Consider the following 114113-nt stretch of genomic DNA (forward strand, 5'->3'; position numbering starts at 1 on the left):
TCGCCTCTGCCTACTTTCCGCTCGAACGGGCGGCCGGCCGCGACCTCGCCGATCACCTTCAGCCGCGCCGAGAGATCGGCGGCATCCGCCGCGCGCACCGCATAGCCGTCCATCGCCGACATCGCCTGCGGCGGTTGCGTCCGCCGCGCGGCGACGTCGCGCGCCAGCACGCGATGCCAGGCATCGTCGAGCGCGATCAATTCCTCGGGCAGCGGTTCGGCGCCGGCAAGGATCGCAGCAAGCGCATCGGCGACGGGCATCAAGGCCACGGGCAGACCTCCTGGAGCATGATCCGGAAAAGTGGACACCGGCTTTCCGAAAAGATCATGCTCAAATTAAAGAGATAGAGCGGGATGTCGATTCGAAGAAAAGTCATCCTGCTCTATACTTCGAGTGCGGTCAGTGCCCTCGCCACGTCATCCGTCGATGTCACGTGGATGGCACAAAGGCCGCGCGCCCGCGCACCTTCGATATTGGCGGCCGAGTCGTCGAAGAACAGGATCCGCGACGCCGGCACGCCGATCGCTTTTACCACATGATCATAGGCTTCCGCGTCGGGTTTGCGCAAACCGATGCTCGAGGACAGGAATATCTCGCGGAAATGGCTGAGCAGGTCGGCATAGGTCTGTGAGAAATGCGCGACATGGGCCGGATTGGTGTTGGAAAAAGCATAAAGCGGCATGCGCTTCGCCGCGTTCGCCAGGAGCGGCGCAATGCCCGGCATCTCGCCGGTGAAGATCGCGTTCCAGCCTTCCAGGAACTGCGCGTCGGTGAGGCCGACGCCGAGCGACTGGCGCAGGCCCGCAAAGAACGCGGCGTCGTCGATCCGGCCGATCTCGTGATGCTTGAAACTGTCATCGACGACAAAGCGCCGGGCGAGGTCGGCGGGCTCGCAACCGGCATGCCGGGCCCAGTTCGTCATCACCTGATCGAAACTGATGTCGAGCACGACACGGCCGAGGTCGAACAGCAACACGTCGACGGAGGAAGGCGCTGACGGCAAATTCATGGCCATCGTTTACAAAACTGGTCAGGCGTGGGCAACGGGCTGAATTCGGCCCGATCCGGCGCTTAAGCCGGTGCCCGAGCCGTGCTATAGCGCTTTCGGCCGAAAGCCTGCCCTGGACTTGATCCGGGGTGGGATGCCGGTTCGCGTGAGGAAAAGCGCGTCAAAAATAGCGCCTTAAGTGCGCCTTGGGTCGCAAGAGAGGGAGTGATGGCATGAAAATCCTGGGCCGAATTTTGGGCGCTACATGTGTGATCGCTGCGCTGACCGGGCCGGTCTGGGCCCAGAATCCTGTTCCCAGATACGGTGAGGTCGACAAGGAAAAGTCGGCAACCGAAAAAGCGGCCGAAAGGGATGCCGAAAGGGCCTACAGGCGCTCGCTCGGCAATATCCCGGAGCAGAAGAGCACCGATCCCTGGGGCACCATGCGCAGCGACAGCGCGCCGCCGAAAGCCGCCGCCAAGGCGCCGCCGGCCAAGCCGAAGGCCAAATCCGCTGACGGCGCCGCAAAGTAGGCCGCTAAAGACGTGGATGACCGGCACAAGGCCGGGCATGACGACTCCAAATGTAACGTGATGATTTCATTCAGACTCTGAAAACGCCGTAATGGTCCGGGTCGGCGTGCCTTGATCCGACCAAAAAGCCATTGTGAGTTGGCGGGGCTGTGGGACAGGGGCGCCGATTCACGGGAATCGCGGGCATCCGTCAGCCAAAGGGGACGCCGCACGATGCGCAGGAATTTTGCCTTTCTTCTCGGCACGGTGACGGGCGCATGTCTGACCGTTCTCGTGGTGGGACCGCAGGGGGCTAACCCGGTGGCGGCGGCAAAGGCCGCGGCCCGTTCCGACGCCTATACCCAGCTCAACCTGTTCGGCAGCGTGTTCGAGCGGATCAAGACCAGCTACGTCGAGAAGCCCGACGATTCCAAGCTGATGGAAGGCGCCATCAACGGCATGATCTCCGCGCTCGATCCTCATTCGCGCTACATGAATGAGAAGGGCTGGAGCGACATGCAGGAGACCACCCATGGCGAGTTTGGCGGGCTCGGCATCGAGGTCACGATGGAAGATGGCCTCGTCAAGGTGGTGACGCCGATCGACGAGACGCCCGCGGCAAAGGCCGGCATCCTGTCGGGTGACGTGATCACCCAGATCGACGACGAGGTCATCCAGGGCATGAGCCTCGAACAGGCGGTGAGCCGGATGAAGGGCCCCGCCAACAGCAAGATAAGGCTGAAGGTCGCGCGCAAGGGTTCCGCCGCGCCGATCGATATCGCCATCGTGCGCGAGATCATCCGGGTGCGGCCGGTCCGGCACAAGACCGACGGCGGCGACATCGGCTATATCAGGATCACCCGTTTCAACGAGCAGACCACCGATGGCCTGAAAAAGGCGATCGCCAGCATCGCCAAGGAGATTCCGGCGGACAAGCTCGCGGGCTATGTCGTCGACCTCCGCAACAATCCCGGCGGATTGCTCGACCAGGCCGTTTCCGTGTCGAGCGCCTTCATGACGAGGGGCGAGGTGGTTTCAACGCGCGGCAGAACCTCGGAGGAAACCCAGCGCTTCACCGCGCGCGGCGGCGATATCACCAAGGGCAAGCCGCTGGTCGTGCTGATCAACGGCGGCTCGGCTTCCGCGTCCGAGATCGTCGCCGGTGCCTTGCGCGACCACAAGCGCGCCACGCTGATCGGGACGCGCACCTTCGGCAAGGGCTCGGTGCAGACCATCATCCCGCTCGGATCAGGCAATGGCGCGCTGGCGCTGACCACGGCGCGCTACTTCACCCCGTCGGGCCGCTCGATCCAGGCCCAGGGCATCGCACCCGATATCGAAGTGCTGCAGGACGTGCCGGACGAACTGAAGACCCGTTCCGAGCTGAAGGGCGAAGCCTCGATGCGCGGCCACCTCGCCGCCGACGGCGCCGAGCAGGCCGGCTCGCAAGCCTACGTTCCGCCGAACGAGAAGGACGACAAGGCGCTGAACGCGGCGTTCAATCTGCTGCGCGGGGTTACGGTGAATGCGAATGCGCCGGCGGCTGCGAAGCGCACGGTGCCGAACTAGAACGGTTCGTGAGGCGGATTAGCGGCAGGCGTAATCCGCCGCTGACTGTTTGCTGCAGAACGATCCTGCAATGCGACGCCGATGCGTCGTCAACGTCGTAAACTCGAGTCCTCATCGAAACGGCCGATTACGCTTTCGCTAATCCGCCCTACGCATTAGCCACCGCGCAGATCCTTCCTGAACTCGGAAACGCCGGTCGGCGGGATGATGAGTTGTGAGACATAACCTGGATTGAGAATGACGCCGTAGCTTTCCGGCATCCTGAGGAAGAACTCCCTTCCATTCATTTGCAGAACGTACTCCGCCATGCGGCTGTGCAGCCCTGGCCGCGACAGGGCGGAAAAGACGGCGACAAAGGGATGGCCGCCGTTCTCGAACAGCAGCGGATCAAACCCGCTCCAATCAGATTGAACTTCTCCCTTGCTCGATACGAACAGCTTTGATCGGGCGATGATCCTCATCAGATCGGCAACCGGTCGAACGCCTTTTCTTGTATCCGCGATCGCGGTCTCCAGTTCGTTCTCGGGCTTGAACTCTTGCAACTGCACAATGCGCCCCTGCGGCCAGTTGCCGACAATTCATTCCGAATTTGTGGCGCGCGGCGGGCAGGGCGAAGGCATCGGCAGGGCCGCAGCGGCGATCCGGAAACAAGACGTCTTTTTTGAAACTCCGTCTCCACCCAATCGTAGCTCACGGGCGTGATGGTTCACGATGCCGGTTCCACTCCATGCGCGTTCGAACGGAGTAAGTTATGTCGAGAAAATGGACTTTGCTGACCGTGATATTGTCCCTCGGTTCGAGTGGCGCCCTGCAGGCAAATCCGCTCGATTCACCCGACGTCATTTATATCGATGGGCTGCCGTGCAACAGCGCGTGTCAGTCCTACATGGCCTGGTCTGCGCAGGCATTGTCTGCCCGGCACCGCGACCAACGCGAGACCAGCGTGGTAGCGCCGGCTGAGGTGGAAATCGAAAGATTGGAGCCTGCGGCCCGTCCGCGCGTGGCAAGGCATCCCGTGCCGGTTTCCCGTTCGGGGCCGCACGCGGGCACGGCGGCATCGAATGCCAAGGCTTCAAACACTATGGCGCCGAACACCAAGAGGACCGCCGCCCGCAACTCGGCCTATCCAACAACCAGGAAGCAAGTTCCGGCGGCCACGGCGACGGCGGCGCGAGAAAGGGCGGCAGAGAAGGCCGTCGCAGGAACTCAGGAGCCGGAGCGCAAATCGCAAAGCTCCGACAGGCCGGAGCCGGCGAAGGAAATATCCGTCGCGGCGTCGCAGCCCACGGAGGCCCCCAAGTCCGAAGCGAAGTCCGAGGTCACCCTGCCGCCGCCGGCCACGCTCGAGATCGCCGCGACGCCCGCCGCATCCGCCGCAGCACCCGTCACAGCCGCCGCGGCTCCCGCCTTGGCGCCCCGCACAATTCAGCAGCAGGTCGTGGAAGCGACCGGATTGGCCGATCTCGTCACGGCAATCGGGACGGGACGGGAGCCGGCCAACAAATCGGACAATCCCGGAACGGCAGCCGGTGAGGCCAACGATACCGGCAAGACTGGGTCCGGATCGACAGACAGCTCGGACAACCTGGTGGCGCTGGTGCTGGCGCGTCCAGAGATCAATTCGCTATCCGACCTGAACAACAAGAACATCGCGATCGAGGAGAAGCAATCCGCAGCGAGCGGACGCGTCAGCGCCGCGCTCATGGCGGCGGGCGCCGCGGAAGTCCAGTTCAGCGAAGCACAGCGAGGGGCGATCGAGCGGCTGATCAGCGGCGAAGTCCCGGCCGCGGTCCTGACGCTGGCCTCGCGCGAAGCGGCCGAGTGGTTTCCCGACATCGAAGGCTTCAGGACTTTTCGGGTGCCGCTGAAGGCGCGGCTGTAGTCGTCGCGAACAAGCACAGCCGCGGATCAGCCACGGATTGCGCGAATGCGGGCTCGATGAAGAGATCGCGACGTCCGGGAGCTGTCCTCGATATCGCCGCGTTCGTGCGGGTTATCTGTCGGGGAGCCTACGCAGCCAAGTCTGTCTTGCGCTTTCGCCAGTATGCAGTGAAGCCGAGACCGGCAAAGCCGAGGACCATCATCGCCCATGTGTAGCGCTCGGGGACTGCGGCTGAGCTAGTCAGGATGCAATCGGAGCTGACGCCTATTCCGCGTCCTCAATTTCCGAACATGCCCATTTGCGCAAACGTTCCGTCGGCGAAGAACACGGTGCCGCTTCCGCCCCACCCGTGCCGTGGTCGTAGCCGAGTCGGATCAGACCATAGAACAATGCGGCGGCATTACCCGGTTGGGTGTTGACCGGGAACAAATAGGTCTAGATAGTTGACCCAATGTTTTAGGTGGGCAGGCTTTCGATCCCTTCTCGCCGCTTTGCCTTTGTTGCCTTTCCGCAGAACGCGGCGTCTGCCGATCTCAGCAGTTTGATCCAACCAATCCACTAAGGGACAATGATGATCTTGCCGCTACGACCGCAAGCTATCCTTGCTTCACTGGCTATTGCCGCTTTTTTTGTACTTGCGACCGCATATGGGAATGGCGCCTACGCGCAGGTCCAGGTCGCCGTAATTGGTGATAGCAATGTTTACGGCAAGGGCGTCTCATCTTCGGAGAATTATCCGACCAAGCTGGAGGGCGGCTCTCCGAGCACGCGGGTTGGATGTTCGCGTCAGCAATGGTGGTGTGAATGGCGATACAAGCGCTGGTCTCGCAGCGCGGCTAGACTCTGCGGTGCCGGCGGGTACACGCGTTGCTGTTATTTGGGTTGGCATCAACGACGTGCTCCGGCACGGCAAGAGTCGCGCGGAAGTGCAAGCGAATGTAGCCGGCATTGTCAGTCGCCTTCGAGCGAAGGGTATTGAGAGCTATTTCATTCGTCCACCAGTTTACAATGTTGAGGACCACAAAAATCCCGCGCTCACCATTTCGGGAGACAACCATTTCAACGGCGCGGGCTATAGCCGAATGGTGGCAAAGACCATTGGCCCGATACAGGCTTTGGTAGTCAAAGCGAGAAAACAAAAGGGCTCTTAAGGCTGCTATTTTATCGGCGTCGGATTCGCTGCGTATAATTACGAGCTACGGTCGCCGGTCGCGAATTACCGTGTCTCACTTATGGGGTGCAGTCCAGTGCACTTAACCCTTTGGCCCCGTCTCGAGCCTCGCTTGGCAGTCTCGAGAACGCGCTCCGTCTCGCGCTCGATCTACGCTCATGAAGCAGGGCCTTCGCGGGTATGACGATCTGTCTTGCCGCGACAGCGTCGCGTCGCTCGCAATGACGGAAAGAAGCTGTCGTGCAAAAATGCGAAAGTCCCTACGCCGTCCGCACCACAGGCTTGCGTCGGCGCGCGCGGCTCGGGCGCACCGCCGCGGGCTCTTGCCGGTGTGCCGACAGCATCGGCCGGATCTCGGCGGCGGGCTTCGGCGGGCTGAACAGGTAGCCCTGCATTTCCGAACAGCCGAGTTCGCGCAGCAAGTCGCGCTGCTGCTCGGTCTCGACGCCTTCGGCGGTGGTCGTCATGTGGCGATCGGCAGCGATGGTCACAACCGCCTGCACGATGCTGGACGATCCTTCCGGCTCGGCGATGTCGGTGATGAAGCAGCGGTCGATCTTGATCTTGTCGAACGGGAAGCGCTGCAGATAGCTCAGCGAGGAATAGCCGGTGCCGAAATCGTCGAGCGCGATGCGGACCCCGATGGTACGAAGGTCGTGCAGGACGGCGAGCGCCGCCTCGTCGTCACGGATAAGGACCGCCTCGGTGATCTCGAGTTCGAGCCGGTCCGCGGCGAGGCCGGATGCGGCCAGCGCCGCCATCACCTTCAGCGCCAGCGTGCCGCTCCTGAACTGAACCGGCGAGACGTTGACCGCGAGCCTGATATTGCCGGGCCAGCCCGCTGCCTCCCTGCAGGCCGTGGTCAGCACCCACTCGCCGAGCTGATTGATCAGGCCGGTGTCCTCGGCGAGCGGCACGAACTCGGCGGGCGAGATCATGCCGCGCTGCGGATGGCGCCAGCGCACCAGCGCCTCGCAGCCGGTGATCGCGTTGGTCTGCAGACTGAGGCAGGGCTGGTAGTAGACCTCGAAGCCACCGTCGACGAGCGCCTGGCGCAGGTCCATTTCCAGGCTGCGGCGGGCGCGGACCTCGGCTTCCATCTCGGTTTCGAAGAAGCGGTAGGTGCGGCGGCCGGCGGCCTTGGCCGCGTACATCGCCAGGTCCGCGTTCTTCAGGATCTGGTCGATATCGGAGCCGTCCCGCGGCGCCAGCGCGATGCCGATGCTGGCGTCGGTGGTCACCTGGTGGCCGAGGCACTGATAGGGGATGCGGATCGCATCGAAGATGCGGCTGACGAGCATCATCACGTCGTCGGTATCCTCGATCCCGGTCTGGACGATAGCGAACTCGTCGCCGCCGAGCCGGGCCACGAAATCGGTCTTGCGCGTGCAGCCGGCGAGGCTGGCGGCGACCGATTTCAAGAGTTCGTCGCCGATCATATGGCCAAGCGAATCGTTGACGCTCTTGAATTCGTCGATGTCGATATAGAGCACCGCCAGTTGCCGGTCCGGTGCGACGTGGGACAATTCGCGCTTGAGTTGGTCGTGGAACAGCGCGCGGTTTGGCAGATCGGTCAGCGCGTCGTAATGGGCGAGGTGGGTGATGCGCTCCTCGGCGCGCCGGCGCTCGGTGATGTCTTCATGGGTCGCCAGCCATCCGCCGTCCGCCACCGGCTCGTTGACGATCTGGATCGAGCGCCCGTCGGGCGTCGATATGACCATGGCGTTCCGGTGCGCGATGTCGCGCATCACCAGTTCGACGTAATGGTCGATGTCGCCGACGAACGAGCCGGTTTCCTTGCGATGGGCGATCACCTCGCGGAAGCTGCAGCCCGGCTTCACGACGTCGGCCGACAGGCCGTACATCTCGAGATACCGCTTGTTGCAGATGATGAGATGCTGCCTGGCATCGAACAGCAGCAGGCCCTGCGTCATGTTGTTGACGGCGGTGTCGAGACGCTGCTTCTCCAGCGTCAGCCGCTGTCTCGACGCGCGATGCTGCTGCGAAAGCTTGCGGACGACGAGAAACAGCAGGGCGGCGATCGCCAGCACGGAAAGTCCGCTGACCGCGATCAGGATTCCGATCTGCTCGCGCCAGTCGGCCAGGGCGGCCGACATCGTCGTCGATGCGATGATCACAACCGGAAAATTCGTCAGCGCACGCGACGAGATCAGCCGGTCCTCGCCGTCGATCGGGCTGGTGAGGCGCGAGGTGCTATTGGGCAGCTCGAATATCTGCCGTTGGGCGGCCGGACCGTTCTTGAAGTTCTTGCCGATCAGCTCAGCCACGTGCGGGTAACGGGCCAGCAGCGTACCATCGCTGTGGTGCATGGCGATGGTGGCGCCGGGTCCGAGCGCTACGGTTGCGAAGAACTTTTCGAAATTGACGGGTTCGATGCCGCGGCCGATGGCGCCGAGGAATTCACCCTTCGTGCCGGTGACCTTGCGTGCGATCACCGTGGTCCAGGCGCCGGTGATGCGGCTGTAGACCGGCTCGACCAGCATCTCCGGGGATTGCGCGCCGGACTTGAAGGTCCTGAAGAAAGCGCGGTCCGCGGAGTTGACTGTTGGCGGCGGCCAGGCGGCCGATGCGTTGATCAAATTGCCGTCGGCGTCGAAGACGTTGATGCCGCCGACATAGGACAACGCGTCGATCTTGGATTTCAGCATCAGATGGATGTCGTGGCCGGACATCCGGCGCTTGTAGTTCTCGGGCGTTGCGATCCCGCTGGAACGCATGAACGCGATCAGGTCCTTCTGCACGACCTGGAAGTCTTCGAGCTGCTGGTCGAAATGGCGGGCGAGCAGCAGCACGGTGTTTTCCAGCTCGCGTTCGCTGCTGCGCAGCGCGCGCTCGCGGGAATTGCCGGCCATGATGGTCGCACCGATCGCGATGGTGGCAATCAGCAGCGTGCCGCCGAGGATCAACCAGCGGATCGGGCCGCCGCGGAAGGCGGACGCAATCCTGAAGGAAGTGCTGCCGGTCGAAGCCATTGAACGCGATCGCTGCCGAGAAAATGAACTTCCGGAAGCGGAGTCTCCCAACCCCCGGCTCATGACTTCGATAGCGCGCCGAGATGGAATTGACGTTAGCAAGCCTGGTTAATGAAGCGTTAGCCGGTGGCGACGGGTTCCGCCGGCAACCACAGGGAGCGTGGTTCAACGATGGAACCGGCCAAGCGCACAGAGAACCAAGCGCGATCGCGCAAGGAAATCGGCGGACCGGATGTTGCCGGTCGATGGCAGGAGATTTGCCGGATCACTGCATGCGCGTCGCGGAAGTGCGTGCACGCTTCTTCACCACGCCGACCGCTTGAGTCCCGTCCGGCCTGAGGTCGCCCTGGCTGAAGCGCCGCGGGTCGGTATAGGGATTGCCAGGCCCTTTGTTCTGGCAGTTGGCGTTCGGATAGAAGAACGCGCAATAGCCGGGTTCGGAGATCACCTGCTGCGCCAGAGCAGGTGTCATGGCAGATGCGGTGATGAGGGCGAATGCAGCCGACGCGCCAACCAGCCTGTAGATCGACATCGGATTCCTCCTGGTGAAGGTCCCGAACGAAACAACCCCGCAAGCAGGCAGCGCATTCCTCGCCGCGCCGGTCACACACGCGTGACTTCACCCGAGGCGGTGGCCGGTTCACTGCCCGGCGCGATAATGGCCGGACTTGCCGCCGATCTTCTCGACGAGATGGATGCCTTCGATGCGAACGCCGCGTTCGACCGCCTTGATCATGTCGTAGATCGTGAGGCACGCGACCGACACCGCTGTCAGCGCTTCCATCTCGACCCCCGTAGGGCCGGTGACCTTGACGGTGGCGCGAACGAGACAGCCCGGCAGTTTCCGGTCGGGCGTGATGTCCAGCGTCACCTTGGACAGCGCCAGCGGATGACACAGCGGGATCAATTCCGACGTGCGCTTGGCCGCCATGATGCCGGCGATGCGGGCCGCGCCCAGCACGTCGCCCTTCTTGGCGTTGCCGGAGACGATCAGATCGAGCGTCGTCTTGGTCATGATCACGCATCCCTCGGCGACCGCCGTGCGCTCGGTGGCGTCCTTGGCCGATACGTCGACCATCCGCGCTTCGCCGGACGCATTGATATGGGTGAGGACGGAGCCACCTTTGGAAGCTTTGCCCTTGGAAGCCTTGCCCTTGGAAGTCTTGCCGGCCATCTGCTAGCCGGTCCCGGCGGCGCGCGGGCTATCGCTACGCGTCAGCAGCGCGCGGGTTGCCGCGGTGACGTCGGCCTGCCGCATCAGGCTTTCGCCGACCAGGAAGGTCGACATGCCGACGCGCTCGAGCCGGGCGAGATCGGCCGGCGCAAAGATGCCGCTTTCGCCGACCATCACGCGATCGCGCGGGATCAGCGGCGCCAGCGCCTCGCTGGTCGCCAGCGTGGTCTCGAAGGTCCGCAAATTGCGGTTGTTGACGCCGATCATCGGCGAGCGAAGCTTCAGCGCGCGATCGAGCTCGGCGCGGTCGTGGATTTCGATCAGCACGTCCATGCCGAGCGCAATCGCCGTGTCCTCAAGATCCTTCGCGGTGGCATCGTCGAGCGAGGCCATGATGACCAGGATGCAGTCCGCGCCGTGGGCGCGGGCTTCCACCACCTGATAGGCGTCGAACAGGAAATCCTTGCGCAGCACCGGCAAGTTGGTCGCTGCGCGCGCCGCGACCATGAAGTCGAGATGGCCCTGGAACGAGGGCGTGTCGGTCAGGACCGACAGGCAGGCCGCGCCGCCGGCCTCGTAGGCCTTGGCCAGCACCGGCGGATCGAAATCGGCGCGGATCAGTCCTTTCGAGGGCGATGCCTTCTTCACTTCCGCGATCAGTGCATAGTCACCACGCGCAAGCTTGTCGCGGATCGCGCGCAAAAAACCGCGTGGCGGTGATGCTGTCTTGGCGCGGGCCTCGACCTCGGACAGCGGATGCGCCAGCTTGGCCGCGGCGATTTCCTCGCGCTTGTAGGCCTCGATCTTGGTCAGGATATCGGACATCTCTGGTGGCCCCTCGGGTCAGCCGCGCGAGACCGCGATCAGGTGTTTCAGCCGCGCCGCCGCAGCACCGCTGTCGAGCGACTTGGCGCCGATCGCGACGCCCTCTTTCAAGTCCTTGGCACGGCCGGCCACGATCAACGCCGCCGCGGCGTTCAGCAGCGCGACGTCGCGATAGGCGCTGGGCTTGCCGTTGAGCACGCTCGATAGCGCCAGCGCGTTGGCGTCGGCATCGCCGCCCTTCAGCGCGTCGACATTGCAGCAGGTGAGGCCTGCATCTTCCGGTGTCACCTCGAAAGTGCTGATCTTGCCATTGTCGAGGCTGGCGACAAAGCTCGGGCCGGTGAGGGTGATTTCATCGAGCCCGTCGGAGCCGTGCACCACCCAGACGGATTCGGAGCCGAGATTTTTCAGCACCTGCGCCAGGGGCTGCACCCAGTGCCGCGAGAACACGCCGACCATCTGCCGCTTGACGCCAGCCGGATTGGAGAGCGGGCCGAGCAGGTTGAAGATCGTGCGGGTGGCGAGCTCGACCCGGGTCGGGCCGACGTTCTTCATGGCCGGATGATGCGCCGGCGCGAACATGAAGCCGATGCCGGCCTCGGCCACGCAGCGGCCGACCTGGTCGGGCGTGAGGTCGATCTTGACCCCGAGGGAAGCCAGCACGTCGGCGGCGCCCGAACGCGAGGACAGCGCCCGGTTGCCGTGCTTGGCGACGGGCACCCCGGCGCCCGCGACGATGAAGGAAGCGCAGGTTGAGACGTTGACCGAACCGGAGCCGTCGCCGCCGGTGCCGACCACGTCGACGGCGTCCGCGGGCGCGTTGACCCGCAGCATCTTGCCGCGCATCGCCGACACCGCGCCGGTGATCTCGTCGACGGTTTCACCGCGGACCCGCAGCGCCATCAACAGCCCGCCCATCTGCGAGGGCGTGGCCTCGCCGGACATCATGCTGTCGAAGGCGGAGGCCGCCTCTTCACGCGACAGCGTCGCGCCGGTGGCGACTTTTCCGATGATAGATTTGAGGTCGTCCATCGCGTGGGCCTTCAGGATTGGGTGTCGTCTTGAAGCAGGACCGGCTCGGGGCAGATCATGCTCAGTTGTTAGCGCCCGTCACCTGCGCGAAGGCGGCCTGGTTGATGGAGGTGCCGATCTCGGATTCGATCTTCGTCACATATTGCGCGACCTGTTCGTCGGTCAGACCGCGCTGCAGGGTGTCTTTCAGCTTCTTGAACTCATCGGAGGCGACGTCGGCCGATGGCACGGTCACATCCGTGACGCGGAACACGATCCACTCGCTGCCGCCGGCGCCCGGCGTTTGCCCGACGCCGTCCTTGGCCGTCCGGAATGCAGCCGTGATGGCGGCGGAAGGTACGTCTGACAGCGAGGCGTCGCGGCGGAAGCCGGTCGCGGTCTCGACCTTCGCTCCAATCGCAGCCGCCTCAGTGGCAAGGCTACTGCCTTGCTCGACCTTCTGCACCATCTCGGTGGCCTTCGCCCGCAGCTTGCTCGAAATCTGGTCTTCGCGCCATTTCGCCTCGACCTGGCTGCGGACCTCGTCAAGCGAGCGTTCGCGCGAGGGCGTGATGCCGAGCACGTCGTACCAGACATAGCCGCCGGCAAACTGGATCGGTTCGTTATCGACGCCGACATCGCTGTTGAAGGCCTGCGAGACCACGTCGAGGCCGCGCGGAATGTTGGCCACCGGCTGGCCGTCGGGCGCGCGGCCGGAGCGATCGACGGCGTCGATCGTGATCGCCGTCAGGCCGAGCTTCTGCGAAGCCTCGACCACATTGGCGCCGCCGCTGCGCTCGTCTTCCATCTTGTTCTGGATTTCGTTGACCTTGGCGCGCGCCCGTTCGGTCGCGATTTCCTTCTTCACCTGGGCTGCGACGCTTTCAAAGGTCGGCGTCGTGCCCGGCTCGATCTTGCCGATCTTGACCAGCGCCACGCCAAAGCGCCCCTGCACCGGCTGACTGACTTCGCCCGATGGCAGCGAGAACGCCGCCTCAGCAATCGCCGGATCGATGATCGCGCCCTTTGTAATCATGCCGAGGTCGACGTCGGCAAGGTTGAGATTGCGCTCCTTGGCGATGTCGTCGAACGATGTGCCCGACGTGACGCGTGCGCGCGCGGCCTGCGCTTCGCCTTCGTTGGGAAACACCATCTGCGACACTTCGCGCTTCTCCGGCGTGCCGAGCCGGTCGCGATTTTGCTCGAAGATCTTCTTTGCGTCCTCGTCGGAAACCTCGGTCCACTTGCCGATCTCTTCGGGACTAATCACGACAAAGGACAGTTTGCGATATTCGGGCGCGCGGAACTGGGTCTTGCGATCCTCGAAATAGGCGGCCAGCGCCTCGGGCGAGGGAGGATCGATCGCGCCGGCCTGTGCGGCATCGAGTTTGACGAACTCGATCGAGCGCTGCTCGTTCTGGAAACGGGTCATGGCCTCGAGCAGGACCTTCGGCGGCTCCACCCCGGCCGAGACGGTGCCGGCGATCTGGCGCCGCAGTCCGACGCGCCGCTGTTCGGCCAGGTAGCGTTGCTCGGTGTAGCCAAACTGCCGGATCGTGGCCTGGAAACGGTTCGCGTCGAACTTGCCGCCCAATCCCTTGAAATTGGGATCGCTGTAGACCAGCCGCATGGTTTCTTCCTGGGACTGGGCAAGTCCCATGCGCCGGGCTTCCTCATCCAGCGCGGCTTCTGCGATGGTCTGCTGCAGCACCTGCCGATCGATCCCGAACGCACGGGCCTGTTCGGAGGTCAGCGGACGGCCGAAACTGCGGCCGAGCTGCTGCAGCTTTTCCGTGTAGATCTGGCGGAATTGCTCGGTCGAAATCTCGGTCTTGCCGACCTTGGCGAGCGACGACTGGCCAAACCCCTTGAAGATGTCGGCAATGCCCCAAACTGCGAAACTGACAATCAAAACGCCCATCACGGTGGCCATGACAATCTTGCCGAGCCAGTTTGATGAGGCTTTCCGCATTCCTCGAAGCATGGGTCCAACTTGTTTTTTACAGGAGAGGGGAACCGGATCGTGCCCGGCGAAAATTCGATTCCGTTCAGGATCGACTTCCGCAACAGGGCGTCACCGAGTTGAAAACGCATCATAAAGTGGCCGCGCCCCCCTCGCAACCTCGCAGCGGCGGGCCATTTGAAGCGGTTAACGGCCAACGGATGAGTTAAGGGATCACTTGACCGGTATCTGGAACTGGCCGCGTGCCTCTGCTAGCGCATTTCCAGGCCACCACGTCTGACATTTGCGGGATAATTGACATGACCGATGCCATCCGGCCGCTGATCGCCGGCAACTGGAAAATGAACGGCCTGAAATCCTCCTTGGCCGAGTTCGAAGCCATGATCGCCGGTGCTGGCGCGCTAGCCGGCAAGGCCGACCTGCTGGTTTGCCTCCCGGGAACTCTGATCGCCGATTTTGCCGACAAGGCCCTGGGTTCAAAACTGGCCGTCGGGGCCCAGGATTGCCACCCGAAGGCCTCGGGCGCCCATACCGGTGATCTCTCGGCAGAAATGCTGGCGGATGCCGGCGCCAGCGCCATCATCGTCGGGCACTCGGAACGGCGTGCCGACCATGACGAGAGCGACGCGCTGGTCCGGCAAAAGGCGGAAGCGGCCTGGCGGGCAGGCCTTGTGGCCATCGTCTGCATCGGTGAGACCCAGAAGCAACGCGATGCCGGCCAGACGCTGGATATCTGTGGCGGGCAGCTCGCGGGCTCGTTACCGGATGGCGCGACGGCGGCCAATCTGGTGGTGGCCTATGAGCCGGTCTGGGCGATCGGTACCGGGCTGACCCCCACACCTGGAGATGTCGAGCAAGTTCACCGCTTTATCCGCGGCGTTCTCACCAGCCGGTTTAAGGCTGAGGGGAGCAAGATCCGGATCCTCTACGGCGGCTCGGTCAAACCCTCCAACGCGGCGGAATTGATGGCAGTCACCGACGTCAACGGCGCGCTGGTCGGCGGCGCCAGCCTGAAGGCAACGGATTTTCTGGCGATTGCGGAGGCTTGCTAGCTCAGGCAGGCGCGCCTTCCTGCAATCGCTTCCAGTAGATCAGCGTGCCCGTGAGGCCGCCATGCGGCTTGAACGCGTAGTCCGGAATGACGCCGGTCAGCTTGAATCCCATTCGCTCGTACAGGCCCGCCGCGCCTTCGTCCTCGGCGGTATCGAGCACCAACAGCCAGCGCCCGCGCGCGATCGCGATGCGCTCGGCCTCGCGCAGCAGCGCCGTGGCGATCCCGCGGTGGCGGTGACTGACGCGCGTCATCATCTTCGCGATCTCGGCGCGGTGCGGCTGGTTCGGCGGAAGATCGAGCAACAGCGTGACTGTCCCGATCAGCCTATCGCCGTCAAAGGCACCGAGGATGATCCGCTCGCCGCGGCCCGCGGCGCTCAGCGAGTTCGACCAGAACGCCTCGGCCGCCGCCTGTGACAGCGGATGCATGAAGCTGACCGAGCCGCCCTTCGCCACCGTTTCGATCAGGATTTCACTGAGCATCGCCCGAATGTCGGGCGACGGGTCCAAGGCTTTGATCTCAATATCCGGCATGAGGATGAATTTCCGCGAGGGTTACTTTTGGTAATTGATGGCGCGGCCAGTGCGCGCCCGCTTGATCTGTGCGATCCGTTCGACATCCTCGATCTGCAGGTGACGGCCACGCTCGAGAATTTCCAATGTGTATTCTTCGAAGGTGAGGCCCAGCCGCTCGGCTTTCCGGATGCGGAACGCGACAATGCCGGGCGAGGGGTTGTGCCAGGCCGCACGATGTGCCGCCTTCCAGTAGAAATAATTCCCGATGCCGCCGTGCCCCCATTCTGGCCGGTGCTCTTCCTCAAGCGGCGGACCGCGATTGTGACCAGCCGGAATCGGGTCGTCAGCGCTTATTTGCTCGATCGCGTCATTCTTGCGGGGGATCTCCGGCATCAGCGTCAGCTCCGGGCAAGGGCAACGACATAGGTGCAGGGCGCGGCGCTCTCGTTGGCAAATGTCACTTCCGCCGGCGGACCGAATCCGAGGCAGTCGCCGGCACGCAGTTCGTGGCGCTCGCCGCCATCGATGAGGACAAGCGCGCCCGACAACACCCAGAGGATTTGCCGGATGTGTGCATAGGATGACGCCGGCAGCGTCACGCGCTGCTTCGCCGGCATCTCGACCTTGATGATCTCGACGGGATGATCGGGCCGGTTGAACACCTGGCGCCGCAGGTAGCCGGTCTCGGGATCGCGCCACACTGGTTGGTCGGCGGCGCGCGAAAGACGTCCGCCCTGGCCTTCGGCCCGCAGCATCAGGCCGGCAAGGGTGAGGTCGAAGGCGCTGGCGAGCCGAACCAGCACCACCGCGGTCGGGCTGACCTCGGCGCGCTCGATCTTGCTGATGGTGGCCTTGGAAACCCCGGAGCGCCCGGCGAGGTCAGCGAGTGACCAGCCGCGGCTGTCGCGCTCGAGGCGTAGGCGGTGGGCGAGCCGGGTGCTGAGATCGTCTACTATAGTATCCATTTGTCTATTATAAGAGAAAATTTCCGCGACCTCAAGTCCCGATGCGAACGCAAAGCAGCAGGTGCACGCGGCCTTGCCCTCGAGCCTGCGGCAATTATCTCCACGGCGGCGGTTGGGGGTGACAATGCCCCGTCCGATCGTGTAACACCGCGCAACTTCAGGAAAACCCGCAAGCTCTTGGTGCAGCCGAAGCCCGGCGCGCTTCGCTTGTGACGGAAGGTTTTAAGATGCAGACCGTCATTATCGTCGTTCACCTCATGATCGTCTCCGTGCTGATCGGTGCCGTGCTGCTGCAGAAGTCGGAAGGCGGCGGCCTCGGCATGGGCGGCGGCGCCGGTTTCATGTCGAGTCGCGGCACTGCCAATCTCTTGACGCGGACCACGGCGGTTCTGGCGGGGCTTTTCTTCCTGACCAGCCTGGCGCTGGCCTGGCTCGCCGGCGTCGACCGCAAGCCGGCTTCGATCCTAGGCGCGCCGGCGACGCAGTCGCAGCCGGGTGGCGCGACGCCGGTCGCTCCGCCGACTTCCGGCGGCGTGCTCGATACGCTCAAGAAGGTGGACGAACAGCAGGGCCAGTCCGGCCCGCAGGCGCCGCGTTCGCAATAAAGCAGGGTGGCTATGCGGGACGGCCTCTACCGTCCTGCATCAGAACTTCCCATCAATGCTCTGAAATCGCTTCAAATTTAACGTCACCCACAGCCTGGCAAAATGTTTGCCCGCGCATGCGATTCGTTTTGGAGAATCGGGGCAGTGGCCTTAAAGGTAGAATCCCATGGCGCGGTACATATTCATCACCGGCGGCGTGGTTTCTTCGCTCGGAAAGGGTCTGGCTTCGGCGGCACTCGGTGCCCTGCTGCAGGCTCGCGGGTACAAGGTCCGTCTCCGCAAACTCGACCCCTATCTCAACCTCGATCCCGGAACGATGTCGCCATATCAGCACGGCGAAGTGTTCGTGACCGATGACGGCGCCGAGACCGATCTCGATCTCGGCCATTACGAGCGCTTCACCGGGCGGCCGGCGACCAAGGCCGACAACATCACCACCGGGCGTATCTATCAGGACATCATCACCAAGGAACGCCGCGGCGACTATCTCGGTGCGACTATCCAGGTCGTTCCGCACGTCACCAACGCGATCAAGGAATTCGTGCTGTCAGGCAACGACGAGTACGATTTCGTGCTGGTGGAAATCGGCGGCACCGTCGGCGACATCGAGGGCCTGCCGTTCTTCGAGGCGATCCGTCAGCTCAAGAATGAATTGCCACGCGACCACGCCGTCTACATTCATCTGACGCTGCTGCCCTATATTCCGAGCGCTGGTGAACTGAAGACGAAACCGACGCAGCACTCGGTGAAGGAATTGCGTTCGATCGGTATCCAGCCGGATATCCTGCTCTGCCGCACCGACCGCGAGATTCCGAAGGAAGAGCGGCGCAAGCTCGGCCTGTTCTGCAACGTGCGCGAAAGCGCCGTGATCGAGGCGAGGGATGTCGACAACATCTACGCTGTTCCTGAGGCCTATCATGCCGCCGGCCTCGACGACGAGGTGCTGGCCGCCTTCGCTATCACGGCAAAGATTCCGGCCGGCGCTGCAGCGCTGGAACGTCATCAACGAGCGCGTGCGCAACCCGGAAGGCGCGGTGACCATTGCCATCGTCGGCAAATACACCGGCATGAAGGACGCCTATAAATCGCTGATCGAGGCGCTCTCGCATGGCGGCATCGCCAACAAGGTGAAGGTCAATCTCGACTGGATCGAAAGCGAAGTGTTCGAGAACGAGGATCCGGCGCCGTTCCTCGAACACGTCAACGGCATCCTGGTGCCCGGCGGCTTCGGCCATCGTGGCGCCGAAGGCAAGATCCGCGCGGCGCAGTTCGCGCGCGAGCGCGACGTGCCGTATTTCGGCATCTGCTTCGGCATGCAGATGGCGGTGATCGAGGCCGCGCGCAATCTCGTCGGCATCGAGGAAGCGAACTCCACCGAGTTCGGTCCGACCAAGGAGCCGCTGGTCGGCCTGATGACGGAATGGCTGCGCGGCAACGAGCTGGAGAAGCGGTCGAAATCCGGCGACCTCGGCGGCACCATGCGGCTCGGCGCGTACCCTGCGGCACTCAAGCGCGGCAGCCGGGTGTCGCAAGTCTACGGCGGCGCGACCGAGATTTTCGAGCGCCACCGCCACCGCTACGAGGTCAACACCGCCTACAAGGACCGCCTCGAGCAGCACGGCCTGCGCTTCTCGGGCCTATCGCCCGACGGCGTGCTGCCGGAGATCGTCGAATACGAAGACCATCCCTGGTTCATCGGCGTGCAGTTCCACCCCGAGCTGAAGTCGCGTCCGTTCGAGCCGCATCCTCTGTTTGCGTCATTCATTCAGGCGGCGGTGGTGCAGAGCCGGCTGGTGTAGCTGTCAAGGGCTCCTTGACAACGGTTCCCGCCCGAGTATTGTCAAGCCTTCCTTGACAGGAGGGCTTGCGCCGTGGCGATGAAGCGGGTTGAAAAAGCGTCGCAGCAGTCCTTGTACTGCTCGTTCTGCGGCAAGGATTCCGCGAGCGTGAAGGCCCTGATCGCTGGACCCACCGTCTTCATCTGCAACGAATGCGTCGCGGTCTGCAACCAGTGTCTGGGTGGCGGAGCCGTGCCCGTGCAGAGCACCGACTGGGATCAATATCCCGACGAGGACCTGATCGGTCTCCTCGGGCGATCGGCGGCGATCGCCGATAGCGCTGGTGATTTGCTCAATAGCCACGTCGACGCCCTGCGCAAACGCGACGTGACGTGGGAGGCAATCGGCAAGGCGCTCGGCGTCTCCCGGCAGGCGGCGTGGCAACGGTTTTCGTAGCCTGCAACACCGTCTCGAACCGTCAGGTTGCCTCATCCTTCGAGACGCAGCCAAGCGGCCGTTCCTCCAGCGATAACGGCGAAGCCATTACGCAGGGATGAGGGAATCAGTCATGCGCTTAACACCGCAAGGCGTGCTTGATCGGGTCAAGACAGCCTCCTAACCACCCGCTATAAACGCCACGCAAGAAAATGGAGGACTACCAATGATCATGGAAATGCGCGTCTATCGCTGTCTGCCTGGCCGCCTGCCGGCGCTGATGAAGCGCTTCGATACGCTGACGCTGAAACTGTGGGACAAGCACGGCATCAAGCAGGCCGGCTTCTACACCACGCTGATCGGCACCTCCAATCAGGAACTGACGTATTTCGTCGCCTGGGACTCGCTGGCCGATCGCGAGAAGAAATGGACCGCATTTCAATCCGATCCCGACTGGATCGCCGGCCGCGCCAGAAGCGAGGAGGACGGCCAGATCATCGACAACATCGTCAGCCAGTTGCTGGTGCCGACGGCGTTCTCCGCGGTAAAATAGCCGCCGGCGCAACCCTGATATTCGGGGGTTAAACGGGGTTGATCCTGGAAGCGCGGACCGGCATGGTCCGCGCCAGCCACGAAGGAAAATCCCTTGAACACGAAAGTAGATGCAGCTCCGGTCGTCTCGGTCGGCCCGGTCAAATTCGGCAATACCTTGCCGATTTCGATCATTGCCGGGCCATGCCAACTCGAGAGCCGCGCGCATGCGCTGGAGGTGGCGAGCGCGCTCAAGGAGATCGCTGGCCGCCTCGGGGTAGGCCTCGTCTACAAGACTTCCTTCGACAAGGCCAACCGCACCTCGGGCTCAGCCGCGCGCGGCGTTGGCCTGGCGCAGGCGCTGCCGGTCTTTGCCGAAATACGTTCCTCGCTTGGATTGCCTGTGCTGACCGACGTCCATGAGGCCGCGCAATGCGCGGAAGCGGCGCAGGCGGTCGACGTGTTGCAGATTCCGGCCTTCCTGTGCAGGCAGACGGATCTGCTGCTGGCCGCAGCAGAGACCGGCAAAGTCGTCAACGTCAAGAAGGGTCAGTTCCTCGCGCCGTGGGAAATGATGAACGTCGTCAGCAAGATCACCGGCGGCGGCAATCCAAATGTGCTGGTGACCGAACGCGGCGCCTCGTTCGGTTACAATACATTGGTTTCCGACATGCGCGCGCTGCCGATCATGGCGCAGACGACGGGGGCGCCGGTTATTTTCGACGCCACCCATTCGGTGCAGCAGCCGGGCGGGAAGGGCACCTCATCCGGGGGCCAGCGCGAATTCGTGCCCGTGCTGGCGCGCGCGGCGGTCGCGGTCGGCGTCGCCGGCGTATTCATTGAGACCCATCCCGATCCCGATCGCGCGCCGTCAGACGGACCCAACATGGTGCCGCTGCGGGAGTTCGAAGCGCTGGTGAAGCGGCTGATGGACTTCGACGCGCTGGCCAAGAACCCTTCTGTCAAGAACGCTTTGCCGTGACCGCATCCAGCGGCATGCCGCCGGCGCTCAATATCATTGCGCTCGCGACCTTTTCGGCAGCCCTGTCCGCCCGCGCGCTCGATCCGGTATTGCCGCACGTGGCAGAGGATTTTTCCGTCAGTATCGCCACCGCCGCCAGTTTCGCCGCCGTCTTCGCCTTCACCTTTGCCATCATCCAGCCCGTGCTCGGCGCCATGGCCGACATGTTCGGCAAGGCGCGGCTGATGATCGTCTGCCTGGTGCTTCTCGGGTTTGCCAACATTCTCGGCGCGATGGCGACCTCGTTCCCGCTGCTGTTCGCAAGCCGCATTCTCGCCGGCATCGGCTCCGGCGGCGTATTCCCGGTGTCACTCAGCCTGACCAGCGATCTCGTCGGCCCGGAAAAACGGCAGGTCGCGATCGGCCGCACGCTGGCAGGCGCGATGACCGGCAACCTGCTGGGGGCGTCCGCGTCCGGCCTGATCGGCGACTTTCTCGGCTGGCGCGGCGTGCTCGCCGTGCTCGGCGTTCTTGTCGTGTTGGCTTCGATCGCGGTGGCGGCCGGTTTTCGCGGCGCCGCATTGAAGCGTCCGCCGCGCACCAGCCTGTCAGCCCTCCTGCAGGGCTATCGCACGATTTTCACCAACCCCAATGCGCGCATCTGCTACGGGGCCGTGTTCATCGAAGGTTGCTGCGTGCTCGGACTGTTTCCGTTCATCGCGTCCTTCCTGTTCGAGCTCGGTGAAACCTCGCTGTCGATCGCCGGCATCGTCATCGCCGGCTTCGCCGTCGGCGGGCTGTTCTACACCATGACGGTGTCGCGGTTTCTGCCGAGGATCGGCGTCAATGGGATGATGATCGGCGGCGCGGCGCTGGTCGGCGTGCAGCTCTTCGCGGTGGCGATGGGCCCTGAGTGGAGGCTGCAAACGCTCAGCCTGATTTTCATGGGCTGGGGGTTCTACATGATCCACGGCAGCCTGCAGGTATTCGCCAGCGAATTGTCGGCGGAAGCGCGTGCCACCGCGCTGTCGCTGCACGCGTTCTTTTTCTTCATGGGCCAGACCATCGGCCCGATCGCATATGGTCTCGGCATCCAGCACGCCGGCAAAGTTCCGACGTTGCTGGTCGCGGGCGCCGTGATGATCGCGCTGGGCCTTGTCTGCGCGAAGCTGCTGCGCCAGACGCGGCCGGCGGATGCGGCGGCGACGCAGCCTGTGCCGCTAAAATAGCGCCATGATGTATTCGATGAGAAAAACCGCCGTGACGTAAGCGACGGTGCCGATCGCTAACAGGCCGACTGCAAGCCACACCCAAAGGGGTGTCGATTCCTTGGTCATTTGATTGCCCACGCCCTCAGGCGCCGCCTCTTGGCAGCGCTGGTTTCCCCCGGCCGGAAGACAATGGCGCAAGTACGGCTCGAATTGCGGGAAAACGGCGGCTAGCGTCAGGATGACGCACATCTGCGGCGTGCGATCGCAGTTGGATGCCGAAGTCAGGTAGCCGTCCATGGCATGGGGATTGCTTCACTTCTTGCCATTTAAGGTGATGATGTGGACGCCCAGATTACCCATTCGGCCAAAAGCAATTTCGCCGCCAGAAATACCGGTTACGCCAACGAGCCGCCGCTGCAACGGTTTTTGGCGGCCTGCCACGAGGAATTCAGATCGGACCATTCCGGCGCGGTCGCCGATTACATCCCCGAGCTGAAGCGCGCCAATCCGGCGCATTTCGGCGTCGGTCTCGTCACCATCGATGGCCACGTCTACGAGGTCGGCGATAGCGCCGTGCCTTTCACCATTCAATCGGTCTCGAAAGCCTTCGTGTTTGCGCTTGCGCTCGACATGGTCGGCGAGGAGCGCGTATCCGCTGCGATCGGCGTCGAGCCGAGCGGCGAGGCGTTCAATTCGATCCGCCTGACCAACGACAACCGGCCGTTCAACCCGATGGTCAACGCCGGCGCGATCGCCTGTTCCGGGCTGATCCATCAGGTCGACGGTGCTTTCGCCTTCGAGCGCATTCGCGAGAAACTCAGCCAGTTCGCCGGGCGTGAACTCGATGTCGACGACGCGGTCCACGCGTCCGAAGCGCTGACCGGCAACCGCAATCGTGCGATCGCCTGGTTGCTGAGAAATTATCTCGTGCTTCAGGACGATGTCGATGCCGTGCTGGACACTTATTTCCGGCAATGCGCCATCCTGGTCACGGCGCGCGACCTTGCGGTCATGGCCGCGACGCTTGCCAATCGCGGCGTCAATCCGGTCACCGGCGTTTCCGTCATTCCGCCCAACGTCGTCGCCCGCACGCTCTCCGTCATGACAAGCTCAGGCATGTATGATTATGCCGGCGAATGGATCTATCGTGTCGGCATCCCCGCAAAGAGCGGCGTCGGCGGCGGCATTGTCGCAGCGCTTCCATCGCAGATGGGACTCGGCACGTTCTCGCCGAACCTCGACAGCCACGGCAACAGCGTGCGCGGCCTGAAAGTATGCGAGGCGCTGTCATCGCGCTTCGACCTGCACATGCTCAATCGCAGCGCCGACGTCCGCACCTGCATCATTGCCGACTACGACATTTTCGGCATTTCGTCGCGCCGCAGCCGCCAGCCGCATGAGCAGCAGATCCTCGACGAGCGCCACAGTGACATCAGGGTGATCGAGCTGGTCGGCGCGCTCAACTTTGCTGCAATCGACCATGTGACGCGGCGGCTGGCCGGTGAGCCGCCGAATGCGCCGCTGCTGATCCTCGATTTTCGCCGGGTGCCCGATCTGACTGCGGCGGGTGCCCAACTCCTCGGCGAGAACCTGACCATCCTGGGTAATGCCGGCGTCACGGCGATCCTGACCGGCCTTGAGGCGACGTCGCCGGTATGGAAGGCGATTTTCGCGCGCATCTCCGATCCGGGGAGGTTGCGGCGCTTTGCGCTGCTCGACGAAGCCATCGAATGGGCGGAGGACCAGGTCATCTATCGCTATGGCGGCTTCACCTCGTCGAAGGAAACCAGCCATCTCGGCGAACAGGCGCTGCTGGCGGATTTGGCCCTCGACGAAATCGCCGCGCTCGCGGAGCTTTCGACCGCGCGGCGCTATGAAGCCGGCCAACGCATCGTCAGCACCGGCGAACCGGCCAATTCGCTGTTCTTCCTGCAGAGCGGCATGGTCAGCGTGAAGCTGCCCAGCGGCGTGCGGCTGGCTTCGCTTGGACCCGGCATGGAGTTCGGCGAGATGGCCATCATCGAAACGCACCGCAGCGCCGATGTCTGGGCCGACACGGCCGTGAAATGCCTCGAACTGCCGCTCGACAGCTTTGCCGATTATCGCCAGCTCCACCCGCAGATCGCACTGAAGATCATGCGGAATCTTTCCGCACTGCTGGCGCGGCGCCTGATCCTCGCCAACGCCAAGGTGGATCTGCTCAGCGCGTATTGAGGGCCGCGGAAAGCAACCTCTCGGCCTGGCGAGTTGATGTAGCGGTCTTCAGCCGCTTTTGCTGGCGGTGCGGCTGTCGCATTCGAGATTGTGGCGGCGAGACAGAGCGGGGCAATCAGCCCAAAAATAGTGGCCGGGTTGCAGGGCGCAACGTTCGGCGCTTGCCAAGTTTCAATATTGTGCAAAGATCAAGCCGGGTCGATCGACCTCGTGCTTTGGTCGGTCCGTTGTGAACGGAGGATTGCCTTGAGCGAGCCGCTTCACCCAAACGCGCCCCATCATCTCCCATCTTTCATCACCGCGCCCGGCGACACCGACGTCTTGATGGTGGTGGTCGGCATCATCCTGCTTGTCGCCGTGCTCGCCGTCGGCAACATCTATCTGCATCTGCATACGCTGCCGGAGCGAATGGCGCACAAATCGCAGAAGCTCCAGTTCGAGATCGTGGCGATACTGGGCTTGCTGGCGCTGTTCACCCACGTCCATTTGTTCTGGGTCGCTGGTTTACTGCTGGCCATGATCGACCTGCCGGATTTCAGCACGCCGCTGCGCAGGATCGCCGGTTCGGTCGAGAAGATGGCCGGTGTTGCGCCTGAGCAAGATCCGACCGAGCCGCCAGTTGGGGAGACGACGCACGCTGCCGCAACCGACGACGCCAAGGCCCGCATCGAGAAGGCCGGTGGCGCCAAGAGCGAGGTGCACAGCCATGCTTGAGCTGCTCCTCTGCTCGCTGCTGACGATATTTCCGGATTATCTCTATCGCCGCTACCGGCAGGGCAAGCGGCTCGGCAAGGAGATCACGCTGTATTCGGTGTGGTTCGAGCTGCGATTTGGCATCATCGCCTGCCTGATGCTCACCGTCGCGCTGATCACGATGATCTTCTACTATCACCCGTCGACATCGACCGCGACGTTGTACTACCGGACCGTTCCGATTGTGCCCGAAATAACCGGCCGGGTGGCGGAGGTTAACGTCGACCTAAGCGCGCCAGTCAAGAAAGGTGACGTGCTTTTCAGGCTCGACAGCGCCAAGCAGGAAGCGTCGCTGCAGACCGCGAAGCGCAAGATCGCCGAAGTCGATGCCGCGATGCTGGCGGCGCAGGCCGATATCCTGAAGGCGGAGGGCCAGCTTCAGGAGGCAAAAGGCGCGCTGCAGCAGGCAACGGACGAACTCGACACCAAGCGCGAGCTGCAGAAGCGCAACCCCGGCATTGTTCCGCAACGCGACATCGAAAAGCTCGAGGTGGCCGCCGCGGGTCGCCAGGGTACCCTCGATGCTGCGACCGCTTCCAGGCAATCCGCGATGACGCGACTGAGCGCTCTTCTCCCTGCGGAGAAGGCAAGCGCGGAGGCGGCACTGGCCGAAGCGCAGGTCGATCTGGACAAGACCTTTATTCGCGCCGGTGTCGACGGGCGGGTCGAGCAGTTCGCACTGAGGCCGGGCGATATCGTCAATCCAATGATCCGGTCGGCCGGCGTGCTGATCCCGGAGGCCGCGGGGCGGCGTGCCCTTGCGGCCGGGTTCGGACAAATCGAAGCGCAGGTCATGAAGGTCGGAATGGTGGCCGAAGCCATCTGCGTTTCCAAGCCGTGGACGGTCATTCCGATGGTGATTACCGGCGTGCAGGACTACATCGCGGCGGGCCAGTTCAGGGGCGGCGAACAACTGCTTGAGGCGCAGCAGGTCGTGCGTCCAGGCACCATTCTCGTGTTCATGGAGCCGATCTACAAGGGCGGGCTGGAGGGCGTGACGCCCGGCAGTAGTTGCGTTGCCAATGCCTATACCAGCAACCACGACCGCATTGCCTCAGGGCAGGTCGGCGCGTTCAAGAGCTTCGCGCTGCATGTCGTCGATGCCACCGGAATCGTGCACGCGATGCTGCTGCGTATTCAGGCGCTGCTGCTGCCGGTCAAGACGCTGGTGCTGAGCGGGCATTGAGGCGTCCGCCGTACGGCGGCCCCGCCGAGCTTTCTTCGGTATCTGTATCAGAAATGCCGCGAATAGGGCGGGGAGTCTACAAGAGCAAACGGACGCGAAAACACGGCAACGAGTTCTCTGGCGCAGTCGGATTAGAGGCCAAGCGTGACCTCGGCCCAGCGCATGACGGTGCTGCCGTTGAGAAACTCGATCACGCTGGGCTCGATAGAAGCAGGCCGGTCGTGGCCGAGCACAGCCGTCGCTGCGATCATGTCGCAGCGTTCCCTGAAAACGACCGATATCGCCGTCTTGCCAGGCGGATTGCGAGCGTTGAGCGTGTAAGCGCGGCTGCGACCGTCCATCCGCGCAATGCTGATCGGACGACCGGTGCCGAGCGGCGAAACCTCGCCAATGAGAGCAAGATCGCCCATGCGATCCAAATCTTCGTCATCGGCCACGCCAGTCGTGCAATTACAAAAACCCATCTTGGCGCGCAGATAAACGTTCACTTCGGCACCGCAGTCCGCGGCCTTGCAGCGGAACGCCTTTCCCTTCCCCCACGGATCGACGGGGAAGGGCCAGGCTATCTCGGTCCAAACCGGCGCGGTCGCAGTTGCGGCCGCATGCTGTGACAGACCGGACCATGCCAGCATCGCCGCCAGTACACTTCCCAGCGACGCTGCTACAATGGCGACACGACCTACCCGCCTCATTGCACCACCGTTTTATCTTCTGGTTGGCCTAGTTGCTGGCGAGATACCTCTTCGCCGTTGCGAGCTCTGGCCGTTCCGTGTCGGCGTTCGCGGTCAATGCCATGAGCTGTTGATAGTTCTGTCGTGCCGCAGCCTTGTCACCGAGCGTGTCGGCGGCCTTGGCGGCGCCTGCGTAGCCTTGCAGGCGGTTCGGCTCCTTGGCCTTGGTAGCCTCGAAGGCCGCAAGCGCCTCCTTGGTCATGCCACGATCGAGCAGCATGAAGCCGTAGAGCTCGCGTGCCGGTGCCAGCGGACCTGGCGTGATCGCGTGCTTCTCGGTTTTGTCCTCGGCGTCCGCTGCAGCGCTCATAACCTTGAGCGCCTCATCGTATTTGCCCTCCGAGTGAAGCACCCACGCAACGGCGACCTGACGCTGGATGTCGACGATCTCCGACCAATAATTGTCCTTGGCTTCGCGCAACTTGTCGCGCAATTCTGCCAGCTTTTGGATATCGGCATTGGCAGCCTCCGGCTTGCCAGAGCGCGCGGCGCCGAGAGCGCGGGCGAAGTGCGAGATCGCCATCGCAAAGTTTGAGCCGCTCGGCCTGACAGACAGTTGTGAGGCGGCTTCCCAGTCGCCGCGCTCGATCGCATACCGGGCCGGCGAAGCCGCCAGTGCGTAATCGGCCGCCGCAACCGTGGCCTTGAAGTTCGTCTCCCTTGTCATGTCGTCCATGACGACGCGCGCCTGCTGGTCTTGGGCAAGTTGAAGGTGGGCGTAAACCATATAATCCTGCGCGTGCAGATAATTGCCCACCGACTTCTCGGCCTTGGCTGCCTTTACGGAGGCGATGTTCGAGGCAATCGATTCCTTCCAGTGGCCGACGCGGGTGTAAATGTGCGATGGCATGTGCTGCGCATGCGGCGCGGCCGGCGCGATCTTGGCGTAGCGGTTGGCGGCGTCGAGACCTTTATGCGCGGTCGCCGGATAGTCGTAGAGATGGATCAGGTAGTGCGTCACCCCCGGATGCTGCGGAAGCCGTCTCGAAATCGGCTCCAGGATTGAGGCGCCCTTGGTCTGCTGTGCGTACGTCTTGTCGTTCAGGTCCGCCGACGTATTGAGCGTGATGGCGTAGGCGATCTGAGCCTCGTCGTCGTCTGGATATTTCGCTGCGAGCTTCGCTTGGGCATCCCGCAAGGCCCGCATGCGCTGGGCGTGCGGCACTTTGTCGTAATCCGCGTACATCACCATAAGGGCATCAATGTAGTCGCGTTCGCGCTCGGTCTTGGCCCCGATTTCCTTGGCCTTCGTGATGGCGGCGAGACCGGGGGCGAGATTCGGCCGCGGGATTGCGTTGTGCGGGTTGTCCATCAGCGTGAGCGCGGTGCCCCAATATGCAATAGCACATGTGGGATCAGCCTCGATGACCTGCTCAAAGATCTCTTTGGCGTTGACGTACCAATAGGAGTGCTGGTAGCGCATCGCGCGATCGAAGCGACGCTGCGCTACGTCGTTGCAAGAGGTTTTGAAGTGAACTTGACCGAGCTGCTGATCCACATCGTCTTGGGCGAACAACGGCTGAGATGTCGATAGGGCAAGAGCTGCGACGGTAACCCCGAGGAGAGACTTCTGCATGGCCTTCCTCCCTTTGACGCACCTGGAAAAGACTTACACAATACGACCACTATAAGACTTTCGCGCCTGCGTTGAACCGATATGTCGATCATGGCAGCACGGCTGACCTTTCGGCCCTCGAGCTTGAACAATTCTTGGATATCCGCTGGGGGTCCACCCTTCGATCAGCGTTCATCCCCGTCCGCGATAGGGCGCGACGCCCTGGTCGGGCACCCACATGTCCTTGGGCAGTTTGCCGGTCTGCCAGAACACGTCGATCGGGATGCCGCCGCGCGGGTACCAGTAGCCGCCGATGCGAAGCCATTTCGGCTTGATCTCGGTTGCGATCCGCTTGCCGATCATCACGGTGCAATCCTCGTGAAAGGCGCCATGATTGCGGAAACTCGCGACATAGAGCTTTAGCGATTTGGACTCCAGCAGCCACTGGCCAGGCACATAGTCGATCATCAAATGCGCGAAGTCCGGCTGGCTGGTGACGGGGCAAATCGAGGTAAATTCCGGCGCGGTGAAGCGAACCAGATAATTGGTATCCGCTTGCGGATTGGGCACGCGGTCGAGCTGCGCCTTTTCCGGGCTGTCCGGCCATTCCACGGCGCGGCCGAGCTGCAATGATTTCTGTAATGTTTTCTTGAATGTTTTCTTGAATGTTTTCTTGGCCATCGTGATTATCCTGCTGCGAGGGCTGACATGGACGCAACAGGCGCCGATCGTCAACCGTCAGGACTTCCGTTCTGCGAACGGAAATGCTGCTTTTTCTGTTTAACGCGTTTTCTTCACGCGAACCGGTATCCACTTCGCTCGAAAACGCTATTAGCGCGAGGCGGGATCTTCGAGAAATCGCACCAGCGCCTGTCGTTCGGCGGCGTCGATCCCGCGGATCGACATCCACAATCCCGGAAACATCGCGGCGGGATCGGCGAGGAAGGCCTCAAGACGCTTTGCGTCCCAGCGCAGGCCGTCGTCGCGGGCCTTGCGCAGCACCGGCGAATAGTCGAAACCGACCTCGCCGCCGATCGGGCGGCCGATCACGCCTGAGAGATTGGGGCCGGGCAGGCCGTGCTCCGCGGGATCGAGGCTGTGGCAGGCGCGGCAGGGCGTGAACGCCCGCACGCCGTTTTCCTCCGCGCTGACGGGGATGGGAAGGAGAAGCGACAACAGCAACAGGACGGCGACAGGCTTCACGCGACCGTCTGTATCACGACCAGGCGGTCATTGCCGGATTCGCCGCCCCAGGTTTCGCCGGGCCGGCCGTCGAGTTGGCGTACGTTCGCGCCCGATTTGTCGCTGGGGAATAAGTTGAATTTTTCCGTCACGGGATCGAAGCGAACGATCGCGTTGGCGCCGAAATCGGTGACCCAGACCTTGTCCTTGTCATCGACGTACACCGCATAGGCGCGCGGGCCCGCACCCGGCAATTTCCACGCCTTCCAGGAGCCGTCGGCAGGGTCGTGCACCGACACATTGCCGCTGTTCCATTCGCTGACCCAGATCCGGCCCTTCGAATCCGACCACACGCGGCGCGCGCCCTGCTTCGGTGTCGGCGGTTCGACCACCGTCGCCTGGCCGGTCGCCAGATCGATTCTGGCAATGTGACTGCCGGCGAGCGAGGCGTACCAGACCTCGCCCTTCGGAGTGACGGTGATCCCGTAAGGTCCGACGCCGCGGGGTGCCTTGAATACGGTCACGTCTCCTGATTTCGGATCGAGCCGGCCATAGATGCCGGATTGGCCGGTGAACCAGTAGATGCCGCTCTTGTCGAAAACGCCGGTGTTGAGGTTGGCGTACGCCTCCTTTTCGGGCAGTCGAAACAGCGTCACCTTGTGATCACCGGGGTCGACGCGCGCAATCGCGTTCTGTCCGCCCTCGGTCACCCACGGCGCGCCGTCCGGTCCGATGGTGACGTTATGGGGCGCCGCGCCTTTGCCGAGACCGATCAGTTTGGATGAGCCATCCCGCGGATCGAGCCGTCCCAGTGTTCCGTTGCGCTGTCCGGTGAACCAGATCGCGCCGTCGGGAGCGGGCGTGACGTCGTGTACCCCCACGCCGGAGTTGAGCGGATAATATTTGACGCGGAACGGGCCTTCCTGGGCGGCGGCCCTTTGCAGCAGGGCGGGCGCGGCAACGATTCCAATGGCGGCGGTTCCAAGAAACTGGCGGCGATTCATTGCGTTACCCCGTTCTATCAATGTGAAGGTTTGGACGCTGATATCAACCTCGAAGCAGTCTATCGTGACCCGGCTCCAGCGTCCGGAAAAGGCCGCCCATCAAGCGTTCACATTTGCTTGCTTGCCGTGTAAGACGCCCTCGAAACCGGACCCACCCCATTCAGGAAAGTGCAGACATGACTGCCATCGTCGACATCATTGGCCGCGAAATTCTCGATAGCCGGGGCAATCCCACCGTTGAAGTGGATGTGGTGCTGGAAGACGGCTCGATCGGCCGTGCGGCCGTTCCCTCCGGCGCCTCCACCGGCGCGCATGAGGCGGTAGAACTCCGCGACGGCGACAAGAAGCGCTATCTCGGCAAGGGCGTGCAGAAGGCGGTCGACGCCGTGAACGGCGAGATCTTCGAGGCGCTGAGCGATCAGGCCGTCGAGGACCAGGTCCACCTCGACCAGATCATGATCGATCTCGACGGCACACCGAACAAGAGCCGGTTAGGGGCCAACGCCATCCTCGGCGTCTCGCTCGCCTGCGCCAAGGCGGCGGCGGAATCCTTCGACATGCCGCTGTATCGCTATGTCGGCGGCACCTCGGCGCGGACGCTGCCGGTGCCGATGATGAACATCATCAATGGCGGCGTGCATGCCGACAACCCGATCGACTTCCAGGAGTTCATGATCCTGCCGGTGGGAGCTGCGAGCTTTGCCGAGGCGCTGCGCTGCGGCTCGGAAATCTTCCACACGCTGCGCAGTGAACTGAAGAAGGCCGGTCACAACACCAATGTCGGCGACGAGGGCGGCTTTGCGCCGAACCTGCCGTCGGCGGATGCAGCCCTTGAGTTCGTGGTGAGCGCGATCGGCAAGGCCGGCTACAAGGCAGGCTCCGACGTGATGCTCGGCCTCGACTGCGCGGCCACAGAATTCTTCAAGGACGGCGCTTATGTCTATGGCGGCGAGAACAAGACCCGCTCGCGCTCCGAGCAGGCGAAATATCTCGCTGACCTTGTCTCGCGCTATCCGATCGTCACCATCGAGGACGGCATGTCGGAAGACGACATGGACGGCTGGAAGGAATTGACCGATCTGATCGGCAAGAAGTGCCAGCTCGTCGGCGACGACCTGTTCGTCACCAACGTCACGCGTCTTGCCGACGGCATCAAGAACGGCCGCGCCAATTCGATCCTGATCAAGGTCAACCAGATCGGCACGCTGACCGAGACGCTCGCCGCGGTCGAAATGGCCCACAAATACGGCTACACCTCCGTGATGTCGCACCGTTCCGGCGAGACGGAAGACTCCACCATCGCCGACCTCGCGGTCGCCACCAATTGCGGGCAGATCAAGACCGGCTCGCTGGCGCGCTCCGACCGCACCGCCAAGTACAACCAGCTCCTGCGCATCGAGCAGCAGCTCGGCAAGCAGGCGAAATATGCCGGCAAGGCGGCGCTCAAGGCACTGGCGTAACGCGCCGGCGACTCCAGATATAACGGACACAAGGGGGAGGATTGCGATGAGTGACGGCAAAAGCGGGCTTCAACTGCGTTCGCTGCTCAAGACGGGCGGCGAACTCGAACTGTCGCTGGTGAATGTCCCGACGCCCGAACCGGCCGATGACGAAGTAGTGGTCCGCGTCGAGGCGACGCCGATCAACCCGTCCGATCTCGGGCTCCTGATCGGCCCGGCCGAGATGTCGACCGCCAAGGAATCCGGCAGCAAGGACGCGCCCGTAATCACGGCGAAGATGCCGGAAGCGGCGCTGCGGATGATGGCGGCGCGGCTCGATCAGTCGCTCCCCGTGGGCAATGAAGGCGCCGGCGTCGTGATCAGGACCGGATCCTCGGACGCCGCCAAGGCGCTGATGGGCAAAAACGTCTCGATGATCGGCGGCGCGATGTACTCCCAGTATCGCACCGTGAAGGTGAGGGACGTCATGGAGCTGCCGGCCGGCACCACGCCCGCGGACGGCGCGTCGTGGTTCGTCAATCCGCTGACCGCGCTCGGCATGACCGAAACCATGCGGCGCGAAAATCACAAGGCGCTGGTGCATACCGCCGCCGCCTCCAACCTCGGCCAGATGCTCAACAAGATCTGCATCAAGGACGGCATCGGCCTCGTCAACATCGTGCGCAGCAAGGAGCAGGCCGAGATCCTGCACAAGATCGGCGCCAAACACGTCGTCGATTCCACCGCGGCGACCTTCATGGACGACCTGACCGCCGCGCTGGTGGAAACCGGCGCCACCATCGCCTTCGACGCGATCGGCGGCGGCAAGCTCGCAAGCCAGATCCTCACCGGCATGGAGATGGCGGCCAACAAGACCGCCAAGGAATACAGCCGCTACGGCTCCAACGTGTACAAGCAGGTCTATATCTACGGCAGCCTCGACAATCGTCCGACCGAGCTGAGCCGGGCATTCGGCCTCACCTGGGGCGTCGGCGGCTGGCTCCTGACGCCGTTCCTGCAGAAGATCGGTCCCGCCGAAATCGGCAGGTTGCGCCAGCGTGTCGCCTCCGAGCTCAAGACCACATTTGCCAGCCATTACACGCAGGTGGTGTCGCTGCAGGAAACGCTGCAGCTCTCCAACATCGCGGTCTACAACAAGCGCTCCACCGGCGAGAAATTCCTGATCAATCCGAACAAGGGGTGAGCGGTTCGGCTATCCAAGCGCACCTGACAGGCCGCCGAACAGGCCTGTTCTGTTTTTGCGTCGGCCGCGACGTTTGAAGGGCAAGAATCTTCTCGGAAAGCCGTCACAAACGCCAATTCATGCACTTGCATCCTTCTGCCGATCTGGCTTAAGTGCGGCCCGGCGCTTTTGCTTCACAAGGGATATCCAATGGCCACCCATAACATCGTCACGATCGTAGGCTCGCTTCGCAAGGAGAGCTATTCGCTCAAGATCGCCAATGCGCTCGCAAAACTGGCGCCGGCTTCGCTCAAGCTCGACGTGACCACGCTCGAAAGCATTTCCTTCTTCAACCAGGACCTCGAAGCCAATCCCCCCGCCGACTGGCTGGCGTTCCGCGAAAAGCTGCAGAAGTCGAACGGCGTGCTGTTCATCACGCCGGAATACAACCGCTCGATCCCCGGCGTATTGAAGAACGCCATCGACGTCGGCTCGCGCCCCTATGGCAAGAGCTGGTTCCTCGGCAAGCCGGTCGGTATCATCAGCAATTCCCCGGGCGCGCTCGGCGGCGTCAGCGCGGCCAAGCATCTGCAGAACATCCTGCCCGGTATTGCCGGCCCGATCCTCGGCCAGCCCGAGATCTACCTGAATGGCATCGGCGACGCCTTCGATGACAAGGGCCAGCTCACGAAAGAAGCGGTGCAGAAAGTGCTGCAGCAATACATCGACGCATTTGCCGCGTTCGTCGAAAAGCAGAACGGGTAGGCAGACCCATCCACGTCATTGCAAGCGAAGCGAAGCAATCCATCTATTCGTTATGCCGGGCTATGGATTACTTCGCGGAGCCTGTCATCGGGCGCGCATTCGCGCGACCCGTTGACTCGCAATGACGGTGGCGCCATCGGTGCTCACACCCGCGGTCTTAGGATTCCATTAACCCGGCCATCGCATCTTGGCGCATGGTCTCTCGCACCCGCCTTAAATCCATCCTGACTGGCCTCGCCCTCTATACAATGGCGGCGCTGATGGTCGGCTATTTCGGGGTCAACGCCTATACCGGCAAGTACGGGCTGAACGCGCGCCAGGAACTTGATCAGGAGATCATCGCGCTGACCTCCGAACTGGCGCGGCTGAAGCGGGAGCGGGCGCAGGGCGAACAGCGGGTGTCGCTGCTCAGGTCCAGCCGGGTCGATCCTGATATGCTGGACGAGCGCGCGCGCTTCCAGCTCGACTACGCCAATCCGCGCGATCTGGTCCGGACCATCAAGCCGAACTGATTTTCAAACCGATGTCATGAACAGCGTCGTCGTCCCAGCGACAACGGCAGAGCCGTTGCGCAGGGATGCAGGCGTGTCGGTCCGCAAATTTCAAAAAATTGCGAAATCGATTTCGAAAATGTCTCGGCTCGCGCTGCAGTGCGGCATAGCATTATTTTCTCCAGCGCACGCAATCCTTTCACGCCGGTTTGAGTTGGGTTAGAGAGGGCTGATCCGTCTCTCTCTCTCACCCGGAATTGCCATGGCTGCACCCAAGAAAAGCGTCGTCGCGAAGGAAACAGGGCAGGAGAAGGCAAACGGGTCCCCACCGGAATTCACCAAGGCGCAGGAACTGGCCGCGCTGCGGGACATGCTCTTGATCCGCCGCTTCGAGGAAAAGGCCGGCCAGCTCTATGGCATGGGCGCGATCGGCGGTTTCTGCCATCTCTATATCGGCCAGGAAGCCGTGGTGGTCGGCATGCAGATGGCTCTGAAGCAGGGCGATCAGGTCATAACCGGATACCGTGACCACGGCCACATGCTGGCCTGCGGGATGGATGCCAATGGCGTGATGGCCGAACTCACCGGACGTCGCGGCGGCTACTCCAAGGGCAAGGGCGGCTCCATGCACATGTTCAGCATGGAGAAGAATTTCTACGGCGGCCATGGCATCGTCGGCGCCCAGGTCTCGCTCGGCACCGGGCTTGCTTTCGCCAACCGCTACCGCGGCAATGATTTCGTCAGCTTGGCCTATTTCGGCGACGGCGCGTCCAACCAGGGGCAGGTCTACGAGAGCTTCAACATGGCGGAGCTGTGGAAGCTGCCGGTGATCTACGTGATCGAGAACAACCGTTACGCCATGGGCACCTCGGTGACGCGCTCTTCCGCCCTGACCGATTTTTCCAAGCGCGGCGCCTCCTTCAACATTCCGGGTCAGCAGGTCGACGGCATGGACGTCCGCGCCGTGAAGGCCGCGGGCGACGAGGCGGTGGCCTGGTGCCGCGCAGGCAAGGGGCCGTTTATCCTGGAAATGCAGACCTACCGCTACCGCGGCCACTCGATGTCCGACCCGGCGAAATACCGCACGCGCGAAGAGGTCGAGAAGATCCGCACCGACCAGGACCCGATCGAACAGGTGCGCAACCGCCTGTTGGCCGCCAAGGTCAGCGAGCAGGAGCTCAAGGCCATCGACGCCGAGGTGCGCGGGATCGTCAACGCGTCGGCGGATTTCGCCCAGCGCGATCCCGAGCCCGATCCGTCCGAACTCTGGACCGACATCTACAGGTAGTTCAACCAATATTCCGCAAAAAGTGGACCGGTTCTGCGACGTGCAAACCAAACGAGCCGCAGAACCAACTGACGAGTGATTTCGGGAGCCGATATGCCCATTCAAGTGCTGATGCCTGCGCTGTCGCCCACCATGGAAAAGGGCAACCTTGCGAAGTGGCTGAAGAAGGAAGGCGAGACGATCAAATCGGGCGATGTCATCGCCGAGATCGAGACCGACAAGGCGACGATGGAAGTCGAGGCGACCGATGAGGGCACGCTCGGCAAGATATTGATCCCCGAAGGCACCGCCGACGTCGCGGTCAATACGCCGATCGCGACTATTCTGGCCGACGGCGAGAGCGCCGCTGATCTCGGCAAGGCAGCCGCACCCGCGCCGCAGGCGAAGGCCGCGGAATCAGCGCCGCCCGCCGAAGCCAAGGCGGAGGCGCCCCAGCCGAAGGCCGAGGCAAAGGCGCCGCCGGCGCCCGTCGCCGAACCCGATCCGGAAGTCCCCGCCGGCACCGAGATGATCACCCAAACCATCCGCGAAGCGCTACGCGATGCGATGGCCGAGGAGATGCGCCGCGACGCCGATGTGTTCGTGATGGGCGAAGAGGTCGCCGAATATCAGGGCGCCTACAAGGTCACGCAGGGCCTGCTGCAGGAATTCGGCGCACGGCGCGTGATCGATACCCCGATCACCGAGCACGGCTTTGCCGGCGTCGGCGTAGGCGCTGCGATGTCGGGGCTGAAGCCGATCGTCGAATTCATGACCTTCAACTTCGCCATGCAGGCGATCGATCAGATCATCAACTCCGCGGCCAAGACGCTGTACATGTCGGGCGGCCAGATGGGCTGCTCGATCGTGTTCCGCGGCCCGAACGGCGCTGCCGCCCGCGTTGCCGCCCAGCACAGCCAGGATTACTCGGCCTGGTACTCGCAGATTCCGGGATTGAAGGTGATCGCGCCGTTCTCGGCCGCCGACTACAAGGGGCTGTTGAAGGCCGCGATCCGCGATCCCAACCCGGTCATCTTCCTCGAAAACGAAGTGCTGTACGGCCACACCGGCGAGGTGCCAAAACTCGACGATTACGTGATCCCGATCGGCAAGGCGCGGATCGTTCGCTCCGGCAAGGACGTGACGCTGATCTCGTGGTCGAACGGCATGACCTATGCGCTCAAAGCCGCCGATGAACTGGCCAAGGAAGGCATCGAGGCCGAGGTGATCGATCTGCGCACGCTGCGTCCGATGGATACCGAGACCATCGTCGCCTCCGTGAAGAAGACCGGCCGCGCGGTGACGGTCGAGGAGGGCTGGCAGCAGTCCGGCGTCGGCGCCGAGATCGCCGCCCGCATCATGGAGCACGCCTTCGACTATCTCGACGCCCCGGTGGCACGCGTGTCCGGCAAGGACGTGCCGATGCCCTACGCGGCAAACCTCGAAAAGCTCGCATTGCCCAACGTGGCCGAGGTGGTCGCGGCCGCCAAAGCCGTTGCCTATCGGTAGGTCGCTATGACCGGTCCTAACGAACAGCCGCTGCCGCCCGACGTCATCGGCCGCGGGGACGCCATCGAGGTCCTGCGCGCCTTCGTGGTCGATGGCGGGCTGTCGATCGCATTCCAGCGCGCGTTCGAGGAGCCCGACATGTGGGGCCTGCTGCTGGTCGACATCGCGCGCCATGCCGCCCGCGCCTATGCGCGCGAGGCCGAATACACCGAGGACGAGGCGCTCGCGCGCATCGTCGAGATGTTCGAAGCCGAGATCAACCGGCCGACCGACATGGGCTCCACCACGCCCCGGTCGCAACAGGGTCACTGACAATGCCGATCAACATTTTGATGCCCGCGCTGTCGCCGACGATGGAAAAGGGCAACCTTGCCAAATGGCTCAAGAAAGAGGGCGACAAGGTCAAGTCCGGCGACGTGATCGCGGAGATCGAGACCGACAAGGCGACCATGGAAGTCGAGGCGGTCGACGAGGGTACGATTGCAAAAATCCTGGTGCCTGAGGGCACGCAGGACGTTCCGGTCAACGATGTCATCGCGGTCATGGCCGGTGACGGCGAGGACGTGAAGGCGGCAAGCGCCGGAGCGGGGGCCGCGCCGGCACCAAAGGCCGCCGAAGCATCCGCCGCGAAACCGGCGCCGGTACCTGCCGCCGCACCAAAACCGGCAGCAACCGGGCCGACACAGGCCGCCGCGCCGCAGGCGGCGGCTTCCGCCTCGCAAGCCAACGGTCACGCCCGTGTCTTCTCGTCGCCGCTCGCCCGTCGCCTCGCCAAGGAAGCCGGCATCGAACTGGGACGCATCAACGGCTCCGGCCCGCATGGCCGTATCGTCGCCCGCGACGTCGAGGACGCCAAGTCCGGCAAGGGCCTGAAGGCGCCGGCTGCCGCGCCCGCGGCGGGTCCGAGCCTTGCGCCCGGGATGTCGGACAAGCAGATCCTCGCTTTGTTTGAGGAGGGCTCCTACGAAGTGGTGCCGCATGACGGAATGCGCCGCACGATTGCGCAGCGCCTCACCGCATCGGTGCAGACCGTCCCGGTGTTCTACCTGACGATGGACTGCGACATCGGCAAGCTCCTGGTCGCGCGCGAGGAGATCAACGCCGCAGCTCCAAAGGACAAGGAAAAGAAGCCGCTCTACAAGCTCTCGGTCAACGACTTCGTCATCAAGGCGATGGCGGTCGCGCTGCAAAAAATTCCGAACTGCAATGTGAGCTGGACCGAAGGTGGCATGCTCAAGCACAAGCATTCCGACATCGGCGTCGCGGTGGCGATGCCCGGCGGCCTGATCACGCCGATTATCCGAAAAGCAGAGACCAAGGCGCTGTCGACCATTTCGTCCGAGATGAAGGATTATGCGGCCCGCGCGCGGGCGCGAAAACTCAAGCCGGAAGAGTATCAGGGCGGAACTACCGCGGTGTCCAACCTCGGCATGTACGGCATCAACCACTTCACCGCCGTAATCAATCCGCCGCATGCCACGATCCTCGCGGTCGGCACCAGCGAGGAGCGCCCGGTGGTGCGCGGCGGCAAGATCGAGATCGCGCAGATGATGAGCGTGACGCTGTCCTGCGATCACCGCGCCATCGACGGCGCGCTCGGCGCCGAACTGATCGGCGCCTTCAAGCAACTGATCGAAAACCCCGTGATGATGATGGTGTGACAGCCGTCATTGCGAGCGCAGCGAAGCAATCCATCTTACTTGCGACAATGTGGATTGCTTCGTCGCAAGGGCTCCTCGCAATGACGAAAGAACCGTGATGGTCGCACGATGAAAACGAGCGAGTAGCCAATGTCCGACACATCCTTCGACGTCATCATCATCGGCTCCGGGCCCGGCGGTTACGTCACCGCGATCCGCGCGGCCCAGCTCGGCTTCAAGACCGCGATCATCGAGAAATCCTATCTCGGCGGCATCTGCCTCAACTGGGGCTGCATCCCGACGAAAGCGTTGCTGCGCTCGGCGGAAATCTATCACTACATGCAGCACGCCAAGGATTACGGGCTCTCCGCCGAGAAAGTCTCGTTCGATCCGAAGGCTGTCGTGCAGCGCTCGCGTGGCGTCTCAAAGCGTCTCAATGACGGCGTCGGCTTCCTGATGAAGAAGAACAAGGTGACTGTGATCTGGGGCGAGGCGTCGATCGACGCGCCCGGCAAGGTCACGGTGAAGAAGTCCGACGTCGAGGCGCCGAAAGGCGCGCTGGGCGAGGGTGCCTATCAGGCCAAGCACATCATCCTTGCCACCGGCGCACGGCCGCGCGTGCTGCCCGGGCTCGAGCCCGACAAGAAACTGGTCTGGACCTACTTTGAGGCGATGGTGCCGGAGCGGACGCCGAAATCGCTGCTGGTGGTCGGCTCCGGCGCGATCGGCATCGAGTTCGCCTCGTTCTTCCACACCATGGGCGCCGATGTCACCGTGGTCGAGGTGCTGCCGCAGATTCTCCCGGTCGAGGACGCCGAAATCGCCGGCCTGGCGCGCAAGCAATTTGAGAAGCAAGGGATCAAAATCCTCAGTAACACCAAGGTCACAAAACTCGAAAAGAAGGCCGACAGTGTCGTCGCCACCATCGACGACGGCAAGCAGCCGCAGACAGTCGAGTTCGAGCGCGTGATCTCGGCCGTCGGCGTGGTCGGCAATATCGAAGGGCTCGGCCTGGAGAAGGTCGGCGTCAAGACCGACCGTGGCGTGGTCGTGATCGATGGCTATGGCAAGACCAACGTGCCCGGCATCTACGCCATCGGCGACGTTGCGGGTCCGCCGATGCTGGCGCACAAGGCCGAGCATGAGGGCGTCGTCTGCATCGAGGCGATCAAGGGCCTGCACCCGCACGCCATGGACAAGGACCTCATTCCCGGCTGCACCTATTGCCACCCGCAGATCGCCTCCGTGGGACTGACCGAGGCCCGGGCGAAGGAGGGCGGCCGCGAGATCCGCGTCGGCCGCTTCCCGTTCGTCGGCAACGGCAAGGCGATTGCACTCGGCGAGGATCAGGGCCTGATCAAGGTGATCTTCGACAAGAAGACCGGGCAACTGCTCGGCGCGCACATGATCGGCGCCGAAGTGACCGAGTTGATCCAGGGTTACGTGGTCGCCATGAATCTGGAGACCACGGAAGAAGAGCTGATGCACACGATATTCCCGCATCCGACGCTGTCGGAGATGATGAAGGAAGCCGTGCTGGATGCCTATGGGCGCGTGCTGAATATGTAACCTAATCCCTCACTCGTCATGCGCGGGCTTGACCCGTGCATCCATCACGCTTCACAAGGGTCTTGCGAAGCAGATGGATTGCCGGGTCCCGTCTCCGCCAAGGCTTCGCCGGGCCACTTGCTCACTCGGCCGCCGAAGCCCTAGCGGAGGCGGCAAGCCCGGCAATGACAACCAAAACCAGAAAGAACAGTTGTGAAAGACAACGATAATTTGACCATCGAACGTCCGACGTTCGTGACCCATCTCGAATGCGCGATGGAAGGCGATCACTACGCCGCGGACCAGGTCCACAACCTTTCCAGGGCCGGCAAGCCGCTGCTGGTGCGCTACGATCTCGCAGGCGTGAAGAAGGCGCTGACCAAGGACGCGCTGTCGCAACGCCCCGCCGACATGTGGCGCTACCGCGAGCTGCTGCCGGTGCGGAAGGTCACGGACATCGTCAGCCTCGGCGAAGTCATGACGCCGCTCATTCGCCTGCCAAAGCTCGGCAAGAAACTCGGCGGCGGCGAGATCATTGTGAAAGACGAGGGGCGCCTGCCGACCGGCTCGTTCAAGGCCCGGGGCCTTGTCATGGCGGTGTCGATGGGCAAGGCGCTCGGCATCAAGCACATGGCGATGCCGACCAACGGCAATGCCGGCGCGGCGCTTGCGGCGTATGCGACCTCCTGCGGCATCAAGACCACGATCTTCTGCCCGGCCGACACGCCGGAAGTGAATGTCAGCGAGATCGAGCTGCAGGGCGCGACCGTCTATCGGGTCAACGGGCTGATCGACGATTGCGGCAAGATCGTCGGCGAGGGCAAGGCCAAGGCCGGCTGGTTCGACACCTCGACGCTGAAGGAGCCGTATCGGATCGAAGGCAAGAAGACGATGGGGCTGGAGCTCGCCGAGCAACTCGGCTGGGAGATGCCCGATGTGATCTTCTATCCGACCGGCGGCGGCACCGGCCTGATCGGCATGTGGAAGGCGTTTGCCGAACTGGAGGCGATCGGCTTCATCGGCTCGAAGCGGCCGCGGATGGTGGCGGTGCAGGCGTCGGGCTGCGCGCCGATGGTGCGTGCTTTTGAAGCAGGCACCGAGCACGCGCCGCGCTGGGAAGACGCCCACACCATCGCGTCCGGCATCCGCGTGCCGCAGGCGGTCGGAGATTTTCTGATCCTGCGCGCGGTCCGCGAAAGCAAGGGATTTGCGATTGCGGTGCCGGATGAGAAGATTTCTGCTGCGCTCAATGAAGTGGCGCGCGAGGAGGGCTTGTTGTTGTGTCCGGAGGGGGCGGCGACGTATGCTGCCTACCAGCAAAGCCTCAGCGATGGGCGCGTGACGAAAAATGATCGCGTGATGCTGTTCAATTGCGCGACGGGACTTAAATATCCGCTGCCGCCGGTCACGCGTACGCTCGATCGACACCAGCCGATCGACTACGCAAAACTCTGACCATCGCGCGGCGGGATGTGATGGGAGCACAATATGCGAAAGTTCATTCTGTCCGTGATTGCAGTGTTGGCGTTAGGCAGCGCAGCGACGGCGCAGAACTTTCCATCGCGCCCCATCACCATCATCGTCCCGTTCTCCGCCGGCGGGCCGTCGGATGCGATGGCGCGGATCCTCGCCGAGCGCATGAAGGTCGCGCTCGGCGAAACGGTGCTGGTCGAGAACGTCACGGGGGCGGGCGGTTCGGTCGGCGTCGGCCGCGCGGTGCGTTCAGCGCCTGACGGCTACACGATCAGCTTCGGCCATCTCGGCACCCACGTCGCCAACGGCGCGATCTACAAGCTCGGCTACGACCTCGTCACCGATCTCGAACCGGTCGCGTTGCTGCCGAGCAACCCGATGATCATCGTCAGCAAAAAGGAAGTTCCGGCAACGTCGCTGAAGGAATTTCTGGCGTGGCTGAAGGCGCAGCCGTCGCCGCCGACGGCCGGCACCGCAGGCGCGGGCTCCGGAAGCCACATCGCCGGGCTCTATTTTGAGAACGTCGCCGGCGTCAAGCTGCAATATGTGCCGTATCGCGGCACTGGCCCCGCGATGAACGATCTCGTCGCCGGCCAGATCGACCTGATCGTCGACCAGACTTCGAACTCGATCGGGCAGGTGCGCGCCGGCAACATCCGCGCCTATGCCATCACCGATAGCAAGCGCGTCGAGTCCGCCTCCGACATTCCGACCGTCGACGAAGCCGGACTGCCGGGCTTCCACATGACGCTGTGGTCCGGCCTGTGGGTGCCCAAGGGCACGCCAAAGGACGTCGTCGCAAAGCTGAATGTCGCGGCGGTTGACGCCCTGAATGATCCGGCCGTGCGCAAGCAGCTCGAAAACCTCGGCCTGCAGATGCCGCCGAAGGATAAGCTCGCGCCCGAAGCGCTGGGCGCCTGGCAGAAGGCCGAAATTGCAAAATGGTGGCCGATGATCAAGGCCGCCAACGTCAAGGTGGACTGATCCCTGGTCTTGGCCGAGCTGTCGTTCAGCGCCCGGAGGCGACGGCGACCAATCGTGGCTGTCCGTCACAGCTTTACCGGCCGGCGGCAGCCTCGGCGGCCGGCAGCGGTGCCGCGTTCGTCTCCTGCGTCACGACGCGCCGGTCAGTGTTCGACGCCACCGCGGTGTCGTTGTCGAACCGCACGCGATAGACCGCTAAATTCTCCATCACCCTCTGGACATAGTTCCGCGTTTCGGAAAACGGAATCCGCTCGACCCAGTCGACCGCGTCGACCTTGGGGTCACGCGGATCGCCATAGGCCTTGACCCAGTCCCGCACCCGGCCCCGGCCGGCGTTGTAGCCGGCAAAGGTCATGATGTGATTGCCCTTGTATTCGCTCAGCAATGCGCTCAGTTCGGCGGCGCCCATCTGCGTGTTGTAGACCGGGTCGGAAACCATCCGGTCCCAGTCATAGCTGACGCCAAAGCGCTTGGCGGTATCGCGTCCCGCTTCCGGCGTCACCTGCATCAGGCCGACCGCATTCGCCGCAGACTTGTCGCGCTGGTCGAACGCGCTCTCCGTGCGCGCCACCGAATAAATCACGCTGTGCTCGATTTCAGGGGCGAGCTGGCGGTGCGGCGGAATCCCGATGATGGGAAAGGCGTAATGGTCGAGCGGCAGTCCGCGGCCGAGCGAGGGCTTTCCGACCTGCAGCATTGCGCGGGCGTCGTTGCGGCGGCCGGTGAGCTCGCCGAGCGCTTCGAGCAGGGCAACATCAGTGCTTTGTTCGCTGAGATCGGCGGCAAAATAGAGCACGACATCGCGCTCGCCGATCTCGTAGAGCATGTCGGCGGCGCGCACGCGTTCGTCGGCAGCCGAAGCATCGGCGGACGCGAGAACGGGCGAGGGCGCGCGCAGTTCGATCTGGTCACGGCCAAGCCTGGCGCGCGCCAGTTGGCCGTAATAGGCGGTCGGGTAGCGGGCGGCCGCTTCATAGCTCGCGCGCATCGCATCCGTCTGGCCAAGGGCTTCGGCCGCGCGTCCGCGCCAGTAGTTCGCCCGCGCCAGCACGATCGGGTTGGTCGCGCCGTCGTCGATGTGGGCGAAATGCGTGGCCGCGGTTTTGGGATTGTCGAGGTAGCGGAGCGCGATCCAGCCGCACATGAAGTGGACGTCGGCCCGATAATATTCATTGGCCGGCGCTGCGGCGGGATGGATCACATCGTAGGCGGTCTGGAACTTGCCCTGATCAAGCAGCTTGCGGGCGAGCGTGCGCCGCTCGCGCCACCATTGATCGGTGTCCTGCAGCGCCATGGTCTCGGGTGTCGCCGCCAGCATCAGGCGGGCAGCATCGTCAATGCGGTTTTGGCCGAGCATCCACTGGATGCGGCAAAGGGTGTAGCCGAGATCCTGCCGTGCTTCGACTGCGACATCGTCCAGCGCATCCTTCGCCTTGTCCGCTTTTCCCCTGACCGCGGCACAGGCCTTCACGATCGCAAGCTCGTCGCCGCCGAGGCGCTGCGCGGCGCGCTTCGCGCCGGCGAGGTCTTTGGCGCCGATGCGCCTGCCCATGCGCGCACGGTGGTCATCGCGGTTGAGAAGGTCGCGGAACGTCTCGAACGCTTCGGTCTCCAGGCGCTCCGACAATTCGTCCGATCGCCATGCGTCGCGGGCCAGCCGGGTCGCGCCGTCCCGATCACCTTCTGCGAGCAGCACGCGCGCCAGTGCCAACTTGCCCTTGGCAGTTGCGGGCCGATCGCCAATGAAGCCGCGAATCGTCGCCGCATCGCTGCGCTCCTCCCACAGCCGCGCCTCTGCGCGCCGGCGCAGCAACGCGGTGCTCGGCCATTCCGGATTAGCGGCGATGAATGCCGCGTAGCGGCCGAAAGTCGCTGTCGTCTCCGGGCGGCGCAGGATGAACCACTCGACGAGCTTCTGCGCCGCCGGATCTGCGATCCGGTTCCTTATGGCGGTCGCCTCTTCGGTCTTTGCCTTGCGCGCGAGATCGATGGCTTCCTTCACCAGCGCAAGGTCGCCCGTCAGCGGAGCGACGGCCTCCCTGGGAGCAGACGAAGCCTTCGATGGCTTCGGCTTGCGCTGTGCGGAAGCGTGTTTGGCGTGCCGGCGTTTTCCGGATGCCGCGCTGCGATGCGGACGAGTCTCCTTCACGTGCGACTTCCTGGTCGCTTCGTGCGCCTTCTGGGTGTGTGGCTTATGGCTGGCCCGCGCGGTCGCATCCGTCGAGAAGAGAGCGAGCCCAGCTACCGTGAAAAAACAAGACAGCGAGCGTAAGCACCGGTTCATTCCATGGTCCCCCTGCGAAACCCACGTCACAAACACCTGTCAAAGCCAAGAGATCGCAAAACCAAGAGATCGCATGATGCGTGTGGCCCTAAACTGTTCGAAAGATAGCACAACATTCGGGCTGCAATGTCGCGTCTGCGCAACAATCGCGTGCAAATGAGACGAATGGAACCCAAAGATTTCCCAAGCGCTGCGGCGCGCACCTGCTCGCCGGTGGCCCACTTCACACGGCTTTGACCGCGGATGCTGGGGGCCTGCCGGGCTCAATGCTGTCAACGTCAAGGTGGATTGAACGGCTGCGGTAGATCTTCGAGGCTGCCCCGCATATCGCGGAGCCCGTCATCACTACGCGAGCGCAATTGCGCTCGTCGGGACTACGCGAGCGCAACTGCGCTCGTCGGCGCGCGTTTCACGCGGCCGGTTTGCTCACGCAGGCTACTGATCCCGCCACTTAAAGAAACGCGTCAAAGCAAACGCCTGGAGACGGTTCTGGGTCAATCAGAGACGGCTCCAGGCGGCAAGGGCCGGGAGGCCGCCCCTTGCAATTGATTGAGTCTTACTTTCTAGCGATCAGGCGTAGGTAGCCACGTTTGCCATCGCCGTCATTTCGTTGTGGTGGCCGCCGTCGGTGCCGCCACCAGCAAGCACGCCGTCGTCCTCCAGTTCAAAGTGTGCGCCGCCGAGTTCGCCAACCTTCTCGTAAGCGCCATACACCGTCTGGGTAACGGCGATATCGCTTTGCTTCACCAGGTTGCCATAGACGGTGATCGTGCCGAGCAGATCCTCGTCATGCGCGCCGGCATTGCCTTGCTGGCTGATGACGGTGATCACGCTGTAGTCGTTCCTGCCGTCGCCGTTGCTGTCCTTGTGCTCGATCGACTTGACCTCGGCGGTGTGCGCCGAGATTTCGATCTTGTCGCCCTGGGCGCGATTGAAGTCGCGGATCACGTCGTTGCCGAAACCGTCGACCCAGTGATCGTGGGTAGCGCCGTTCTCGCCGGTGACGCCGACCCAGTCGATGGTGCCGTCGGCATTGACGTGTTTGGCAACGATCTCGTCCTTGGCGTTGACCATGCCTTCGAAGCGGAAGGTGTCGCCGCCGGCACCGCCGGTCAGCGTATCGTTGACCGCCTTGAACGCCGCGGTTTCTTCCGCGAAGATCTGCGTCGTGCCGTCCTGGGCTGCGACCATCTCGCCGGCATCCGACCGGCTGAGCAACACGTCGTTGCCGCTGCCGCCATCCATCCTGTCGGCGCCGAAGCCACCGACCAGAAGGTCGGCGCCGGAGCCGCCGGAGAGCTTGTCATTACCCGAGCCGCCCCACACCTTGTCGTTGCCGGAGCCGGCGTTGAGCGTGTCGTTGCCGGCCATGCCGGCAACCGTGTCGTCGCTGGCGCCGGAGAACAGGGTGTTGTTGCTCGTCGTCCCGTTCAGATGATCATGGCCGGCACTGCCGCCCGTAAACCTAGCGAAGAAATCCTCGAAGCGGCTATTGTCGAGGAAGCCGTTCAGATTGAAACGTGCCATTATTCAAACCTCTTACTCAGAGGCCTCACGAGCTACAAACGACCACCACGGATTTTGGGAATCGTGAAGTGATGCGCGCGGGCAAGACGTGAGGCGTGACTCCTTGACCCGCATCGAAGGAAGAACAGCAAAACGGGTCCGTGACTGGACGTGCGCGCGGCGGATTTGCGCAGGCTAGGGGCAATATGGTGACGCGAAAGGCATTCGTGCGGTCGATCCTTTAGCGTGTGCCTCAATCTCGAACGGCGATCAAAACGTCTGCGACAAATTGCGCAGAACGTTGTTCTGACTTGCGTATGAACGATAGCGCGGCCGACGGTGCACGCCGCGGGTCGCGTCGTCGCGTGACGAAAGCTGGTGCAAAAAGTGCCGGCCGCACAAAAATGACGTGATCGGCTTCGAACACGATTGATGTCAGGCGTTGCAATTTTCGGTGTCCGCAATCGCGACCGCACGATCAGGCGCTGCGGAGATATCGTGCGACTCGCGTTTTGCGTGGAGTCGCATTGAGCGATTCCGAATCGCCTCTTTGCGATTCCGAATCGCCTCTTGCGATTCTCGGCGACGTTCTCTCAATTTGGCCGAGTGAAGCGGCGAGGCGAATCCGCCTGAACGTTCTCTATCGATCGCCCAGAGGTTGTGACCAGCCGAGGCGCGGGCGCCCGAAATCGATGCCGAGGGAGTTCGCGGGGACGGGTTCGACCGAATAATGGTTGCCGCGGGGCCACGATTGTTGCGTGAGCGCAACAGTGGGCGGGCATTTGGTTAATTGTTCCGCCTGCCGCTTGCCTGCGCCGCTTTTTAGCCACACCCCTCCATGAAACCATTTCTTTCAGGGTTGATTAGCCACAGCGCCCCCAGCGAAGGCGACGGGAAATTGCTCCCGAGACCGACAAGGCTGAGGGAACAGGTTCCGCGAATGGACGCCAAGGTCGACATCAAGAAGAGGTTGCCGAGCCGTCATGTGACGGAGGGGCCCGAGCGCGCGCCCCATCGGTCCTATCTCTATGCGATGGGGCTGACCACCCGGCAGATCCACCAGCCTTTCGTCGGCGTCGCGTCGTGCTGGAACGAGGCCGCCCCCTGCAATATCTCGCTGATGCGCCAGGCGCAGGCGGTCAAGAAGGGCGTCGCCGCCGCCGGCGGCACCCCGCGCGAATTCTGCACCATCACCGTGACCGACGGCATCGCCATGGGCCATGACGGCATGCGCTCGTCGCTGCCGTCCCGCGAATGCATTGCCGACTCGGTCGAGTTGACCGTCCGCGGCCATGCCTATGACGCTCTCGTCGGGCTCGCCGGCTGCGACAAGTCGCTGCCGGGCATGATGATGGCAATGGTCCGGCTCAACGTGCCGTCGATCTTCATTTATGGGGGCTCGATCCTGCCGGGCAATTTCCGCGGCCAGCAGGTCACGGTGCAGGACATGTTCGAGGCCGTCGGTCGACACTCGGTCGGCGAAATGTCGGACGCCGACCTCGACGAAATCGAGCGGGTGGCTTGCCCGTCCGCTGGCGCGTGCGGCGCACAATTCACCGCCAACACCATGGCGACGGTGTCCGAGGCGATCGGCCTGGCGCTGCCCTATTCGGCCGGGGCGCCAGCGCCTTACGAAATTCGCGACGCGTTTTGCGCCGCCGCTGGCGAGAAGATTCTGGAGCTGATCGCCGCCAATATCCGGCCGCGCGACATCGTCACCCGCCGTTCGCTGGAAAACGCCGCGGCGGTCGTTGCGGCGTCTGGCGGATCGACCAATGCTGCGCTGCACCTGCCGGCCATCGCGCATGAGTGCGGCATTAAGTTTGACTTATTCGACGTCGCCGAAATCTTCAAAAAGACACCGTATGTCGCGGATTTGAAGCCAGGGGGCCGTTATGTTGCCAAAGACATGTTCGAGGTTGGCGGCATACCGCTTCTGATGAAGACGCTGCTCGACAATGGCCACCTCCACGGAGATTGCATAACCGTCACGGGCCGGACGATCGCCGAAAACCTCAAGAGCGTGAAATGGAATCCGCACCAGGATGTGGTGCGGTCCGCCGACAACCCGATCACCGTCACGGGAGGCGTTGTCGGGTTGAAGGGTAATCTCGCGCCGGAGGGTGCGATCGTGAAGGTCGCGGGCATGTCGAAGCTGAAGTTTACCGGTCCGGCGCGCTGCTTCGATCGCGAAGAGGACGCTTTCGAGTCGGTCCAGAAGCGGACCTACCAGGAGGGCGAGGTCATCGTGATCCGCTACGAAGGGCCGCGCGGCGGACCCGGCATGCGGGAGATGCTCTCGACCACGGCGGCGCTGACCGGGCAGGGGATGGGCGGCAAGGTGGCCCTGATCACCGACGGCCGGTTCTCCGGCGCCACCCGCGGGTTCTGCATCGGCCATGTCGGACCGGAGGCGGCCGTGGGCGGCCCGATCGCCCTGTTGCAAAATGGTGACATTATCGAGATCGACGCCGAGGCTGGAATCCTTAACGTAAAATTGACCGACGCCGAACTCGCTGAACGTAAAACCAAGTGGGCACCTCGACAGACTAACCATACGTCGGGTGCGCTGTGGAAATATGCCCAACAGGTTGGGCCGGCCGTGGATGGGGCTGTGACCCATCCGGGCGGTGCGCACGAGAAACAGTGTTATGCGGACATCTAGGCGTATCATTCTTGCGTTGATGCTCGGGGCCATGCCGGTGGCGGCTCCCGGATTCGCATTTGACGGCGCGCCGGTGAAGCCGGACGCCACGCTGCCGGTGATGAATCAGCCCGCCGCGCAGGCCGTCACTGCGCAGGCCCTGAAGAAGGCTCCACCTGCACCCGCGACGGCAACGGCGGTTGCTGCGTCCTCGCTGACTTCGCTGCAATACGCCGCCGAGGGTGGCCATCCCGTCGCGCAGTGGAAGCTCGGCCGGATGTATGCCGATGGCAATGGCGTCATCCAGGACGATCTGCGCGCCTTCGAATATTTCAGCCGCATCGCCAACGCGCATGCCGAGGACAGCCCGTCGGAGCCGCAGGCGACGATCGTCGCCAACGCCTTCGTGGCGCTGGGACGCTACTACCTCAACGGCATCCCGAATTCCAAGGTCAAGGCCGACGCCGACCGGGCGCGGGAGATGTTCTCCTATGCCGCGTCCTATTTCGGCAATGCCGACGCGCAGTACGATCTGGCGCGGCTTTACCTGAAGACGCCGGACGCCTCGCGGGACGATTTCCGCTACGGCGCGCGCTGGCTTGGTCTGGCCGCGCAGAAGGGCCAGCATCAGGCGCAGGCCATGCTCGGCCAGATGCTGTTCAACGGCGACCGGCTGCCGCGGCAGCCCGCCCGCGGTCTGATGTGGCTGACACTGGCGCGCGACAACGCCGCCCCCGACGAGAGCTGGATCCGCGAAAGCTACAACCGCGCCTTCGCCAAGGCCTCCGACGACGACCGCGCCATGGCGCTGCAGATGCTCGAGCACTGGGTGCAGGGCAAGAAGGACTGACGCGGCGCTGCCGTAGCGGTAGGGTGGGCAAAGGCGCACTTGCGCCGTGCCCACCGTCTCTCCGAAACCGTTGGCACCAATGGTGGGCACGCTTCGCTTTGCCCACCCTTCTACTGGCTACCGTGAAGCCACCATCCGCTTCGACATCGGATATCCCGACCTTGTGCCGAACTTGCCCGTCGGCGCCGCGTCGTCAACATAACCTGCCGACTGATAGAAGCGATGCGCCGTCTCGGTGCTTGTGAGCGTGCAGCGGCTGTTGCCTCGCTCCGCCGCTCTGGCTTCGAGCGCGCTCAACACGGCACGGCTGACGCCGCGAAATCGTGCATCGGGTGCCACGTAGTTCAGCGTGATCTCGCCTGCGTCCGTCACCGATCCCACCCCGAGGATGGCGTCGCCCTCGACGGCGAGCAGGAGCGAATTTCCTGGCTGCCTTGCCCACGCGGCCACGATTTCCGGCGTCTTGTTGGCCAGCCACGCGTTCAGGATCGCCGGATCGTTGCCGTGATCGGCAACGCATAATCGGGAGATCGATTCCTTCAGGACGTGGCAGGCCGCGACGGCGTCTGCGGGCGCCGCATCCCGAATCGTCACGCTCTCCGCGCCCGTCCCGCTCAAGCCGTCTCCAGGTCGAAATCCGCCCACACGGGCACGTGGTCCGACGGCTTCTCCCAGGCGCGCACATAGCTGTCGACGCCGACATTGGTCAGGCGGTCGCTGGCCTGCGGCGACAGCAGGAGGTGGTCGATTCGGAGGCCCCAGTTCTTCTGCCAGGCGCCCGCCTGATAGTCCCAGAAGGTGTAGAGGTTCGGCTCGTCGGTCACCGCGCGCAGCGCATCCGTCAGCCCGAGGCCAAGCAGCGACTGGAAGGCCTCGCGCGTCTTGGGGCGAAACAGCGCGTCGTTGGCCCAGGCCGCCGGGTTATAGACGTCGGCGGCTGCCGGAATGACGTTGAAGTCGCCTGCGAGCACCAGCGGTTCTTCCGCCTTAAGCCGCTCCTTCGAGTACTCAAGAAGTCGCGACATCCATTTGAGTTTATAGGGGTATTTGTCGGTGTCCGGCGGGTTGCCGTTGGGCAGATAGAGGCAGGCGATCCGCATTACCCCGGTCTTGAGCGTCACCACACCTTCCAGGAACCTGGCGTGGGCGTCCTCGTCGTCGCCGGCCAGGCCCGATTTGGTCTCGTCGAACGGCAGTTTCGACAGCAGTGCGACTCCGTTGAAGGTTTTCTGGCCGTGGGTGACGACATTATAGCCGAGCGACTCGATCTCCAGCCGCGGGAACGCCTCGTCGACGCATTTGATTTCCTGCAGGCAGACGATCTCGGGCGAGGTCTCCTTGAGCCAGGTCAGGAGATGGTCGACCCGCTGCCGGATCGAATTGACGTTCCAGGTTGCAATGCGCATGAAATGGCTCGGGATTGTAACTACACATTTTCTGGCAGTGGCATACCATGTGCAGGAAGGCTGTGGTAATCGTTTAGAAATAAGGCGCACCCGTCGCCGTCAAGGGGCAGGAGAAGACCGTCCCGTCCTTTGAGGACCGGCGAGCGTGAAAAATTATGAAAAAGCGTAGCTTGTTACTTCTTGTCGGCGCCATTGGCATCCTTGCGGCGGCCGGTTTTGTTACCCGCTCCTCCTGGATGGGCGGCACCTCCAACGCCCAGGGCCCGCAGCCTCCGCGGATGGTGTCCGTCGAGCTTGCCAAGGCGGAGCGCAAATCCATGCCCGTCGATGTCGACGCGATCGGGATGGTGACGCCGATTTCGAGCGTGGCGCTGAAGTCGCGGCTGGAGACGACCATCGTCGCGGTGCATTTCGAGGACGGCGCCAAGGTCAACGAGGGCGATCTGCTGTTCACGCTCGACAGCCGCCAGATCGACGCCCAGATCGAGCAGGCCGAGGGCGTGCTCGCCAAGGACCAGGCGCAGCTCGAGGGCGCGCAGCGCGACCTGCGCCGCTACAACGATCTGGTCGGCAAGGGCGCCACCACGCAGGTCAATGTCGATAACGCCAGGACCCAGTCCGACATCCTGACCGGCGCCATCAAGGCCGACCAGGCCGCGCTCGACAATCTGAAGGTCCAGAAGAGCTACACCACGATCCGCGCGCCGTTCTCAGGCCGTATCGGGGTTGCCAATGTGAAGGTCGGCAATTTCGTCCGCCCGGCTGACAGCACCCCGCTGGCGGTAATCAACCAAATGGCGCCGGTCTACGTGACTTTCTCGGTCCCCCAGCGCGTGCTGGCGGATTTGCGCGAGGCCATGGCCAAGGGTATCTCCGGCGTGACCGCCACCATCCCGGGCCATCAGCGCTCCGAGAGTGGCAAGATCGCGATGGTTGAAAACACCGTGGATATGGCCACCGGCATGGTCACCGTGCGCGGCATCATGGCCAACGAGAACGAGACCTTGTGGCCGGGCACCCTGGTCGCGGCCAAGCTCATTATCCGCTCCGAGGATTCGGTCGTGGTGCCGACGGTTGCCGTGCAACGCAGCCAGGGCGGCAATTTCGTCTTCGTGGTCAAGGACGGCGTCGCCAAGCAAAAGGCGGTCAAGGTCGACCGCACCTCGCAGGGCATGTCGGTGATTTCGGAAGGACTGGCCGGCGACGAGAGCGTCGTGACGGACGGGCAATTGCTGCTGTCGGACGGATCGCGGGTCGAGCCGCGGGCCAAGAAGGCCGGAGCGTAACCGATGACGCTCTCCGAACTCTGTATCCGCCGGCCGGTCATGACGACGCTGATCACGGCGTCGATCATCGCGTTCGGCATTTTCGGCTTCCGCCTGCTGCCGGTCTCGGCGCTGCCGCGGGTCGATTTCCCGACCATTGCCGTGACCGCGACCCTGCCGGGCGCGAGCGCCGACACCATGGCGGCCTCGGTCGCCGGCGTCATCGAGCGCCAGCTCTCGACGGTTGCCGGCATCTCCTCGATGTCGTCGAACTCGTCGCAGGGCACCAGCACCATCACCATCCAGTTCGATCTCAACCGCAACATCGATGCCGCGGCGCTGGACGTGCAGACCGCGCTGACGATCGCGCAGCGCCGGTTGCCGGTCGAGATGCTCATCCCGCCGAGTTTCCGCAAAGTGAACCCGGCCGATTTCCCGGTGCTGTTCGTCGTGCTTAAATCGTCGACGCTGCCGCTGTCGGCGGTGCACGAATATGGCGACATCACCATCGGCCAGACGCTCTCGCAGATTCCGGGCGTCGCCCAGGTCAGCGTCTACGGCGCGCAGAAATTCGCCATTCGCGTCCAGGCCGATCCCGAGGCCGCCGCGGCGCGCGGGCTGTCGCTCGAGGACATCAGGACGGCGGTGTCCCGCGCCAATTCCTCGACCCCGGTCGGCACGCTGAACGGGCCGAAGCAGGACGTGGCGCTGCAGGCCTCGGGCCAGATGGACAAGGCGATGGACTATCGCCAGATCGTGGTGGCCTGGCGCAACGGCTCCCCGGTCAAGCTCGACGAGGTCGCGCGGATCTACGACAGCGTCGAGAACGAGCGGATCGCGAGCTGGCTGAACGGCGAGCGCGCCATCGTGCTCGGCATCCAGAAGCAGCCGGACGCCAACACGGTGGCGGTGGTCGATTCCATCCTGGCCAAGTTCCCGGCGCTGCGGGCGCAGATCCCGCCATCGGTCTCGATCAACGTGCTGATGGATCGCTCGATCTCCATCCGTCAGGCGGTGGCCGACGTCGAGGAGACGCTGCTGATCGCGATCGGGCTGGTGATCTTGGTGATCTTCCTGTTCCTGCGCTCGGCCTCCGCCACCTTCATTCCGGCGCTGGCGGTGCCGATTTCGCTGTTCGGCACCTGCGCGGTGATGTACGCGCTCGACTACTCCATCAACAACATGACGCTGCTGGCGCTGACGCTGTCGGTCGGCTTCGTGGTCGACGACGCCATCGTCATGCTGGAGAACATCGTCCGCCACATCGAGCACGGCATGCGGCCGTTCGAGGCGGCGCTGAAGGGCGCCCGCGAAATCGGCTTCACCATCATCTCGATCACGTTCTCGCTGATCGCCGTGTTCATTCCGGTGCTGCTGATGGGCGGCATCGTCGGCCGCGTGTTCCGCGAATTCGCCGTCACCGTGTCGGTCGCGATCATCGTGTCCGGATTCGTGTCGCTGACATTGACGCCAATGCTGTGCGCCCGCGTGCTGCGGGCCCATGACGCGACCAAGAAGCCGAACATCGTGCTCCGCATCTTCGAGGCGATGTTCGAGTCCTGGCTGCGCGCCTATGAATGGACGCTCGACTGGGTGCTGGCCCGGAAATTCCTGATGCTGATGGTGACGCTGGCGACGCTGGGCGGCACCGTCTACCTTTACATGATCGTGCCGAAGGGCTTCTTCCCGCAGGAGGACACCGGCTTCCTGATCGGCGTGACGGAAGCTGCGACCGATACCTCGTTCGAGGCGATGAAGGAGCGGCAGCAGGCGCTGGTCGACGTGCTGAAAACCGATCCGGCGATCGACTACATCAACTCCACCGTCGGCGCCGGCGGGCCCAACACGACGGCGAATTACGGCCGGCTGTTCATCGCGCTGAAGCCGAAAAAGGAGCGCGACAACCTCAACGCCATCATCGGCCGGCTGCGCGGCAAGGCGCGGCAGATCCCGGGCATGCAGGCGTTCTTCCAGCCGATCCAGAACCTCAACATCGGCGGCCGGATTTCCAAGAGCCAGTATCAATACGTGATGCAGAGCGGCGACACCGAGTCGCTCTATCGTTTGGCGCCCGAGATGCGCGAGAAGATCGAGAAGCTGCCGGGCCTGCTCGATGTCACCACCGACCTCTACATCAAGAACCCGCAGATGACGGTCGACATCGACCGCGAGAAGGCGGCGGTCTACGGCGTCACCGTCGATCAGGTGCGCAACCAGCTCTACAACGCCTATGGCTCGCGCCAGGTCGGCACCATCTACATGCCGTCGAATGACTACCAGATCATCCTGGAGGTGCAGCCGCACTTCCGGGTCGATCCGTCGGACCTGTCCAAGCTCTACATGAAGACCCAGAACAACCAGACCATTCCGCTGTCGGCAGTGGCAAAACTGGTTCCGACGGTCGGTCCGCTGCAGATCAACCACCAGGCGCAGCAGCCGGCGGTGACGATTTCGTTCAACCTCGCGCCCGGCAATTCGCTCGGCTATGCGGTCGACAAGATCACCGAACTCGAGCAGGCGTCGAACCTGCCGGCGACGATCGCCACCGGCTTCTCCGGCACCGCGCAGGTGTTCCAGGATTCGCTGCGCGGGCAGGGCGTCCTGATCCTCGCCGCCGTGTTCGCCGCCTTCGTCATCCTCGGCATTCTCTACGAGAGCTTCATCCACCCGATCACCATCATCTCGGGCCTGCCGTCGGCCGGCATCGGCGCGATCGTGACGCTGATGCTGTTCGGGATGGAGATGTCGGTGATCGCGATGATCGGCATCGTGATGCTGGTCGGCATCGTCAAGAAGAACGCCATCATGATGGTCGACTTTGCGCTGGAGCGCCGCCGCGTCGGCCTGAGCGCCGAGCACGCGATCCGGGAAGCGGCGCTGTTGCGTTTTCGTCCGATCATGATGACGACGTTCGCCGCGATCTTTGGCACGCTGCCGATTGCGCTTGGCGCCGGTGCAGGCGCCGAATTGCGCCAGCCGCTCGGCATCGCCGTGGTCGGCGGCCTCTGCCTGTCGCAGTTGCTGACGCTTTACATCACGCCCGTGATCTACATCTATCTCGACCGCATCGATCGCCGCCTGCGGCGCAAGCTCGAACCGCAACTGGAAGAAGCGGGCGAGGGCGAGCGGCCGCACGTGGTTGCCGCCGAATGATGCCGTTCGGGCGGGCGATACGCTCGGCGGCCTGCAGCGTCGCCATCCTGATGGCGCTCGCCTTTGTCGCCGCGGCGAACGCCCCGGCCGGCGCGAACGAGCCGATCGAAATCTTCGACGCCCATATGCACTACAATTGGGAACCAAACCCCTATTACAGCGTCGACGAGGTGCTGGCGCTGTTCAAAAAGCATCGCGTTACCGGCATCCTCGCCACCAGCCGCCCGAACACCGGCACGCACGCGCTTGTTGACGCCAAGCCGCAGGGCCTGCAGATCGTGCCCTTCATCCGGCCGTATCGCGTGCGCGCGGACATCCAGACCTGGTTCGGCGATCCCTTCATTTTCGACCTGGTGCAGGACGAGTTCAAACGCGGCTACTATCGCGGCATCGGCGAATTCCACATCTCGGGCAAGGCGGCTGATACCGAATGGGTGAAGAAGACTGTCGATTTCGCGGTCGAGCACGACCTTTACCTGCATGCCCATGCCGATGATGTCGCCGTCGAAATCCTGATGCGGCACAATCCGCGCGCCCGCATCATCTGGGCGCACACCGGCTTTGGCCTGTCGAACGACCGCGTTTCGGAAATGCTGTCGAAATATCCAAAACTGTGGGGCGAATTGTCCTACCGCAGCGGCATCGTCGATGGCAGCGGCAAGCTGACGGCGGAATGGCGCGCATTGTTCGAGCGCTACCCGGACCGCTTCCTGCTCGGCTCCGACACCTGGATCAACGAGCGCTGGCAGAGCTACGGCGAGATTATGGCCGGCTACCGAGCGTGGCTTGCGCAGCTACCGCCGAAGATCGCCGTGCAGATCGCGCATGGCAATGCGCGGGCGCTGTTCGGTAGCGAGCGCTGAGGACGTAAGCGGTCTGCTTAGTCCTGCGCGAGGCGGGTTAGTTGCCCTCGATAGACGTGCCTAAACGAGCGCCAGCTGGTTACGAAGCACTGTAGTGCTCGAGGTCCAAAGCCAGGCGTTCGAGCGGTTGGCTATTTCCGATTTGGGCCATCCAGCACCAAAGTTCGAGAACGAAGTAGAGATGATAGAGGTCGAGCGTTTGAGACCAGTGCTCCCGGTCCATAACGCCATAACCTTGAAGGACTGCGCGTCTGGATTCTGCGTCCAGATAATAGAACGCCTTGGCGACGTCCATAAGCGGATCTCCGGCGAGCGCGCCCTCAAAATCCAAAACCCCGCTGAGCTGCACGTTCCCATTCGTCGTAGTGGCAAGCAGGTTGCCGGCGTGCAGATCATTGTGACACAGCACCGCATGCGTGCATGCATCAAGCAGGCCTGCGCGATCGGCGAAATGCTCAGCGATCTTTCGGGCCAAGCCTGCGTCTCCACCGCGCTCAGTAAATTCCGTGAGCTTTCGCTGGAATTGATGCGTCAGGTAGGCTTGATTTGTCGAATGTGGAGTCCAGATGCCCTTCGGTCCGATATAGCCGAAAGCTTCCATCGAGATACGATGAAATTCCCGAAGCAGCTGGCCGATTTGTGTGTAAGCCGAAAGCCGTTGCGCCGAGGCTAAACTTGCTTCCAGCGGACCCAGTATCGAACCCTCGAGCTTGGTCATCAACGTGAAGCTCAGGTCGAGCAATCTCTTTGAGGCATCCGCCAACAGGATGCGCGGCACGGACACGTTGAGGCGGTCCTGGATGAGACCAATGACGGTTACCTCCTTTTGCATCTTCCAGTGCAATTCGTCGGGATAGACCTTCAGCACGAGCGGCGGATGCGCCGGGTCAAGGAAAGCGATCTCGTAAACCGTTGCGATCTCGCCGCCATGAAGCCTGGAAACCGCCGCAACGACTTGTTTTGAATTGGCCTGATCGACAATCACCTGCGCCGTCGCGACAGACAGTTGCGGATCCGGCTTGAGCTTCATCGCGGCACCCATTCGAAGCCCGTTACGTTTGCACGGCCGGGACAATGTCGGCAAGCGGACCATCACAGTTGCCGCCAAAAATCGCAACGTAGATTGCGCGACGGCGATCCGCGAGCACAGTTCGGCGCGGCGCGGTGAGGGGGCGCCTCAATCCGCGAACTGACCGGCCGCCTTGATGATCGGCGCCCAGCGGTCGACCTCGCTGATCAACTGCGCCTTCAGCGCCTCGGGCGTGGCCTGATCCTGCGGCACAGGTTCCGTGTTGATCTCGTTGAACCGCTTCACCAAGTCCGGGTCGCGCAACGCCTCTTGCAACGTCCTGGACAGCTTTTGGACGACGTCGTCAGGCGTGCCCTTCGGCGCGTAGATGCCATGCCAAGCCCCGACCTCAAACCCCTTCAGCCCGGCCTCGTCTGCGGTCGGCAGATCAGGCATCGACCCAAGCCGGCTCTTTGTCGTGATGGCGTAAGCCTTGATCAGCTTTGAGGCGATCGGCGCCGTGGTGTTGGTGGTCTGGTCGCAGGAGAGGTCGATCTGCTTGCCGATCAGATCGTTCATGATGGGCGCATTGCCCTTGTAGGGCACGGTAAGGATTTCCTTGCCGACCGCGGTCATGAACAGCATGCCGCAGAGGTGGGAAGCGGCGCCGAGGCCGGCATTGCCAAAGGTCATCTTGTCGCCATTGGCCTTGATGTAGGTGACCAGCTCAGCCAGCGTGCTCGGCGGCAGATCGGGACGGCCGATGATGGTCATTGGCGCATTGGTGACGAGACCGATCGGCGCGAACGCCGTCTTGGTGTCATAGGGCAGCTTGCGATAAAGCGTGGCCGCCGTGGAGATGCCGATATGGTGGATCAATAGCGTATAACCATCGGGCTCCGCGCGCGAGGCCCTCGTGGCTGCGATCGTGCCGCCGGCGCCCGTTGCGTTTTCGATCACGATGGTCTGGCCCAGCAATTTCGACATCGTCTGCGCGGTCACCCGCGCCACCGTGTCGGTGGCGCCGCCCGCGGCGAAGGGGACCAGCAGCGTGATCGGCCGGTTCGGATAGTTCTGCGCGAGGGCCGTTGAACTGATGATGGCGAACGCGAGCGCAATAATGGCTGTCTTCTTCATCTGCATTGGCGTTTCCCTCAATTCTTTTTCTGATTTGTCTTGCGGGCCGTTTGCCTCGCGACCGTCCGTCACACGTTGGAGCTGTGGATCGCTTCCACGACGGCGTCGGTGACATCCTTTGTCGTCGCGGTGCCGCCGACGTCGGGCGTCGTGATGCCGGCGCCCGTCACCTTCTCCACGGCGCGCATCAGCCGGGCCGAGGCCTCGGCCTCGCCGAGATGATCGAGCATCTGCGATGCCGTCCAGAAGCTCGCGACCGGGTTGGCGATGCCCTTGCCGGTGATATCGAAGGCCGAACCGTGGATCGGCTCAAACATGGATGGAAAGCGCCGCTCGGGATCGATGTTCGCGGTCGGGGCGACGCCGAGACTGCCGGCCAGCGCGCCGGCGAGGTCGGACAGGATATCGGCGTGGAGGTTGGTCGCCACGATGGTATCGAGGCTCTGCGGCTTCAGCGTCATACGGACCGTCATCGCATCGACCAGCATCTTGTCCCAGGTGACATCGGGAAATTCTTTCGAGATCTCGTTGGCGATCTCGTCCCACATCACCATGCCGTGCCGCTGCGCATTCGATTTGGTAACCACGGTGAGGAGTTTTCGCGGCCGCGACTGGGCCAGCTTGAACGCATAGCGCATGATGCGCTGGACGCCGACGCGGGTGAAGACCGCGACTTCGGTGCCGACTTCCTCCGGCAGGCCGCGATGGACGCGGCCGCCGCAGCCGGCATATTCGCCTTCGGAGTTTTCACGCACGATCACCCAGTCGAGGTCGCCGGGGCCGGCATGACGCAGCGGCGAGGTGATGCCGGGCAGGATCCGGGTCGGCCGGACATTGGCGTACTGGTCAAAGCCCTGGCAGATCGGCAGGCGCAGGCCCCACAGCGTGATGTGGTCGGGAACGTCGGGCGCACCGACCGCGCCGAAATAAATCGCGTCGAATTTCTTCAGCGTGGCGAGTGCATCCGAAGGCATCATCACGCCGTGCTTGCGGTAATAGTCGGAACCCCAGTTAAACGTTTCGACGTTGAACCTCACATCGCCCAGCCGCTTCTGGAGGTTCTCGAGCGCGGTGACGCCGGCGGCGATGACCTCGGGACCGATCCCGTCGGCCGGAATCGCCGCGATTGAATATTCACGCATGTCCATTCCCTGTGGTTTTTTGCGCCTTTGATGGTCCGAATGCAGCTTGCGGCCGCGGCGGGCGAGAGGCAATTGCCTCGCGTTTATACAAAAAATTGATATAATCGCTGAGGGAGGACGAATGGACCTGCACCACTTGCGCTGCTTCGTGGCGGCCGCCGAAGAATTGCATTTTGGCCGGGCGGCGCAGCGGCTCGACATGCTGCCGTCGGCGCTCGGCCGCTTCATCCGCCTGCTTGAGGACGATCTCGGCACGCGGCTGATGACGCGCACGACGCGCAGCGTCGCGCTGACGGATGACGGCGCGGTGCTCTTGAAGGAAGCGCGGGCGCTGCTGGCGCAGGCCGATGCGCTGGCCGGCCGGTTTCGGACGCGGGGCCGCAAGCGGGCCGCGGTCATTCGCGTCGGCGCCATCGACAGCGCCGCCGCCGGATTGCTGCCGCGGCTCTTGCACGATTTCCGCCGGCGCCGGCCCGATGTCAGCGTGCAACTGGTCGAGGAAAAGACCGTCCGCCTGCTGCCGCGCCTGTTGTCCGGCCGGCTCGATCTTGCCTTCGTGCGCCCGCCGGAGCGGCCCGACAAACGGCTGGAGTTTCTATTCCTGTTGCATGAGACGGCAGTCGTCGCGGTCGCCGACCGTCATCCGCTGGCATCGCGCAAGCGCGTGAGGATCGCCGATCTCGAGAACGAGCCGTTGATCGTACCCGAGCGCCGCTCGCGGCCGCACAGCCATGACCTCACCATGAAACTGTTCGCCGAAGCGGGGTGTGAGACGCGTGTCGCTCAGATCGCCGACGAGAAGCAGACCATCGTCAACCTGGTCGCTGCAGGTTTGGGCGTTGCCATCGTCCCGCGCTGGACCTCGCGCATGGCAACGCGCGGCGTCCGCTTCATCCGCCTTGCCGCCTCCGACATGAACAAGCTGCCGCTGGCGGCAGCCTGCACCCGCGGCACGCGCGATCCGGTCAGGGACGAGGTGCTCGCGATGCTGAAAGCCGACCTGCCGCGCTACGCGCGCGAGGCGTAGACCGCTCGGGCTCCCAAATGCCGTCCGGAGCCGCTGCGCCAAAACGTCAATTTTCTTAAGCGGATCAAGCTGATTTGGGTCGTCCAGCCCTTCGCGCAAAAATATTCTGCTTTCGTTCTCACCCAAATCAGCGGCATGACTCCGCCCGTCTCACCGCAGATGAGGGGCGTTGGCCATCGTCACGAACGTGCGGTGAGATGCGATGGACGCAGATGGCGCGCTAGACGTACGCGCCGGAGGCGTACGGCGAAGTCGTGTGGTCTGGACGCCGCGGTGCTGGCGTTAAGTTGCGCGGAAGTTCTGCGTAACGATGGTGGCAAAAGAGCCGTTCACCAGGGAGAGCACGAAGTAAGCCGTAAAGCCATTGCGCAGGGAAGGCCGGAATGCTCCCGCTGCCCTGTATGCTCGTGTGCAGTTTTGTTTGCGCAAATCGCACGCGAGACCGCGGGTGCAGCAAGCACCCGGTCTTCCCTGCGCCCTCTATTTCGAAGAGGGCAAACGAAGATGCAAAGCTCGGGCGCAATGCGCCGCGAGATCGCGAAGGTGCGGCAGCTCTGACGATGAATCTGAAATTCTTCCGTCGTCCCTGCGTTCGCATGCGTTCGCAGGGACGACCAGTGGCCTTCGCGCCTCTTTTCAGACCGAAAAGCTCGTCCCGCAGCCGCACGACGCGGTCGCGTTCGGATTGACGACGCGGAACGACGCGCCGATCAGATCGTCGACGAAATCAACCTCCGAGCCAGCGAGGAACGGCACCGAGGCCGGATCGACCAGCACCACCGCCCCCTCGCGCGCGATCACCAGATCGTCCTCGGCCTTGGCGTGGTCGACGTCGAACTTGTACTGGAAGCCGGAGCAGCCGCCGCCCTCGACGGAGATGCGCAGCATGGCGCCGTCGCCTTCGGTCTTGAGGATTTCGCCGATGCGGCGGGCGGCCCGCTCGCTGACGGTGATGGCAGTGGTCATGGCATGCTCTCCGGCCCGTCATGCCCAATTCATTTGGTATGGGGCGTCAGACATAGTTAAGTGCGTAATCTCGCGGAATCAAATGGATAAGGACTAAAAAATCGTGTCGGTCGGAATGGCTGCCCCCCGTGCGCCCTATGGCTGCGACCCCGATTCCAGCCGCGGCCGGCTTTTTGCGGAGCCGCCGAGCAAGACCCGCAGTCCGTTCCGGCGCGATTGCGATCGGGTGATCCATTCCACCGCGTTCCGGCGGCTGAAGCACAAGACGCAGGTGTTCGTGTTCCATGAGGGCGACCATTACCGCACGCGGCTGACCCATTCGCTGGAAGTGGCGCAGATTGCCCGTGCGCTGGCCCGGCAACTCGGCCTCGACGAGGACCTGACCGAAACGCTGGCGCTGGCCCATGACCTCGGCCATCCCCCGTTCGGCCATGCCGGCGAGCGGGCGCTCGACAAATGCCTCAAGGCTCATGGCGGCTTCGACCACAATGCACAGGCGTTGCGGGTCATAACCGCGCTGGAGCACCGCTATCCCGAGTTCGACGGGCTGAATCTGACCTGGGAAGCGCTCGAAGGCATCGTCAAGCACAACGGCCCGCTGACCGAGCGGAGCGGGGCCCCGGCCGGGCCCTACCGCGAAAGCGGCATCCCCGTCGGCATTGCCGATTTCAACCAAAAATTCGATCTGGAGCTGTGGAGCTACGCCTCGCTGGAGGCGCAGGCCGCGGCCTTTGCCGACGACATCGCCTATGACGCCCATGACATCGACGACGGCCTGCGCGCCGGCCTGTTCAGCGTCGATGATCTGAAGGTCATGCCGCTCACCGAAACCATCATCGCCGACATCGACCGGCATTATCCCAATCTCGACGATATCAGGCGCGGCGCGGAACTGGTGCGCGAGCTGATTTCCTACATGATCGGAGCGGTCATGTCTGAGGCGGGCAGGCGGCTGGCGGCGGCGCAACCGCAATCGGCGCATGACGTCCGCCACCACCACCAGCCGCTGGTCGCCTTTCCGCCCGCGGTCGCGGAGGAGGAGGCCGCGATCAAGGCGTTCCTGAAAGTGCACATGTACCGCCACCCCCGCGTCATGCGGGTGATGGACGAGGCGGAAGGGATCCTGTTCGACCTGTTCGCGCGCTACCAAACCTCCCCGGGCGACCTGCCGCCCGAATGGATCGAGGGCACCGAGCGCGAGAGCGAAGGGGAGCGGGCGCGCCGGATCGGCAATTTCATCGCCGGGATGACCGACCGTTTCGCCTTGATCGAGCACCAAAGGCTTTTTGACTCGACCCCGGATTTGCGTTAGGCGGCGGCCATGTCCGACAAGTCAGCTTCACAACATCTGTTTGCCGACGTGCTGGCGCGCGTGCAGGCGATCTGCGCCGCGCTCGCGGCCGAGGGCCAATGGCCCGCCGGCACCGATTTCTCTCGCGTCGTGGTCGAGCCGCCGCGCGATGCCAGCCATGGCGACATGGCGACCAATGCCGCAATGGTGCTCGCCAAGGACGCGAAGGCAAAACCGCGCGAACTCGCCGACAGAATCGCGGAAAAATTGCGCGCCGACGAGCTGGTGGCTTCCGTCGAGGTCGCCGGGCCCGGCTTCATCAATCTCACTTTGAAGCCTCAGGTCTGGGCGGACGAACTGCTCATGATGCTGCGCGAAGGCGCTTCCTACGGCAAAAGCGCGATCGGCCACGGCGCCAAGGTCAATGTTGAATACGTCTCGGCCAATCCGACCGGGCCGATGCATGTCGGCCATTGCCGCGGCGCGGTGTTCGGCGACGCGCTGTGCGGTCTGCTTGATTTTGCCGGCTACGACGTCACGCGCGAATATTACATCAACGACGCCGGCGCACAGGTAGACGTGCTCGCGCGCTCGGCCTATTTGCGCTACCGCGAAGCGCTCGGCGAGAACATCGGCGAGATCCCGGAAGGGCTGTATCCGGGCGACTATCTCGTGCCGGTTGGCCAAGAGCTCGCTGCCGAGCATGGCGACAAGCTGAAGGCGATGCCGGAAAACGCCTGGCTGCCGATCGTGCGGGCCAAGTCGATCGCCATGATGATGGACATGATCAAGGGCGATCTCGCCGCGCTGAACATCAAGCACGAGGTGTTCTTCTCGGAGCGGTCGCTGGTCGAGACCGGCAACAACAAGGTCACCGAGACCATCGATTTCCTGCGCGCCAAGGGCGATATCTATGAGGGCCGCCTGCCACCGCCGAAGGGCAAGCCGGTCGAGGATTACGAGGACCGCATCCAGACGCTGTTCCGCGCCACTGCCTATGGCGACGACGTCGATCGTCCGCTGATCAAGTCGGACGGCAGCTACACCTATTTCGCCTCCGACATCGCCTATCACAAGAACAAGGTCGACCGCGGCTTCCTCGACATGATCGACGTGTTCGGCGCCGATCACGGCGGCTACATCAAGCGGATGCAGGCAGCCGTGAAGGGCGTCAGCGACGGCAAGGCCGCGCTCGACGTCAAGGTCGTGCAGCTTGTCCGGCTGCTGCGTGCCGGCGAGCAGGTGCGGATGTCGAAACGCTCCGGCGATTTCGTCACGCTGCGCGAGGTGGTCGACGAGGTCGGCTCGGATGCCGTGCGGTTCATGATGCTGTTCCGCAAGAACGACGCCGTGCTCGATTTCGACCTTGCCAAGGTGCTCGAGCAATCGAAGGACAACCCTGTCTTCTACGTCCAGTACGGACATGCCCGCGGCCATTCGATCTTCAAGAACGCGCGCGAGGTGGTGCCTGAGCTGCCGGCGGATGACGCCGCCCGATCGGCCTGGCTGGGGGATGCCCCGGTGGAGCGGCTGACCGACCCGGCGGAACTTGACCTTTTGAAGCGATTGGCTCTCTATCCCAGGATGATAGAAGCGGCCGCGGTTGCACATGAGCCGCACCGAATCGCTTTTTATCTATATGATTTAGCCAGTGAATTTCATGCGTTGTGGACGAAAGGGCGGGATTTGCCCTATTTACGCTTCATTATAACTAATGATGCAGAGATCACGAGGGCGCGTCTGGCTATGGTCCAGGGCGTCGTCTCGGTTCTGGCATCGGGCTTAGCCGTTCTCGGCGTCCACGCTCCGACCGAGATGCGGTAGGCAGGGGCGAAGGCCTTCACGGATGGGGGTTCGTGGGGTATCTGGCAGGGGCCGCTCGTCATGGTTTGTTTGACATGGCGGGTTGGCGCTGTCCCGTAGGGGATGCATCATCACGATGGCTAATCGATATCAGGACCGACCTTTTCCCTCCGCCGACGAAGCTCGCGGCGAGAGTGATCCGCTTGCCGAGCTCGCAAGGCTGATCGGGCAGACCGACCCGTACGGGGCCGCGGCGAAGCCTGCGCCGCACCCGCTGCAGTCGCGGGCCAATGTGCGCCCGCAGCGGTATGACCCGCCGCAGTATGATCGGCCGGAAGAAGAGCCCGAGGCTGCTCCGAGCCCGCCGGCATGGATGCAGCGCGCGCGCCACGAAACGCCGCTGCCGCCGGCTCCGCCGCCTTTGCCGCAGGAATACGATGACGAGCCGGAGTACCAGCCGGCGCCGGTGCATCCCGTGCATCGCTACGCGGCGCAGCAGCCACAGGCGCCTGCGCATCAAGCGCCACCCGCGCAGGACGACTATTACGAGCAGCCTCAGCAGTATGCCGACGAGCCGCAGCAGGATCCGTCGCGCTACGACGATGCGCTGTATGGACGGCTCGAGACCGGCGAGCACGACTATCAGCGCGATCCGGCCTATCCGGACGATCCCTACGCCTACCAGGAAGAATATGAGGAAGAGCCTGCGCCGAAGAAACGCTCGAGCGGCCTGATGACGGTCGCCGCGGTGCTGGCGCTGGCCGTGGTGGGCACGGGCGCTGCGTTTGCCTATCGCACCTTTGTCGGTTCGCCCCGCTCAGGCGAGCCGCCGATCATCAAGGCCGACAACAGCCCGACCAAGGTGGTGCCGGCGCCATCCGATGCGAGCGCCGCCAAGACCCCCGATCGCATGCTGTCGGGCGATGGCGGCGAGAAGCTGGTGTCGCGCGAAGAGACGCCGGTCGACGTCAATTCGAGGTCAGGCGGGCCGCGCGTGGTGTTTCCGCCACTGAACCAGAACGGCAATCCGCCGCCGCCGGCCAGTGTATCCCCGTCGGCGCCGATGCCGGCAACGGGCGCGAACGGCACGATGCCGAACAATGAGCCGCGCAGGATCAAGACGTACGCGGTCAAGGGCGACGCCGCGGATAACGGCGGCATCCCCGCAGGTGCCAGCGCGCCGCCGCCGAAGCCGCCGACGCGAAGCGTTGCTGCCCCGGCTCCGGCTCCCGGAGCGCCGCCGGCGCGTAACCCTGCATCCGCCAACGCCAGCGCCAATTCGCCGATGTCGCTCGCGCCGCAAGCATCCGAACCGGAGCCGCAGACCCGCGTGGCTGCGACGAACCCGACGCAAACCGCGCCGGCATCCGAGGGCGGAGGCACTTTTCTGGTATCGGTAACGTCGCAGGACAGCGAGTCCGCGGCCAGGGAGTCGTTCCGCGTGGCGCAAGGCAAGTATGCGTCCGTGCTCGGTTCCCGTTCGCCGGTGATCAAGCGGGTGGATCTGGCTGATGGGAAGGTCAAGTATCGCGCGATGGTCGGGCCGTACCGGACGCGACAGGAGGCGGTCCAGTTCTGCACCGAGCTGAAGGGCGCCGGGGGACAGTGCTTTATCCCGTAGAATTATCTGCGGTTTCCTTGACCGCGGGGCTCTGAGGGGCCTAATCGGCCCCATGAGCAGCCGCGCATTCATCACGGGCGTATCGGGACTGGAGTTGAGCGCTTCGGAGCGCGAATTCATCCATGGAATGCGCCCATGGGGCTTCATCCTGTTCAAACGCAATATCGAGACGCCGGATCAAGTATCTGATCTCGTTGGAGAATTGCGGGATTGTGTGGGCGAAGCGGATGCACCGGTCCTGATCGACCAGGAAGGCGGGCGGGTGGCCCGGCTGGGGCCGCCGCACTGGCCGGCCTATCCGCCCGGTGCCACCTTCGGTGCGCTCTTTGACCTCGACAGGGCGCGGGGGCTCACGGCTGCGCGGCTCAGCTCGCGGCTGATTGCGGCCGACCTGATCGACCTCGGCATCACCGTCGACTGCCTGCCGCTGGCGGACGTGCCGGTGGCCGGCGCCGATGCCGTAATCGGCAACCGGGCCTATGGAACCGAGCCGGGCAAGGTCGCGGCGATCGCCCGCGCCGTCACCGATGGGCTGGCGCAGGGCGGCGTGCTGCCCGTGCTGAAGCACATTCCCGGCCACGGCCGGGCCACCGCGGATAGCCATTTCCGGCTCCCGACCGTTGATACGTCGCGGGAAGAGCTGGAACGGACCGATTTCGCGGCCTTCCAACCGCTGGCGGACCTGCCGATGGCCATGACCGCACATGTTGTGTTTAGCGCATTAGACCCCGCCCAACCGGCGACGACTTCTGCGACAATCATCCGGCAGGTGATTCGCGGCGGAATTGGGTTCCAAGGCTTGTTGATGAGTGATGACGTGTCCATGAATGCGTTGGCGGGATCGATCGCCGAACGGACCCGCGCCATCGTCAACGCCGGCTGCGACATGGTCTTGCATTGCAACGGCAAGCTCGACGAGATGCGCGACGTCGCGCGCGAGACGCCGGAACTGGCGGGTGAGGCCCTGGATCGGGCCAAGCGGGCGCTGGCCTCGCGAAGAGCGCCTGAGCCCTTCGACCGGCAGGCGGCGCGGGCTGAACTTGAAGCGTTGATGGATCGGGTAGGAGCGGCATGACGGCTGAGATTCTATCGTTTGAAACCGGACGGCCCGCCGAAATCACAGACGGCGAGCCCGCGCTGGTCGTCGACGTCGAGGGCTATGAGGGCCCGCTCGATCTGCTGCTGACGCTGGCACGACAGCAGAAGGTCGATCTCGCCAAGATTTCGATCCTGGCGCTGGCCGACCAGTATCTGACCTTCATCGAGGCCGCGCGAAAAATCCGCCTCGAACTCGCGGCCGATTACCTCGTGATGGCCGCCTGGCTCGCGTTCCTGAAATCGCGGCTGCTGCTGCCCGAACCGGCCACGCCGGACGGCCCGAGCGCCGAGGAAATGGCCACCGCGCTCGCCAACCGGCTGCGCCGGCTTGAAGCTATCCGCGAAGCCGCCAACCGGCTGATGAACCGGCCGCAGTTCCAGCGCGATATCTTTCCGCGCGGCAATCCGGAATCGATCGCCGAAATCCGTCATCCGAAATTCACGGCGACCCTGTTCGATCTGCTCACGGCCTATGCGGCGCAGCGCCAGCAGCGTGTGCTGGCGACGGTGCATCTGGCCAAGCGCACGGTGTGGTCGCTCGCCGAAGCGCGCGCCTCGCTGGAGCGGCTGGTCGGCATGGCCGATGCCGAGGACTGGAGCTGCCTCGACGATTACCTGCTCAGCTACGTGGTCGATCCCTCGCAGCGGGCGACGGTGTTCGCCTCGAGCTTCGCCGCAGCGCTCGAACTGGTGCGCGAAGGCGAGATGGAATTGAACCAGAAAGAGGCGTTCGCGCCGCTGTATTTTCGTAAGCGTCCGCCGCAGGCAGCGATGCCCGCGCCGGATATGACGGTCGAGTAAGTGGAAGGAGACCTAGCCATGGCAAGCCTGGCGGAAAAACGCATGGAAGATGCCGAGGATCATTCCGTCGACCCGAATACCGAGGTTGCGGCGCGGCCGGAGGAATTGCGGCTTCTCGAAGCGCTGCTGTTTGCCTCCGCCGAGCCGATCGATCAGGCGACGCTTGCCAAGCGCATGCCCGATGGCGTCGACGTCAAGGCGGCGCTGGCACAGTTGCAGGCGGAGTATGCCCCGCGCGGCGTCAATCTGGTGCGGGTCGCCAACAAATGGACTTTTCGCACCGCCGGCGATCTGTCGTGGCTGATGACGCGCGAAAGCACGGAGACGCGGCGGCTGTCGCGGGCGGCGATCGAGGTGCTCGCGATCATCGCCTATCACCAGCCGGTGACGCGCGCCGAGATCGAGGAGATCCGCGGCGTGATCACGTCCAAGGGAACGCTGGATGTGCTGCTGGAAACTGGCTGGATCCGCCCCCGTGGCCGCCGCAAGACACCGGGCCGTCCGCTGACTTTCGGCACGACGGAAGCGTTCCTGTCGCAGTTCAGCCTGGAGGCGCTCGGCGACCTGCCGGGTCTGGAAGAGCTGAAGGGTACGGGACTGCTGGATTCGCGGCTGCCTTCCGGCTTCAGCGTTCCGACGCCGTCCGACGATGTGGCGCTGCGTGAGGATGAGGATCCGCTGGATGCCGGAGACAATCTGGAACTCCTGCTGGCGCCGGCTGCCGAGCCTGAAGAAGGCAGCGGAAGCTAGTTCCGAAGGCTCCGCCGAGCGACCACTCAGGCGGTTAATGATAGCCATAATACGTAGCCGCGACAGCGATTTGCCGCGGCAGGGGTCCTTGTTTTTGACACCTCTCGGGCCTACCTTCCGCCAAAGCTTGGCCGGAAGCCGGCCGTCTCTTTTGGAGGGTTGCAGGATGGGTTCGCTTAGCATTTGGCACTGGATCGTCGTGATCGCAGTGGTCCTGCTGCTGTTCGGCCGCGGCAAGATTTCGGACCTGATGGGCGATGTCGCGCAGGGTATCAAGGCCTTCAAGAAAGGCATGCAGGACGACGACAAGACTGCGGCCGAAAAGCCCGCCGAGCCGGTGAAGACCATTGATCACAATGCGCCGGCGCCGACGGCGGCACGGACGGATGTCGGCAGCAAGGCTGTCTGAACCGGACATCGGTGACGCCGGTTTGAGAAAAGGCGCGGACGGCCCCAAATCTTGCTAATGATGGGTTTGGGCGCGGACGTCTCGCGCGAGCGGAAGAATTCATGTTCGACATCGGGTGGAGTGAACTGGTCGTCATCGCGGTTGTCGCGCTGATTGCCATCGGCCCGAAAGAGCTGCCGGGCGTGCTGCGCATGGTCGGGCAATGGATGGGCAAGGCGCGCAAGATGGCGTCCGAATTCCAGGGCCAGTTCCAGGAGGCCATGCGCGAGGCCGAAATGGCCGATCTCAAGAAGAGCTTTGACGAGGTCAAGGACACCGCGACAGCGCTGTCTCCCGGCAACCTCATGACCTCGCTGCAGAAGGACGTCGGCGACGCCCTGCAGATCGGCGACATCGACAAGCCTGTCACCGCACCCAACGATGCGCAGGTAGCGTCCGCGATCGGCGAACCCGTTACGCCGACGACGCCGGCCGCGCCTACGCCGGAAACCTTCGTCGAAGCCGAGGCGCATGCGGCGTCCGAGCCGCTGGCGATCACGCGTGATGTCCAGGCGGCTCCGCAGGATATCGCGCCCGCGTCGCCTGACATTCTCAAGGACGCCAAAGCGTCATGACCATCGAGGACATCGAGGCCAGCAAGGCGCCATTGATGGATCACTTGATCGAGCTGCGCTCGCGGCTGATCAAGGCGCTATTGGGCTTCGGCATTGCCTTCATCTTCTGCTTCTTCTTCGCCAAGCAGATCTACAACGTGCTGGTCTGGCCGTTCGTCTGGGTGGCGGGCGCCGAGAACTCCAAATTCATCTACACCGCGCTGCTGGAATATTTCCTGACGCAATTGAAACTTGCGCTGTTCGGCGCCGGCTTCATCTCGTTCCCGATCGTGGCGACGCAGATCTACAAATTCGTGGCGCCCGGGCTCTACAAGCATGAGCGCGGCGCGTTCCTGCCGTATCTGATCGCAACGCCGTTCTTCTTCGTGCTGGGTTCACTGCTAGTCTATTTCGTGGTGCTGCCGATGCTGGTGCGGTTCTCGCTCGGCATGCAGCAAATGGGCGGCGAGGAGAGTGCGCAGATCCAGTTGTTGCCGAAGGTCGGCGAATATCTGTCGTTGATGATGTCGCTGATCTTCGCCTTCGGCATCGCGTTCCAGCTACCTGTCATCCTGACGCTGCTGGGGCGGATCGGCATCGTTACCTCGCAGATGCTGCGCGAGAAGCGGCGCTATTTCATCGTCATCGCCTTCGTGATCGCCGCCGTTCTGACCCCGCCCGATGTCATCAGCCAGGCCTCGCTCGCGATACCGCTGCTGGCGCTCTACGAGGGCGCGATCGTCGCCGTCCGCATGGTGGAAAAGAAGGCCGCCGCCGCGCAGGCCTCGACCACGCCTCCGCCCGCCAGCCCGCCTCCGGAAGCCAATCCGGCGGAATAGGGCACTCCGACCGCGTTTTCCCTATCATCGCGATGTGCTGCCCATGATTCGTCATGCCCGGGCTTGACCCGGGCATCCACGACTTGGTCTAACGCAGCAAAGACGTGGATGGCCGGGACAAGCCCGGCCATGACGGGGAATGAGTAATGCACGACATCAAATCGATCCGCGACGACCCCCAGGCGTTCGACGCCGGACTGAAGCGCCGCGGGCTGGCGCCGTTGTCGGCTGCGCTGCTCGCGATCGATGAAAAACGCCGCGCGGCGATCCTGGCGTCGGAGCAGGCGCAGGCCCGGCGCAATGCGGCTTCGAAGGAAATCGGCGAGGCCAAGAAGGTCAAGGATGAGGCACGCGCCAGCAAGCTGATGGCCGAAGTCGCCGAACTCAAGACCACGATGCCCGAGCTCGAGCTTGCCGCGAAGACTGCGGACGAGGAACTGGCGAAAGAACTTGCCGCGATCCCGAACCTGCCGCTCGACGACGTGCCCGATGGCGCAGACGAGCACGGCAATGTGCAGCGCCACGTCTACGGCAATATCCGCAACTACGCCTTCACGCCGAAGCCGCATGACGATCTCGGCGGCGCGCTCGGCTACATGGATTTCGAGGCCGCCGCGAAATTGTCCGGCGCGCGCTTCGTGGTGCTGAAAAAGGGATTGGCGCGGCTCGAGCGCGCGATCGGTCAGTTCATGCTCGATCTCCATACGAACGAGCACGGCTATATCGAGGTCAATCCACCGCTATTGGTGCGCAACGACGTGATGTTCGGCACGGGCCAATTGCCGAAATTCGAGGACGACCAGTTCTGGGCCATCAAGGGTGAATTGCTTGCGGCGCCCGATGAACGATTGAAGACCGAGCGTCTCGGCCTCATTCCCACCGCCGAAGTCTCGCTGACCAACCTCGTCCGCGAATCCATCGTCGACGAAAAAGAACTGCCGATGCGGCTGACCGCGCTGACGCCGTGCTTTCGCGCGGAAGCTGGCGCCGCGGGCCGCGATACCCGCGGCATGATCCGGCAGCATCAATTTACAAAGGTCGAACTGGTTTCGATCTCTGTGCCCGAAACCAGCCGCGACGAGCATGAGCGTATGCTGTCTTGCGCCGAGGAAGTCTTGCGCCGGCTCGACCTGCATTACCGCGTGATGACGCTGTGCTCCGGCGACATGGGCTTTTCCGCGCAGAAAACCTACGACATCGAGGTCTGGATGCCAGGGCAGGGCGAAGGCGGCGCCTATCGCGAAATCTCGAGTTGCTCGGTGTGCGGCGACTTCCAGGCGCGACGGATGGATGCGCGTTCGCGTGGACCCGACGGCAAGCCGCGTTTCGTGCACACGCTGAACGGCTCCGGCACGGCGGTCGGCCGCGCGCTGATCGCGGTCATGGAAACCTATCAGCAGCAGGGCGGTTCGATTGCGGTGCCCGATGTGTTGCAGCCTTATATGGGTGGCCTCAAGGTGATCGAGCACGACAAATAGCAAAGCAGCGACATGGCATTGCATCGCGACATCTTTTGGATCGGGCGGCAATGGGCTGTTACCGGCCACGGGATGCAGTTGATTGATCAGCGGATGATGGGCGCCTTCGATATCGAAGTGGCGCGCTTGTGGGACGATGATCTGATCGAGCGCATGCATGCCACGGAGTGGCTCAACGCCGCGGATTTCGACAAGGGACTGGCGGTTGCACGAACGCGATATTCGCAGCCGCGGGCTGGATCGGCGCCGGTCGTTGCGCCGCCGGTTCAAGCGATCGAGACCAGCGCGCCGCCTAAGCAATCGTCAAACCTTCAGATGAAAATCGACGGCCAGGCCAGGTTCGCGCGCCCCTGGCGTGTCTGGATGAAGCGGAAAACATGAGAAAATGGGCTGGTTTGCCTCGGCGGCGATAGCCGGATAAGACGACGCTCAAAGGCGAAAGGCGCCCCATTTCGAACCAAGAGGCATTTTGACGGATGCGAATTCTCTGCACCAACGACGACGGCATCCACGCGCCGGGTCTGAAGATCGTCGAGGAGATCGCCCGCGCGCTGTCCGACGACGTCTGGATCGTGGCGCCGGAGCTCGATCAGTCCGGCGTCTCGCATTCGTTGTCGCTGAACGATCCCCTGCGGCTGCGCGAAGTCGGTCCGCGCCATTTCGCGGTGCGGGGCACGCCGACTGATTGCGTGATCATGGGCTCGCGCCACATCCTCGGCGAGAAGATGCCTGATCTCGTGCTGTCCGGCGTCAACAAGGGCCGCAACGTCGCCGAGGACGTGGTCTATTCCGGCACCATCGCCGGCGCCCTCGAAGGCACGATCCTGGGCATCCCGTCATTCGCGCTGAGCCAGGAATTCTCCATCGAGACCCGTCACGCGCCGCTGTGGGACACTGCGCTGAAATTCGGTCCGGATATCCTGCGCAAGGTGATCGATGCGGGCGTACCGAAGAACACGGTGATCAACGTCAATTTTCCAGCCTGCACGCCAGATCAGGTCAAGGGTATCAGCGTGACGCGGCAGGGCAAGCGCAACCTCGGCTTCCTCAAGGTCGACAAGCGCCACGACGGCCGCGGCAATCCCTATTTCTGGATCGGCTTCGAGCGCGCCGCGATGATGGATACGCCGGCGGAAGGCACCGATCTTGCCGCACTTGCCGCACGCTACGTCTCGGTCACCCCGCTGCGGCTTGATCGGACTGACGAAGCGTTCTCGGAAGAGCTGACGACGACGTTGAAGTAAGCTGAAGCGCTACGCGTCGCAACGCGCCGCCTATACCGGCGCGCTCTTCAACGTAGCGGCGATAACCTGCGCCAGCGTTTCCAGTTGGAACGGCTTCTGCAGTGCGGGGCGGTCGCGATATTCCTGGGGCAGGCCGGAGGAGCCGTAGCCGGTCGCAAAGATGAACGGGCGGTTGCGCGCTGTGATCAGCTCGGCCACCGGCGTAATCACCTTGCCGTTGACGTTAACGTCGAGAATGGCGAGGTCGAATTCGGTCGATTGCACCAGCTTGACCGCTTCGCCGATTTCGCCGGCCTCGGCAGCTACGCTGTGGCCCAGCTCTTCCAGCATGTCAGCGACCATCATCCGGATCATAACCTCGTCTTCGACGAGGAATACAGAACAGCCCGCCGGCCGTGTCGCTATCATGAGGGGAATCCTTGCCCTTCCAAGGCTTTGAGGTTCGCAAAAAACACCCCTTGGCGCAACGTCGACATGAACCGGCACGCTTGGACTTCGGCGACGGATTTGCCGTGCCCTAACGCCGGGGGCGCGAGGACGGTTCCGGTAGCCGGAACCGAAATCTTGAGGAAATTCTTCCTTAAGTGCGCGGACGCTATTACATCTCGGCGGGGCCTGAGCCCGCCGCGAGACCGCAATGTCGCAAGAACCGCCCGAGAAGATGATGTTTCAGCTCACCCTGCGGCGGCGGGGGATCAGCGACCTGGCGGTGCTGCGCGCCATGGAAGCAGTGCCACGGGAGGTTTTCGTGGCGGCCGGCGACCGCGGTCACGCCTACCGCGACAGCGCGCTCGGCATCGCCTGCGGGCAGACCATCAGCCAGCCCTTCGTGGTGGCCTACATGACCGAGCAGTTGCAACTGCGGAAGGACCACAAGGTGCTCGAGATCGGTACCGGCTCCGGCTATCAGGCCGCGGTGCTGTCGCGGCTATGCGCGCATGTCCTGACCATCGAGCGCTACCGGACGCTGGCGGACGCGGCCCGCGATCGGCTCGAGGCGCTCGGCTATTTCAATATCGAGGTGATGCTCGGCGACGGCTTCGACATTCCGCCCGGCGCCGGCGATTTCGATCGCATCATCGTCACTGCCGCGATGGAGCAAATCCCGGATAGCCTGCAGCAGCGGCTCGAGCCCGGCGGGATCCTGATCGTACCGGTCGGCCCGCATCATGGCACCCAGACGCTGGTGCGGGTCACCAGGACCGAGAGCGGTTTCGAGCGCAAGGAATTGGTCGATGTCCGCTTCGTCCCGGCCCTGCCGGGAATTGCCCGCGAACTGTAGAATCCCGGATTGGCGGTTCCCGCCAACATCTTATTCCAAGGGTTAAGCGGTTATTTACTCGGTACGTGTTTACTCAAAACAGTATTTTGTTGCGTACGAGTGAGTAACCATGTCCCGTGTCGCCGAGTTGCTTCGCTCGCGTCGGGTGCCGCAAGTCGCGGTGCTGGCGCTGATGTCGGTCGGCTTTGCCGGCTGCAGCGCCGATATGCAGACGCGCTTTTCCGATAGCTCGTTCTCCAATCCCTTTGCCTCGCAGCCCGAAGCGACCGGTTCGGTGCGCACGCCGGCCGCCGAACGCCGCGAGCTGCCGCAATACGCCCGGCCGCAGAATTCGGCTCCGCAATTCCAGTCCCAGGCCCTGCCGCCGCCTGCCGTCAACGCTCCGCAAGCTTATCCGGCCAGCTCGGGCGGGGTATCGGGAGGAGGGCGCGGGGTTTCGTCATATGCGCCGCCGTCCCATCCACCCATCGAGACCACCGCCACGGTACCGCCGCGCTCGGTTGCGGCTGCGCGCCCGGCTGCGCCGAACGGCACCACCATCATCGTCGGCACCAGCGACACGCTCGACATTCTGGCGAAGCGCTACAACGTTTCAGCCGCCGCGATCCTGCAGGCCAATGGCTACAAGGGCCCGCGCGTGCTCTCGCCCGGCCAGCAACTGATCATTCCGCGGCAGACGGCGACGGCTGCTGCACCGGCGCTCGCGGCCCCGGCCGGCAAGCCGGTTGCCGCTGCGGCCACCACCCCGTCGAGCGTCCATATCGTCAATCGCGGCGACACGCTGATGAGCATCGCGCGCCGGAACAGCGTCCCGGTCGCCGAACTCGCCAAGGCCAACAATCTCGATCAGTCCGCCAAGCTCAGCCTTGGCATGAAGCTGACCGTGCCCGGTTCGAAGTCCGCGGCTGCTGCGCCAGTGGCGCAGCCCGTCGCCGCAGCCGCCCCCGCTCAGCCGGTCGCCCCGGTCGCTGCGCCGGCCACCAAGGTGGCCGCAGCCGGCGGTCCGCCGCAGAGCGCGCGGCTGGCCTCCGCCACCACGAATGTCACGGAAGAAAAGCCCGTCGTCGAGCAAGCTTCCATCAAGCCCAGTGAAGCCACCGGCGCGCTGCCGACCTTCCGCTGGCCGGTGCGCGGCAAGGTGATCACGAGCTACGGCGCCAAGACCAACGGCAAATCGAATGACGGCATCAACCTGGCTGTGCCGGAAGGCACGCCGGTGAAGGCGGCGGAAGACGGCGTGGTCGCCTATTCCGGCAACGAGCTCAAGGGTTACGGCAATCTGGTTCTGGTGCGGCACTCCAACGGTTACGTCACCGCATATGCCCATGCGAGTGAACTGATGGTGAAGCGCGGGGATACGATCAAGCGCGGCCAGATCATTGCCAAGTCGGGTCAATCGGGCGAGGTGGGGTCGCCGCAGCTCCACTTCGAGATCCGCAAGGGATCGTCGCCGGTTGACCCGCTTCAATTCCTGAACGGGGCGTGAGTCGCCTCGTCATTGCCGGGCTTGACCCGGCAATCCATCCCGGAAGAAAGCGCTTTCTCGAAGATTGATGGATACGCGGGTCAAGCTCGCGTATGACGACCAAGTTCGCTACGGCTGCAGTGCCAATCAGGCGCGTCTCACTTCCCCGAAAGCCTCACGCCCAGCCGTCCCGCCAGTTCCTGTGTGAACTGCCAGGCGACGCGGCCCGACCGCGAACCGCGCGTGGTCGACCATTCCAGCGCCTCGCGCTCCAGTTCGTCGTCGGCGATCTTGATGCCGAAATGGCCGCAATAGCCGCGTACCATGGCGAGGTACTCGTCCTGGCTGCAGCGGTGAAAGCCGAGCCATAGACCAAAACGGTCCGACAGCGACACCTTCTCCTCGACCGCTTCGCCCGGGTTGATCGCGGTCGAACGCTCGTTCTCGATCATCTCGCGGGCGAGCAGGTGCCGCCGGTTCGAGGTGGCGTAGAGGATGACATTGTCGGGACGTCCCTCGATGCCGCCTTCCAGCACCGCCTTCAGCGATTTGTAGGAGGCGTCGTTGCCGTCGAAGGAGAGGTCGTCGCAGAACACGATGAAGCGGAAATCGGAGCTGCGCAGCAGATCCATCAGGCCCGGCAGGCTCTCGATGTCCTCGCGGTGAATCTCGATCAGCTTGAGCCGGTCGGAAGGCTTGCGATCGATGTTGATATTGGCATGCGTCGCCTTCACCAGCGAGGACTTGCCCATGCCGCGCGCGCCCCACAGCAGCGCGTTGTTGGCGGGCAGGCCGTCGGCGAAGCGCTCGGTGTTCTCGATCAGGATGTCCCGCATCCGGTCGATGCCCTTGAGCAGCCCAAGGTCGACGCGGCTGACGCGCGGCACCGGCGACAGGCGTCCGTCCGGATGCCAGACAAAGGCGTCGGCGGAGCCGAACGAGTAGGCGCTTCCCGCCGCCGGAGCGGCCGCGGAAAGGTGGCCGGCGATGGCTTCCAGCGCGGTGGCGATCCGCTCGGCGGTGGCGCCGTTGAGCGTATTTGCCGGACCTTTTGTCGCGGTTTTCGCTTGGCCGCGCGAGGTGGCCTTGAGGGTGGCGCGGGTCGCTGTTTGAGTCGCTGTTTTCTTGGCTTTTTTCGGCATTTTTGGAGTTCCTGACGGCGCAGCCTTAACGGGCCTTGGAAGCTCCCGCAAGCGGCCTAAATGAGAGGGCCGGCCACGTTGCAATTGGGCCCGCCGCCGCTATAGTCCGCGCGAATTTGCCCGGGACCGGCGATTTGCCCAAGGCGCTAAGCTCAGGCATGGCCGGTTCTTTTCCGTCTCACGAGGATTGTTCGAATGCTGATTACCCCTGCGTACGCCCAGGCTGCGGCCGGCGGCGATGCCAACAGCATGTTGATGTCGTTGCTGCCGTTCGCGCTGATCTTCGTGATCATGTACTTCCTGATTCTGCGTCCGCAGCAGAAGAAGGTGAAGGATCATCAGGAGCTCGTCAAAAACATCCGCCGTGGCGACACCGTGGTGACCTCGGGCGGCCTGGTCGGCAAGGTGACCAAGGTGGTGGACGACGACCAGATCGAGTTCGAGATTTCGGACGGCGTCCGAGTGCGGCAGATGCGGCAGATGATTTCGGGCGTCCGCGCCAAGGGCGAGCCGGCCAAGGAAAAGAGTGAGGCCAAGGACGAGACGTCCGCGAGCTGAGTTTTCCGCGCCGCCTTGGGCGGCGTATTTTCCTGGATCTGACGGGTCAACTCGATGTTGTATTTCACGCGGTGGAAGGCGCTGGCGATCATTCTGACCGCGCTGATCGTCTGCCTGTGCGCGGTTCCGAACTTCTTTTCCCAGGAGAGAGTGAAGACCTGGCCGCTTTGGGCGCAGCGGCACATCGTGCTCGGCCTCGATTTGCAGGGGGGGTCCTATCTGCTGCTCGAAGTCGATTCCAACTACGTGAAGAAGGAAAAGCTCGATCAGGTGCGCGATGAAGTCCGCCGCGTGCTGCGCGACGCCAAGATCGGCTACACCGGACTTTCCGCGCGCGCCGACGCGGTCGAGGTTCGCGTCAAGGACAGCGACCTGCAGGCGGCGCTTCCAAAGCTGCGTGAACTATCGCAGCCGCTCGGCGGTCTGCTCGGCTCCTCCGGCCAGCGCAGCCTCGAGGTTTCGGACGCCGGCGGCGGGCTGATCCGCCTCGCAGTGCCGCAAGCCGCCATTACCGATCGTATCCGGCAAACGATCGAACAATCGATCCAGATCGTCGAGCGTCGCGTCAATCAGCTCGGCACCGTTGAGCCGGTGATCCAGCGGCAGGGCACCGACCGAATTCTGGTGCAAGTGCCGGGCTTGCAGGACCCGACCCGGTTGAAGGATCTGCTCGGCAAGACCGCCAAGATGGAATTCCGCATGGTCGACTCGACCGTGTCGCCAGAACAGGCCCAGCAGGGCCGAGTGCCTGCGGACTCAGAAGTGCTGATGAGCGCGTCGTCGCCAAAGGTGCCCTACGTCATCAAGAGGCAGGTCCTGGTGTCTGGCGGTGACCTCACCGATGCGCAGCCCGGGTTTGACCAGCGCACCAACGAGCCGATCGTCAGCTTCCGCTTCAACACCTCAGGCGCGCGAAAATTCGCCCAGGCGACCACCGAGAATGTCGGACAGCCGTTTGCGATCGTGCTCGATAATGAGGTGATTTCCGCGCCTGTGATCCGCGAGCCGATCACCGGCGGCTCCGGCCAGATTTCCGGCAGCTTCACCGTGCAGGCCGCCAACGATCTGGCCATCCTGCTGCGCGCCGGCGCGCTGCCGGCGCCGCTGACCGTGATCGAGGAACGCACCGTCGGTCCGGGCCTTGGCCAGGACTCGATCGAAAAGGGCGAATTGGCGGCCTATGTCGGTTCGATCATGGTCATCGTGTTCATGCTGGTCACCTACCGCCTGTTCGGGGTATTTGCCAACATCGCGGTCGCCATCAACGTTGCGATGATCTTCGGTCTGTTGTCGTTGTTGAATGCGACGTTGACGCTGCCCGGCATCGCCGGCATCGTGCTCACGGTCGGTATTGCCGTCGACTCCAACGTGCTGATCTATGAGCGCATCCGCGAAGAATTGCGCGGCGGGCGCAATGCGATCTCGGCGATCGACGCCGGCTTCAGGCGCGCGCTGTCGACCATTCTCGACTCCAACATCACCACCTTCATCGCTGCCGCGGTGCTGTTCTATATCGGCACCGGCCCGGTCCGCGGCTTTGCCGTCACGCTCGGCATTGGTATCATCACCACGGTCTTTACCGCGTTTACGCTCACCAGCCTGATCGTTGCCGGTTGGGTGCGGTGGAAGCGACCGAAGACCGTGCCGATTTAAGGAATAGCTGTGACTAACTACGTTCTCATCGGTCTGGGCATTCTGATCGTCGTGCTGACGGTGGTCGCGGTGCTCGATCTGTTGCCGCCGTTGCGCATCGTTCCCGACGATACGCATTTCGATTTTACGCGTTTTCGCCGCATCAGCTTTCCGATCTCGGCCGCGCTTTCGATTCTAGCGATCGTGCTGTTCTTCACTCATGGGCTGAATTTCGGCATCGACTTCAGAGGCGGTACGCTGCTGGAGGTGCAGAACAAGTCCGGCCCCGCCGACATCGGCGCGATGCGCGCAACACTGAGCACGCTCGGGCTCGGCGACATCCAGTTGCAGCAGTTCGGCGGTCCCTCGGACGTGCTGATCCGGGTGGCCGAGCAGCCGGGCGGCGACGCCGCGCAGCAGGCGGCGGTGCAGAAGGTCCGCGGCGCGCTCGGAGACAGCGTCGAATATCGTCGCGTCGAGGTGGTGGGGCCGCGGGTTTCCGGTGAATTGCTGGCCTACGGCATGGTCGGCCTGATGCTCGCGATCCTCGCGATCCTGATCTACCTCTGGTTCCGGTTCGAGTGGCAGTTCGCACTGGGCGCCATGATCGCCAACGTCCATGACATTGTGCTGACGATCGGCTTCATGTCGATCTCGCAGGTCGATTTCGACCTCACCAGCATCGCGGCGCTCTTGACCATTCTCGGTTACTCCCTGAACGACACGGTCGTGATCTACGACCGCATCCGGGAAATGCTGCGGCGCTACAAGAAAATGCCGATGCCGCAGCTTCTCAACGAATCCATCAATTCGACATTGTCGCGTTCGATCATCACCCACGTCACGGTGACGCTGGCATTGCTCGCGCTGTTGCTGTTCGGCGGCCACGCGATCCACAGCTTCACGGCGGTCATGATGTTCGGCGTGGTGCTGGTCGGCACCTACACCTCGATCTTCATCGCCGCGCCGATCCTGATCTATCTCGGCGTCGGTGAGCACCGCGACGCGCCGGATAGGCCTGCGAAGAAGTAAGTCATGGCTACTTCCTCGGACGCTCCGCATCTTCCGAGGTCGGCGCCGATCGAAGCCTACGGCAAGGGCGGCTTCGCCTTCGCCGACATGTCGCATCGCGGCTCGCTGCTGTGCCTGCCGGATGCGATCTGGGCCTGGCAGGTAACGAAAGCGGCGGACATCGACGAGTATTCGCTCGCGCGCGTATTCAAGTCCGCCAATTCGATCGATACGCTGATCGTCGGCACCGGCACTGAAGTCTGGGTGCCGCCGCGGGGCCTCCGCGAGGCGCTGCGCGCCGTGCACGTGGTGCTCGATGCGATGCAGACGGGCCCCGCGATCCGCACCTACAACATCATGCTGGGCGAGCGCCGGCGCGTTGCGGCGGCGCTGATCGCGGTGCCATGAGCGAGACGGCAACGTCGAAGGAGTCCGCCGCGTTCTGCGCCGATCTGGTGCGCACGCACGATTTCATACGCTACGCATCGACCCTATTCCTGCCGGTAGCCCAGCGCCGCGCGCTGCTGTCGGTCTACGCGTTCAACGTCGAGATCTCGCGCGTGCGCGAGCAGGTCAGCCAGCCTCTGCCGGGCGAAATTCGGCTGCAATGGTGGACCGACATGCTGGAAGGCGCCGGCCATGGCGGCGTCGAAGGCAACCCGGTCGCAGCCGAACTGTTGCAGACGATCGGCGAATTCCACCTGCCGATCGAGCCGCTGTCGCGGTTGATCGAGGAGCATCAGTTCGACCTCTATAACGATCCGATGCCGTCCGTGGCGGCGCTGGAGGGGTATGTCACCGACACCGCCTCGGCGCTGTTCTCGCTCGGCGCGCGAATCGCGGCACAGCCGTCGGCGGCGACCGACCATCTGGCGCGCCATGCCGGGCTGGCCCAGGGCATCGTGCAGGTGATTGCAGCACTGCCGCTTGATGCCGCGCGACGTCAGCTATTCCTGCCGCTGCAATTGCTGCAGCAACACGGCAGCGGGATGGAAGAAGTGTTCGCGGGCAAGCAGACGCCGGGCGCACGTGCCGCGATCGACCAGTTGGTGGCGGATGCCCGAAAGCATCTCCGCACCGCCTTCGAGTTGCTCCCACACGTGCCGCCGCAAGCGCGGCCGGTGTTCCTTCCGCTGGCGCTGGTCCGCCGCGACCTGAAGCGCATGTCACGTGCTGATTTCGATCCGTTCGTACCGCAGGTGCGGTCGCGGCTGCGGACCCTGTGGACGCTGTGGCGCGCGTCGCGGTCGCGCGAGTTTGGCGGGTAGCTCCCGGCGTTCCCCGGATGCTGCGCAGCGCGTCGCAATTGCGACGTGGTGCGCTGCTGATCCCGCGTCCATCGTTGCCGTGCGACGTTGGTCCCGGTTCTGCGATGCAACCCAAAGAGCGCTGCATCGCGCCCGGGACACGAAATCACTGCGAAGGCCGATCCATATCCGCGGACTCGAAATTGAACCGGTCCCGCAAATTCTTCCGCGACTCCAGAATGTCCTTCAGGAACGCGCGGTCGACGTCGCTCGTGATCAGCGGCTCGATCAGGTCGAGTTGGTTCATCGCGACGAGCTGCAATATTTCCGTGCGCGGCTTGCCGGCGGCATCGCGCGGCAGGGCGTGCACCACCTGGATATGCTCCGGCGGCTTGACGCCCTTGGCGGCAGCGAGCTCGCTGCGCAACTGCTTTTCCAACGCGACCTTGTCGGCCTCGACAAAGGCGTACAGCCCGACGCCGGTGCGGCGGTCGGCGAACGCGACAATGGCAGTGTCGCGCACATCAGGGTTCTTCCTGATCAAATCGATCAGGACAGGCGCGTCGTTCACCAGCCGGCGGCCGCCGCCTTCGCGATCGGTGAAGTTGAACAAGCCGCGGGTGATCGCCTGATAGACCTTCTTGCCAGTCTTGAGCCAGAGGCTCGCGACAAAGGATTTGCGCGCCAGGATCTTGCGCTCCATCGGCGTCAGCGCCTGTGGCGCATAGCTGCGCTTGTGCTTCAGCAGATGCCGCAAATCCTCGTAGGCCGCGATCCGGAACAGCCGGCTGCGGGAGTTGAAGCAAGCGGCAAGCTGAAAATCGGTAACATAGGCGTGGCCGTTGCTGCCACGGAGCCAGTTCTGCTCCTTGGCGAGGTCGTTATGGCAGATACCGGCCTGGTGCAGCTTGCGCAGGGCCAGTTTGGCGGAGCGGAAATAGGCGAGGTCGCCATGGGGTTTTGCCAGATGCAGCGCGACGCCGTCGATGAAGCCGCGCACCAACGCACTCCGGCCGGCCCAGAGCAGTTTCGGGCCGACGTCGAGGTCGCGCGCCAGCGCCAGCGCGCGGCGCTCGCGGGCGAACAGATGGCGGGCGAGCGGATAGGACCACAGCGGCACCTGATCGAGCCGGCGCAGCACCGCGTCGACTTCGCCGGTATCATCGCGAAAGCGGCCGCGTTCGACGGTCGAGAACACGTCGCGCTTCAGCAGCACGCCTTCGGTCCATCGCGCCGACAGGGTCGCGGTGTCGTCCTTGGGCAAGCTCATGGTGCTAAGCCGCCGCCGCTATGCGCAGGTGCTCGGCGATCCAGCGATCGAGATCGGCGAGCGCCCGGGCGCTGAGCGCCTGCTTCTTGGCAACCGTCTTCTCATTGCCGCGCAGCCGTGTGCCGTCCGCCTTTTTGGTGGGCGCGCTGGCTAGCGGAGGGAATAGACCGAAATTGATATTCATCGGTTGGAATGAGCGTGTCCCTGCCTCGATGGTCTCGATATGCCCGCCGGTGATATGGCCGAGCAGCGAGCCCAATGCCGTAGTCGCAGGCGGCGGTTCGAGCGACTGCGCCCGCGCGTTTGCCGCGGCATAGAGGCCTGCGATCAGGCCGATGCTGGCGGATTCCACATAGCCCTCGCAGCCGGTCATCTGGCCGGCAAAGCGCAGCCGCGGCTGCGCGCGCAAGCGCAACTGCGCATCGAGGAGTTTTGGCGAGTCCAGGAAGGTGTTGCGGTGCAGACCGCCGAGCCGGGCGAATTCGGCGTTCTCAAGACTCGGGATGGTGCGGAACACGCGCTGTTGCGCGCCGTAGTTCAATTTGGTCTGGAAGCCAACCATGTTGTAGAGCGTGCCGAGCTTGTTGTCCTGGCGCAGCTGCACGATGGCGTAGGGCTTGACGGCCGGGTTGTGCGGATTGGTCAGCCCGACCGGCTTCATCGGTCCGTGCCGCAGTGTCTCACGGCCGCGTTCGGCCATCACTTCGACCGGCAGGCAGCCGTCGAAATAGGGCGTGTTGGTTTCCCAGTCCTTGAAATCCACCTTGTCGCCGGCCAATAGCGCCGCGACGAAGGCGTCGTACTGCTCTTTCGTCATCGGGCAGTTGATGTAGTCCGCGCCGGTGCCGCCCGGCCCGACCTTGTCGTAGCGCGACTGAAACCACGCCACCGACATGTCGATGGAATCCTTGTGCACGATCGGCGCGATCGCATCGAAGAACGCCAGCGCGTTCTCATCGGTAAGTTCGCGGATGGCATCCGCCAGCGGCGCCGAGGTGAGGGGGCCGGTTGCGACGATCACGTTGCCCCATTCGGCCGGCGGCAGGCCGGCGATCTCGTTCCGATCGATCTCGATCAGCGGATGGTCGTGCAGGGCCCGGGTGACGGCCGCAGAGAATCCATCGCGGTCAACCGCCAGCGCCCCGCCGGCGGGCACCTGGTTGGCGTCGGCGCTGCGCATGATCAGCGAGCCCAACCGGCGCATCTCGGCGTGTAGCAGGCCCACGGCGTTGTTGGCGGCATCATCCGAGCGGAACGAGTTGGAGCAGACGAGCTCGGCCAGGCCTTCGGTGCGGTGCGCCTCGGTCATCCGCAACGGGCGCATCTCGTGCAGGACGACGCGAACGCCTGCATTGGCGACCTGCCAGGCGGCTTCCGAGCCGGCAAGGCCGCCGCCAACCACATGGACGGTGTCAGTTTGGGGAGTGGAGGAAATCATGCGCGCAGGGTTAGCGCGTTTTCAAGCGGAGCGCACCTGCCATAGCGTTTTCGAGCGAAGCATGTCGTCGGACTTGATCCGTGGGTGGATGCCGGTTCGCGTGAAGAAAACGCGTCAAAGGCCAGAAACGACAACGCCCGCAGCGGGGCGGGCGTTATCCGTTCGTCAGGCGGCTGAACGAAGATCAGCCGGTATAGTTCCCGGCGGCAACGCGCGGAATGTCCGAACGATCGAGGCCGATATCGGCCAGTTCGCGATCGCTGAGCTGGGACAGTTCGCTGACATTGCGCTGATAATCCCGGAACGCCTGGATCATGCGGATGAGCGAGAGTAACATCGTAGTCTCCTTGCAGTTACGATTCAGCCCTTGGAGGAAAGCCTCATCGTTGAAATGAATATAAACTAGATTCCGCAGTGCAGAAGTTCCGATGTTGCGATGCAGCTAATCCTGAAACGCATAACAACGGTAAGGGCCGCTTAACGTTTCGGCATGGCTACCGGACAGGTCCTCCTGCGCATTCGGTCGCGTGCCCCGATTGTGCAAGTAATGCCGTAAATCTGCGGATTTATCGTAATCGCCGGATAACTCGGGTCATCTGACCTAATGGCGATCGGGAAGACCGAACACACGCCCGCGGCGGGTGAGGCGGAGGCAATGTACAAAAACCTAGACTTTTTGAAATTTTCTTATGCGCAAATCGCATGCATCGTTGTCAACATAATATGAATATATATTCATATTATAAACCAGCGAAGTTGAGGTGCTCGCACGGCGTGACGGGCCTGTGGTCAACACGAGCCGCGCGAGGTTGATCATGTGCGCCGGCGGCTTGGCATTCGGCCTGTCGGCCGAGGAAGGCCCGGCTCAATTGCTTGTCCTGTTGTCGTTCGTGTTGAAACGAAGCCGCGCCTGCGATGTCGACTGTTGTTGCCGTGGAATGATTTGCAGCACGACCAAAGATGATTGCCGTGAGGCCGCGCCCGCCTTCGTTACCGGACCGTAATGAAAAAGCAGGATTCCGCATGAGGCCTCTGCGCGCTGCGCGCACGATCTCGCGCGAAGTTCATTCTGAAGTTCTCCCGCTTCAGCGAACAATCGCTTTTGCAGGCGGCAATGGCGCCGTCTGTCCAAAAACAAAAAGGGAGTTAGCATGCTCAACAAATTTCTCGCAGCCACCGCTATAGCAGCCCTGGCATATGCCGTCTCTCCAGCCGACGCTGCGCGAGTCAAGGCGGGCTGCAGCGGCGACAATCTGAGCAAGACTGAAACAATGATCGAGAACATGGCGGACGGCGAGGGGAAGATCGCCGCGCAGAAGGAAATTGCGGCTGCCCAGGATGCGCTGCTCAATGGCAAAGCGGGTGTTTGCGCGGCGCATCTGAGCAAGGCGATGCAGGCTGGTATGGTGAAATAGATCGGGTGACAAAGGGCCGGTCGCTACGGCTGGCCCTTTGAGTTCTTGCCCTTTGAGTTCACTTAAGGCGCCCGCGAAAGCTGCGTCGCGAAATAGGCGATGGTCTTGGCGTAGACCTCGCTCTTGTTCCACTCCTTGATCGCGGCGAAATTGACGCTGCCGGGCTCCCAGTCCTTGCCGCGTTGCCAGCCGTGGCTGGCGAGGAAGTTTGCGGTCGAGGCCAGCACGTCCTGGGGGCTGCGCAGCAGATCGCGGCGGCCGTTGTTGTCGAAATCGACCGCGAACTTGATGTAGGATGACGGCATGAACTGGGTCTGGCCGATTTCGCCGGCCCAGGCGCCGCGCAAATCCTGGGGCGCGATATCGCCGCGCTCGACGATGCGCAGCGCGTCCATCAGTTCGGCCTTGAACAGGTCGGCGCGGCGGCAATCATAGGCCAGTGTCGCCAGCGAGCGCAGCGTCGGGAATTTTCCGATGTTGACGCCGAAATCGGTTTCCAGGCCCCAGATCGCGACCAGCACTTCGCCGGGCACGCCATAAGCCTGTTCGATGCGCCCGAGCACCGAGCCGTATTGCTTGAGCATGTTGGAGCCACGGGTCAGCCGGGGCGGAACCATGCGGCCGGAGAATTCCTCAAATGTCTGGCTGAACACCTTCTGCGAATGGTCGCGGGCCAGCACGCTCTTGTCGAGCGTAATGCCGGTCAGGCCAGCCTGTATGGCGGACGTCGAGATCCCCTTGGCGGCAGCTTCCTTCTTGAAATCTTCCAGCCACGTTTCGAACGAGCCCGTGCCGCAAGGCGCCGCGGGCGCGGGCGCCGCAGAAGTCAGCAACAGGGCGCCCAGGGTCAGAGCGCGCAGAGAAAGGCGAGAGATCATCGTGCCGTTCGCTCCACAATCGATGCATCATCGATGGTTAGTGTCCACGTCACGTCAAATGTTCGAAGCAAGATCGGCCAAAACAAGGCTGATGTCGTTGCCTTCAATGCCTTTCCGTTCAAGATGCTCAATTCATCGTTAGTGAGCAGTGAACGAACGACGACACCGCCGGTCGGTTCAGCCGGCGGTGTGATCGATCGGGTTCCGCGCAAGCCTATGCGCTATCCTTGCGCCGCCAGGGGAACAGATTGGCCGGAAAATCGGCGGCAGGCTTGCGTTCGCGGTGCGCGCGGGGTGGCAGTGGCTGCGGATTGAGTTCCGGCTCAATCGTCTCCCGATAGAGATGCCACGTGGCATGCCCGAGCAGGGGGATGACGACGGCAAGGCCGAGGAAGAACGGCAACGTTCCTGCCACCAGGAGCACCGCGACGATCAATCCCCAGGCCGCCATCGGCACGGGATTGCGTGCGACCGCGCGCAGCGAGGTCACCATCGCATCGCCGGCGCCGGCATGTCGATCGAGCATCAGCGGAAATGACACGACGCCGATGCAGAGCGCGACGAGGGCGAACAGGAAGCCGACGCCGCAGCCGACCACGATCAGCCACCAGCCTTGCGGCGTCGTCAGCACGCGTTCGGCGAAATCGGAAAAACCAGTCGCGCCGGCATAGCCGAACGCGGCGATATAGATCGCCTGCGCCGTGGCCACCCACGTCACGAACAGCGCCAGCAGCAGCACGCCGAGGCCGAGCATCGCGCCAAATGACGGCGAGCGCAGCACCTCGAGCGCATCCCAGGCCGTCGCCTGTTCACCGCGCTCGCGGCGGCGGCTCATTTCATAGAGGCCGAGTGCTGCGAATGGACCGATCAGCGCAAAGCCGGCGGCCAGCGGAAACAACAGCGGGATGACGGAATAGCCGAGAACGGCGCGGGCCAACACCAGCCCGAGCACAGGATAGATGACGCACAGGATGATGGCGTGGGTTGGCACGGCCTTGAAATCTTCCCAGCCGCGTCGCAACGCGCGGCCGAGCTCGGCGACGCCGATGGTTCGGATGACTGGCGCAGCCGCGGTGTCTCTTCCGCTTTGCGTCAGTGATGTGACATTGCCTTGATATGAGGTGGCCATGGTCGCTGTCTCCCTTCGGCAGCCGCATTTCGCGCCGGCGGGAAGGCGCAAACGTGCCGTCTCCAAAAAAGATCACGATCGGGCCAGACGCGAAGAACAGGGTTTTGGAAGTGGCCATGTCGCGAACTGCTCCTGAAGCGTACTCCCAAACAGCGACAATAGCACTCACGCTTCAGTGAATGTTTCATTGGCAAGTTTCATTCGGCTGGTTAGATTTGCACGCGATCCCGGCGTGGTGCTGCCGGCCAAACAGTGCCGCCAAAAGACTCACCCCATCCTCAGGTCATTGGGAGCTAACGATGAGCATTTTCGGAAAAATCATGAGCGCGATCTTCGGTACCAAGGCAGACGCCGCGCCGGCTGGCGGCGGCGCAGCCGCGGGGGCCGGATCGTCTGGCGGGGCCACTGCACCGGCTGCCGCGACTGTCGACGTAGCGCCCATCCTCGACCAGGCGGTGAAGGCCAAGGGCGAGAAGCTGGAGTGGCGTACCTCGATCGTGGACCTGATGAAGGCGCTCGACATCGATTCCAGCTTCGCCGCGCGCAAGGAGCTCGCGAAGGAGCTCGGCTATACTGGCGACAGCAACGATTCCGCCAGTATGAACATCTGGCTGCACAAACAAGTCATGACGAAGCTGGCGGCCAATGGCGGCAAGCTGCCGCCGGATATCAAGCACTGACGCTTCGCCCGGTCCGCACATGCAAAGGCCCGCGGTGACGCGGGCCTTCCTTTTTTGGTGCGATTGCAATACAGCAACGTGCAAACGGTATCCACTTCGTGGAAAAACGCAGTAGATGCGGGCGGACAAGACTAAGCACAACAAGGAGGACGCCAATGAGCAATGTCGATCGCAGGACCATCCTGGCAACGGGCGCGCTGGCGCTGGCCGGTGCGGGCATGGAGGCCGGCGCGGCCGCAGCGCAGGCCGGCCCGAAATCTATTTTTCCGGTCGGCACGACGACGATCCCGATCGTGGGTGAGACCGACGTGTTTCCGGTGCGGCGAATCTATTGCATCGGGCGAAACTATGCCGCGCATGCGCGCGAAATGGGTTCGGACCCCAATCGCGAGCCGCCGTTCTTCTTTCAGAAACCGACCGACGCGATTCAGAATGTCGCCATCGGTAGTGTCGGCGATCATCCCTATCCCTCGCTCACCAAGAACTATCACTATGAGGTCGAACTGGTGGCGGCGCTGAAGTCGGGCGGCATCAACATTCCCGCGGAGAAGGCGCTCGACCACGTCTATGGCTATGCGCTCGGCCTCGACATGACGCGGCGCGACCTGCAGCGCGCGATGGGCGACGAGAAGAAGCCGTGGGAAATCGGCAAGAGCTTTGATCGCTCCGCCGTACTTGGGCCGATTCATCCGGCGGCCAAGACCGGCCATTTCACCAAGGGCGCGATTTCGCTGGCAGTGAACGGCACGGTCAAGCAGAACTCCAACCTGCAGAACATGATCTGGAGCGTGGCGGAGCAGATCGCCAAGCTGTCGGAAGCCTTCGAGCTCAAGGCAGGCGACATCATCTATTCGGGCACGCCGGAAAATGTCGGCCCGGTCGTGAAGGGCGACGTGCTCCTGTGCAAGCTCGAAGGCTTGCCGGATATGTCGATCCGGATCGTTTAGGAGTACCACACCCGCCGCCGTCGCCCCTGCGAAAAAGCAGGGGCCCATCACCATGGAAGGCAATGGTAGGCGAGAATATCGCCCATGTCGCGTTCGCAGCGACGACAGCGGTTTGCGAAGGTGCCCTGGCTCACCCCGTGAGGTCGGCAAATTCCGGATTTTTGTGCAGATAGTCCACGACAAAGCCGCAGCCGGCGATGACCTTGCGGCCGTCGGCGCGGATCAGCTCGAGCGCGCCCTTGACCAGTTCGGAAGCGATGCCGCGGCCGCGCAGCGCACGGGGCGTTTCGGTATGGGTGATGATGACCGCTGCGGGCGTGACGCGGTAGTTCGCAAACGCGACAGCGCCGTCGACGTCGAGTTCAAAGCGGTTTTGAGCCTTGTTGTCGCGGACGGCGGCCATGCAGCGATTCCCTCAATGATTCACCGTTTCATTTAGCTTGGTGCAGCGCAATAGGAACACATGCGGTTTCCCCTGGCGGGATCTTTGCAGGCTGGGTCTTGCAACGGGTGGCGGGGTTCCTACGTCTTTTGGATGACATACGCCGCCGAAGCGGCCGGGTCTGGGTTCGATATCGGTAAGCTGTGATCTCGGCCGCCGACGTATGCCTCTTTTTCAAGGGGAGGTTTACAATGTCGGGCTTTGGTTTCTTCAGCAAACATCGCACATGGGAAGACTGGTTCGGCATGCTGCTTGGCGTGCTGATCGTGGTATCGCCGTGGTTTCCTTTCTCAAGCCATGACGTGATGGACGCCGAACGCAGCACCATGATCCTGAACACGTTCGTCGTCGGCATGCTGGTCTTCGGTCTGGCCCAGCTCGAATATGTCGCACTGCAGCGCTGGGAGGAGGTGGGCGAAATCGCGCTCGGCCTCTGGCTGATGGCCTCACCGTTCGTCCTCGGCTACTCCGGCGACGACATGCTTCGGGCCTGGCATGTCGCTCTCGGTGCAATCGTTGTCGTGCTGGGCGCGCTTCAGCTCTGGCAGGATTGGCGCTTGAGCGACCAGGAACTGGCCGACCATCCGCAGTAATTCCCGATGACGGCTTGCCGATCTTGCGGGATCGGCAAGCCATCGCGCAAGGTTCTAGTATTTGAGGAAGTCGATGATGATGGCGCGGAGTTGCCACGCCGCGCCATCGGTGACAACTTGGATCTCGTCGATCTTCCATCCGCCCGCCTCGTGGACGAATTCATAACGAATGGTCTGGTCGGCCGGTTTCGCCGGTGGCCCCTGGCGGCTATCGCGATGACGGCCTTGTCGGCCTCTTGCTTCTCTGCAACCACCTTGAATGAGTTCACGTCCGGATTTGAGCAGGCGGCAGGCTTTCTGCTATCGTTGCGATGTTCTATGTCTGTCTTTCGAAGCGTGATGGTTGATTCCCATTGACTGAAACCGTGACTATTCCCACCCCGCGCGGCGGCCTGGCGCGGATGTCGCGCCGGGTGATGAACCTGGCGCACATGCTGACCCAGAATGCCCGCCGCCATGGCGAGCGCATTGGCTTCATCTGGGGCGACAAATCCTGGACCTGGCGCGAGATCGACGGTCACGTCTCCGCGCTGGCGGCGGGCCTCGCCGCGCGCGGGGTCGTCAAGGGCGACCGCGTCCTGGTCCATTCCAAAAATTGCGACGAGATGTTCTGGTCGATGTTCGCGGCCTTCCGCCTCGGCGCGGTCTGGGTGCCGACCAATTTCCGCTTGATGCCGGACGAGGTCGCCTATCTCGCCACCGCCTCCGGCGCGAAGGCGTTTTTGTGCCATGGCGATTTTCCGGACCACGCCACGGCGGCGGCCAATCCGGCGCTCGAATTCATCTGGCGGATCGGAGAGGGGACGTTTGGCGAGCGCGCGGTGAGCGACGTGATCGCGTCGCAGGCCGGCGCCAAGGTCGACGACGCAGCGGTCGATTACGACGATCCCTGCTGGTTCTTCTTCACCTCGGGTACCACCGGCCGCTCCAAGGCGGCGGTGCTCACCCATGGCCAGATGGCCTTTGTGGTAACAAATCATCTCGCCGACCTGATGCCCGGCACGACCGAGACGGATGCCTCGCTAGTGGTCGCGCCGCTGTCGCACGGCGCCGGCGTGCACCAGCTCGTGCAGGCCGCGCGCGGCGTGCCGACCATCCTGCTGCCCTCGGAAAAATTCGACATTGCGGAAGCGTTCAGGCTGATCGAGGCGCATCGCGTCAGCAACATCTTCACCGTGCCGACCATTTTGAAAATGATGGTCGAGCATCCTGCAGTCGATAAGTACGATCACTCCTCGCTGCGCTTCGTGATCTATGCCGGCGCGCCGATGTACCGCGAGGACCAGAAGGCGGCGCTGGGCAAGCTCGGCAAGGTTTTGGTGCAATATTTCGGGCTCGGCGAGGTCACCGGCAACATCACGGTCATGCCGGCCAGCCTGCATGATGCCGAGGACGGCCCGCAGGCCCGCATCGGCACCTGCGGCTTCGAGCGTACGGGCATGCAGGTCTCGATCCAGGGCGACGACGGGCGCGAGCTTAAAGCCTTCGAGACCGGTGAGATCTGCGTGATCGGGCCGGCCGTGTTCGCCGGCTATTACGACAACCCCGAGGCCAACGCGAAGGCGTTTCGCGACGGCTGGTTTCGTACCGGCGATCTCGGCCATATGGACGAGGAGGGATTCGTCTACATCACCGGCCGCGCTTCCGACATGTACATCTCGGGCGGCTCCAACATCTATCCGCGCGAGGTCGAGGAGAAGATTCTCACTCATCCCGCGATCGGCGAAGTCGCCGTTCTCGGCGTGCCCGACCCGTTCTGGGGTGAGGTGGGAGTAGCCGTCTGCGTCGCGCGCGAAGGCGCAGCCGCGGTGAGCGAGGCGGAGCTGGCCGCGTACCTGGCGCCGAAGGTGCCGCGCTACAAGATGCCGAAGCGCTTCTTCTTCTGGGAGGCGTTACCGAAGTCCGGCTACGGCAAGATTCCGAAGCGGCTGGTCCGCGACGAACTCGAGGCGCGAGGGCTGCTTGAGGCCAAAGCGTTTTCGAGCGAAGTGGCTTCCGGTTCGCGTGACGAAAACGCGTCCAATGACAATGTCTCCAAGACGGGTAGCTGAGGCGATGCGCAGCATCGCGCAGCCCGGGCCGCCCGCGCCCGAACGCATCCAATGGGTCGAGGCGCGGGGACGGGCGTTTTCATTCACGCTTGGCGCCGGCCTGCCGCTGCTCGAGGCCGCGCGCCGCGGCTTTGCCGAAGCTGGATTTTCAGGCGGCGTGCTGAGCATGCGGGAAGGGGCGCTTGGGCCGTTTGCCTATGTGATGCCGGCGCTATCGAAGACCGGCGCAAACGCGGCGTTCTACAGCGACACGTTCCGGCCCTCCGGCATCACGCGGCCGAAACTCGGCGCAATGACGCTGGGCGAGCGCGACGGGGCACCGTTCTTCCATTGCCATGGACTGTGGACCGAGACTGACGGACATCTGCATGGCGGCCACATTCTCCCCGAGGAGAGCTTCGTCGCCGAATCGTTCGCGGTGGAAGCGTTAGGCATCGACGGCGCGATGTTTGTTGCCGAGCCAGATCCCGAGACCAATTTCAAATTGTTCGGTCCCGTCGCGCGCGCCGGCACGGATGTCAAGGCCGAGAGCCGTGCCTTCGCGCTCCGGCTGCGGCCGAATCAGGATTTTGCCGTGGCGCTGGAGACCTTCTGTCGGCAGCATGGAATTTTGCGCGCGCGGATTCACGGCGGCGTCGGCTCCACCATCGGCGCGCATTTCGCCGATGGGCGGAGCGTCGTGCCGTTTGCGACCGAGCTTGCGATCAAGGCCGGCACCGTGGCGCCCGGCGCTGACGGCACGCTGCAGGCCGAGCTCGACGTCGCGCTGGTCGATTATCTCGGCGGCATTGCCGAGGGCCGGCTGATGCGCGGCGACAATCCGGTGCTGATGACGATGGAGTTGGTGCTCGAGGTGATTTGAGTTTTTCGTAAGCTCCGTAGGGTGGGCAAAGGCGCGTTAGCGCCGTGCCCACCATCTCTCGGAGCGCATCATGCTGAATGGTGGGCACGCTACGCTTTGCCCATCCTACGCAGCTACATTCCCGTCTTACCGGAAGTGATAGTTCACCCCGACCTTGATGGTGTGGAAGTCGATGTTGCCGGAATCCAGCGGGCCTCCCAGATTATAGATCTCGCTGCCGAGGCTGGTGTACATGTACTCAGCCTTGGCCGACCAGCTCGGCGTGAACAAATATTCGAGGCCGCCGCCGATCGTATAGCCGGAATGAGTCTGGCTATCCGAAGCCAACGTCGTGCCAAACGCTGAAATGGTGGCCTTGTTGTTGGCCCAAGCGTAGCCGCCCTTGGCGTAGAGAAGCGCCGCATCCATCGCGAAGCCGGCGCGGCCGGTCACGCTGCCGAATGAGTTGATCTTGTTTTCCTGCGTGAGCAGGATTCCGCCACCTTGGTCCTCGGTGAAGCTGTCCTTGATGCTGGCGCCGGCGGCGTCGACTTCGACGCCGAACACGAACTGGCTGCCGGGGAGCTGCCAGTTGTAGCCGATCGTGCCGCCACCAAAACCGCCGCTGCCATCGCTATCGCCGCTTCCCCAGCCAAAGCCGCCCATCGCACCGATATAGAAGCCGGACCAGTTATACGCCGGAGACACCATAGCCGGAGGAGCCTTGGTGTAGGGCCGCGCCTGCATGTCGGCGGCCGAGGCCGCGGTCGCGACCGAAAGGGCCACACCAGCTAGAAGTAGTCGTTTCATGTTTTGTCCCCTAAAGTTGAACATCCGTATAACCCCCTGCGGGCTCGATAGCGAACCGATCACGCCGGCATGGTGACGTATCGTTGTGGAAGCGGGCGCGAACGCGCCCTCAAAGAGCCGTCTGCAAGCGACGTTTGGCGGATGTGAGAACGATCGCTTGCGTATTAACCATACGATGCATATGCCGGCAAAAATTGGACCGAAGCACGACCGCGCATTGGCGCGGGCAGGTTGCTATTTCGACAGCAGTGCGGCGACGTGTGGCGCGGAATTGTTCGACCTGCGAAGAGAGGCGACGGCGTTCGTGCAATTGAGATCGTTGTGTCCGCGTGTGCGGGTGTTCAGTACGCTGCGGCCTCTCCACGTCATTGCGAGCGAAGCGAAGCAATCCACTCCTTCTTTGTGACGGTGCATGGATTGCTTTGCTTTCGCTCGCAATGATGGTGGATACAGTTTCGCGTTCTCGCGGCGCTGATCGCCCGAGGTTTGCTTCACCGCAGCTTTCGCACGTGAACATTGATGTCGAGATCGATATCGCTGACGCAGGTCTGCGTGACGCGATGCGAGCCGCCTTCATGCCAACGGCCCTCGCGCGCGCGGGCGTTTCTGACACCAGCCAGTTTCAGGCAGCGCCATTGCGGCAGCGGCCCTGAGCTTTCGCCGCCAAACTGCCAGGCCAGTACGACCTCTTCGCCGCGTCTGTTGGTGCCGATGATGTGCGGGCACAGTTCGCGGATTCGGCCGTCATAGCGGCAGACGATTTGCTGCTCGCCGAGGATGGCGTTGCGGAAGAGGGTGTAGGTGGCGCTTTGCATTGGGCGGCTCGCCATCTAGGATTGTACGGCATTCCCTGTATAACCGTAGCGAACGACTTTGTTTCCCCGGGATCCGAGCCGATGGCTTCCAAACGAAATCGCCCGATCAATCTGCCGGCGCCGTATCTCAAGCGCATCTGGCTCGAACCGTCGCGCATCGCGAACCGCGAGGCATATCCGTTCTGCTTGCCCTTGCTGCGCGATGATTTCGAGCTGAATTTCGACCGGGCGATCACGATCATCGTCGGCGAGAATGGCACCGGCAAATCCACCTTGCTCGAGGGCATCGCCGTGCTCGCCGGCTATGACGAAGCCGGCGGCGGCAAGGGGTACATGACAGTCGACCACTCATGGGCGTTGGAAAAAATGGGGGGGCAATTGTCCAACGCGTTGCGGGCGAGCTGGCTACCCAAAATCACCAATGGCTGGTTTTTCCGCGCCGAAAGCTTTTTCTCGGTTGCCCGATACCTAGACGAGATGGCCCAGAAATATCCAATGGGAGGAGGCCCTCCGCCGGACTTCCTGTCCCATTCCCACGGCGAAGGGTTTTTGCGTTTCTTCGAGGAGCGCTGCCAACGGCAGGGCATCTTCATCTTCGACGAGCCGGAATCCGCGCTGTCGCCCGCGCGCCAGATGGAGTTTTTGAAGCTGATGCGGCGGATGGAGAATATCGGCCATTGCCAGATCATCATGGCCACGCACTCGCCGATGCTGATGGCGTACCCGAATGCGACGCTGCTGCGGCTGACGAAGTATGGGCTGGAGCCGGTGAGGGTGAAGGACACCGATCACTACAAGGTCATGCGGGAGTTTTGCGAGGATCCGGCGGGGTTTGTGCAGGCGGCGATCGAGGAGTGAGGCCGTGGGGTGGGTAGAGCCAACGGGTCCGGCCTTTCGGCCGGCCCGATGATAGACTCCGCGAAATCCACCGTCTGCGGAGGTGATGGGTTTCGCTGCGCTCTACCCGTCCTACGGTACCATCCGATGCAACGCCGCGTCCCGGCGGCGCCACAAACCAGCCTCCTTTGGTCTGAAAATGCGTTACGATAACGCCGCCGCGCGCCTGCGCGGGCCAATAAAGACCATGAGGAAACGACATGAGATTGACGCTCGCGAGGGTGGGGGCCGTGGTGACGGCGCTGGCAGTGATGGGGATCGCCTGGGCGCATGGGCCGACCCGGCAGAAGGTACGGGAATCGATCGAGATCAACGCGCCGCCGGCCAAGGTGTGGGCCGCGATCGGCAATTTCCAGGACATGGGCTGGTTGCCGCCGGTCAGCAAGACCGAGGGCACCAAAGGAAACGCGATCGAGGCCACGCGGCGGTTGACGCTGGCTGACGGCGCGACCGTCGACGAGGAACTCTACAAATACGATGCCGAGAAGATGAGCTATTCGTACCGGATCACCGCCGTGGATGTGAAGGTGTTGCCGGTCACCAACTATTCGTCCACCCTGACGGTGACGCCCAGCGCCGACGGCAAGGGGACTAGCCTGGAGTGGGCCGGCGCGTTCTATCGCGGCTTTCCCAACAATGATCCGCCGCCGGAGCTGAGCGACGAGGCCGCGGTGAAGGCAGTGAGCGGGCTTTATCGCGCGGGCCTCGAGGCGCTGAAGAAGAAGGTCGAAAGCGGAAGCTGATCGTGCGGGCTGTTGCTCTGGCGCTCGTCGCCAGCATCGGCGGCGCTTTGGCCGGGCAGGCGTGGGCCGAGGAAGCCTTCGTCACCAATCAGCTCAGCGAAAATCTGACGGTCGTGGATCTCACATCCTTGCAGCCGGTCGCGACCATCGCGATCGGCGGCAAGCCCGCGGGCGTCGCCATCACGCCGGATGGACGCTTCGCCTATGTGACGAGCCCCGACGCCAAGGCGCTGACGGTGGTCGACGCCGCCGCACGCCGGGTCGTCGGCAGGATCAACACAGGCGGCGGTCCGCTCGGTGTCGCGGTGGCGCCGGACGGCGCTGCCGTCTATGTGGCCGACTGGTACGCTGCGGCGGTGCGGGTGATCGATCCGGCCGCACAGCGCGTGATGGCCGATATCGCGGTCGGCGCCTCGCCGTCGGGCCTCGCGGTGACGCCGGACGGGCGGCTGCTGCTCTCGGCGGACCGCGATGCTGATAGCGTGTCCGTCATCGATACCGCGACGCGCCAGCGGCGGGCCACGATCAAGGTAGGGGAGCGCCCGTTTGGCATCACCATCGATGCCGAGGGCCGGCGCGCCTATACCGCCAATGTCGGATCGAACGACGTGTCGGTCATCGACATCGCGGAGGCCCGCGAGGTCGGGCGCGTGAAGACGGGCTTGCGCCCCTATGCGGTCGCACTCGCGCAAGGCCGCGGCTTCGTCACCGACCAGTATGACGGCACCGTCAGTGTGTTCGATCTCTCGACGTTGACGCCGCTCAAGCGCATCAATGTGGGCGACTACCCGGAAGGGATCGCGGCGACGGCAGACGGCCGGCGCATCGTCGTGGCGAACTGGGAGAGCAACTCGATCAGCGTGATCGATGCGGTCGAGCTGAAGGTGACAAGCGAGATCAAGGTCGGCGACGGTCCGCGGGCGTTCGGGACGTTTCTGCGGCGGTAGAGGCCGTAGGACCTCCTAGCTTCGGTGCGCCGCGACGACCTGACGCCCGCATGCCGGGCTCGCTTGTGCTATAATCCCAAAAGAAGAGAGAAAAACAGGGAGGACGCCATGCCTCATACCCTGGTGCCCAGTGACCTCGTCGAGCGCGCGAACGTCTACGGGCGAGACGGCGCAAGGCTCGGCACGATCGAGCGGCTGATGCTGGACAAGGTGAGCGGAACTGTCGCGTATGCCGTGATAAAAACCGGCGGGATACTTGCCAGCCACCACCATTATCCTGTGCGGTGGGACGCACTCAGGTTTGATCCCGCGCGTCAGGCCTTCGTGGTCGAGCTGACGTTGGAGGAACTGCGCGCCGGCCCGTCCGAGCTCGATGATGACGCCTTCGACTGGGGCGACCGCTCGCGTCCGCATCCGCATTATTGGACGGTGTAGGGCGATTGGACGGTGTAGGGCGTCGGCGGGATTAGCCGAAGGAGTAGCCTGCCGTTCGCGCGTGGAGAGAAGCGACAGATTACGCGCTTCGCAAATCCCCGTTACGCTTGCTGCCTATCCTACGCGCTTAAGTTTTTGGATTCTTGAGCGGTCGTGCGGCTGGATCAGGCGAAAACTGAAAGACAAGGTAATCATCATCTTGGTCGATGCCCGCGGATTCCAAGCGCGCCCCGCTCAAGGTCTGGCCCTGCTTCATTTGAGATTCAAATAGCTCAAGCGCTCCATTCAACCCACGAAAATGGTCGGCAGAAATTCTGCCGGCGATAAATTCTTGAAAAAGGCGCGCAGAGAACTTTATTTCTGCTTTCATGGATTTTATGTCCTTGACGTGCATCGAAGTCCCTCAATTTCACCACTCAATACTGACGTTGTGTCATTATTTTCGAGGCGATTCACCAAATCGTTGGCTTGTCCGACAGTCATCATTGGACCGATCGTATCGAGCATGCCCTGAAGTCTGCGGCGTGAAAAGATAGGCATGGTGACGCTCAGCCGCGCTTCACTCCGCCGCCTCACTCGCGCTACTGCTTTTCCGCGGCTTGCCCGCTGCCTTCTTCAACACCGGCTCCAAAAACTTCCCCGTGTAGCTCCGCGGCGCTTTCACGATGTCTTCGGGCGGGCCCCAAGCGACGATTTCGCCGCCGCCGTCGCCGCCTTCGGGGCCTAAGTCGATCACCCAGTCGGCGGTCTTGATGACTTCGAGGTTGTGCTCGATCACAACCACGGTGTTGCCTTGGGCGACCAGTTCGTGGAGCACTTCGAGCAGCTTGGCGACGTCGTGGAAGTGCAGGCCCGTGGTCGGTTCGTCCAGGATGTAGAGCGTGCGTCCGGTCGCGCGCTTTGACAATTCTTTTGCCAGCTTGACGCGCTGGGCTTCGCCGCCGGAGAGCGTCGTCGCCTGCTGGCCAACGTGAATGTAGTCCAAACCAACGCGGTGCAGCGTCTTGAACGTTTCGCGGACGCGGGGGACGGCTTTGAAGAATTCGGCGGCTTCCTCGACGGTCATGTCGAGCACGTCGGAGATCGACTTGCCCTTGAACAGGACTTCCAGCGTCTCGCGGTTGTAGCGCTTGCCCTTGCAGGTGTCGCAGGTGACGTAGACGTCGGGCAGAAAGTGCATCTCGATCTTGATGACGCCGTCGCCCTGACAGGCCTCGCAGCGGCCGCCCTTGACGTTGAACGAGAAGCGGCCGGGCTCGTAGCCGCGCGCCTTGGCTTCGGGCAGGCCGGCAAACCACTCGCGGATCGGCGTGAAGGCGCCGGTATAGGTCGCGGGGTTCGAGCGTGGGGTACGGCCGATCGGCGACTGGTCGATGTCGATGATCTTGTCGATATGCTCCAGCCCCTCGATGCGGTCGTGCGGGGCGGCGCCTTCGCTGGCGTTGTTCAGCTTGCGGGCGATCGCCTTGTAGAGCGTGTCGATCAAGAGCGTCGACTTGCCGCCGCCGGAGACGCCGGTGACGCAGGTGAAGAGCCCGAGCGGAATTTCCGCCGAGACATTCTTGAGGTTATTGCCGCGGGCGTTGACGACCTTGATGGTGCGCCTGTGGTTCGGCGGCCGGCGCTCGGGGATCGGCACCGACAATTCGCCGGTGAGGTATTTTCCCGTGAGCGATTTCGGGTTCTTCATGATGTCCGATGGCGTGCCTTGCGCCACGATGTGGCCGCCATGCATGCCGGCGCCGGGACCGATATCGAGAACGTAGTCGGCGAGGCGAATGGCGTCCTCGTCGTGCTCGACCACGATCACGGTATTGCCGAGGTCGCGCAGCCGCTTCAGCGTCTCCAACAGCCGCGCGTTGTCGCGCTGGTGCAGGCCGATCGAGGGCTCATCCAGCACGTAGAGCACGCCTGTCAGCCCCGAGCCGATCTGCGAGGCCAGGCGGATGCGCTGGCTTTCGCCGCCGGACAGCGTGCCGGAGGAGCGGGAGAGGGTGAGATAGTTCAGGCCGACGTCGAGCAGGAAGGACAGCCGCTCGCGGATCTCCTTGAGCACGCGCGCGGCGATCTCGTTCTGCTGCGCGTTGAGTGCCTTCGGCACGCCCTCGAACCATTCGCCGGCGTGCTTCACCGAGAGTTCGGAGATTTCGCCGATGTGCTTGCCGCCGATCTTGACGCACAGCGCCTCCGGCTTGAGGCGGTGGCCGTTGCAGCCGGCGCAGGGGATGTCGGAGAAATATTTTGCCAGCTCCTCGCGCGCCCATTCGCTTTCGGTTTCGCGGTAGCGTCGCTCGAGATTGGTGATGACGCCCTCGAACGGCTTTTTGGTATCGTAGGAGCGCACCCCGTCCTCGTAGGAGAACTTGATCTCGTCGTCGCCGGAGCCGTGCAGCAGGGCTGCCTGCGTCTTCTTCGGCAGGTCCTTCCACTTGGTGTCGAGCGTGAACTTGTAGAATTTGCCGAGCGCGGTCAGCGTCTGGATGTAATAGGGCGAGGAAGACTTGGCCCACGGCGCGATCGCGCCTTTGCGCAGCGTCAGTTCCTTGTCGGGGATGACAAGGTCCTCGTCGATATGCTGCTCGACGCCGAGGCCGCCGCAGGCCGGGCAGGCGCCATAGGGGTTGTTGAACGAGAACAGCCGCGGCTCGATCTCGGGGATCGTAAAGCCGGAAACCGGGCAGGCGAATTTTTCCGAAAACAGAATCCGCTCGGGCCCGCTCTTGTCGTGGATCTTTGCGGTCTTCTTGTCGGACTTCTTCTCCTCCGCCGCACTCGCCGGCGCGTCGGCATATTCGATCACAGCCAGGCCTTCGGCAAGCTTCAGCGCGGTCTCAAAGCTTTCGGCGAGGCGCTGGCCGAGATCGGGACGGACCACGATGCGGTCGACCACCACGTCGATGTCGTGCGGGAATTTCTTGTCGAGCGTCGGCGCGTCGGAAAGCTCATAGAAGGTGCCGTCGATCTTGACGCGCTGAAAGCCCTTCTTGAGCCATTCGGCGATCTCCTTCTTGTATTCGCCCTTGCGGCCGCGCACGACCGGCGCCAGCAAATAGAGCCTTGTGCCTTCGGGCAGCGCGAGCACGCGGTCGACCATCTGCGAGACGATCTGGCTTTCAATCGGCAGCCCGGTCGCGGGCGAATACGGCACGCCGACGCGGGCCCACAACAGGCGCATGTAGTCGTAGATCTCGGTGACGGTGCCAACGGTGGAGCGCGGGTTTTTCGACGTCGTCTTTTGCTCGATCGAGATCGCAGGCGACAGGCCGTCGATTTGGTCGACGTCCGGCTTCTGCATCATCTCCAGGAACTGGCGCGCATAAGCCGAGAGCGACTCGACATAGCGGCGCTGGCCCTCGGCATAGATGGTGTCGAAGGCGAGCGAGGATTTGCCGGAGCCGGAGAGGCCGGTGAACACCACGAGCTTGTCGCGGGGAATTTCGAGGTCGACGTTCTTGAGATTGTGCTCGCGCGCGCCGCGGATGGTTATCGCACGCGATGCGGAGCCGGCGGGTTGTTGGCGCTTCGCCCTGAGCACTTCATCCATATCGGCATTTCCAGACGCGTGGGAGACGCGCCACGTTGGGCGCGCATTGCCGGCGAATGCCGGGATCAGGCGCCGATGATTGAAAGTCGGAACATAGGAAGAACGGCAAGTGATTTCCAGTGCCGCGCGCGAATCATCAACCGATTGTTTGAATTGGCGCTTTTTGGCAGCAGCCGTCAGCAGATCCAATCGGACCAACTCAAAAACAAGCGCCTCCGTTCCGGGTTACGGAACGGAGGCGCAGGCAGTTTTAGCAGGAAGCCAACTGCAGGAGTCGTCAATTTGAGGTTGCCTGCGCAGTTAGCCAAAAGCGATACCAGCAAAGGCTGTCTCCTAAGAGCACATCCACGGCAAATGTATGCGCAATGCAACCGTTGCAGGTGCGCACGATCCCGCGGTACACCCAAACAAAGCGGTACACCCAAACAAAAAAGGCCGGCGTGAAGCCGGCCTTTTCGGTGTTGATTGGTTGAAAGCGGCGATCAGTACTTCGCGATGACCGGGCCGCCGAACCTGTAGTTGATGCGAGCGGTGACGATATCAACGTCTTGGCTGATGCTAGAAGTCCTCGAGAACGAGCCGGCCGGAAAACCAGCAAAGTTGCCGGATGCCGTCAAGCTGACGTCGCGGTCAGACATGAACAGGTGGTTGTACTCGACGCCAACCGACCAGTTCGGGGCGAAGCCGACTTCGAGACCGGCACCAACGACGCCGCCCCAACGCGTCTCCTTGGCGCTGTCGACAAGAAGCCCGGTTGCGGTTTCGATACCCCTGTACTTGTCGCTGGTCACGGCCGCGCCGCCCTTTACGTAGAGCAGGACGTTGTTCCAGGCATAGCCGACCTGACCGGTGATCAGTCCGAACGCATTGATCTTCGACTCATTCTCGATGGTGCTGAGGGGGGTGAAAAAGGCCAGACTTGTGTTGGAGCCCTTGAAGTCAGCCCAGTTGCCTTGCCCTTCCAGACCGAATACCCAGGTACCGGCCTGCCAGCGATAGCCGAGTTGACCGCCGGCCGTGCCGCCAGTTGCATCGTGGCATCCTTCGGCCAAGGGCGGAACGAAAGGACCGAAGGCGTCGGCGGTGAGATCCCAGCACTTGTGGGCCGACCCCCAGCCACCGTTGGCGCCGATGTAGAAGCCGCTCCAGTCGTAGATGGCGGCGACCGGCGCGGGCGGCGCCTTGGTATAGGGGCGCGCCGCGAGATCAGCGGCTGCCGCAGGCGCGGCAAATGCAATGAGAGCAACCGTACCTAACAGAAACTTCTTCATCCTCTATCTCCAGCTTTTGCCCGCTTCCACTGGTCCCGAAGCGTTGCCGTGATGACGCGAGCGCCCGCGCCGTTGTGGCTATTTGTATATCGCGACTCGCCCGGAAATGGTGTCGCCCGAATGCAACACGCGCTGACGAAGTTTAATTAGCCAAGCTAATGATTTACCTGTCATATTCACGATACCGTGCGGAACTTTCAGGTTCCGTTTCGGGACTTTTCGGTTCCCGCGAGTTCCCGGTAATCGCGCTTAGGTTGCATCGTGTGAACCGAGCCAAATGTCAGGTGGTAGCGGGAACAAATCTGGAACATTGGCTGGGGTGATGCTATATGTGGATAACCGCCGACTTGCCGAGGGATCGCTAAGTCGGCGGGCGTTGCGAGCGTATAGGGTCGTTTCGGATGTCCGGAAGCGGACGCGGAAAGCGGACAAAGCGACAGGTCAAGAATTGAGGGAGGTCGGCACACGGCGGGCTGACCAATAATTTTTGCCGGCGATATCGAGTGGAGAGCGGCGATGGCGGGAAGCGTGAACAAGGTGATTCTGGTCGGCAATCTCGGCAAGGATCCTGAAATCCGGCGGACACAGGACGGGCGGCCGATCGCCAATCTGAGCGTCGCGACGTCGGAGACCTGGCGCGACAAGGGCACCGGCGAGCGCAAGGAAAAGACCGAGTGGCACCGCGTCGTGATCTTTTCCGAACCGCTTTGCAAGATTGTCGAGCAGTATCTGAAGAAGGGCGCCAAGGTTTACATCGAGGGCGCGCTGCAGACGCGCAAATGGACCGACCAGAGCGGCGTCGAGAAATACTCGACCGAGGTCGTGCTGCAGGGGTTCAATTCGACCCTGACCATGCTCGACGGCCGTAGCGGCGCCGGTGGCGGCAACTTCGGCTCCGACGATTCCGGTGATTTCGGCTCCAGCGGTCCGGCCAGCTCCGCGCCGCGGCGGCCCGTGGCGGCCGGCGCCCGCAACAGCGACATGGACGACGACATCCCGTTCTGAGGGCAGGTGTTCGTCCGGCTGGATCCACGGGATCCGCCTGGTCGGGCCGCGCAGTCCGATCGTGCTGGTGGTCGCGGTCCTGCACGCCCGCGGGCACAATGTCAGCGGTCACAAGAAGGCGATACCACGATCTTCCTTGGCGCGCTGGTCGTCGCCGGCCTGTTCACGTTCCTGCCGGGACGGATCATGCACGCGGTGGTTTTCGGCCATTAGATCGCCGCAGCAAACACGGTTCCAGCGCCGTTTTGCAGGGGCCCAAAATGCCGCCTCCCACGGGCCCGCCGGGATGCCCCGGCGATCCCGGTAAGTCCATGAAAAAACGAGCGGAAAAACGGCTTCTCCTGACAGCTTCAGGGTGGTTATTGGACCCCCGATGCGCTATATGATTCTCAGCTGAGAACTGACCGGATTCCCCTTTGTCTGACTCTGAAGATAACAAGCCCGGCGAGCCGCCGGAGCCTTCCGACATTCGTCCCGTTTCCATCCTCGACGAGATGAAGCGCTCCTACCTCGATTACGCCATGAGCGTGATCGTGGCGCGGGCGCTGCCGGACGCGCGCGACGGGTTGAAGCCCGTGCATCGCCGCATTCTCTACGCGATGTACGAGAACGGTTTTGAGTGGAACAAGCCGTACCGCAAATCGGCGCGCACGGTCGGCGACGTCATCGGTAAATACCATCCCCACGGCGACCAGTCGGTCTATGACGCGCTGGTGCGCATGGCGCAGGATTTCTCCATGCGCGTGCCGCTGATCGACGGGCAGGGCAATTTCGGCTCGGTGGACGGCGATATGGCGGCGGCCATGCGCTACACCGAATCCCGCCTGACCAAGATCGCCCAGAGCCTGCTCGATGACATCGACAAGGACACTGTCGACTACCAGCCGAACTACGACAGCTCCGAGAAGGAGCCGTCGGTCCTGCCGGCGAAATTCCCGAACCTCTTGGTCAACGGCGCCGGCGGCATCGCGGTCGGCATGGCCACCAACATCCCGCCGCACAATCTGGGCGAAGTCATCGACGCCTGCGTGGCGCTGATCGACAATCCGGCGCTTGCGATCGACGACCTCATCAACATCGTGCCGGGCCCGGATTTCCCGACCGGCGGCATCATCCTCGGCCGCCAGGGAATCCGCTCGGCCTATCACCTCGGCCGCGGCTCGATCGTGATGCGCGGCAAGGTGACGATCGACACCATCCGGAAAGATCGCGAAGCGATCATCATCACCGAAATTCCCTACCAGGTGAACAAGGCGACTATGGTCGAGCGCATCGCCGAACTGGTGCGCGAGAAGAAGATCGAGGGCATTTCCGACCTGCGCGACGAATCCGACCGCGACGGTTTTCGCGTGGTCGTCGAACTGAAGCGCGATGCGGTGCCCGATGTGGTGCTGAACCAGCTCTATCGCTTCACGCCGCTGCAGACCAATTTCGGCGCCAACATGGTGGCGCTCGATGGCGGCCGTCCGCAGTTGATGAACCTGAAGGACCTGCTGACGCTGTTCGTCGCGTTCCGCGAGCAGGTGGTCACCCGCCGCACCAAGTTCCTGCTGAATAAGGCGCGCGACCGCGCCCATATCCTGGTCGGTCTCGCGATCGCCGTCGCCAATATCGACGAAATCATTCGCGTCATCAGAACCTCGCCCGATCCGAACACCGCGCGCGACACGTTGATGTCGCGCGACTGGCCGGCCAAGGACGTCGAGGCGATGATCACGCTGATCGACGACCCGCGGCACCGGATGGCGCCCGACGGCACTGCAAGGCTGTCGCTGGAGCAGGCCAGGGCCATTCTCGACCTGCGGCTGCAGCGCCTGACCGCGCTCGGCCGCGAGGAGATCTCCGAAGAGCTCGACAAGCTCGCGGTGGAAATCGCCGACTATCTCGAGATCCTGCGTTCGCGTGCGCGCGTGCAGGCGATCATCAAGGATGAACTGGCGGCAGTCCGGTCCGAATTCGCCACTCCGCGGAAAACCGTCATCATCGAGCAGGAAGGCGAGGTCGAGGACGAGGACCTGATCCAGCGCGAGGACATGGTCGTGACGGTCTCGCATGCCGGCTATGTCAAGCGCGTGCCGCTCTCGACCTATCGCGCCCAGCGCCGCGGCGGCAAGGGCCGCGCGGGCATGCAGACCCGCGATGAGGATTTTGTCAGCCGCCTGTTCGTGGCCTCGACGCACACGCCGGTGCTGTTTTTCTCCTCGAAGGGCCAGGTCTACAAGGAGAAGGTCTGGCGGCTGCCGGTGGCAGCTCCCAACGCGCGCGGCAAGGCGATGATCAACATCCTGCCGCTGGAGCAGGGCGAACGCATCACCACCATCATGCCGCTGCCGGAGGACGAATCTTCCTGGGCCAATCTCGACGTGATGTTCGCCACCACCGGCGGCACCGTCCGCCGCAACAAGCTGTCGGACTTCGTCGATGTCCGCCGCTCCGGCATCATCGCCATGAAGCTCGGGGAGGGCGAGGCGATCGTCGACGTGCAGATCTGCACCGAGCGCGACGACGTGCTGCTGACGGCGGCGGGCGGCCAGTGCATCCGCTTCCCCGTCACCGATGTGCGCGTCTTCACCGGCCGCACCTCGATGGGCGTGCGCGGCATCGCGCTTTCTGCGAATGACACGCTGATCTCGCTGGCGATCCTGCGCCATGTCGAGACCAGCTCCGACGAGCGGTCGGCCTACTTCAAGATGCGCCGTGCGGTCGCCGGCGAAACCGCGGCTGAGGAGCCTGCGGATGCCGAGGCCGAAGAAACTTCGGGTTCGCTCCAGCTCTCGCAGGAGCGCTACGCGGAAATGTCGGCGCAGGAGCAGGTGGTGCTGACGGTTTCCGTCAACGGCTACGGCAAGCGCACCTCGTCCTACGAGTACCGCACCACCGGCCGCGGCGGCAAAGGCATCGTCGCGATGAGCGTCAACAACCGCAACGGCAAGCTGGTGGCGTCATTCCCCGTGGAGCACAGCGATCAGATCATGCTGGTAACCGACAAGGGCCAGCTCATCCGCTGCCCGGTCGAGGACATCCGCATCGCCGGCCGCTCGACCCAGGGCGTCATCGTGTTCGATACCGCCGACGACGAGCATGTAGTGTCGGTCGAGCATATCGGCGACGACGGAGAGAACGGCGAGAACGGCAACGGGGCGTAAGCGCCGCCGGTGGCCCTGTAGCCCGGGTGGAGCGCAGCTCAACCCGGGATCAACCCATCCGCTGGCGAGACTGTCCCTGGATTGCGCTTCGCTCCATCCGGGGCCCGTTACCCCATCTACGCGCTCCCGCGCACGGTAAACCTGCCCTTAACCATAGATTGATACGATTTGCTGTGTCCGGGTGGTGACCATCCGGCCAAACGGGAGCGGATATCATGCCCGTCGAGATGCTGACGTATAGCGAACTGGGTGAAAGGCTCAAAATTTCCCCAGAGGCCGCCCGTGCCCTGGTGAAGCGACACCGATGGCCACGCTCTCGCTCCAATGACGGCAAGACGCTTGTCCAGGTCGATCTCAGCGAATTCAGCCATTCCCCGACTCCCCGTCAGCCGCAAGCGCAGGCCGGTCACCAGGTGGTCACCGCCTTAAAGCAACAAATTGAGACCTTGCAGACTGAGCTGGCAGAGATGAGGGGGATTGCCAGCGGCCATCGGGCCGACTTTGAGAGAGAATGCGAACGCACCAACAAGCTCTTGGCCGAATTGCTCAAAGTCAGCACAGAAAGCGTGGGAGCCCGGGAAAAGGCAGCTCTGCTCGAAGGCAAGCTGTCGATGCTGACGCAGCCTTGGCGACGTCGGCTGGTCGATGCTTTCACCCTTGCCCTACCACAAGTCGCCTCCAACCCTCGCGAGAGCGCCGGCCCCATAGCCCAGTCACAGAATTGAACCGACTTTGCCAACGCGCCGAGTTCCGCCGCGATTGCCACAAATCTGCACATCATACCGGCTCTGCCATGTACAATCATGGGCAATGCCGGCATTTACGCTCGTGGCAGGGGCGCTCCGGTGTTGTGGCAAACAGCGACGGCCCCCCGAGACTTTTACTGGGGCAGTACCGAGCCGTTTGCTGGTTGCCCGTCAAAAGACCGCGGGTTGAAAGATCTCCTTCTGCCCCGAATGTTCAGTCCAGCTTCTCTCTGAAATGGCGTGCTTGTTGGCGTAGACAGGAAGTCACTCGCCCGCCTTCGAACTGGCGCTCCTGACTCCATTGCGCGCCGATTCGTTCTCGCATCAAATCGCGCAAACAGCATGGCCTCCCGGAGGGTCCGGCTCGAGCCTAAGACGGAGACGAGGCCCAGCGCCATCAGCAGCACGCCAAGCCAGGTTGCCATCCAGCCGCGGCCGTCATCGGCCGCCTCGGCGTTCGGAAAGGCGACCGGCGCGGCAGCGTCGCTGGCGGCTGGCGCGGCTGCCGGAAGCGTCTCCACGTCGATCTGGCGCGACGTGGGTTGGTCAAGCGTGAGCTGATCGGTCGCGCGGTTGGCGACCGGTGCCGGCGGCACGAAGGCTGCGGCCCCCGTAGTTGGGAGGGAAGCGGCATCGACCACCTTAAGCTCGGACGCGGGCTGCGTCGGCTGAGACGTTTCCGCTGGTGCGGAGCGCAACAGCTCCGCACGCGCATTCATGACCGCCTTGCGCCGCGCGGCCTCATTCTCCTCGACAGCCGCGATCCGAGGCTTCGCGGCGCGATGACGAACCTGCTTCACCGTCGCAGTCCCCTCGGCAGCCTGGAACCAGCATTTGCGGCGTCCCTCAGAACGATAGACCCAGCGCTGCCCCTCCGCCGTTGACGTACCGGGTCGCGGCAAGCACTCCCTTTCCTTTTCCGCGGAAGCGGGCTCAGGAGCCGGCTGGGGAGGAGAGACATTGAACAAGTCTGCAAGAGGATTCGAAGACGCAGGCGAAGTCGGGAGACCTGCGAGAAGGACAAAGGCGGCGATGCAAAATCGCAGATGACCGGACATGAGAACCCCGGAGTTGCGCCCCCGCGGAAACGACCTTTGGTCGCGACCTGGGTCACAATGCGGCTCAAATCCGGCAAGGGGATGGATTCATTCTGGTCCGGAAACGAGATTGAGACCAGCCCGGTCCTGCAGACGCGCGAAAGGCGTCGAAGGTGACTTCTTCCTCGCCTCGAACCCGCTGGGGTCGTTGAAACTCAGTAAGTCATGTTGCGGCCCGCATCGATGTGGCGTGGCGGGACCGATGATTGACGGTGCCGCGGACCGTGAGACCGGCCGTCCAAAACACAGGAGGACACAGCCCAAGACGACGCGAATTCGCAACCGACCGGCGGTGCGGGCAGGTCGTCGATACGCATTATTCCGCAGCGAACGGCGCTTCGCGCGGCACGATGATCCGGATCTTCGTTCCCGCGCCGGGCTTGGTTTCCAGATTGATCCGGCCGCCTAAGCGATTGGTCACGATGTTGTGGACGATGTGCAATCCGAGGCCGGTGCTGCCCTGATCGCGCCGGGTTGTGAAAAACGGGTCGAACACGTGGCGCTTGATCTCCGGGCTCATGCCGCGGCCGTCGTCCGAAAACAGCACTTCAACGTTATGCTTGCCCGACGCCTGGGCCGCGATGTGGACGGATCCGCGTGCGCCGTCCGGAAAGGCGTGCACCGCGGCATTGTGAACCAGGTTGGTGAGCACCTGGCCGTAAGGTCCGGGATAGCTGTTCATCGCGAGATCGGGCTCGCATTCGATGCTGATCACAAGGTTTCTACGCAGCCCGAAACGCAGTCCTTTAACGACCTGCTCGGTCACCTGGCCGAGATCAAAGCCTCTCCGGTCCGACACGTTGCGATCCGCCGCAACCTGCTTGAACGACTGTATCAAGTCGATCGCGTGATTGAGGTTGATCATGATTTGCGATGCCGCCTCCCGGCTTGTCGCAATGAATTCAGTCAGGGTCGACCGACGCACGCCGCCGCTGGCAACATCGGCTTCAAATCGATCGGCCTTGTTGATGAATGCCGAGGCGACGGTCAGACTGGTGCCGACGGGGGTGTTGAGCTCGTGCGCGACACCGGCCACCAGCCTTCCCAGCGCGGCCAGCTTCTCGGTCTGCACGAGACTGTCCTGCGCGGCGCGGAGATCATCGAGCGATTGCGACAATTGCCTTGTGCGTTCCTGGACCTCGGTGAACAGCCGCGTGTTCTCGATGGCGATGACCGCCTGACCAGCGAAGGTTTTCAGGAGCTCGACCTGCGCCCTGGGAAACAATTGCGGCTCCAGCCGCATGACCGCAATGGCGCCGATCGCGACGTCGTCACGTAACATCGGCACGACGAGGATACTGCGATAGCCCGATGTTCTCTGCAGTTCACTGTATCCGCCGGAGACGAGCACGTCCGGCTCGTGCACGACGCGGCGCTCGCGGATGGCGACCGAGATCAGATTTTTGCTGGTCAGCGGGGCAGGGTAGGCCTTGCGCACCGCGGCCACCGATTCCGGGGAGAACTGATCGTACGCGACCAGATGGACATCCTCGCCCTCCCGGCGATAGACGGCGCTCAGCACACTCTGGCAGAGCCGCGCCGCGTTCCTGACGATCCTGTCGAACACCGGCTGGATGCCGGTCGGCGAGTCCGAGATGAGCGTCAATATCTCCGCTGTCGCGGCTTGCCGCTCCCTGGCTTCCTGAAGTTCGAGGACGAGTTGTTCGACTTCCGTTGTGGCGGGACTTTCGGTTTTCGTTTTTGCAGGGTTGGAGGCGCGCGCTGCTTTTGACCCAGGGCGGCGCTTTGCCGTGGTCGTCGCGTGGCTTCTCGATCTGGTTGGTCCGCCGCCTGCTTTCATTGCCTGCCCCAAGCCTTCCGGATAAGCCATCGTATCGGCTTAAGCCCGCAAAGGGGAAGGGCGTCCGTCGAGCATGTCGGCGACGACGGGGGGACGGCGAGAATGGAAACAGAGCGTAGACCAGCCTCGCTGTCATTCCCTGGCATCGCGAACGCGATGAACCCGGAATCCATCCCGCCATTTGCGGCCGGCCTTCTGGATCAGCGGCACCCAGCGATTGATTTTTGACTGGACATCGTCGCGGATGCCGCTCGGGGTGTTGGTCGGGGCGCCATATTTATCGTTGTTGCTTATCGTTTGATTTGACGGGCGAGCACGCGGTCGACCATCGCGCCGGCGGTTCCGAGATAGTTCGATGGCTCGCACAAGGCGGCGAGCCGATCGCGGGGCAGGGCGGATGCGATCGCCGGCCGCCGCAGCAACGCATCGAGCAGCGCGTCGCCACGGTCGAACGCGTCGCGGCAGGCGGCATAGACCTCGTCATGCGCAAGCTGACGGCCAAGCGCGGGCGCGAGCCCCATCATGACCGCTTCGGCCACGATCAGCCCGCGCGTGGAATCGAGGTTTCGCTTCATCGCCGCCGGATCGACGATCAAGCCAGAGAGCATGAATTGCGCCTGCACCAGCGACCCGGCCGTCAGAAGACAGACCTGCGGCAACGCCAGCCATTCGCAGTGCCAGGGCCCAGTGGCGCGCTCGAGATCCTGCACCATGGCGTCGAGCATCAGCGAGGCGGCATCGCGGGACATTTTTGCGTTCGCCAGCAGAATTTCCGACGAGATCGGGTTGCGCTTCTGCGGCATGGTCGAGGAAGCGCCGCGATGCGAGGCGAACGGTTCGAACACCTCGCCGATCTCGGTCGCCATCAGGATCATGACGTCATAGCCGATCTTGCCGAGCGCGCCGCAGATTACGGCAAGCGTCTGGACCAGTTCGACCAGCCCGTCGCGCGCGACGTGCCAGGTGATGTCAGGCTCAGTGAGACCGAGGGCGCGCGCATAGGCGGCGCGCACATCCAGTCCGCGTTCGCCGAGCGACGCCAGCGTTCCCGCCGCACCGCCCAGTTGCGCCTGCAATGCGCGAGGCTTGGCTTGTTCGAGCCGGTCGGCCGAGCGCTGCAGCGCCGAGAGCCAGATCCCAGCCTTGTGCCCGAATGTGATCGGCAGGGCCTGCTGAAGATGGGTTCGCCCTGCCATCGGCGTATCGCGATGGAGACGGGCGAGATCGGCAAGTGCGGCCATGGCCTCGACGAGCTGGGCTTCGATCAGCGTAACCGCTTCGCGCAGTTGCAGCACCGTCGCGGTATCCATGATGTCCTGGGTGGTCGCGCCCCAATGCACGTAGCGGCCGGCTTCGCCGAGCTGCTGCGAGAGCTGGCGCACCAGGCCAACGATGGGATAGCCGACATTCTCGGTGTCGCATTTCAACTGCTCGCTATCGAGCGCAATCGCCGGGGCGAGGCGGGCGATCGCCTGTGCCGCCTCTGGCGGAATCACGCCCGTCTCGCCCTGGGCCACGGCAAGCGCCACTTCGGCCTGCACATAGGCCCTGAGCTGGGCTTCGTCGGAAAACACCGCCCGCATGGCCGGCGTCGAGAACACGTCGCGATAGAGGACGCTGTCGAAGATCGTGCTGGCCACCGGTCATTTCACTCCCTGTTGGTATGTATGGCCATATGATTGATACGTACAAATTTGTCGAGACGCGCGAACGGCCTCAGGGGAGTTTTCAGCAGACGCTCGGCTCATTGAGCGATCTCGTGGCGCTGGCTGCTGCGACGGATCGCGATATCAGAAGCATCGACACCGTCGTGATGGAGAACGCCAATTGCCGGCCTATCTCTCATACCAACCGACGAGGATAGCTTCTGCGATCGCGTGCTGGCGCGCCTCTCGCTCAATATCACGGCAGGACGCGCTGGCTTTTGCCGGAATATGGTCCGTCGAGAGGGCGATCAACCGGAAATGATAATGATGAGGTCCATGGCCGCGAGGCGGACACGGGCCGCCATAGCCCACTTTCCGAAAATCGTTGACCGCCTGCTTCATTTTCATGTTCTGCGCGGCGCCGTCCGCGAGCTCCGTTAGCACTGGCGGAAGATCGTAAATCGCCCAATGATGCCATGTGCCGGCGGGCGCGTCGGGATCGTCGCACAGCAGGACGAAACTTCGCGTTCCGGCTGGCGCGCCGGACCATTGCAAAGGCGGCGACAGGTTTTCTCCATCGCAGGTGAAGCGTCGAGGAATAGCCGCTCCATCGGCGAAGGCATTGGAAACGAGCTTCATGGCGCTCTCCATCGGGCTGCAGGAGACGTCGGCCCGGGCTTGGCGAGATCTCCCAGCCGGTCCGGCTCGACCTTGCCCGGTGCAAAATCCAATAACTCCGACTGGATCCGGGAAGTTCATCGGACATTGACTAAAATCAGGCCCGTAGACAAAGGGGGCCTTGTCCGGTGAAGGCAGAGTGACGCCGGAAATACGTGGAAACGCTGCGGCAGAGTAGCTTGCGATGCGACCGATCTTCCAGCCGAGCCTCGTCAACGGTCGCTATGGCGACCCGACGATCTATGTGGAGACGCTGTTCGAAAAG

At 63.3% G+C, this 114113-nt stretch carries 104 protein-coding genes and 4 pseudogenes (2 of these 108 running past the window's edge); 64 read left to right on the forward strand and 44 right to left on the reverse strand.

Annotated elements, in window-relative coordinates; translation table 11 throughout:
• Together V1288_RS26570 and V1288_RS26575 are read right to left on the reverse strand one after the other, a co-directional pair.
• Positions 1–269, reverse strand: the start of a protein-coding gene (locus tag V1288_RS26570) for a molybdopterin molybdotransferase MoeA (RefSeq protein WP_334359843.1). It extends 943 nt beyond the left edge of the window; 269 of the gene's 1212 nt are visible here — the first part of the coding sequence; it begins with the start codon at positions 267–269; its stop codon lies off the left edge, out of view.
• A 113-nt stretch (positions 270–382) separates the two neighbouring features.
• On the reverse strand, positions 383–1009 hold the full coding sequence (locus tag V1288_RS26575; protein ID WP_442893989.1) for an HAD family hydrolase: 627 nt from the start codon (positions 1007–1009) through the stop codon (positions 383–385).
• Between the two features lie 212 nt (positions 1010–1221).
• On the opposite strand from V1288_RS26575, the gene V1288_RS26580 reads away from it, so the two are divergent.
• Both V1288_RS26580 and V1288_RS26585 read left to right on the forward strand, forming a co-directional pair.
• The gene (locus V1288_RS26580) at positions 1222–1521 is read left to right on the forward strand and encodes a hypothetical protein (RefSeq protein WP_334359845.1); all 300 of its coding nucleotides are present in this window, start codon (positions 1222–1224) and stop codon (positions 1519–1521) included.
• 213 nt (positions 1522–1734) lie between these two features.
• Positions 1735–3069, forward strand: coding sequence for a S41 family peptidase (locus V1288_RS26585; protein ID WP_334359846.1), 1335 nt, complete (start codon positions 1735–1737; stop codon positions 3067–3069).
• Positions 3070–3224: 155 nt separating this feature from the next.
• On the opposite strand, the gene V1288_RS26590 is transcribed toward V1288_RS26585, so the two are convergent.
• A complete protein-coding gene (locus tag V1288_RS26590) occupies positions 3225–3617 on the reverse strand; it encodes a hypothetical protein (protein WP_334359847.1) in 393 nt (130 codons plus the stop codon).
• Positions 3618–3820: 203 nt separating this feature from the next.
• Here V1288_RS26590 and V1288_RS26595 point away from each other — a divergent pair, with 203 nt between their 5' ends.
• Positions 3821–4951: a hypothetical protein gene (locus tag V1288_RS26595; RefSeq protein WP_334359848.1), complete on the forward strand. Its 1131-nt coding sequence runs from the start codon at positions 3821–3823 to the stop codon at positions 4949–4951.
• Positions 4952–5724: 773 nt separating this feature from the next.
• Positions 5725–6102, forward strand: a complete 378-nt coding sequence (locus V1288_RS26600; protein WP_334359849.1) for an SGNH/GDSL hydrolase family protein — start codon at positions 5725–5727, stop codon at positions 6100–6102.
• 280 nt (positions 6103–6382) lie between these two features.
• Here the strand turns inward: V1288_RS26600 and V1288_RS26605 are convergent, their stop codons facing one another.
• The 6 genes from V1288_RS26605 to V1288_RS26630 form a co-directional block, all read right to left on the reverse strand.
• Complete coding sequence (locus tag V1288_RS26605; RefSeq protein WP_334359850.1) at positions 6383–9115, reverse strand: bifunctional diguanylate cyclase/phosphodiesterase; 2733 nt, start codon at positions 9113–9115, stop codon at positions 6383–6385.
• Positions 9116–9380: 265 nt separating this feature from the next.
• The gene (locus tag V1288_RS26610; RefSeq protein ID WP_334359851.1) at positions 9381–9647 is read right to left on the reverse strand and encodes a hypothetical protein; all 267 of its coding nucleotides are present in this window, start codon (positions 9645–9647) and stop codon (positions 9381–9383) included.
• A gap of 108 nt (positions 9648–9755) precedes the next feature.
• Positions 9756–10289 carry a cyclic pyranopterin monophosphate synthase MoaC gene (moaC, locus tag V1288_RS26615; RefSeq protein WP_334359852.1) on the reverse strand — a complete coding sequence of 178 codons (534 nt, stop codon included), beginning with the start codon at positions 10287–10289 and terminating at the stop codon, positions 9756–9758.
• A 3-nt stretch (positions 10290–10292) separates the two neighbouring features.
• A complete protein-coding gene (trpC, locus tag V1288_RS26620; RefSeq protein WP_334359853.1) occupies positions 10293–11114 on the reverse strand; it encodes an indole-3-glycerol phosphate synthase TrpC in 822 nt (273 codons plus the stop codon).
• 18 nt (positions 11115–11132) lie between these two features.
• Positions 11133–12146: an anthranilate phosphoribosyltransferase gene (gene trpD, locus V1288_RS26625; protein WP_334359854.1), complete on the reverse strand. Its 1014-nt coding sequence runs from the start codon at positions 12144–12146 to the stop codon at positions 11133–11135.
• Between the two features lie 61 nt (positions 12147–12207).
• Positions 12208–14109, reverse strand: a complete 1902-nt coding sequence (locus tag V1288_RS26630) for a peptidylprolyl isomerase (RefSeq protein ID WP_334359855.1) — start codon at positions 14107–14109, stop codon at positions 12208–12210.
• A gap of 278 nt (positions 14110–14387) precedes the next feature.
• On the opposite strand from V1288_RS26630, the gene tpiA reads away from it, so the two are divergent.
• Complete coding sequence (tpiA, locus tag V1288_RS26635; RefSeq protein ID WP_334359856.1) at positions 14388–15140, forward strand: triose-phosphate isomerase; 753 nt, start codon at positions 14388–14390, stop codon at positions 15138–15140.
• Between the two features lies 1 nt (position 15141).
• On the opposite strand, the gene V1288_RS26640 is transcribed toward tpiA, so the two are convergent.
• From V1288_RS26640 to V1288_RS26650, 3 genes are read right to left on the reverse strand one after another with little or no spacing between them, the layout of a single operon-like run.
• On the reverse strand, positions 15142–15675 hold the full coding sequence (locus V1288_RS26640; protein WP_334359857.1) for a GNAT family N-acetyltransferase: 534 nt from the start codon (positions 15673–15675) through the stop codon (positions 15142–15144).
• A gap of 21 nt (positions 15676–15696) precedes the next feature.
• Positions 15697–16050, reverse strand: a complete 354-nt coding sequence (locus tag V1288_RS26645; protein ID WP_334359858.1) for a hypothetical protein — start codon at positions 16048–16050, stop codon at positions 15697–15699.
• A 5-nt stretch (positions 16051–16055) separates the two neighbouring features.
• Positions 16056–16622, reverse strand: coding sequence for a helix-turn-helix domain-containing protein (locus tag V1288_RS26650; RefSeq protein WP_334359859.1), 567 nt, complete (start codon positions 16620–16622; stop codon positions 16056–16058).
• 227 nt (positions 16623–16849) lie between these two features.
• On the opposite strand from V1288_RS26650, the gene secG reads away from it, so the two are divergent.
• The 6 genes and pseudogenes from secG (at position 16850) to V1288_RS26680 (ending at position 22161) form a co-directional block, all read left to right on the forward strand.
• Positions 16850–17227 carry a preprotein translocase subunit SecG gene (gene secG, locus V1288_RS26655; RefSeq protein WP_334359860.1) on the forward strand — a complete coding sequence of 126 codons (378 nt, stop codon included), beginning with the start codon at positions 16850–16852 and terminating at the stop codon, positions 17225–17227.
• Between the two features lie 166 nt (positions 17228–17393).
• Positions 17394–19026, forward strand: a pseudogene (locus V1288_RS26660) (CTP synthase).
• A 78-nt stretch (positions 19027–19104) separates the two neighbouring features.
• A pseudogene (locus tag V1288_RS26665) lies at positions 19105–19233 on the forward strand (ClpX C4-type zinc finger protein); the annotation flags it as partial.
• A 433-nt stretch (positions 19234–19666) separates the two neighbouring features.
• Positions 19667–19993 carry an NIPSNAP family protein gene (locus tag V1288_RS26670; RefSeq protein WP_247786290.1) on the forward strand — a complete coding sequence of 109 codons (327 nt, stop codon included), beginning with the start codon at positions 19667–19669 and terminating at the stop codon, positions 19991–19993.
• Between the two features lie 93 nt (positions 19994–20086).
• Positions 20087–20953 (forward strand): 3-deoxy-8-phosphooctulonate synthase, encoded by an 867-nt coding sequence (gene kdsA / locus V1288_RS26675; RefSeq protein ID WP_334359861.1) that lies wholly within the window; start codon positions 20087–20089, stop codon positions 20951–20953.
• Between the two features lie 14 nt (positions 20954–20967).
• A complete protein-coding gene (locus tag V1288_RS26680; RefSeq protein ID WP_334361409.1) occupies positions 20968–22161 on the forward strand; it encodes an MFS transporter in 1194 nt (397 codons plus the stop codon).
• On the opposite strand, the gene V1288_RS26685 is transcribed toward V1288_RS26680, so the two are convergent.
• Complete coding sequence (locus V1288_RS26685; RefSeq protein WP_334359862.1) at positions 22153–22440, reverse strand: hypothetical protein; 288 nt, start codon at positions 22438–22440, stop codon at positions 22153–22155. The two genes, V1288_RS26680 and V1288_RS26685, sit on opposite strands and share 9 nt — an antisense overlap.
• 42 nt (positions 22441–22482) lie before the next feature.
• Between V1288_RS26685 and glsA the strand changes: the two genes are divergently transcribed.
• The 3 genes from glsA (at position 22483) to V1288_RS26700 (ending at position 26296) form a co-directional block, all read left to right on the forward strand.
• Positions 22483–24357 (forward strand): glutaminase A, encoded by a 1875-nt coding sequence (glsA, locus tag V1288_RS26690; protein WP_334359863.1) that lies wholly within the window; start codon positions 22483–22485, stop codon positions 24355–24357.
• Between the two features lie 246 nt (positions 24358–24603).
• Positions 24604–25071: a hypothetical protein gene (locus tag V1288_RS26695; RefSeq protein WP_334359864.1), complete on the forward strand. Its 468-nt coding sequence runs from the start codon at positions 24604–24606 to the stop codon at positions 25069–25071.
• Positions 25064–26296, forward strand: a complete 1233-nt coding sequence (locus V1288_RS26700) for an HlyD family secretion protein (protein ID WP_334359865.1) — start codon at positions 25064–25066, stop codon at positions 26294–26296. The genes V1288_RS26695 and V1288_RS26700 overlap by 8 nt, the downstream gene beginning before the upstream one ends.
• A gap of 131 nt (positions 26297–26427) precedes the next feature.
• On the opposite strand, the gene V1288_RS26705 is transcribed toward V1288_RS26700, so the two are convergent.
• The 5 genes from V1288_RS26705 to V1288_RS26725 form a co-directional block, all read right to left on the reverse strand.
• Positions 26428–26988, reverse strand: a complete 561-nt coding sequence (locus tag V1288_RS26705) for a hypothetical protein (protein WP_334359866.1) — start codon at positions 26986–26988, stop codon at positions 26428–26430.
• Between the two features lie 28 nt (positions 26989–27016).
• The gene (locus tag V1288_RS26710; RefSeq protein ID WP_334359867.1) at positions 27017–28603 is read right to left on the reverse strand and encodes a tetratricopeptide repeat protein; all 1587 of its coding nucleotides are present in this window, start codon (positions 28601–28603) and stop codon (positions 27017–27019) included.
• A 171-nt stretch (positions 28604–28774) separates the two neighbouring features.
• Positions 28775–29263 carry a preQ(1) synthase gene (gene queF, locus V1288_RS26715; RefSeq protein WP_334359868.1) on the reverse strand — a complete coding sequence of 163 codons (489 nt, stop codon included), beginning with the start codon at positions 29261–29263 and terminating at the stop codon, positions 28775–28777.
• A gap of 150 nt (positions 29264–29413) precedes the next feature.
• Positions 29414–29785 carry a c-type cytochrome gene (locus V1288_RS26720; RefSeq protein WP_334359869.1) on the reverse strand — a complete coding sequence of 124 codons (372 nt, stop codon included), beginning with the start codon at positions 29783–29785 and terminating at the stop codon, positions 29414–29416.
• On the reverse strand, positions 29782–30768 hold the full coding sequence (locus tag V1288_RS26725; protein WP_334359870.1) for a Vgb family protein: 987 nt from the start codon (positions 30766–30768) through the stop codon (positions 29782–29784). Before V1288_RS26725 ends, V1288_RS26720 begins: the two co-directional genes overlap by 4 nt.
• A gap of 176 nt (positions 30769–30944) precedes the next feature.
• Here V1288_RS26725 and eno point away from each other — a divergent pair, with 176 nt between their 5' ends.
• The 11 genes from eno (at position 30945) to V1288_RS26780 (ending at position 43067) form a co-directional block, all read left to right on the forward strand.
• Positions 30945–32228 (forward strand): phosphopyruvate hydratase, encoded by a 1284-nt coding sequence (eno, locus tag V1288_RS26730; RefSeq protein ID WP_334359871.1) that lies wholly within the window; start codon positions 30945–30947, stop codon positions 32226–32228.
• A gap of 46 nt (positions 32229–32274) precedes the next feature.
• On the forward strand, positions 32275–33411 hold the full coding sequence (locus tag V1288_RS26735) for a zinc-binding dehydrogenase (protein ID WP_334359872.1): 1137 nt from the start codon (positions 32275–32277) through the stop codon (positions 33409–33411).
• A gap of 189 nt (positions 33412–33600) precedes the next feature.
• Positions 33601–34155: an NADPH-dependent FMN reductase gene (locus tag V1288_RS26740; RefSeq protein WP_334359873.1), complete on the forward strand. Its 555-nt coding sequence runs from the start codon at positions 33601–33603 to the stop codon at positions 34153–34155.
• Positions 34156–34349: 194 nt separating this feature from the next.
• Positions 34350–34667, forward strand: a complete 318-nt coding sequence (locus tag V1288_RS26745) for an FtsB family cell division protein (protein ID WP_334359874.1) — start codon at positions 34350–34352, stop codon at positions 34665–34667.
• 241 nt (positions 34668–34908) lie between these two features.
• Positions 34909–35934 carry a pyruvate dehydrogenase (acetyl-transferring) E1 component subunit alpha gene (gene pdhA / locus V1288_RS26750; protein WP_334359875.1) on the forward strand — a complete coding sequence of 342 codons (1026 nt, stop codon included), beginning with the start codon at positions 34909–34911 and terminating at the stop codon, positions 35932–35934.
• A gap of 93 nt (positions 35935–36027) precedes the next feature.
• Positions 36028–37422 carry a pyruvate dehydrogenase complex E1 component subunit beta gene (locus V1288_RS26755; protein ID WP_334359876.1) on the forward strand — a complete coding sequence of 465 codons (1395 nt, stop codon included), beginning with the start codon at positions 36028–36030 and terminating at the stop codon, positions 37420–37422.
• Between the two features lie 6 nt (positions 37423–37428).
• Positions 37429–37734, forward strand: coding sequence for a DUF5076 domain-containing protein (locus tag V1288_RS26760; protein ID WP_334359877.1), 306 nt, complete (start codon positions 37429–37431; stop codon positions 37732–37734).
• Between the two features lie 2 nt (positions 37735–37736).
• Positions 37737–39083 (forward strand): pyruvate dehydrogenase complex dihydrolipoamide acetyltransferase, encoded by a 1347-nt coding sequence (locus V1288_RS26765; RefSeq protein WP_334359878.1) that lies wholly within the window; start codon positions 37737–37739, stop codon positions 39081–39083.
• Positions 39084–39212: 129 nt separating this feature from the next.
• Positions 39213–40631, forward strand: coding sequence for a dihydrolipoyl dehydrogenase (gene lpdA, locus V1288_RS26770; protein WP_334359879.1), 1419 nt, complete (start codon positions 39213–39215; stop codon positions 40629–40631).
• Positions 40632–40823: 192 nt separating this feature from the next.
• The gene (locus V1288_RS26775; RefSeq protein ID WP_334359880.1) at positions 40824–42065 is read left to right on the forward strand and encodes a threonine synthase; all 1242 of its coding nucleotides are present in this window, start codon (positions 40824–40826) and stop codon (positions 42063–42065) included.
• Between the two features lie 33 nt (positions 42066–42098).
• Positions 42099–43067, forward strand: coding sequence for a tripartite tricarboxylate transporter substrate binding protein BugD (locus V1288_RS26780; RefSeq protein ID WP_334359881.1), 969 nt, complete (start codon positions 42099–42101; stop codon positions 43065–43067).
• 73 nt (positions 43068–43140) lie between these two features.
• On the opposite strand, the gene V1288_RS26785 is transcribed toward V1288_RS26780, so the two are convergent.
• Together V1288_RS26785 and V1288_RS26790 are read right to left on the reverse strand one after the other, a co-directional pair.
• Positions 43141–45351: a lytic transglycosylase domain-containing protein gene (locus tag V1288_RS26785; protein WP_334359882.1), complete on the reverse strand. Its 2211-nt coding sequence runs from the start codon at positions 45349–45351 to the stop codon at positions 43141–43143.
• Between the two features lie 570 nt (positions 45352–45921).
• Positions 45922–46878, reverse strand: a complete 957-nt coding sequence (locus V1288_RS26790) for a calcium-binding protein (protein ID WP_334359883.1) — start codon at positions 46876–46878, stop codon at positions 45922–45924.
• Between the two features lie 919 nt (positions 46879–47797).
• Between V1288_RS26790 and ilvD the strand changes: the two genes are divergently transcribed.
• Both ilvD and V1288_RS26800 read left to right on the forward strand, forming a co-directional pair.
• Positions 47798–49522 (forward strand): dihydroxy-acid dehydratase, encoded by a 1725-nt coding sequence (gene ilvD, locus V1288_RS26795; protein ID WP_334359884.1) that lies wholly within the window; start codon positions 47798–47800, stop codon positions 49520–49522.
• On the forward strand, positions 49509–50351 hold the full coding sequence (locus V1288_RS26800; protein ID WP_334359885.1) for a tetratricopeptide repeat protein: 843 nt from the start codon (positions 49509–49511) through the stop codon (positions 50349–50351). The genes ilvD and V1288_RS26800 overlap by 14 nt, the downstream gene beginning before the upstream one ends.
• A 117-nt stretch (positions 50352–50468) precedes the next feature.
• Here the strand turns inward: V1288_RS26800 and V1288_RS26805 are convergent, their stop codons facing one another.
• Together V1288_RS26805 and xth are read right to left on the reverse strand one after the other, a co-directional pair.
• On the reverse strand, positions 50469–50969 hold the full coding sequence (locus V1288_RS26805; RefSeq protein ID WP_334359886.1) for a GNAT family N-acetyltransferase: 501 nt from the start codon (positions 50967–50969) through the stop codon (positions 50469–50471).
• A complete protein-coding gene (gene xth / locus V1288_RS26810; protein WP_334359887.1) occupies positions 50966–51757 on the reverse strand; it encodes an exodeoxyribonuclease III in 792 nt (263 codons plus the stop codon). The genes V1288_RS26805 and xth overlap by 4 nt, the downstream gene beginning before the upstream one ends.
• Positions 51758–51912: 155 nt before the next feature.
• Between xth and V1288_RS26815 the strand changes: the two genes are divergently transcribed.
• Genes V1288_RS26815 through V1288_RS26825 form a run of 3 tightly spaced genes read left to right on the forward strand, consistent with a single transcriptional unit; the run spans position 51913 to position 57038 of the window.
• A complete protein-coding gene (locus V1288_RS26815; RefSeq protein WP_334359888.1) occupies positions 51913–53043 on the forward strand; it encodes an efflux RND transporter periplasmic adaptor subunit in 1131 nt (376 codons plus the stop codon).
• 3 nt (positions 53044–53046) lie between these two features.
• Positions 53047–56175, forward strand: coding sequence for an efflux RND transporter permease subunit (locus V1288_RS26820; RefSeq protein ID WP_334359889.1), 3129 nt, complete (start codon positions 53047–53049; stop codon positions 56173–56175).
• Positions 56172–57038, forward strand: coding sequence for an amidohydrolase family protein (locus V1288_RS26825; protein WP_334359890.1), 867 nt, complete (start codon positions 56172–56174; stop codon positions 57036–57038). The genes V1288_RS26820 and V1288_RS26825 overlap by 4 nt, the downstream gene beginning before the upstream one ends.
• A 79-nt stretch (positions 57039–57117) precedes the next feature.
• Here the strand turns inward: V1288_RS26825 and V1288_RS26830 are convergent, their stop codons facing one another.
• The 3 genes from V1288_RS26830 to V1288_RS26840 all read right to left on the reverse strand — a co-directional run bounded on the left by V1288_RS26830 (position 57118) and on the right by V1288_RS26840 (position 60326).
• Complete coding sequence (locus V1288_RS26830; RefSeq protein ID WP_334359891.1) at positions 57118–58068, reverse strand: phosphotransferase family protein; 951 nt, start codon at positions 58066–58068, stop codon at positions 57118–57120.
• A 147-nt stretch (positions 58069–58215) separates the two neighbouring features.
• Positions 58216–59184, reverse strand: a complete 969-nt coding sequence (locus V1288_RS26835) for a tripartite tricarboxylate transporter substrate binding protein BugD (protein WP_334361410.1) — start codon at positions 59182–59184, stop codon at positions 58216–58218.
• Between the two features lie 68 nt (positions 59185–59252).
• Positions 59253–60326 carry a tartrate dehydrogenase gene (locus V1288_RS26840; RefSeq protein WP_334359892.1) on the reverse strand — a complete coding sequence of 358 codons (1074 nt, stop codon included), beginning with the start codon at positions 60324–60326 and terminating at the stop codon, positions 59253–59255.
• Positions 60327–60447: 121 nt separating this feature from the next.
• Here V1288_RS26840 and V1288_RS26845 point away from each other — a divergent pair, with 121 nt between their 5' ends.
• Positions 60448–61353 (forward strand): LysR family transcriptional regulator, encoded by a 906-nt coding sequence (locus V1288_RS26845; protein ID WP_334359893.1) that lies wholly within the window; start codon positions 60448–60450, stop codon positions 61351–61353.
• 636 nt (positions 61354–61989) lie between these two features.
• On the opposite strand, the gene erpA is transcribed toward V1288_RS26845, so the two are convergent.
• Positions 61990–62319 (reverse strand): iron-sulfur cluster insertion protein ErpA, encoded by a 330-nt coding sequence (erpA, locus tag V1288_RS26850; protein WP_334359894.1) that lies wholly within the window; start codon positions 62317–62319, stop codon positions 61990–61992.
• Between the two features lie 103 nt (positions 62320–62422).
• Between erpA and V1288_RS26855 the strand changes: the two genes are divergently transcribed.
• The 12 genes from V1288_RS26855 to surE all read left to right on the forward strand — a co-directional run bounded on the left by V1288_RS26855 (position 62423) and on the right by surE (position 74246).
• Positions 62423–63631 (forward strand): deoxyguanosinetriphosphate triphosphohydrolase, encoded by a 1209-nt coding sequence (locus V1288_RS26855; RefSeq protein ID WP_334359895.1) that lies wholly within the window; start codon positions 62423–62425, stop codon positions 63629–63631.
• 9 nt (positions 63632–63640) lie between these two features.
• On the forward strand, positions 63641–65434 hold the full coding sequence (argS, locus tag V1288_RS26860; RefSeq protein ID WP_334359896.1) for an arginine--tRNA ligase: 1794 nt from the start codon (positions 63641–63643) through the stop codon (positions 65432–65434).
• 115 nt (positions 65435–65549) lie between these two features.
• Positions 65550–67034 (forward strand): SPOR domain-containing protein, encoded by a 1485-nt coding sequence (locus V1288_RS26865; RefSeq protein ID WP_334359897.1) that lies wholly within the window; start codon positions 65550–65552, stop codon positions 67032–67034.
• A 52-nt stretch (positions 67035–67086) separates the two neighbouring features.
• Positions 67087–68109, forward strand: coding sequence for a beta-N-acetylhexosaminidase (gene nagZ, locus V1288_RS26870; RefSeq protein ID WP_334359898.1), 1023 nt, complete (start codon positions 67087–67089; stop codon positions 68107–68109).
• Complete coding sequence (locus V1288_RS26875) at positions 68106–68933, forward strand: segregation and condensation protein A (RefSeq protein WP_334359899.1); 828 nt, start codon at positions 68106–68108, stop codon at positions 68931–68933. Before nagZ ends, V1288_RS26875 begins: the two co-directional genes overlap by 4 nt.
• Positions 68934–68951: 18 nt before the next feature.
• Positions 68952–69683 (forward strand): SMC-Scp complex subunit ScpB, encoded by a 732-nt coding sequence (gene scpB, locus V1288_RS26880; RefSeq protein ID WP_334359900.1) that lies wholly within the window; start codon positions 68952–68954, stop codon positions 69681–69683.
• Between the two features lie 166 nt (positions 69684–69849).
• The gene (locus V1288_RS26885; protein ID WP_334359901.1) at positions 69850–70092 is read left to right on the forward strand and encodes a twin-arginine translocase TatA/TatE family subunit; all 243 of its coding nucleotides are present in this window, start codon (positions 69850–69852) and stop codon (positions 70090–70092) included.
• Positions 70093–70193: 101 nt separating this feature from the next.
• The gene (gene tatB, locus V1288_RS26890) at positions 70194–70706 is read left to right on the forward strand and encodes a Sec-independent protein translocase protein TatB (RefSeq protein WP_334359902.1); all 513 of its coding nucleotides are present in this window, start codon (positions 70194–70196) and stop codon (positions 70704–70706) included.
• Complete coding sequence (gene tatC, locus V1288_RS26895; protein WP_334359903.1) at positions 70703–71524, forward strand: twin-arginine translocase subunit TatC; 822 nt, start codon at positions 70703–70705, stop codon at positions 71522–71524. The genes tatB and tatC overlap by 4 nt, the downstream gene beginning before the upstream one ends.
• A 146-nt stretch (positions 71525–71670) precedes the next feature.
• Positions 71671–73002, forward strand: coding sequence for a serine--tRNA ligase (gene serS, locus V1288_RS26900; RefSeq protein ID WP_334359904.1), 1332 nt, complete (start codon positions 71671–71673; stop codon positions 73000–73002).
• Between the two features lie 12 nt (positions 73003–73014).
• Positions 73015–73383: a hypothetical protein gene (locus V1288_RS26905; protein WP_334359905.1), complete on the forward strand. Its 369-nt coding sequence runs from the start codon at positions 73015–73017 to the stop codon at positions 73381–73383.
• 95 nt (positions 73384–73478) lie between these two features.
• Positions 73479–74246, forward strand: a complete 768-nt coding sequence (gene surE / locus V1288_RS26910; protein ID WP_334359906.1) for a 5'/3'-nucleotidase SurE — start codon at positions 73479–73481, stop codon at positions 74244–74246.
• 30 nt (positions 74247–74276) lie between these two features.
• Here surE and V1288_RS26915 read toward each other — a convergent pair whose 3' ends face one another.
• Entirely contained in the window at positions 74277–74654 is a 378-nt protein-coding gene (locus V1288_RS26915; RefSeq protein WP_334359907.1) for a response regulator, read from the reverse strand.
• Between the two features lie 229 nt (positions 74655–74883).
• Here V1288_RS26915 and V1288_RS26920 point away from each other — a divergent pair, with 229 nt between their 5' ends.
• Entirely contained in the window at positions 74884–75528 is a 645-nt protein-coding gene (locus V1288_RS26920; protein WP_442893990.1) for a protein-L-isoaspartate(D-aspartate) O-methyltransferase, read from the forward strand.
• A 109-nt stretch (positions 75529–75637) separates the two neighbouring features.
• Entirely contained in the window at positions 75638–77014 is a 1377-nt protein-coding gene (locus V1288_RS26925; protein ID WP_334359908.1) for a peptidoglycan DD-metalloendopeptidase family protein, read from the forward strand.
• A 137-nt stretch (positions 77015–77151) separates the two neighbouring features.
• Here V1288_RS26925 and V1288_RS26930 read toward each other — a convergent pair whose 3' ends face one another.
• Positions 77152–78135 carry an ATP-binding protein gene (locus tag V1288_RS26930; RefSeq protein WP_334359909.1) on the reverse strand — a complete coding sequence of 328 codons (984 nt, stop codon included), beginning with the start codon at positions 78133–78135 and terminating at the stop codon, positions 77152–77154.
• Between the two features lie 195 nt (positions 78136–78330).
• Between V1288_RS26930 and yajC the strand changes: the two genes are divergently transcribed.
• The 5 genes from yajC to V1288_RS26955 are packed head-to-tail and all read left to right on the forward strand — an operon-like array spanning position 78331 to position 82604.
• On the forward strand, positions 78331–78693 hold the full coding sequence (gene yajC, locus V1288_RS26935; RefSeq protein WP_057855867.1) for a preprotein translocase subunit YajC: 363 nt from the start codon (positions 78331–78333) through the stop codon (positions 78691–78693).
• Between the two features lie 54 nt (positions 78694–78747).
• A complete protein-coding gene (gene secD / locus V1288_RS26940; RefSeq protein ID WP_334359910.1) occupies positions 78748–80346 on the forward strand; it encodes a protein translocase subunit SecD in 1599 nt (532 codons plus the stop codon).
• A gap of 9 nt (positions 80347–80355) precedes the next feature.
• A complete protein-coding gene (gene secF / locus V1288_RS26945; RefSeq protein ID WP_334359911.1) occupies positions 80356–81357 on the forward strand; it encodes a protein translocase subunit SecF in 1002 nt (333 codons plus the stop codon).
• Positions 81358–81360: 3 nt separating this feature from the next.
• The gene (locus V1288_RS26950; RefSeq protein ID WP_334359912.1) at positions 81361–81744 is read left to right on the forward strand and encodes an Mth938-like domain-containing protein; all 384 of its coding nucleotides are present in this window, start codon (positions 81361–81363) and stop codon (positions 81742–81744) included.
• A complete protein-coding gene (locus tag V1288_RS26955; protein WP_334359913.1) occupies positions 81741–82604 on the forward strand; it encodes a phytoene/squalene synthase family protein in 864 nt (287 codons plus the stop codon). The genes V1288_RS26950 and V1288_RS26955 overlap by 4 nt, the downstream gene beginning before the upstream one ends.
• 145 nt (positions 82605–82749) lie before the next feature.
• Here the strand turns inward: V1288_RS26955 and V1288_RS26960 are convergent, their stop codons facing one another.
• The 3 genes from V1288_RS26960 to V1288_RS26970 form a co-directional block, all read right to left on the reverse strand.
• A complete protein-coding gene (locus V1288_RS26960; RefSeq protein WP_334359914.1) occupies positions 82750–83853 on the reverse strand; it encodes a serine/threonine protein kinase in 1104 nt (367 codons plus the stop codon).
• Between the two features lie 4 nt (positions 83854–83857).
• Entirely contained in the window at positions 83858–85291 is a 1434-nt protein-coding gene (gene trmFO, locus V1288_RS26965) for a methylenetetrahydrofolate--tRNA-(uracil(54)-C(5))-methyltransferase (FADH(2)-oxidizing) TrmFO (RefSeq protein WP_334359915.1), read from the reverse strand.
• A 184-nt stretch (positions 85292–85475) separates the two neighbouring features.
• Positions 85476–85628, reverse strand: a complete 153-nt coding sequence (locus tag V1288_RS26970) for a DUF1127 domain-containing protein (protein ID WP_334359916.1) — start codon at positions 85626–85628, stop codon at positions 85476–85478.
• 814 nt (positions 85629–86442) lie between these two features.
• Between V1288_RS26970 and V1288_RS26975 the strand changes: the two genes are divergently transcribed.
• Positions 86443–86706 carry a hypothetical protein gene (locus V1288_RS26975; RefSeq protein ID WP_334359917.1) on the forward strand — a complete coding sequence of 88 codons (264 nt, stop codon included), beginning with the start codon at positions 86443–86445 and terminating at the stop codon, positions 86704–86706.
• Positions 86707–86768: 62 nt separating this feature from the next.
• Here V1288_RS26975 and V1288_RS26980 read toward each other — a convergent pair whose 3' ends face one another.
• Positions 86769–87584 carry a lytic murein transglycosylase gene (locus tag V1288_RS26980; RefSeq protein WP_334359918.1) on the reverse strand — a complete coding sequence of 272 codons (816 nt, stop codon included), beginning with the start codon at positions 87582–87584 and terminating at the stop codon, positions 86769–86771.
• Positions 87585–87798: 214 nt separating this feature from the next.
• Complete coding sequence (locus V1288_RS26985; RefSeq protein ID WP_334359919.1) at positions 87799–88713, reverse strand: DUF2189 domain-containing protein; 915 nt, start codon at positions 88711–88713, stop codon at positions 87799–87801.
• A 299-nt stretch (positions 88714–89012) separates the two neighbouring features.
• On the opposite strand from V1288_RS26985, the gene V1288_RS26990 reads away from it, so the two are divergent.
• Positions 89013–89393, forward strand: coding sequence for a DUF3597 domain-containing protein (locus V1288_RS26990; RefSeq protein ID WP_334359920.1), 381 nt, complete (start codon positions 89013–89015; stop codon positions 89391–89393).
• 155 nt (positions 89394–89548) lie between these two features.
• A complete protein-coding gene (locus tag V1288_RS26995; protein WP_334359921.1) occupies positions 89549–90340 on the forward strand; it encodes a fumarylacetoacetate hydrolase family protein in 792 nt (263 codons plus the stop codon).
• A 130-nt stretch (positions 90341–90470) separates the two neighbouring features.
• On the opposite strand, the gene V1288_RS27000 is transcribed toward V1288_RS26995, so the two are convergent.
• Positions 90471–90743, reverse strand: coding sequence for a GNAT family N-acetyltransferase (locus tag V1288_RS27000; protein WP_334359922.1), 273 nt, complete (start codon positions 90741–90743; stop codon positions 90471–90473).
• A 230-nt stretch (positions 90744–90973) separates the two neighbouring features.
• On the opposite strand from V1288_RS27000, the gene V1288_RS27005 reads away from it, so the two are divergent.
• The 3 genes from V1288_RS27005 to V1288_RS27015 all read left to right on the forward strand — a co-directional run bounded on the left by V1288_RS27005 (position 90974) and on the right by V1288_RS27015 (position 94288).
• A complete protein-coding gene (locus V1288_RS27005; RefSeq protein WP_334359923.1) occupies positions 90974–91375 on the forward strand; it encodes an SPW repeat protein in 402 nt (133 codons plus the stop codon).
• Between the two features lie 365 nt (positions 91376–91740).
• A complete protein-coding gene (locus V1288_RS27010; RefSeq protein WP_334359924.1) occupies positions 91741–93426 on the forward strand; it encodes an acyl-CoA synthetase in 1686 nt (561 codons plus the stop codon).
• 4 nt (positions 93427–93430) lie between these two features.
• Entirely contained in the window at positions 93431–94288 is an 858-nt protein-coding gene (locus tag V1288_RS27015; protein WP_334359925.1) for a PCC domain-containing protein, read from the forward strand.
• A gap of 126 nt (positions 94289–94414) precedes the next feature.
• Here V1288_RS27015 and V1288_RS27020 read toward each other — a convergent pair whose 3' ends face one another.
• Positions 94415–95077, reverse strand: a complete 663-nt coding sequence (locus tag V1288_RS27020; protein ID WP_334359926.1) for an outer membrane protein — start codon at positions 95075–95077, stop codon at positions 94415–94417.
• Positions 95078–95568: 491 nt separating this feature from the next.
• Entirely contained in the window at positions 95569–95892 is a 324-nt protein-coding gene (locus V1288_RS27025) for a hypothetical protein (RefSeq protein WP_334359927.1), read from the reverse strand.
• Between the two features lie 81 nt (positions 95893–95973).
• Here V1288_RS27025 and V1288_RS27030 point away from each other — a divergent pair, with 81 nt between their 5' ends.
• The 4 genes from V1288_RS27030 to V1288_RS27045 all read left to right on the forward strand — a co-directional run bounded on the left by V1288_RS27030 (position 95974) and on the right by V1288_RS27045 (position 98914).
• Positions 95974–96750 (forward strand): AAA family ATPase, encoded by a 777-nt coding sequence (locus tag V1288_RS27030; RefSeq protein ID WP_334361412.1) that lies wholly within the window; start codon positions 95974–95976, stop codon positions 96748–96750.
• A gap of 239 nt (positions 96751–96989) precedes the next feature.
• Positions 96990–97532 carry an SRPBCC family protein gene (locus V1288_RS27035; RefSeq protein ID WP_334359928.1) on the forward strand — a complete coding sequence of 181 codons (543 nt, stop codon included), beginning with the start codon at positions 96990–96992 and terminating at the stop codon, positions 97530–97532.
• Positions 97533–97534: 2 nt separating this feature from the next.
• Positions 97535–98479: a YVTN family beta-propeller repeat protein gene (locus tag V1288_RS27040; RefSeq protein WP_334359929.1), complete on the forward strand. Its 945-nt coding sequence runs from the start codon at positions 97535–97537 to the stop codon at positions 98477–98479.
• A 108-nt stretch (positions 98480–98587) separates the two neighbouring features.
• Complete coding sequence (locus V1288_RS27045) at positions 98588–98914, forward strand: PRC-barrel domain-containing protein (protein WP_334359930.1); 327 nt, start codon at positions 98588–98590, stop codon at positions 98912–98914.
• A 127-nt stretch (positions 98915–99041) separates the two neighbouring features.
• On the opposite strand, the gene V1288_RS27050 is transcribed toward V1288_RS27045, so the two are convergent.
• From V1288_RS27050 to V1288_RS27060, 3 genes are all read right to left on the reverse strand, one after another.
• Positions 99042–99284 carry a hypothetical protein gene (locus V1288_RS27050; protein ID WP_334359931.1) on the reverse strand — a complete coding sequence of 81 codons (243 nt, stop codon included), beginning with the start codon at positions 99282–99284 and terminating at the stop codon, positions 99042–99044.
• A gap of 189 nt (positions 99285–99473) precedes the next feature.
• Positions 99474–102458: an excinuclease ABC subunit UvrA gene (uvrA, locus tag V1288_RS27055; protein WP_334359932.1), complete on the reverse strand. Its 2985-nt coding sequence runs from the start codon at positions 102456–102458 to the stop codon at positions 99474–99476.
• A 482-nt stretch (positions 102459–102940) separates the two neighbouring features.
• Positions 102941–103729 (reverse strand): outer membrane protein, encoded by a 789-nt coding sequence (locus tag V1288_RS27060; RefSeq protein ID WP_334359933.1) that lies wholly within the window; start codon positions 103727–103729, stop codon positions 102941–102943.
• A 516-nt stretch (positions 103730–104245) separates the two neighbouring features.
• On the opposite strand from V1288_RS27060, the gene V1288_RS27065 reads away from it, so the two are divergent.
• From V1288_RS27065 to V1288_RS27075, 3 genes are all read left to right on the forward strand, one after another.
• Positions 104246–104734, forward strand: coding sequence for a single-stranded DNA-binding protein (locus V1288_RS27065; protein WP_334359934.1), 489 nt, complete (start codon positions 104246–104248; stop codon positions 104732–104734).
• 416 nt (positions 104735–105150) lie between these two features.
• Positions 105151–107880, forward strand: a complete 2730-nt coding sequence (gene gyrA / locus V1288_RS27070; RefSeq protein WP_334359935.1) for a DNA gyrase subunit A — start codon at positions 105151–105153, stop codon at positions 107878–107880.
• A 215-nt stretch (positions 107881–108095) separates the two neighbouring features.
• Complete coding sequence (locus tag V1288_RS27075) at positions 108096–108605, forward strand: hypothetical protein (protein ID WP_334359936.1); 510 nt, start codon at positions 108096–108098, stop codon at positions 108603–108605.
• Positions 108606–108760: 155 nt separating this feature from the next.
• Here V1288_RS27075 and V1288_RS27080 read toward each other — a convergent pair whose 3' ends face one another.
• From V1288_RS27080 to V1288_RS27100, 5 genes and pseudogenes are all read right to left on the reverse strand, one after another.
• Positions 108761–109426 carry a hypothetical protein gene (locus V1288_RS27080; protein ID WP_334359937.1) on the reverse strand — a complete coding sequence of 222 codons (666 nt, stop codon included), beginning with the start codon at positions 109424–109426 and terminating at the stop codon, positions 108761–108763.
• A gap of 613 nt (positions 109427–110039) precedes the next feature.
• Positions 110040–110885 (reverse strand): annotated as a pseudogene (locus tag V1288_RS27085) (sensor histidine kinase); the annotation flags it as partial.
• A gap of 54 nt (positions 110886–110939) precedes the next feature.
• Positions 110940–111554 (reverse strand): annotated as a pseudogene (locus V1288_RS27090) (GAF domain-containing protein); the annotation flags it as partial.
• Positions 111555–111814: 260 nt separating this feature from the next.
• Positions 111815–113164, reverse strand: a complete 1350-nt coding sequence (gene pcaB, locus V1288_RS27095; RefSeq protein ID WP_334359938.1) for a 3-carboxy-cis,cis-muconate cycloisomerase — start codon at positions 113162–113164, stop codon at positions 111815–111817.
• A 195-nt stretch (positions 113165–113359) separates the two neighbouring features.
• Positions 113360–113809: a YbhB/YbcL family Raf kinase inhibitor-like protein gene (locus V1288_RS27100; RefSeq protein ID WP_334359939.1), complete on the reverse strand. Its 450-nt coding sequence runs from the start codon at positions 113807–113809 to the stop codon at positions 113360–113362.
• Between the two features lie 223 nt (positions 113810–114032).
• Between V1288_RS27100 and V1288_RS27105 the strand changes: the two genes are divergently transcribed.
• A protein-coding gene (locus tag V1288_RS27105; RefSeq protein ID WP_334359940.1) for a ribonuclease Z crosses the window boundary here: on the forward strand, positions 114033–114113 show its beginning. The gene runs 927 nt beyond the window's last position; 81 of the gene's 1008 nt are visible here — the first part of the coding sequence; it begins with the start codon at positions 114033–114035; the stop codon falls past the right edge of the window.

Source organism: Bradyrhizobium sp. AZCC 2176 (assembly GCF_036924645.1).
Classification (GTDB): domain Bacteria; phylum Pseudomonadota; class Alphaproteobacteria; order Rhizobiales; family Xanthobacteraceae; genus Bradyrhizobium.

Bases quoted from the DNA above. Each gene is read 5' to 3' on its own strand.
- V1288_RS26950 (WP_334359912.1), top strand. From the start codon at position 81,361: ATGGCTACTTCCTCGGACGCTCCGCATCTTCCGAGGTCGGCGCCGATC.
- eno (WP_334359871.1), top strand. From the start codon at position 30,945: ATGACTGCCATCGTCGACATCATTGGCCGCGAAATTCTCGATAGCCGG.
- V1288_RS26760 (WP_334359877.1), top strand. From the start codon at position 37,429: ATGACCGGTCCTAACGAACAGCCGCTGCCGCCCGACGTCATCGGCCGC.
- V1288_RS27045 (WP_334359930.1), top strand. From the start codon at position 98,588: ATGCCTCATACCCTGGTGCCCAGTGACCTCGTCGAGCGCGCGAACGTC.
- V1288_RS26875 (WP_334359899.1), top strand. From the start codon at position 68,106: ATGACGGCTGAGATTCTATCGTTTGAAACCGGACGGCCCGCCGAAATC.
- V1288_RS26595 (WP_334359848.1), top strand. From the start codon at position 3,821: ATGTCGAGAAAATGGACTTTGCTGACCGTGATATTGTCCCTCGGTTCG.
- V1288_RS26685 (WP_334359862.1), bottom strand. From the start codon at position 22,440: ATGGACGGCTACCTGACTTCGGCATCCAACTGCGATCGCACGCCGCAG.
- V1288_RS27015 (WP_334359925.1), top strand. From the start codon at position 93,431: ATGCGCAGCATCGCGCAGCCCGGGCCGCCCGCGCCCGAACGCATCCAA.
- V1288_RS26580 (WP_334359845.1), top strand. From the start codon at position 1,222: ATGAAAATCCTGGGCCGAATTTTGGGCGCTACATGTGTGATCGCTGCG.
- V1288_RS27060 (WP_334359933.1), bottom strand. From the start codon at position 103,729: ATGAAGAAGTTTCTGTTAGGTACGGTTGCTCTCATTGCATTTGCCGCG.
- V1288_RS26645 (WP_334359858.1), bottom strand. From the start codon at position 16,050: ATGCCGGAGATCCCCCGCAAGAATGACGCGATCGAGCAAATAAGCGCT.
- V1288_RS27030 (WP_334361412.1), top strand. From the start codon at position 95,974: ATGGCTTCCAAACGAAATCGCCCGATCAATCTGCCGGCGCCGTATCTC.
- V1288_RS26650 (WP_334359859.1), bottom strand. From the start codon at position 16,622: ATGGATACTATAGTAGACGATCTCAGCACCCGGCTCGCCCACCGCCTA.
- V1288_RS26865 (WP_334359897.1), top strand. From the start codon at position 65,550: ATGGCTAATCGATATCAGGACCGACCTTTTCCCTCCGCCGACGAAGCT.
- scpB (WP_334359900.1), top strand. From the start codon at position 68,952: ATGGCAAGCCTGGCGGAAAAACGCATGGAAGATGCCGAGGATCATTCC.
- V1288_RS26885 (WP_334359901.1), top strand. From the start codon at position 69,850: ATGGGTTCGCTTAGCATTTGGCACTGGATCGTCGTGATCGCAGTGGTC.
- V1288_RS26780 (WP_334359881.1), top strand. From the start codon at position 42,099: ATGCGAAAGTTCATTCTGTCCGTGATTGCAGTGTTGGCGTTAGGCAGC.
- V1288_RS26905 (WP_334359905.1), top strand. From the start codon at position 73,015: ATGGCATTGCATCGCGACATCTTTTGGATCGGGCGGCAATGGGCTGTT.
- V1288_RS26640 (WP_334359857.1), bottom strand. From the start codon at position 15,675: ATGCCGGATATTGAGATCAAAGCCTTGGACCCGTCGCCCGACATTCGG.
- V1288_RS27065 (WP_334359934.1), top strand. From the start codon at position 104,246: ATGGCGGGAAGCGTGAACAAGGTGATTCTGGTCGGCAATCTCGGCAAG.
- V1288_RS26740 (WP_334359873.1), top strand. From the start codon at position 33,601: ATGGCCACCCATAACATCGTCACGATCGTAGGCTCGCTTCGCAAGGAG.
- V1288_RS26605 (WP_334359850.1), bottom strand. From the start codon at position 9,115: ATGGCTTCGACCGGCAGCACTTCCTTCAGGATTGCGTCCGCCTTCCGC.
- trpC (WP_334359853.1), bottom strand. From the start codon at position 11,114: ATGTCCGATATCCTGACCAAGATCGAGGCCTACAAGCGCGAGGAAATC.
- V1288_RS26915 (WP_334359907.1), bottom strand. From the start codon at position 74,654: ATGATAGCGACACGGCCGGCGGGCTGTTCTGTATTCCTCGTCGAAGAC.
- V1288_RS27025 (WP_334359927.1), bottom strand. From the start codon at position 95,892: ATGCAAAGCGCCACCTACACCCTCTTCCGCAACGCCATCCTCGGCGAG.
- V1288_RS26980 (WP_334359918.1), bottom strand. From the start codon at position 87,584: ATGATCTCTCGCCTTTCTCTGCGCGCTCTGACCCTGGGCGCCCTGTTG.
- V1288_RS26790 (WP_334359883.1), bottom strand. From the start codon at position 46,878: ATGGCACGTTTCAATCTGAACGGCTTCCTCGACAATAGCCGCTTCGAG.
- V1288_RS26705 (WP_334359866.1), bottom strand. From the start codon at position 26,988: ATGAGGCGGGTAGGTCGTGTCGCCATTGTAGCAGCGTCGCTGGGAAGT.
- trmFO (WP_334359915.1), bottom strand. From the start codon at position 85,291: ATGATTTCCTCCACTCCCCAAACTGACACCGTCCATGTGGTTGGCGGC.
- V1288_RS26970 (WP_334359916.1), bottom strand. From the start codon at position 85,628: ATGTTACTCTCGCTCATCCGCATGATCCAGGCGTTCCGGGATTATCAG.
- lpdA (WP_334359879.1), top strand. From the start codon at position 39,213: ATGTCCGACACATCCTTCGACGTCATCATCATCGGCTCCGGGCCCGGC.
- V1288_RS26840 (WP_334359892.1), bottom strand. From the start codon at position 60,326: ATGCGTGAATATTCAATCGCGGCGATTCCGGCCGACGGGATCGGTCCC.
- tatB (WP_334359902.1), top strand. From the start codon at position 70,194: ATGTTCGACATCGGGTGGAGTGAACTGGTCGTCATCGCGGTTGTCGCG.
- V1288_RS27020 (WP_334359926.1), bottom strand. From the start codon at position 95,077: ATGAAACGACTACTTCTAGCTGGTGTGGCCCTTTCGGTCGCGACCGCG.
- V1288_RS26835 (WP_334361410.1), bottom strand. From the start codon at position 59,184: ATGAAGAAGACAGCCATTATTGCGCTCGCGTTCGCCATCATCAGTTCA.
- trpD (WP_334359854.1), bottom strand. From the start codon at position 12,146: ATGGACGACCTCAAATCTATCATCGGAAAAGTCGCCACCGGCGCGACG.
- pdhA (WP_334359875.1), top strand. From the start codon at position 34,909: ATGGCTGCACCCAAGAAAAGCGTCGTCGCGAAGGAAACAGGGCAGGAG.
- V1288_RS26815 (WP_334359888.1), top strand. From the start codon at position 51,913: ATGAAAAAGCGTAGCTTGTTACTTCTTGTCGGCGCCATTGGCATCCTT.
- V1288_RS26735 (WP_334359872.1), top strand. From the start codon at position 32,275: ATGAGTGACGGCAAAAGCGGGCTTCAACTGCGTTCGCTGCTCAAGACG.
- V1288_RS27005 (WP_334359923.1), top strand. From the start codon at position 90,974: ATGTCGGGCTTTGGTTTCTTCAGCAAACATCGCACATGGGAAGACTGG.
- V1288_RS26820 (WP_334359889.1), top strand. From the start codon at position 53,047: ATGACGCTCTCCGAACTCTGTATCCGCCGGCCGGTCATGACGACGCTG.
- V1288_RS26710 (WP_334359867.1), bottom strand. From the start codon at position 28,603: ATGCAGAAGTCTCTCCTCGGGGTTACCGTCGCAGCTCTTGCCCTATCG.
- V1288_RS26960 (WP_334359914.1), bottom strand. From the start codon at position 83,853: ATGAGCTTGCCCAAGGACGACACCGCGACCCTGTCGGCGCGATGGACC.
- V1288_RS26680 (WP_334361409.1), top strand. From the start codon at position 20,968: ATGCCGCCGGCGCTCAATATCATTGCGCTCGCGACCTTTTCGGCAGCC.
- tatC (WP_334359903.1), top strand. From the start codon at position 70,703: ATGACCATCGAGGACATCGAGGCCAGCAAGGCGCCATTGATGGATCAC.
- V1288_RS26985 (WP_334359919.1), bottom strand. From the start codon at position 88,713: ATGGCCACCTCATATCAAGGCAATGTCACATCACTGACGCAAAGCGGA.
- nagZ (WP_334359898.1), top strand. From the start codon at position 67,087: ATGAGCAGCCGCGCATTCATCACGGGCGTATCGGGACTGGAGTTGAGC.
- moaC (WP_334359852.1), bottom strand. From the start codon at position 10,289: ATGGCCGGCAAGACTTCCAAGGGCAAGGCTTCCAAGGGCAAAGCTTCC.
- V1288_RS26755 (WP_334359876.1), top strand. From the start codon at position 36,028: ATGCCCATTCAAGTGCTGATGCCTGCGCTGTCGCCCACCATGGAAAAG.
- V1288_RS26845 (WP_334359893.1), top strand. From the start codon at position 60,448: ATGGACCTGCACCACTTGCGCTGCTTCGTGGCGGCCGCCGAAGAATTG.
- V1288_RS26955 (WP_334359913.1), top strand. From the start codon at position 81,741: ATGAGCGAGACGGCAACGTCGAAGGAGTCCGCCGCGTTCTGCGCCGAT.
- V1288_RS26585 (WP_334359846.1), top strand. From the start codon at position 1,735: ATGCGCAGGAATTTTGCCTTTCTTCTCGGCACGGTGACGGGCGCATGT.
- queF (WP_334359868.1), bottom strand. From the start codon at position 29,263: ATGGCCAAGAAAACATTCAAGAAAACATTCAAGAAAACATTACAGAAA.
- V1288_RS27035 (WP_334359928.1), top strand. From the start codon at position 96,990: ATGAGATTGACGCTCGCGAGGGTGGGGGCCGTGGTGACGGCGCTGGCA.
- V1288_RS26725 (WP_334359870.1), bottom strand. From the start codon at position 30,768: ATGAATCGCCGCCAGTTTCTTGGAACCGCCGCCATTGGAATCGTTGCC.
- ilvD (WP_334359884.1), top strand. From the start codon at position 47,798: ATGGACGCCAAGGTCGACATCAAGAAGAGGTTGCCGAGCCGTCATGTG.
- V1288_RS26630 (WP_334359855.1), bottom strand. From the start codon at position 14,109: ATGCTTCGAGGAATGCGGAAAGCCTCATCAAACTGGCTCGGCAAGATT.
- V1288_RS27050 (WP_334359931.1), bottom strand. From the start codon at position 99,284: ATGAAAGCAGAAATAAAGTTCTCTGCGCGCCTTTTTCAAGAATTTATC.
- V1288_RS26995 (WP_334359921.1), top strand. From the start codon at position 89,549: ATGAGCAATGTCGATCGCAGGACCATCCTGGCAACGGGCGCGCTGGCG.
- V1288_RS26700 (WP_334359865.1), top strand. From the start codon at position 25,064: ATGCTTGAGCTGCTCCTCTGCTCGCTGCTGACGATATTTCCGGATTAT.
- V1288_RS26785 (WP_334359882.1), bottom strand. From the start codon at position 45,351: ATGAACCGGTGCTTACGCTCGCTGTCTTGTTTTTTCACGGTAGCTGGG.
- V1288_RS26930 (WP_334359909.1), bottom strand. From the start codon at position 78,135: ATGCCGAAAAAAGCCAAGAAAACAGCGACTCAAACAGCGACCCGCGCC.
- V1288_RS26990 (WP_334359920.1), top strand. From the start codon at position 89,013: ATGAGCATTTTCGGAAAAATCATGAGCGCGATCTTCGGTACCAAGGCA.
- V1288_RS26745 (WP_334359874.1), top strand. From the start codon at position 34,350: ATGGTCTCTCGCACCCGCCTTAAATCCATCCTGACTGGCCTCGCCCTC.
- V1288_RS26925 (WP_334359908.1), top strand. From the start codon at position 75,638: ATGTCCCGTGTCGCCGAGTTGCTTCGCTCGCGTCGGGTGCCGCAAGTC.
- erpA (WP_334359894.1), bottom strand. From the start codon at position 62,319: ATGACCACTGCCATCACCGTCAGCGAGCGGGCCGCCCGCCGCATCGGC.
- V1288_RS26765 (WP_334359878.1), top strand. From the start codon at position 37,737: ATGCCGATCAACATTTTGATGCCCGCGCTGTCGCCGACGATGGAAAAG.
- V1288_RS26830 (WP_334359891.1), bottom strand. From the start codon at position 58,068: ATGAAGCTCAAGCCGGATCCGCAACTGTCTGTCGCGACGGCGCAGGTG.
- V1288_RS26825 (WP_334359890.1), top strand. From the start codon at position 56,172: ATGATGCCGTTCGGGCGGGCGATACGCTCGGCGGCCTGCAGCGTCGCC.
- secD (WP_334359910.1), top strand. From the start codon at position 78,748: ATGTTGTATTTCACGCGGTGGAAGGCGCTGGCGATCATTCTGACCGCG.
- V1288_RS26575 (WP_442893989.1), bottom strand. From the start codon at position 1,009: ATGAATTTGCCGTCAGCGCCTTCCTCCGTCGACGTGTTGCTGTTCGAC.
- tpiA (WP_334359856.1), top strand. From the start codon at position 14,388: ATGACCGATGCCATCCGGCCGCTGATCGCCGGCAACTGGAAAATGAAC.
- yajC (WP_057855867.1), top strand. From the start codon at position 78,331: ATGCTGATTACCCCTGCGTACGCCCAGGCTGCGGCCGGCGGCGATGCC.
- V1288_RS26800 (WP_334359885.1), top strand. From the start codon at position 49,509: ATGCGGACATCTAGGCGTATCATTCTTGCGTTGATGCTCGGGGCCATG.
- V1288_RS26920 (WP_442893990.1), top strand. From the start codon at position 74,884: ATGTCGCAAGAACCGCCCGAGAAGATGATGTTTCAGCTCACCCTGCGG.
- argS (WP_334359896.1), top strand. From the start codon at position 63,641: ATGTCCGACAAGTCAGCTTCACAACATCTGTTTGCCGACGTGCTGGCG.
- V1288_RS26975 (WP_334359917.1), top strand. From the start codon at position 86,443: ATGCTCAACAAATTTCTCGCAGCCACCGCTATAGCAGCCCTGGCATAT.
- secG (WP_334359860.1), top strand. From the start codon at position 16,850: ATGCAGACCGTCATTATCGTCGTTCACCTCATGATCGTCTCCGTGCTG.
- V1288_RS26610 (WP_334359851.1), bottom strand. From the start codon at position 9,647: ATGTCGATCTACAGGCTGGTTGGCGCGTCGGCTGCATTCGCCCTCATC.
- surE (WP_334359906.1), top strand. From the start codon at position 73,479: ATGCGAATTCTCTGCACCAACGACGACGGCATCCACGCGCCGGGTCTG.
- xth (WP_334359887.1), bottom strand. From the start codon at position 51,757: ATGCGCATTGCAACCTGGAACGTCAATTCGATCCGGCAGCGGGTCGAC.
- V1288_RS27075 (WP_334359936.1), top strand. From the start codon at position 108,096: ATGCCCGTCGAGATGCTGACGTATAGCGAACTGGGTGAAAGGCTCAAA.
- V1288_RS27100 (WP_334359939.1), bottom strand. From the start codon at position 113,809: ATGAAGCTCGTTTCCAATGCCTTCGCCGATGGAGCGGCTATTCCTCGA.
- V1288_RS26670 (WP_247786290.1), top strand. From the start codon at position 19,667: ATGATCATGGAAATGCGCGTCTATCGCTGTCTGCCTGGCCGCCTGCCG.
- uvrA (WP_334359932.1), bottom strand. From the start codon at position 102,458: ATGGATGAAGTGCTCAGGGCGAAGCGCCAACAACCCGCCGGCTCCGCA.
- serS (WP_334359904.1), top strand. From the start codon at position 71,671: ATGCACGACATCAAATCGATCCGCGACGACCCCCAGGCGTTCGACGCC.
- V1288_RS27000 (WP_334359922.1), bottom strand. From the start codon at position 90,743: ATGGCCGCCGTCCGCGACAACAAGGCTCAAAACCGCTTTGAACTCGAC.